The sequence below is a fragment of the Mesorhizobium sp. CA12 genome, from assembly GCF_020165255.1.
In the GTDB taxonomy this organism is placed as follows: Bacteria; Pseudomonadota; Alphaproteobacteria; order Rhizobiales; family Rhizobiaceae; genus Mesorhizobium.
Map to the genome: position 1 here is coordinate 1 of NZ_JAIUHT010000017.1, position 111,753 is coordinate 111,753.

The following is a 111,753-nucleotide window of genomic DNA, read 5'->3' on the forward strand; positions in this document are numbered from 1 at the left end:
TCGATGCTGCGGAAGCGCGTTCTCGTGTCAGAGCCTGCGCCGTCTCGGCTGCGGTCTGCTCGGCACGCTCTTTTGCTTTGACAGCCTTGGCTCGTTCCTGTTCAGCCGCGTCGCGCTCGAGGCGGGCTTTATCGAGGTCCTCACGGGTCGATGTTGCGGAAGCGCGTGCTCTTGTCAGAGCCTGCGCCGTCTCGGCTGCGGTCTGCTCGGCACGCTCTTTTGCTTTGACTTCCTTGGCTCGTTCCTGTTCAGCCGCGTCACGCTCGTGGCGGGCTTTATCGAGGTCCTCACGGGTCGATGCTGCGGAAGCGCGTGCTCGTGTCAGAGCCTGCGCCGTCGCGGCTGCGATCTGCTCGGCACGCTCTTTTGCTGAGACAGCCTTGGCTCGTTCCTGTTCAGCCGCGTCGCGCTCGAGGCGGGCTTTATCGAGGTCCTCATGGATCGATGCTGCGGAAGCGCGTTCTCGTGTCAGAGCCTGCGCCGTCTCGGCTGCGGTCTGCTCGGCACGCTCTTTTGCTGAGACAGCCTTGGCTCGCTCCTGTTCAGCCGCCTCGCGCTCCAGGCGGGCTTTATCGAGATCCTCACGGGTCGATGCTGCGGAAGCGCGTTCTCGGGCGAGGGTCTGGGCAGTCTCGGTTGCGGTCTGCTCCACCCGTCCTCTCGCTGTGGCTGCACCGGTTCGTTCCCGCTCAGCCTTATCCGCGATCGCGGCCTTGGACAGTTCCATTGCGGCGAGGTCGCCACGAAGGTCCTTCGACTTCCGGCGCTCGTCGTCAAGCAATGCGTTCACTTGCGCAAGCGAGGCCTTGGCACTGGCGCGGTCCTCGGCGGCCGTGGCCTGAAGCTGTGAAATTTGCGCCCGCGCTTGGGATAGGTCGCGGGCCATCAATTCAGTTCGCTGACGCTCCAGATGATCAGCCGGCATCTGCGTAACGACATAGTTGATGCTCTCGCCCAGCAGCCTGCGAGCATCTCCCGCAATGCGCTGCAATGCGTCATACGTGCGGGCTGCCGTGAGTTCGTTGCGCAAACGCTCCCCGTATGCGTCGTCGGCTGCTGCCATGCTTGTCCTCAGCGCATCGACCTGCTTGCGCGATTCCAAGAGCGCACTCTGCAGAGAGGCGCTTCTGGCGCGCTCTTCTTCCACAGCTCGGTGCTCCTGGCCGGCCAGATTCCTCGCGGCGGATGCCTGAGCACGAGCAGCCTCGACTTCAGCCTTGGCAGCCGCGAGATCCGGGCCAGGCGATGCGGCATTCGTACGCCCGTCGCCCTGGGCTGGTCCCTCCATATCCAATGCAGCACTCGCCGGAACCGCGAAGGATCGCGAAAGATCGGGCTGGGAGGGATTCTGGGCCTGCGAAATGGCGGGGGCGCTTTCGACCCAATTCTGTCTCGTCATCGTATAGCCAAGCGACACGGCCAGGCAGATCGTGGCGATGCCCAGGCCTGATACAAGACCGATAGGCCAGCGAACACGGGGAGGTGAGTCCGTAGCGCTGTTTGTCGGGGAAGCGAAGGGATTGGGCAGGTCGCCTGGCGAACTCTCATAAGCTTCGGAGATCATCTCGAAATGCTCGATTCGCACCCCAAACTGACGGTAGTTTGCATCCTGAGGCTGGGCATCCGCATCCGAGGACATGACAGCGTGAGAAGAACCAGGTCCGGTTGCAAGGTCGATCGGGCGTTCCCAGACCCAAGGAACCTCCTCGAGAGGAACAGGCTTGCATTCTCTCAGGTAGGCATTTGGTTTCGGGCGACTCCGCAGCACTGCGACAAGGGCATGCCGGAGCACAAGAAAGACGCCCGCCAGTACGAGTATCGCAATCCCGGCCAGGATGGCGAGATCTGTGTTATTTGTGTAAATTTCGGCAAGATGATTTGGCATCGTCATACCCATGGGGTCTTGGGTGCAACTCAAGTTCGCGAAGCGGTGTTTGGGTCTTCTCCCCGATGCTGGCTAAAGCTGCTGCTGCTCTCAAAGCTGTCACTGCTTCGGGCCCTGCAGTGCCGTGCGAGTGTATTTGTTGTGTTGCGGAGCCCGGTCGTGCGCCAGCAGAAGATGCCGGCGCAGAAGATGTGCGCTCGAACCGAAGCTCGAAGATACAGTGGCCGCCGGTTGTCGCCCGCCGCCAATGTCCCGAAAAGCCGACTCGCACCTCTCCATCGTCAATATCCCAAAAGTTCTCTCACGGTGCGTTCCAATCCGCATTTTTGGGGAGTCCGGACGGTCCATTCTGAAGCTAAGCTAGGTCACAGACCCCCACGGTCAACCACCTTGGCAGGACTTCCGGCCATGCAGAACGGCCATGCTGATGCCCGCTCTTCGCGCGGGTCTGAGTCTCCGTTCAAACTCGGCGCGTCGACAACGCCTTCTATGATCGAATCTGCGCATTGGTCGAACAGACGCGTCTCCTGCGTGAAATCGCGGCGGAGAATCGTACATGGGGACGGCGAAAGAAGCTTGTGGAACCAAGTCGTCCACAGGACATCCAGTTTGGCTGGGGAACCTGGATTCGAACCAGGACTAACGGAGTCAGAGTCCGTGGGTCTACCGTTAACCTATTCCCCAGCAGGCGCGTCTGGTATCGCGCGATGCGGGCGGCTCATGTGCCGCGAGCGCTGCCTTGTAGCCGCCATCGGAAAATAGTCAAGCCCGCAGCTGAGATCAACGCAGGCTTTTTGAGCCTTTGTCCGATGCATGTCGTTCTCCCAAAGCCGTTCCGCACTTTGGGCGACATGCATTGGCTCTGCCGCCAGGCGCCGAAGGCTCAGCTCTCGCCTTTGCTGTATTGGGAATGCTCGAAATAGAGCACCACGCCAAGGCCGATCAGCAGCGGAATAATGAGATAGAACAGGCGGAACACCAGAAGCGCGGCGAGCACGCCGACCGGATCCATGTCCGAAAGCCCGGTGAGGAAGACGAATTCGAACACGCCGAGGGCGCCAGGCGCGTGCGACAGAAGCCCGATCGAGAACGACACCATGAACACCCCGAGCACCACGAAATAGCCGGGATTGCCGATCTCGGGCAGGGCAAAATAGATGATCGCGGCGGCCCCGAGCAGTTCGACCGGCCCAATCAGCAATTGCCGCGCCACGATCGGCAGCGCCGGATAGTGCAGCTGGAAGGTGCCTATCTTCAGCGGTCTCAGCCGCAGCCAACTGCCGAAGGCGTAGGCGCCGGCAAGGATGAGCATGGCGAGCCCTGCGGCGAATGCGGCGCCGTGATGCGGCGCGCCCGTGAAACGGTCGATGATCTGGGGTTCCAGCAACAGCACGAGGCCGCCGAGGAAAACGCTGGACAGGATGAAGGTGAACCAGCAGATCGCCACCAGCACGCCGACCTCCTGGCCGGTCAGACCTCGCGTGCCGTAGGCGCGGTAACGGATGACCGCGCCGGAAAACACCGAGCCGCCGATATTGTGCGACACCGCGTAAGTGGTGAAGGAGCACAGCGTGACGAACAGCCACGATACTTTCTTGCCGATATGCAGCAGCGCGATGTGGTCGTAGCCGGCGAGCGAGGCATAGGCGACGACCGCGCTCAGGGCCGCGAGCACCCAGCCGCGCGGCGGGATGGCGGCAATGCCGGCCCAGACGTCGTCGAGCGAAACGCCGCGCAGTTCGTGGATGAGCAGCCACAGCGAGAACGCCACGGCCGCGATGCCTATGACCGGCCAGAAATAGCGCCTCCAATTCATGGCGTCGTCATCATGCGTTGCAACTCATTGATTTTGATGTTGCCCAACCCTTCGAACCTTCATTTCAGACATGCCTGATTGAAGCCGGCTATTCAACCGGCAAGACATTGCCCCAACGTGATCTGGCAAAATGCGACGTTAGCGAAATTCGACCTCGCGCTCTTGGTGATTGTGAACTGCGCTGCTACTCTGTTGCCAACTTGAAACAAATCGAGGTGCCTGCTGCGTCCGCTACCGGTTCGCGCGGCGCCGGAAGGAACTAAAGTGGAAGACCACGATACCGGCGCGGGCGCGTCGGCAGTGGGCATGTCCGGGGCATCGCCGACGCAATCGGCGGGCCCGCACACGGCGCGATTCAGCCGCCACGCGGGTGCGCACCAAAGACATGCCGGCCAGCGACAGATTGGCCTAAGCCAGGCCGACCAGCATGGCGATCAACCGAAAGGCAAGACGCGCAAGCGACGCAAGCGCAAGCGCGGCCGCAAGGTGTTCGCGCGCGACGAGAACGTCGCCGTGCCGCATGCCGCGCCTGCCGTCACGGCGGCAAGGCAGCCTCCGATCGGGCCTTCGCCGGTTGAGCAAAGGCTGGTGGTCCCGCAGCGTCCGCCGCAGCAGGAATTGCCTGTCTTCGCCGCGCTCGACCTCGGCACCAACAATTGCCGGCTGCTGGTCGCTGTGCCCGGCCGCCACGGTCAATTCCGCGTCATCGACGCTTTCTCGCGCATCGTCAGGCTGGGCGAGGGCCTGACCGCCAGCGGCCGGCTAAGCCAGGCCGCGATGGACCGCGCGGTCGAGGCGCTCAAGATCTGCGGCGAGAAGCTGCGCAACCGCAAGATCAGGAAAGCCAGGCTGATCGCCACCGAAGCCTGCCGTTCGGCTGCAAACGGCGTCGAGTTCCTGGATCGGGTCGAGCGCGAGGCCGGACTGAAGCTCGAGATCATCGACCGCCAGACCGAGGCCCGCCTTGCCGTTTCCGGTTGCGGCTCGCTCGTCGAGCGCGACACGCAAGGCGTGGTGCTGTTCGACATCGGCGGCGGCTCGTCGGAAATCGCGCTGATCGACCTGACCGGACGGCGCTCTCCGCGGCTCGCCAACCACATTGTCTCCTGGACCTCGCTGCCCGTCGGCGTGGTGTCGCTCGCCGAGCGCTTCGGCGGCCGCACAGTCACGCGCGAGACCTTTGCCGCCATGGTCGACGATGTGGCTGCGCGGCTGAAGGTCTTCGACGGCCGCGACCGGCTGGCACATGTACTGGCAAGTCCCAACTTCCACCTGCTCGGCACCTCCGGCACGGTGACGACGCTCGCCGGCGTGCATCTCGACCTCGAGCGCTACGACCGCCGCCGCGTCGACGGACTGTGGATGGACCGCGACAGCGTCGACCGTATGATCGAGCGGCTGATCGGCTGGGATTTTCAGCAGCGCTGCGCCAATCCCTGCATCGGCGCCGACCGCGCCGACCTCGTGCTCGCCGGCTGCGCCATCCTGGAAGCGATCCGCGGTGTCTGGCCGTCCGAGCGCTTGCGCGTCGCCGACCGCGGCCTGCGCGAGGGGATCCTGAGCGAATTGATGGCTGATGACGGTGTCTGGCGCGATGGCGGGCGAGGCCGTTGATGGCTAGAAAACCGGATAAGCCGGGTTCCGCCGGCATTCGCGTCCTCAAGACCAGGATCAAGAAGAAGAGCGGCTTGAAGGAATCCTCGCGCCGCTGGCTCGAGCGCCACATGAACGATCCCTATGTGCAGCGCTCCAAGGCCGACGGCTACCGCTCGCGCGCCGCCTACAAGCTGATCGAGATCGACGACAAGCATCATCTGCTGAAGCCCGGCATGAAGGTCATCGACCTCGGCGCTGCGCCCGGCGGCTGGTGCCAGGTAGCGGCCGCGCGGACGAAGTCGACGGCGGAAAACCCACATGTCGTCGGCATCGACTATCTCGAGATGGCCGCGGTTCCGGGCGCCGTCATCCTGCAGATGGATTTCCTCGATCCCGACGCGCCGCAAAAACTTGCCGAGGCGCTCGGCGGCCGGCCGGATGTGGTGCTGTCCGATATGGCGGCACCCACGACCGGGCATCGCCGCACCGACCATCTGCGCACCATGCATCTGTGCGAAGTCGCGGCCGATTTCGCGTTGCACGTCCTGGAGCCCGGCGGACATTTCCTCGCCAAGACTTTTCAGGGCGGCGCCGAGAACGAGCTTTTGTCATTGCTGAAGCAGAATTTCCGATCCGTCCATCATGTGAAACCGCCGGCCTCGCGCGATGAATCGGTGGAGCTGTATTTGCTGGCGAAGGAGTTCAAAGGCTAGCGCCTTCTCCTTCTCCCACAAGGGGAGAAGGAGAAGCGGCGCTCACTTCCCCGCGGTCCCCACCGTTTCCAGCGTCTTCGGCTTGGTCAGCCGGCCGTGGCCCGAGACCGCGTTGCCGGCCTCCGGCGCAAGCCGCATGAAGGTGATCGATGCCGCCGCCGAGACGGCTGCCACGATGAAGAAGGCGATGTGGAAATCCCGCAGGGTCAGCGGTCCGCCATGGATCGAGGTCGACACTTCGAGGACGCCGCCGGCCAGCGCCACGCCGAGCGCGATCGACAATTGCTGGAAAACCGCCGTGATCGGTGTCGCCTTGCTGGTGTCGGCGGGCGTGATCTCGGCATAGGAAAGCGCATTGACGCCGGTGAAGAACATCGAGCGGATGAAGCCGCCGACCAAAAGGATCGCCAGCATCAGGGCGTAAGGCGTCTGTGGCGTGAACAGGCCGTAGATGGCGATCGATGCGGCCGCCACAAGCGAGCCCCAGATCAGCACGCGGCGGAAGCCGGCGAGCCTGAAGATCAGCGCGGTCACGAACTTCATGCCGATGGCGCCGATCGCCGAGACGAAGGTGATCATGCCGGACTGGAAGGGCGTCAACCCGAAGCCGATCTGGAACATCAGCGGCAAAAGGAACGGAACCGCGCCGATGCCGATGCGAAACAGCGAGCCGCCGAGCACCGAGGACCGGAAAACCTGGTTGCGGAACAGCTCCAGCGCCAGCAGCGGATTCCTGGCGTGCCGCGCATGAAGGAGATAGAGCGCGCCCGAGACCACGCCGACTACAATGGTGATGAAGCCGGCCATCGGCGGCAGCGCCGGCAGGCTGACGACGGAAAGGCCGAAGACGATGCCGGAAGCGGCAAGGCCGGAGAGCACGAAGCCCGGGAAATCGAGCGGCGGCGTCTCGGCGGGCTCCGTCCTGGGCAGATAGCGGGTGGCGAGCCACATGCCGATAAAGCCGATTGGCACGTTGATCAGAAAAATCCAGTGCCAGGTGAAGTATGTGGTGATGAAGCCGCCGATCGGCGGGCCGACGAGCGGGCCGACCAGCGCCGGCACGGTCAGCCAGGACATCGCCGCGACCAGCTCGCTCTTGGGCGTGGCGCGCACCAGCACCAGGCGGCCGACCGGCGTCATCATCGCCCCGCCCATGCCTTGCAGGAAGCGCGACACAACGAAAGCCGGCAGTGAATTGGAAAACGCGCAGGCAACCGAGCCGGCGATGAAGACACCGATCGCAGCGCGAAAGACGTTCTTGGCGCCGAACCGGTCGGCCATCCAGCCGCTGATCGGAATGAAGATCGCCAACGACACCAGATAAGCCGTCAGCGCCAGCTTCAGCGCGATCGGGCTCGTGTGGATGTCGACAGCGATCGCCGGCAGCGACGTCGCGATCACGGTCGAATCCATGTTCTCCATGAACAATGCGACCGCCAGTATGAGCGGGATGATGCGGTTCAAGGGAAACGCCCTGATCTGTCTTCGCGAATCTAGGCCCGGCTTGGGGCGAACCGGTGCGACCGGGCGGTTATCACGCCTCGCCCCGGATGTCGCATTAAATTGCTGTCACTTTTGCGGGAGCGCAGTCCTGGTTGGCGTCACGGTACGCGGACTTGTCAAATGCAAGGCCGGCCGCTATGTAGTAATAATAACTACATTATAGGTGCAACCATGGACGAAACTGTTTCTGCAGCCGACGCCAATCGCAGATTCTCTCATATCCTGCGTGAAGTACGCGAGGGGCAGAGCTACGTCGTGACCAGCCATGGGCGGCCAGTGGCGCGGATCGTGCCTGCGGACAAGCACGAGGGCGTGGCCTCCCGGTCGCGCGCAGCTCTGCTGTCGCGACTCGAAAGGCAGCCGATCGTCAATGCAGGACGCTGGACTCGCGAGGATCTTTATGAGGATAACCCGTGAAGATCGCGCTGGATACCAACGTCCTTGCCTACGCGGAGGGCGTCAATGATCCTGAGAAGCGCGACCTCGCCCTCGAATTGCTACGGAACGTTCCGCAAGGCGCTGTGGTTGTTCCGGTCCAGGTGCTGGGTGAGCTGTTCAATGTTCTGCTTCGCAAAGCTAGAAGGTCGCCCCAGGAGGCTCGCGATACACTGCTTAGCTGGCGCGACGCCTTCCCGGTTATTGAAACAACGCCGGAAGTGATGATGACGGCTGTCGATCTTGCTGCGGACCATCGTTTCGGCGTCTGGGATGCCGTCATTCTTTCCGCCGCTTCGCAAGCGGGTTGCCGGCTCCTTTTGTCAGAAGATCTTCAAGACGGTTTTACGTGGGGCGGCGTAACTGTCGTCAATCCTTTTGAGTTGCCGCGCCACGCTTTGCTCGATGCTCTTCTGGGCATCGAATAGGCCGTCTCGCAACGATCGGCTTTTCAACCGCGACAGGACGTGTTACCAGCCAGCGCCAATCCTGAAAGGGAAGAAGAGAGTCGGCGCTGGCCAATCGGCCCGGCGCCTTTTCCGCATTCAAAAGGACTGGCCATGGCAAAAATCATCGAAACGTCCACCGGCGCGCTGGCGCTGACTTTCGACGACGTGCTCTTGCAGCCCGGCCATTCCGAAGTCATGCCTGGCGAGACCGACATCCGCACCCGAATTGCAGGCGACATCGATCTCAACGTGCCGATCCTGTCGGCAGCCATGGACACCGTCACCGAAGCGCGGCTGGCGATCGCTATGGCGCAGGCCGGCGGCATCGGCGTCATCCACCGCAATTTCTCGCCGTCCGAACAGGCCGAGCAGGTCAGGCAGGTGAAGAAATTCGAATCCGGCATGGTGGTGAACCCAGTCACCATCGGCCCCGACGCCACGCTGGCCGATGCGCTGGCGCTGATGCGCACCTATTCGATTTCCGGCATTCCGGTGGTCGAAAATGGCGGCACCGGCGGCCACACGGTCGGCCGCCTCGTCGGCATCCTCACCAACCGCGACGTGCGCTTCGCCTCCGATCCGTCGCAGAAGGTCTACGAGCTGATGACGCGTGAGAACCTGATCACGGTCAAGGAGAATGTCGACCAGGACGAAGCCAAGCGTCTCCTTCACAAGCATCGCATCGAGAAGCTGGTAGTGGTCGACAGGAACGGCAATTGCGTCGGCCTGATCACCGTCAAAGACATCGAGAAGTCGCAGCTCAACCCGCACGCCACCAAGGACGCGCAGGGGCGCCTGCGCGCGGCGGCCGCCACCAGCGTCGGCGACGACGGGTTCGAGCGCGCCGAGCGCCTGATTGATGCCGGCGTCGATCTTTTGGTCATCGACACCGCGCATGGCCATTCGCAGCGCGTGCTGGATGCGGTGACGCGGGCGAAGAAACTGTCGAACTCCGTGCGCATCCTGGCCGGCAATGTCGCCACCGCCGAGGGCACGCAGGCGCTGATCGACGCTGGCGCCGACGCCGTCAAGGTCGGCATCGGCCCGGGTTCGATCTGCACCACCAGAATCGTCGCCGGTGTCGGTGTCCCGCAGCTGTCGGCAATCATGTCGGCGGTCGAGACGGCCAGCAGGGCCGGCGTCAGCGTCATCGCCGATGGCGGCATCAAATATTCAGGCGATCTCGCCAAGGCGCTCGCCGCCGGCGCAAGCGCGGCCATGATCGGTTCGCTGCTTGCCGGCACCGACGAGAGCCCCGGCGAGGTCTATCTCCACCAGGGCCGCTCCTTCAAAGCGTATCGGGGCATGGGTTCGGTCGGCGCCATGGCGCGCGGCTCGGCCGACCGCTACTTCCAGGCTGAAGTTCGCGACACGCTGAAGCTGGTTCCGGAGGGCATTGAAGGGCAGGTTCCCTATAAAGGACCTGTGGCTGGCGTGCTGCACCAGCTTGCAGGCGGCCTGAAAGCCGCTATGGGTTATGTGGGTGGACGTGATCTTGCAGATTTCCGCGAGCGCGCCACTTTTGTGCGCATATCCAACGCCGGACTTCGTGAAAGCCATGCCCATGACGTCACGATCACCCGCGAAAGCCCCAATTACCCGGGCGGAATTTGATCGGCAGACCGATCGGCCTGACCGCCGGCGGGGACTGTGGCGTGACTTGAGCGTGGCGGTGCTTCGGCTGTCGCGTCACGCGGCGGCGCTCTCCATCGCCTCGATTGCGCTGTTCCTGGTCATGACAGCGCTGGAGTTTCTCTATTTCCAGCGCTTGAGCGGCGGCCTGGCCTCGCTCGATATGCGCATCGCCGGCTTCACGCCCGACGAAGGCATGGCGTGGCTCACCGCGCTCGGCCGGCGCGGCGGCGAGATCATCATCGTCTGGCACTATTTGACCTTCGATCTTTTGTTCCCGGCGCTGCTGTCGCTGACGCTGGTCAGCCTTATCCTCGCCTTCGGGCGGCGACTCAGCACCTTCCGCGCCTTGCCGACGCAGCTGCAGGCCTTGTTCTCGCTGGTGCTAGTGGCTCCTTATGCGGTCGCCGACTACACCCAGAATTTTGCCATGGCGCGGCTGCTCTCCGATTTCCAGCTGGCCAATCCCGATTCGCTGGCCTTCGCCTCTTTGCTGACCGTCAGCAAATTCGCGCTGCTGGCGATCCCGGTCTTCGTCATCGCGGTCTTCGCGCTGGCCGGGCGGCGACGCTGAGGACAAGCAGATGCGCCAGACAGCCATCTTCTGGCCGATGCTGGCGCATGTGCTTCTGGTCTATGTCGTCTATCTGGTGATGTTCAAGCGGCGCTATCTCGCCGTGAAGTCCGGCGAAGCCAGGATCGGCCAGTACAAGGTCCGCTCAACCGAGCCGGCCTCGAGCGTCACCGTCGCCAACAACCTGATCAACCAGTTCGAGCTGCCGGTTCTCTTTCACGTGCTGTGCCTGGCGCTGTTCGTCACCAACGGCGTGAACTATCTGACGCTGGCGTTGATGTGGCTGTTCATAGTCACGCGCTATGTCCACGCCTGGGTGCATCTCGACAGAAACCATGTGCTGCACCGCAGCCGCGCCTTCTTCCTTGGCGCCGGCATACTTCTCATCGCCTGGATCTGGTTCGCGCTCCACCTGCTCGAGGTGGTGTGAGGCTTGCCTTTCCCTTCTCCCCCTGTGGGAGAAGGTGGCCGCGCAGCGGCCGGATGAAGGGTGTTCCAGTTTGACAGGGACTTAAGCCAGCGTTGGATGCCGCGATAGGAGATCGCCAGCGTTTCACTCCGCCGGAACACCCCTCATCCGTCTCGGCGCTGCGCGCCGATCCACCTTCTCCCACAAGGGGAGAAGGGAAAGCCGCTACAGCTCGAACAACGCGATCCGGCGCTTGTCGAATTTGATGCCGATCTCGCCGCGTACCAGCCTCAGCGCCTGCTCGCCGAAAACGGCGCGCCGCCAGCCCTGCAATGCCGCCACGTCGGCTTCGTCGCCCTCGGCGGCGATGCGGTCGATATCGTCGCTGGAGGCAAGCACCTTGGTGGCCACGCCTTCCTTCTCTGCGACGATCCTGAGCAGCACCTTGAGCAGTTCCGCCGCCGCACTCGACCCCTCCGGCGGCTGCACGCTTTTCGGCAGTTTCGGCATCGCGTCCTTGGGCAGCGCCAGCGCCGCGTTGACCGCGCCGAGCAGCGCGGTTGCCGTGGCGGAGCGTTCCCAGCCTTTCGGCGTGGTGCGCAGCTTGCCGAGCGCGGCCGCATCGCGCGGCGCCTGCTGGGCGATCTCATAGATCGCGTCGTCCTTGAGCACGCGGCCGCGCGGCACGTCGCGCTCGCGCGCCTCGCGCTCGCGCCAGGCCGCCACCGCCTGCACGATCGCCAGCTCCTGCGGTTTGCGCAGCCGCATCTTCAGCCTTTTCCAGGCATCTTCGGGATGCGGATCGTAGGTCTCGCGCGAGGTGAGGACATCCATCTCCTCGTTCAGCCAGTGGCCGCGATTCTCGCGCTTCAGCTCGGCGCTGAGATGCTGGTAGACCTCGATCAGGTGGGTGACGTCGGCAAGCGCGTATTCGAGCTGCTTGTCGGAGAGCGGCCGGTGCCGCCAGTCGGTGAAGCGCGAGGACTTGTCCAGCCGGGCTCCGGTGACCTTCTGCACGAGCTGGTCGTAGGAAACGCTGTCGCCGAAGCCGCAGACCATCGCCGCCACCTGGGTGTCGAACACCGGATGCGGCACCAGATCGCCGAGATGGACGATGATTTCGATGTCCTGGCGCGCCGCGTGAAAAACCTTCAGCACCGCTTCGTTGGCCATGAGCCGGAAAAACGGTTTCAGGTCGATGCCGGGCGATAACGGATCGATAAGCGCCTCAATCCCAGGCGCGGCCATCTGGATCAGGCAAAGGATCGGCCAGAAGGTCGTCTCGCGAATGAATTCGGTATCGACGGTAACGAATTCCGACTTTTCGAACGCGGTGACAACGCTCTCGAGTTCTTCTTGTGTGGTGATGACCTGCATCAAATCGCTTTTGGCACAATATTAGGCCTCTTTCAATTTCAGCCGCGCGGGCATTCGTCAAGCGCCGCGACGTCGTCACGCACCGCTAGTTTCGCGCGATGGCGATATGCGCTGGCCCGGCGGGGCGGTTCAGGCCTCGCCGGCCTGCGCCTCCACGCTTTGCCTTGCGGTATCCGCGGCTTCGGCCGATGGCCGTCGGCCAAGCACGCCGGCTGTGGCCAGGCTGAGCAGGATGAAGGGGATACCGATGCCATAGGCCGAGCGGATGCCCCAGTGGTCCGACACGAAGCCGAGCAGCGGCGGGCCAAGCAGGAAGGCGACGAAGGAGATCTGCGACAGCGCCGCCACGTTGATCGCCGCGGCGCGGTCGGTGCGCTGCGCCGCAGCCGAGATCGCCAGCGGGAAGATGGCGCTGCTGCCGATGCCCAGAAGCGCAAAGCCCAGCATCGAGATGAAGGGCAGGGGCGAGAAGAAGACGATGAAGACGCCGGCCATCATCGTCGCCAACAGCACGCGCGCCACGCCGCTTGGCGAGTAACGATCGACGAAGCTGTCGGCGAAGAAGCGTGTCATCGCCTGCGAGAAGGCGAACAGTGCGACCGTGATCCCGGCGACGAACGGCCCTGAGTCGAACACGGTGCGCATATAAATCGCCGACCAGTCCATGCTGGCGCCTTCCATCAGCATTGCCGACAGTGTCACCGCCACGAGGATCAGGATCGGCAGCGTCGGACGGGCGAATATCGGCGGCTTGTCGCCGGTCGCGGCGAAACGGGCAGGCGCGGGTTCGAAGCCGCCCAGGAACAGCGCCATCGCAACCGCCACCGTCGGCACCACCAGCGCCAGATGCAGTTGCGGCGACAGGCCGAGATGCGCCAGCGCGCCGCCGAACAGGCCGGCGCCGAAGAAGCCGATGCTCCAGAACGAATGCGCCCGGTTCATGATCCGGCGCTTGAGCAGGAACTCGGTCCTGTCCGCCTCGACATTCAAGATGATCTCGATGCTGCCGATCATCAATCCGACCGGGAGCAGCATCAGGAACAGGGCGGCGGGGCCCGACGCATGCACCGCGACGGCATAGGCGAAGCCAAGCAGCGGCACCAGCCACAGCAGCGCGCGGCGGAAGCCGACGCGCTCCAGAATCGGCGTCGCCAGCGTCAGCGCGATCAGAGTGCCGATCGGCGTTCCGATCAGGGCGAGACCGAGCGTGCCGTCCTCGATCTGCATGGCCCGCTTGATATCGGGCAGCCGCGGAAAGATATTGCCCATGGCAAAGGAATAGATCGCGAAGCCGGCATAGACGCGGTGCTGGGGGGCGAGTTTCAGGCCAAGGGTCATCAGGCAATCCGATAAGGAGATTTTGGCGGCGGCTCTCAGGCTGCCGGCGACTCTTTTCTTGCATAAACAGGAAAAACATGTAACAACGTGCACAAATAAACAGGATCGCGCATGCTCACCGAAGAACGCCACCAACTCATTCGCGACCGGCTTGCGGCGGATGGAAAGGTGCTGGCCGGCGAGCTCGCCAGCCGTTTCGGCGTATCGGAGGACACTGTGCGCCGCGACCTGAGGGAACTGGCAAAGGCCGGGCAGCTGCGTCGCGTTTATGGCGGCGCTGTGCCATCGGGGCCCTTTGCAGCCGCGACGCTCAGCCAGCGCAGCCGTCATGCGGTCGAGGAAAAAACGCGGCTCGCCTGGGCGGCGGTTGGACTGCTTAGTTCAGGGCAGTCGCTGTTCATCGACGGCGGCACGACCAACGAGGCGATTGCCCGGGCGATCCCGCGCGATCTGGAGCTGACCGTCGCCACCAATTCGCTGGGCGTCGCCTCGGCTCTGACGGACCTTCCCCTGGTCGAGCTGATCGTGCTCGGCGGCCGCTATGTGCCCGATCTCGGCACCTGCGTCGGGACAGATACGCTGGCCGCCGTGGCGCAACTCGGCGCCGATCTGTTCTTTCTGGGCTCCTGCGGCCTGGACGTCGCGCGCGGCGTCACCGCCTTCGATTCGGCCGAAGCCGAGGTGAAACGCGCCATGGCGAAAAACAGCGCCGGCATCGTCATTGCAGTTACCAACGACAAGCTCGCCACCGCCGCACCCTATCGCGTGGCGGAAGCGGATGCGATCCGCCATCTCGTGGTGGAAAGGACCGCGCCTGCTGCCACGCTCGCCGATTTCCAAAGCCGGGGTGTGCAAGTCCACTTTGCCTGAACAGTCGCAGCGGCGCGCCTGTGTGACCGCTTGCCTTGACAAAGCCGGCCTCTCATGCGCTTTTCGCGCCAATTTTCGAGCCGGGCCGACGCCCGCAATTTCCGGACTTTACCCCATGACTATGCATCGTTACCGCAGCCACACCTGTGCCCAGTTGAGAAAGAACGACGTCGGCAATTCCGTCCGCCTGTCGGGCTGGGTGCATCGCGTGCGCGACCATGGCGGACTGCTCTTCATCGATCTTCGCGACCACTACGGCCTGACCCAGATCGTCGCCGATCCGGATTCGCCGGCCTTCAAGGCCGCCGAGACCTTGCGCGGCGAATGGGTGATCCGCGTCGACGGCGAGGTCAAGGCGCGGCTGCCGGAAACCGTCAATCCGAACCTGCCGACCGGCGAAATCGAGATTTTCGCGCGCGAGATCGAAGTCCTGTCGGCCGCCAAGGAGCTGCCGCTGCCGGTGTTCGGCGAGCCGGACTACCCGGAAGACATCCGCCTGAAATACCGCTTCCTCGATCTGCGCCGCGAGACACTGCACAAGAACATCGTCGCGCGGACAAAAATCATCGCCGAGATGCGCAAGCGCATGGGGGAGATCGGCTTCACCGAGTTTTCGACGCCGATCCTCACCGCGTCGTCGCCCGAAGGGGCGCGCGATTTCCTGGTGCCGTCGCGCATCCACCCCGGCACCTTCTACGCGTTGCCGCAGGCGCCGCAGCAGTACAAGCAGCTGATCATGGTCTCCGGCTTCGACCGCTATTTCCAAATCGCGCCCTGCTTCCGCGACGAGGACCCGCGCGCCGACCGCCTGCCTGGCGAATTCTATCAGCTCGACCTCGAGATGAGCTTCGTCGAGCAGGACGACGTGCTCTCCACCATGGAGCCGGTGCTGCGCGGCGTCTTCGAGACCTTTGCCGCCGGCAAGCCGGTGACCCAGGAATTCCGCCGCATTCCCTATGACGAGGCGATGCGCACCTACGGCACCGATAAGCCTGACCTGCGCAACCCGATCGAGATGCAGGCGGTCTCGGTTCATTTCCGCGACTCCGGCTTCAAGGTCTTCGCCAACATCCTTGCCAACGATCCGAAAGCCGAGGTGTGGGCCATTCCGGCAAAGACCGGCGGCAGCCGCGCCTTTTGCGACCGCATGAATTCCTGGGCGCAGGGCGAGGGGCAGCCTGGCCTCGGCTACATCTTCTGGCGCAAGGAAGGCGAAAAACTCGAAGGCGCGGGTCCGATCGCCAAGAACATCGGCGAGGAGCGCACCGAGGCGATCCGCCAGCAGCTCGGCCTTGCCGATGGCGACGCCGCCTTCTTCGTCGCCGGCGACCCGAAGAAGTTCGTCACCTTCGCAGGCGCCGCGCGCACCCGCGCCGGCGAGGAGCTGAACCTCGTCGATCGCGAGCGTTTCGAGCTCTGCTGGATCGTCGATTTCCCGTTCTTCGAATGGAACGAGGACGAGAAGAAGATCGACTTCGCCCACAACCCGTTCTCGATGCCGCAGGGCGGCATCGATGCGCTGAACGGCCAGGAGCCCCTCAGCATCAAGGCGTTCCAGTACGACATGGTCTGCAACGGCTTCGAAATAGCGTCGGGCGGCATCCGCAACCATCTGCCGGAAACCATGGTCAAGGCTTTCGAGATGGTCGGTCTCGACCGCGCAACCGTGGAGGAGCGCTTCGGCGGCCTTTATCGTGCCTTCCAGTATGGCGCGCCGCCGCATGGCGGCATGGCGGCCGGCGTTGACCGCATCGTCATGCTGCTCGTGGGGGCCAAGAACCTGCGCGAGATCACCATGTTCCCGATGAATCAGCAGGCCTACGACCTTTTGATGAACGCGCCTTCGGAAGCGACTCCGCAGCAGCTGCGCGAGCTGTCGCTGCGCGTCGCTGCGGCGAAGAAGGAAGGCTAAAAGCCGTAGCCAGGATCTTCTTTTTCCTACAAGAATCGCCTTCAACAAGAAAAGCCCGGCATCGCTGCCGGGCTTTTCTTTGCAGCTGACTGTCCGATCAGTCTTGGTTCGCCTTGACCTTGACGCCAAGCGTCTTCGGCAGGTCGAGCGGGTTGGACATGGCGCCGGCCATGATCAGCGCGAACGGCACCGACGACGGCGGCTCGGCCGAGATTTCCAGGCTCTTTGGATTGTCGAGGAAGGTATTGACTGCCGCCGAGACTTCCGCCGTCAGCTCGGGATTGTTGAGCTGCGCCATGCCGAACGGCACGATCGCCTTGGCCTGGTTGGCGACGTCCTTGGCCGACATGCCCTGTTGCTTGCCGACATAGTCGAGCACCTTGCCGGTGAGCGAATCGTCCTCGAAGCGCACCGATGCGCCGTTGAAAGAAAGCTGCTGCATCAGGCCGAGCATGGCCATGCCTTGCGCGGAATTGTCGGCGCCTTCCGGCTGGGCGGCGAGCTTCTTCTGCATCTCCTGCATCGACTTGATGAAGTCGAGCGTGTAGCCGCCGAGATTGAAGGTCATGCCGAGCGTGCCGGCATTCTCGACCGAGATGTCATATTTCGACAGCTCCATCTTGCCGTCGCTCGGCTGCCAGGTGCCGGCCATCGCGATGTTGCCCGAGATGTTCTGGTAGCCGAGCGCGTCGATCGCTTCCTTTGACTTCGGATCGTCGACCAGCGACAGGTCGGCGGTGAATTTTTCGGTGTTGGCGGTAAAGTCCATCGCCTTGCCGTCGGCCGGCGGGGTGATCTGGACGGCAAGCCCGTCCATCGCGAACGCCGTCTTGTCGCCGACCTTGACCGTCATGTTGGAGAGTTCCGCCGACTTGTACATCATCAGCGAGCCGAGCGGATCGGTGCCGCCTTCGGCCGGGACCTTCATGTCGTGGACGACCACCGGGCTGAGATTGAGCGTCACGCCATCCTTGCTGTGCTCGAAAGGCGAGGTCGAGAGGGTTGCGATCTCATAGCCGCCATTGGCTTCGCTGACCCCCTCCAGCTTCACGTCGCCGATCGGCAGCGCTTCCTTCTCGGCCGCCGGCTTGATGGAAACACCTTGCAGGACGGCGTTCGAATCGTCGCCGGAGACACCTGTCCAGGAAATCTCGACGCCCTGGGCGGCAAGGGCCGCCTTGATGCGCTCGGCCACCGCCGGATCGGCGGCGAAGGCCGAATTGAGCGGCAGCGTCAGCAGAAAGGTCGAAAAGGCCAGTTTCTTGAGTGTTGAGCGTTGGATTGTCATGGCGAGTTCCCTGTCCTGATTGGCTATTGTGAAATTATTTTTGACATCTGCTCCATCACCATTCCGTGACGAACGGGACGGGAAAAAGGCATTTCCGGGCCCATTTGTCGAAAACGGCGATGAAAAGCAAACGCCGGTCGGCAGCTATTGCCCGATGCGGTGAATTTGTCATGAAGACCGCGGCTTTCCTCCGCCAGCGCGTTGCATTGCCAGATAGCGGCCGCATGTAACGGATTGATGTTGGCCGGCCTCGTGTTGCCGACTAAGCCTGTTTCAGATCGGCGGCAAGTTGCAGCCGCCGCGGGGCCGCTTCCGTGAAATTCTTCACACCGCCGGCTGCGCATCTATAGCCACGGCGAATGCGCCGACGTTCACGCGGCGCTTGCCGCGAATCACCCGCTCGGCTAGTCCAAATTCATGGGAAAAAGGCTTTTGCCGCCTGATGACAATGGCGGCGGCGATAAAATCGAACCGGTCGATCTGAAGGAAGCGCTCGAGCGGCGCTATCTCGCTTACGCGCTGTCGACCATCATGCATCGGGCGCTGCCGGATGTGCGCGACGGACTGAAGCCGGTCCATCGCCGCATCATGCATGCCATGCGGCTGCTCAGGCTCAACCCCGATCAGGGTTTCGCCAAATGCGCCCGCATCGTCGGCGACGTGATGGGCAAGTTCCATCCGCATGGCGACCAGTCGATCTACGATGCGCTGGTACGGCTGGCGCAGGATTTCTCGATGCGCTACCCGCTGGTCGACGGGCAGGGCAATTTCGGCAATATCGACGGCGATAACGCCGCGGCGATGCGCTACACCGAAGCGCGCATGACCGAGGTGGCAAGCGAGCTGCTTGCCGGCATCACCGAGGACGCGGTCGATTTTCGGCCGACTTACAATGAAGAGGACGAGGAGCCGTCCGTCTTGCCGGGCGCTTTCCCCAACCTGCTCGCCAACGGCTCGTCGGGCATTGCCGTCGGCATGGCGACTTCGATCCCGCCGCACAACGCCGCCGAGCTTTGCGACGCAGCGCTCCATCTGATCGAGCATCCCGAAGCGCCGGTGGCGAAGCTGATGGATTTCGTCCAGGGGCCGGATTTCCCGACGGGCGGCATCATCGTCGACAGCCGCGCCTCGATCCTCGAAGCCTATGAGACCGGCCGCGGCGGTTTCCGGGTGCGCTCCAAATGGAGCCAGGAGGACCAGGGCAGGGGCACCTGGAGCATCGTCGTCACCGAGATCCCTTACGGCGTGCAGAAGGCCAGGCTGATCGAGAAGATCGCCGAGCTTTTGATGGCACGCAAGCTGCCGCTGCTCGAAGACATCCGCGACGAGAGTGCGGAGGACATCCGCATCGTCCTGGTGCCGAAGAGCCGCACCGTCGATCCCAGCATCCTGATGGAATCGCTGTTCAAGCTTACCGAGCTCGAAAGCCGCTTCCCGCTCAACATGAACGTGCTGTCGCGCGGTAAGGTGCCGAACGTCCTGTCGTTGAAGGGCGTGCTCAAGGAGTGGCTCGACCACCGCCGCGAGGTTTTGATCCGTCGTTCGAAATACCGGCTCGGCGAGATCGAGAAGCGGCTGGAAATCCTCGCCGGTTATCTGATCGCCTATCTCAACATCGACGAGGTCATCAGGATCATCCGCGAGGAGGATGAGCCCAAGCAGGTGATGATGGCCCGCTGGTCGCTCACCGACAACCAGGCCGAAGCCATCCTCAACATGCGCCTGCGCGCCTTGCGCAAGCTCGAAGAGATCGAGATCCGCAAGGAATTTGACGGCCTCACCACCGAGAAGAAGCAGATCGAGGCCCTGCTGGCTTCCGACGCCAAGCAATGGTCGACGATCAAGTGGGAAGTCAGCAAGGTCCGCGACACGTTCGGTCCGCAGACCGAACTCGGCAAGCGTCGCACCCAGTTTGCCGATGCGCCCGAGCACGACTTGACCGACATTGCGCATGCGATGATCGAGCGCGAGCCGGTCACCGTCGTTGTGTCGGAAAAGGGCTGGCTGCGCGCCATGAAGGGCCACCTGACCGACCATTCGCAGCTCACCTTCAAGGAAGGCGACAGCCTGAAGCTCGCCTTCCATGCCCAGACCACGGACAAGATCCTGGTCTTCACCACCGGCGGCAAGTTCTACACCATCGGCGCCGATCGGCTGCCGGGCGGGCGCGGCCATGGCGAGCCGATCCGCATCATCGTCGACATGGAGAACGACCAGGACATCGTCACTGCCTTCGTCCATGATCCGAAGCGCAAGCTGCTGCTCGTCTCATACGACGCCAATGGCTTCGTCGTTTCGGAGGAAGAGGTCGTTGCCAACACCCGCAAGGGCAAGCAGGTGATGAACGTCAAGGCGCCGGACGAGGCCAAGCGCTGCATCCCGGTTTCGGGCGACCATCTCGCTATTGTCGGCGAGAACCGCAAGATGCTGGTCTTCCCCCTGGCCGAAATTCCGGAAATGGCGCGCGGCAAGGGTGTGCGCCTGCAGAAATACAAGGACGGCGGCGTGCTGGACCTGAAGACCTTCACCCTGGCGACGGGGCTCTCCTGGCAGGATTCGGCCGATCGCACCTTCACCAAGTCGCGCGAGGAGCTGTCCGAGTGGATCGGAGCCCGCGCCGCCGCCGGCCGCATGGTGCCGAAGGGTTTTCCCAGGACGGGGAAATTTGGGTGAAGCAGCACCTTTCCTTCTCCCCTTGCGGGAGAAGGTGTCGCCGAAGGCGACGGATGAGGGGCGTTCCAGCTTTACACGGACGTGAGCAGCGTTGGATGCCGCGATATGGGGTCGCCAACGCCTCACCCTGCTGGAACACCCCTCATCCGTCTCGGCGCTGCGCGCCGATCCACCTTCTCCTACAAGGGGAGAAGGAAAGGCACTATTTGGACTATCGTCACGATTGCTGCACTATGATGGTGCATAAGCATCCATCGAACCATCAGGCAGGGAGCAACGCCGGGTTGAAGCGCGCCGAGATCCAGAAGCCGGGGCAGCGCCTGTTCGGCCTGTCGACGCCGCTGAGGGCGGCCGTCATCCCACCGCTGTCGGCGGCGCGCTGGCTCCTGGTGCTGATCGTCGCTGCCGGCGTCTATTTCTTCCACGGCTTCCTGTTCCCGGTGCTGGCGGCGCTCGTCATCGCCTTTGCCAGTTGGCCGCTGTACCGCCGGCTGCTCGTTGGCGTCGGCGGCAACCGAACGGTCGGCGCGACCTTGGCGATCCTTTTCATCCTCACCTTCCTGGTGGTGCCGATCGCGCTTGCCGGCACCTATGCCATCAACGAGCTGCGCGAGTGGGTCACCTGGGCGATCGAGACCAATCGCCACGGCGCGGCGACACCGGGTTGGATCGCCGCCATACCGGTCGTCGGCCAGTGGCTGAACGAGCAGTGGACGGCCTATCTCGGCCATCCCGGCGGCATCGGCGAGTTGATCCAGCTGATCAGCGGCTCCAACATCGGCAGCATCTATCGCGGCGCCTTGGCCGCCGGTGGCAGCGCCTTCAGCCTGATTCTGACGCTTCTGTTCATGATGATCGCGCTGTTCTTCGCCTATCGCGACGGCGAGTCTTTCGCGGCCCAGGTCGATCGCCTCGGCGAACGCATCCTGCCGACGCGCTGGGAACGTATCTCGCGCGTCGTGCCGGCAACCATTTCCTCGACCGTGACGGGCATGACCATCATCGCCATCGGCGAGGGCCTTGTGCTCGGCATCGCCTATTGGCTGGCCGGCGTGCCATCCCCGGTGACGCTCGGCGCGCTTACCGGCATCATGGCGCTGATCCCCGGCGGTGCGCCGCTCTCCTTCACCCTGGTGTCGATCTATCTCGCCGCCAGCGGCAAGCTTTTCGCCGGCGCGGCCCTGTTCATCTGGGGCGCGGTCGAGCTCTTCATCGTCGACAAGACGCTGCGGCCCAAGCTAGTCGGCGGCCCGATCAAGCTCCCCTTCCTGCCGACCTTTTTCGGCTTGATCGGCGGCGTCAAGACGATGGGTTTCCTCGGCTTGTTCATCGGCCCGGTGTTGATGGCGCTGCTCGTCGCCATCTGGCGCGAATGGCTGCGCGAGGTCGAGATCATGGACGAGCTTCCGCCTGTCGCCGACGAGGCCGGCGCGCCGCCGCAGATCGAAGCTGCGGCCGAGCCGAGGAAAGTTCAGGCCGGGTGAACCACGGCAAGCGCGGCACGGCGCTTGCGGCCCTCATGCAATTGCCACAGCGAATGCGCGACCAGCGTCACGATCAGGATCGAGCCGCCGATCAGGCTGTTGCGTGTGGGCTCCTCGGCGAAGATCAGCCAGACCCAGACTGGCGCCAGCACCGTCTCCAGCAGATAGAACATCGCCACTTCCGGGCCTGAAATGTATTTCGGTCCGTTGGCAAGGCAGAAGAACGAGATCGGCATGATCACGGCGCCGTTGAAGATGATCCACCACGGCGCGTTCACGTGAACGCCTTCGCCTGAAACCATGAAGACGGCGAGCGCCAGCGGCAGGATGACGCCGACCAGCGCGGTGAAGCCCATATCCTTGCCGCTGGCGCGCGAAATGGTGATGGCGAGGGCGACGAAGAAGGTCGAGCACAGCGCCATGAAATCGCCGAACAGATGCCCGGTGCCGACGGAGCCGCCGACGATGATTAGCACGCCGAAAATCATCGCCAGCATGGCGATGACGGTTGCAGGCTGCGGTCTTTCCTTGAGGAAGAGCCATGACAGCAGCGCCGCGAACACGGTGTTGAAGGCCAGGATGAAGACAAGGTCGGCCGTCGAGGTGTGATAGACCGCCGTGACGAAGCATATTCCGGTCATGCCGTAGCAAAAGGCCACGGCAAGTCCCGACCAGCCCGGGATGAGCCGGGGCGCGTTCCGGTCGAACGACCGCCAGACGGCCCACACCACCAGCCCGGCCAGCAAGGTGGTGGCGGTGCGCAACATCATGATCGTCCAGGGTGTGCCGTCGGCGAGCCGGATCAGCGGTATGTCGACGGTCAGTGTGAGGCCGCCTATGGCGGTGATCAGGAGACCTTTTTGGTGGTCGGTGTGGGTGGACACTTGGGCATTCTCGCAAACTATCTTGAGCAGGCGCACAGCGGCCACGCCGCGCTCGTTCCAGCCTGAGGGCCGAAAGACCGGTGTCCTCCTCCTTGAAACAGTTAAGGATGAAGCGTGGGGAGGTTCAGCGACTGACCGCTTCGTGGTCGTAGCGTTCCCAGCCTTTCGGGCCGAGATGCTCCTGCGGCATGAAGCGCATCTTATAATTCATCTTGCGCGAGCCGTTGACCCAGTAGCCGAGATAGACGTGGGGCAGTCCCATCGCCTTGGCGCGGGCGATGTGATCGAGGATCATGAAGGTGCCGAGCGAGCGATCCTCGAAGTCGGGATTGAAATAGGAATAGACCATCGACAGGCCATCGGCCATCTTGTCGGTGAGCGCGACGGCTATCAGCTCGCCATGGCCCTTGCCGGTGATGAACGTGTCGGGGCCGCGACGCCGGTATTCGATGATCTTGGTGTCGACATGGGTGTCTTCCACCATCATCGCATAGTCGAGCACGGTCATGTCCGACATACCGCCGCGGCGATGCCGGGCGTCGAGATAGGCGCGGAAGAGCGAGTATTGCTCGGTCGAAGGCTGCGCGTCATGCATGGCGCCGACGAGGTCGGCATTGTGCTGGATGACGCGGCGCATGTTGCGGCTGGGACTGAATTCCTGTGCCAGGATGCGGACCGACACACAGGCGCGGCACGACTCGCAGGCCGGACGGTAGGCGATGTTCTGCGAGCGCCGGAAGCCGCCTTGCGTCAAGAGGTCATTCATCTCCGGCGCCTTGTCGCCGACAAGGTGCGTGAACACCTTGCGCTCGAACTGTCCCTCCAGGTAGGGGCACGGCGACGGCGCGGTCAGGAAGAACTGCGGCGACTGGGTCGGATGCTGCGTCATCTAATCTTGGAAACGCTCCTGCGAATCGTCCTACCTTTGGCCCGGTCGCCGAAAAATTCAACAGGATTATGCTGCCGCGATGGCCTTGGCCTGTTCATATTTAAGCACGGGCGACGCGGCGGCTTGATGCGTGCGGCCGTGAATCCGTCAGATATCGGTGCGGGTTACGACGGTGCCGAGCAGCAGGTCGTGCAGCGTGCGCTTGCGGTCGGAGAACAGCGTGACCAGGAGCACCAGCGGCGTCAGGATGACGTTGCCGGCCCAGAACAGCACCGAGTGAACCACAGCCGTCATGCCGTCGATGCGGCTGCCGTCGAGCTTCTCCAGGCGGATGCCCATGATCTTCATGCCGGTCGTCGCCTGGTCGCGGCTGCCCAGCGTGTTCCAGATGTAGAGGATGGCGACCATCGGCACCAGCACGGAAAACAGCGCCCAGCCGAGGCCAAAGGTCAACAGGCCGAGAATGGCGACCAGGATGGCGAAGGGAATGGTCAGCAGCGCGACGAAGAAATAGTCGAGCAGGAAGGCGAAAATGCGCCTTGTCCGCACCCCACGATATGCGCGGGTGTCCTCAAACCTCGTCGTGATGATCTCGCCGTCCAATACGCGTGCGTTCATATCCGTTCCTCGATCGCAGCACGCCCATGGGAATGCCTGCCGCCTTTTCAAATGGTGAGGGCGGCCTGGAATTCAAGGAACGTGCCCGCCACCGCCGGGCGCGACGTCAGAAGATGCCGGGACAGAGCCTGAAGCGAACCCGCCCGAGATAGTCGCGATACTCCTCTGTCAGCGCCAGGATGCGCTCCTCGCGCAGGATGCGATGGACCTGGAACAGGGTAATGATCGCGTAGACGGCGAAATTGTAGAGCGAGAAGCTCGACAGCAGGAACAGGATGTGCCCTGCCAGATAGCCGGCATAGATTGGGTGCCGCACGAACCGATAGGCGCCGCCGGTGACGACGCCGCGGTTGGCCGGCAGGATGGCGAAGGAGCGGCCAAGCGACATCTTACCCCAGATCACCAGCCACAGCGCCAGGAATTGCAGCGGCGCCGCGATATAGAGCGGGATGACGGCGATTCCATCCTGGAGCGATACGAAACCCGAACCGAAAGCGGCCGTCACCGAGATGAATACCGTGAAAGGGCTCCAGTCGCGGACAATCGGCCGGCGCGCCAGCAGCAGCCAGGTAAAGGTCAGAACGTCGGAGATCATGAGCAGCAGGATATTCAGCCGGCCCGGATCGATGACGAGGTGACGCGCACCGCGATAGACGAAGACCGCGGCGACCACCAGCGCGATGAAACGGAACAGGCCCTCGCGCAGGTCGGTGAGAACCACGCTGCTCTGAAGGCCGGACCAGAAACCGGTCTCTGCGCCAGGCAGCGCATCGCTTTTGGAAATCGCCAACTCTGTTACCCCGGTGGTCCCCTCGATATGGACCATTGCACGCAAGCCTTGCCGTCCGGTTAAGGTTTCTCATGCTTTTGGTTGCATCGGCGGATTCGCCCGCCGAGGGAATGGTGTTGCCTGTTGAACATGACATTCTTCCCGGTCTAGCTTGCTGCGGCGCACAAAGGGGACGGGACATGGACTACGACATGCTGGTCATCGGCAGCGGCCCTTCGGGGCGCCGCGCCGCGGTGCAATCGGCCAAGCTTGGCAAGTCGGTGCTGGTGGTCGACAGGGGCCGGCGCCTTGGCGGCGTCTCGGTGCATACCGGAACCATCCCGTCGAAGACGCTGCGCGAGACGGTGCTCAACCTCTCGGGCTGGCGCGAACGCGGCTTCTACGGACGCGGCTACCGGGTCAAGCAGGACATTTCGATCTCGGATCTGGTCGACCGGCTGCACAAGACGCTCGATCATGAGGTCGAGGTGCTGCAGCACCAGTTCATGCGCAACACGGTGAAGAGCGCGCGCGCCGCGGCGAAGTTCCTCACGCCGAACAAGGTCAGCCTGACCGCCGATAATGGCGACTACAGCGAAGTCGGATTCGCCAACGCGCTGATCGCCGTCGGCACCAGGCCGCACCGCCCGGCCGACGTGCCCTTCGACAAGAAGCGCGTCTTCGACAGCGACGAGATGCTGGAGCTCCATCATCTGCCGCGCACGCTGACGGTGATCGGCGCCGGCGTCATCGGCGTCGAATACGCCACCATCTTTTCCGCCCTCGACGTGCCGGTGACACTGGTCGAGCCGCGCAACACCATCCTCGATTTCATCGATCGCGAGATCGTCGACGACTTCATCCACCAGATGCGCGACCGCGGCATGACCATCCGCCTCGGCAGCACGGTGAAGGAGATCGCCTCGAAGCCCGACCATGCCGAGGTGACGCTGGCCGACGGCCGCACCATCCGCTCCGAGATGGTGCTCTACGCCGCCGGCCGCACCGGCAATGTCGCCAGCCTCGGCCTCGACACGGTCGGCATCGAGGCCGACGCCCGCGGCCGCATCAAGGTCGATCCGCATACCTTCCAGACCAGCGTGCCGAACATCTACGCGTCCGGCGACGTTATCGGCTTCCCGAGCCTGGCTTCGACGTCGATGGAGCAGGGGCGGGTGGCGGCTTGCCACGCCTTCGGGGTCCACCTGCCGCCGCCGCCGGAGAGCTTTCCTTATGGCATCTACGCCGTGCCGGAGATTTCGACGGTCGGCCTGTCGGAAGAGCAGGTGCGCGACAGCGGCGCAGCCTACGAGGTCGGCCTGGCGCGCTTCCGCGAGACCTCGCGCGGCCACATCATGGGGGTGAGCAGCGGTTTCCTGAAGCTGTTGTTCTCGGTCGAGACGCGCCGCCTGCTCGGCGCCCACATCGTCGGCGAGGGCGCCACCGAGCTCATCCATATCGGCCAAGCCGTGATCAATCTCGGTGGCACGGTCGACTTCTTCGTCAACAACACCTTCAACTACCCGACGCTGGCCGAGGCCTACAAGATCGCCGGCCTGGACGCCTGGAACCGGATGGGACATGGGTGAGGGGATCGGGCGAGGCCGGTCGAGCAGCCCCTCAACACGTGTCTGGACGATGTTCCTATAACATGCCGCGATGGTCTCGATCGTTGATGGCCGCACCGGGCCCCACCTGGCCCAGTCAGGCGACCGCGACAGGCGCTGCCAGCCACTGCCGCAGGATCGCGGCGTCCGCATCGCCAAACTCGTGGCCCGAGGCGACGATGCGCGCGTCGACCTCGGCTTGGCGTTCGCTGAACAGTGTCACCAGGGCAGAGGCGAAAGGGCCATAGGTCTGGTCGGCCGCCCCGGCAATGATCAACACGCGGCTGCCGCCGAGGTTGGCCATCGGCGAGATGTCGAGCACCGGCATCGCCCTCAACAGCGCTGCCTGTCTGACAATGCCGGGATGGAGCAGCATCAGGCTGGAGACGACATTGGCGCCGTTCGAATAGCCAAGGAAGGTCGCGCGTTGCAGGTCGAGCCGCTGCACCTCCGCGACCTCCGTCACGAACTGGGCATAGGCGGCCGTCTCGGCATGGATGGAGACCTGCTCGAAACTGGTCGGCGTGATTCGCTCGAACCAGCGAAATCCGTCCTCCTGTGGAATGCGGCCGCGCGCCGCGACGATCACCGAACGCGGCGCGATCTGCCTTGCCAGCGGCAGCATCGTCGTCTCGTCGACACCTGACCCGTGCAGCACGAACAGGCACTCGCCGCTTGCGTTCGCCGGCCTCAGCAGACGGTAAGGAAAGGCGAGGTCCCGGCGCAGGATACTGTTTTTATCGCTATATTCGGAAGCGCTCATATCGATTTGATTCCATGAGAGATTCGTTGATTTGCCGGCTTCAAAACGGAATATTTTCGCGCTCCGCGAAAGTTGATTGAACCAGGCGCAATTCGGGCCGTTTTTCCGCCGATACACTCCCCCGTGGGAGGAATCGAAGCGGTGCGCCCCGGGGGTCGCATTTGCTGGCTATGAACAACCAGCTTTGAGGCCTTTTGTCGATGACCACCCCTGTTCCCAACGACCGCGATAAGCGTGTCGGAGAGCGCGATACGCGCATCAATGATCGTGACACACGTATCAACGATCGTGACACGCGTATCGACGTGCTGCGCGCGCTCGCGCTGCTCACCATTTTCGTCGACCATGTGCCTGGCACCGTCTTCGAGAACTGGACCTATAAGAATTTCGGCTTTTCCGACGCGGCGGAAGCCTTCGTGCTGATTTCCGGCATCTCGGTGGCGCTGGCTTACGGCACAAAGTTCAAGCCGGGCGGCCGGTTGCTCGCGACCTTGAAGATGTGGCGGCGCGCCGGGGTGCTCTACATCTCCCACATCGTCATCACGATGGTGGTGATCGCGCTGTTTAGCGCCGCCGCGCTGTTCGCGCACCGGCCGGAAATGCTGGCGATGATCAACATAGAACCCTTGATGCGCAACACGCCGCAGGCGCTGCTCGGCATCGTCACGCTCGGCCACCAGCTCGGCTACAACAACATCTTGCCGGTCTATGCGGCGCTGCTTCTGGCGGCGCCTGCGTTCGTCCTGTTCGTCAGCTATCGGCCCGTGCCGGCGCTGATCGTGTCCGGCCTGCTGTGGCTCGTCGCTGGCATTTGGCAGATCGCGCCGCCGAACTATCCGGAGCCCGGCCTCTGGTTTCTCAACCCGCTGTCCTGGCAGTTCCTGTTCAACATCGGCCTTGCCGCCATGCTGCATGTGAAGCGCGGCGGGCGCATCCCGGTCAATCCGTGGCTGCTGGGTGCCGCCGGCATCTATGTGGTCGGCGCGGCGATCTGGGTGCACACTCCGCTCTGGGGTCAGATCACCTGGTTCAACCTGCCGGTGGTGATCGGCGGCTTCGACAAGACCTTCCTGTCGCTGCCGCGGCTCTTGCACATTCTTGCGGTCAGCTATCTGATCGTCGCGCTGCCGACGGTCTCCAACCTCTTCCGCGTCCGGCCCGACAATCCGCTCGCGATCCTGGGCAAGCGCTCGCTGCCGGTTTTCATCGCCGGCACGCTGCTTGCCATGGCGGCGCAGGTGCTGAAGCTGATCAACCCGGGCGGCCCGGCCTACGACACGCTGCTGATCGCGGCAGGCATCGCCATGCAGCTCGCGCTCGCGCTCTACCTCGAATGGCTTGCCAGCCTCGGCCCATCCCGCGCCAAGCCGGTGCGCGAGGAGCCTGCGCGTGCGACATTCGGCGTGCAGCCGCTGCCGGCGCGGGCGGGCGGCTACTAGCCGCAGGGCGAGGAAATGCCTGCGATCTATCCGAATTGCCTGAGCCCGCTCAGGCTTTCGGTGCCGGCCCGGTCGAACCTCTGACGACGAATTCGACGCCCATCGTCTCGCGCCGCACCGCGCCATCATGGTCGAGAATCATGCGCGCGGCGCGGCGGCCGATCTCGGTGATCGGCTGGGCGATGGTGGTCAGTGGCGGCGTGGACAGCGCGCCGTCCGGCACACCGTCGAAACCGACAATGGAGACATCGCAGGGAACGTTGAGGCCGCGTGCTCTCAACCAGTCGATGGCGATCAGGGCCATGCGGTCCGACATCGCCAGGATGGCGGTCGGCGGTTCGCCGCTGGCGAAGATCGCCTCGAGGCCGGCCCTGGTGCTTTTTTCCTCGTTCTCGGTCTCATAGACCGGGATCTTCGCCGTATCGATGCCGAAGCGGGACAGTTCCTCGAAATAGCCCGCAAGGCGATCCCGCGTTCCGGTGTAGACCGCGCTGCGCACCACCTCCGGCGTTACGAAGCCGGTGCGATTGTCGGCAAAGCCCAGCGACAGGACGGCGAAACGGCGATGGCCAAGCTCGGCGAGATGACGCGCGGCGAGCCTGGCGCCGGCGACATTGTCGACGCCGATGGCCGACACGGTGTCGTCCTGGAAGCCGAGCTCAAGCGCGACGAAGGGCAACCTGCGCTCGCGCGTCAGGTCGACAAGCCGCGAGCCGCCTTCGATGCAGAACAGCACAAAGCCGTCGACGAGCGCACTCTGAATGTTCCAGGCGAGCTTTTCCTGGTTGGCGGCCGAGACCAGCGCGATGCCGGCGCCGGTGGCGTCGCAGGCTTCGGAAATGCCGGCCATCATCACTCGGGCGAACGGATCGTCGAAGAAGTAGGAGAGCGGCTCGGTCGTGGCGACGCCGATGGCGTTGACCTTGCCGGCGCGTAGCAGGCGGCCTTTCGGGTCCGGACCGGCATAACCCATCTGCTCCGCCACCGCCTTGACCCGCTCGCGCACTTCGGCGCGCACGATCTCGGGGCGGCTGAAAACATTCGAGGCCGTGCCATGCGAGACGCCGGCGGCCTTGGCGATGTCGGCCAGCCTGATCGGTCTTGCCTGGCCTTCGAGGACTGATGCCATGTCGTTCCTCCGAATCCGGTCACGGGAAGAACATGACCGCTGAATTGCTGCTGGTCATCTAACATTTTTGTTGGATCGATTCAAATCCTGCTTGACTTCGCGTGATTGAGGCCTATGATTTGAATCGATCCAAGTCCGCTCGCTTTTTGACGGAGCGGTTTCAACAGGAGGGTGCCATGCATCCGGTGAGTTACTTGTTCGAGGACATCTACGGCAACGACTGGGGCATCGCCTCGGCGGCCATTAGCCAGAAGCGGCGCGGCAGAGTGGGTCCCTGGCGCCGCGAACTGCGCTTCCTCGTGGAGCGCAAGCGCGGCTGAACCGTGGCCATTTTTCGTGTCCACGCATTGGATCGATTCAACTTGAGAGGAGAAGCAGTCATGCATCCGATTGGTCATCTTTTTCAGGATATCTACCGCAACTATTGGGGCATCACGCGCGGAACCGAGCAGCCCGAGCGGCGCCGCGCCAACGACCTGCCTGCGCGCAAGCGCAAGCGGCGCGCGAGTTAAAAACGCTCGCCGGAAATACCTACGGCCGAGGACGCCACAGCGCCGAGACGGCGATCGCTACCCAGCCGGCGATCAAAAGTGTACCGCCAATCGGCGCCGACATCGGGAACAGCCGCGAGCCGAGAAAGTCGCGGGCGAGCAGATCGCCGCAGAACAGAAGCAGGCCCGCGAGCAGGACGAGGCTGGCGATTCTGAGGCAGCGATTGCCGCCGGCAAGGCCGATGGCAAGGAACGCCGGCGCATGCATCAGCAGGAAATTGGCCGCCGTGCCGGTGAAGGCGCCGCCGCGATGCGCCGCCGTCGCCGACAGCACTACGCCGGCCGCGCCGACGAGGCCGGCTGCCAGCACGAGGATGCGGCTCCCGCCATCTGATGCCTGCCCGGCAATGCTCATCATGGATCTCCATGCTGCGGTTGAGGTGGAGGCGCCGGTTTAGGATTCGCCAGCTTTGAGCAGCATATGCCGCGCCCGGCGCGATTGGACAATCCAGTTGTAGGCAGCACCCAGCGCCATCAGCACCGCTGTGCCCAGAAACACCGAGCGCATACCGAAATGCCCGCCGACGAAGCCGCCGGACAGCGGCCCCGCGACCTGGCCGACATATTGCGCCGAAATCGCCAGGCCAAGCACATTGCCGCCGATCCCGTCAGGGATGTTGTGGCGGATCACGCTAGTGATGCAAGGCAACAGTCCGCCCAGCGCCAGGCCCATCAGGAAGCGCAGGCCGATCAATTGCCAGCCATTGGTGACGTAGGCTTGCGGAATGAGCAGCAATGCCGAGACGGCAAGGGCACCGACCACCACGTTCCAGTGACCGACGCGGTCGGCGAGTTTCCCCAGCCAGGACGAGGACAGGATGGTACCCAGCGCCGCCGCGGACATGACGACGCCTGCGACCATGGTCACCTTGCTCTGGTCCTCGATGAGTTGCTGCACATAGACGGTGATGATCGGCTCGATCGACATGGTGGCGAAGGCGAGCAGCATGCCGGTGGCCAGCATGGCGACGATCGGCCGCTTGTCGGGGATCTGCGACCAGCCGCTTTTCGGCTTCGTCGTCGAGGCGGGCTTGGGCGCCGGCGGGTTCTCCTTGATCAGGAAAGTCGTCGCCAGGAAGGCCAGGAAAATGACGGCGCCGGACAGCAGGAAGGTCGCGCGGATGCCGATCAGCGACGGCAGCAGGCCGCCCAGCAGCGGTCCGACCAGCGAGCCCGCCGTGATGCCCGCCGCCAGCACGCCCAGCGCCCAGCCGGAGCGCTCCTTGGGCGTCTGCATCGCCACCAGGATCGTCGAACCCGATGAATAACCGCCGGCAAAACCGATCAGCAATCGAAGCAGCACCAGCTGCCAGACGCTCTCAACCATGCCGGTCAACGACATGCAGATCGCCATGCCGAACGAAGCGCGTACCAGCATCAGCTTGCGGCCGTAGCGGTCGCCAAGCCGTCCCCACAAAGGCGCGACCAGCGCGGCCGCGAAGAAGGTCGCGCCATAGGCGATGCCCGACCACTGCACGATCGCCACGTGGCCTTCGGCGCCGAGCTGCTCGACGTATAGCGGCAGAAACGGAAGAAGCAGCGTCATGGCGACAAGCGTGCTGAACGAGCCGGCGAAGCAGACGGCGAGATTGCGTCGCCAATGGATATTGAAGCCGCTCTGTTCGGGTTCCTTGGGCGTCATGTCATGCGTGCCAATGCTGGGGTTGTTGCGGATACCAATTTGGGATACCAAGCTGGTATCCGTCATGGACCTGACACTCGCTGCTGTCAATGCGAGCGCCGTCAACGCGGCTTGGAAAACGGGACGACAAATGTCGCAGATGCAAAATGTCGAAAGACAGCTTCGCGAGATGATCCTCGGTTTGGAGATCGGCCCGGGCGAGCGGCTGACCGAGCGCTGGATCGAGAGCCGCTTCGGCGCGTCGCGCACGCCGGTGCGGGCCGCATTGCTGCGCCTGGAGACGGAAGGGCTGATCGGCCGCGACGGCCGCGGCTGGACGGTGGCGCCAATCAACCTTGCCGAACTCGGGCAGATCGCCGTCTACCGCGAGGCGGTCGAAGTCGCGGCGGTTCGCCTCACGGCGGCGCTCGAAGACCGTGGCGGCATCGACGTGATCGCGGCGATGCTCGATTCCTGCGATGCTGAGACGCCGCGCGAGGAGTGGCATCGCGTCGGCCTGGATTTCCACATCGAACTGGCAAGGCTTTCCGGCAACGAGTTTCTGCTCAGGGCAGTGCGCGACGCGATGACCAGGCTGTCGCGTGCGCGCTGGCTGGAGGTGCGCGATGAGAAGGCGCTCGGCCGTGCTTGGGCCGAACATCATGCCATCCTCGCCGCCGTCAGGAGCGCCGATGCCGATGAAGCGGCGCGGCTGCTTTCCGCTCACATCGCCGGCAGCCGAGATCGGCTGGTCACCTCATTGCATGACGACCGGCGCGGTTTGCGCGCACGCGGGTTTGCCGTGGTCGCGGCTTGAGGGAAAGCGTCGACACAACGCCGGTTGCATTAGCGGGCTTGCAACATGGCCGGGAGAATGCTGTAGGAGACGAGGGGAACTTGCTGAACTCGCGGACGTATGGCCACACTCTCTCGAACCGCCGCAAAGCTGTTCTATTACGCGCGCAATTTCGCGCGCGACCGCGCACCGCAGTCCCTGTTTCGCGACCGCCTCGCCAGCCGGCTTGAACAGGCCATGCTTTCGGGCAAGACGGTTCGCGAGCGGCTGAACTACTACAACAAGCTGGAACACCCGTTCGTGCCCAGTCCGGACGCCGTAGCCGTCGGCAAGCTGCCGTCCTCTTCCAGCATGTATTATTACGACCTCAAGGAATTCGCGCGCTATTTCGATCCCGGCCTGCTGATCGATTTCGAATTCGGCGACGTTGTCGGGGTTCCGGAGTTCCCGAGGATCGTCAAGGACCGGCCCATCGGCGACGACAATGCGAACGGCGTGCTGATGAAGCTGAACAAGTTCCGTCACTTCTACATGCCGCCCGACAACCTGTCTTTCGCCGCCAAGCGTCCGATGGTGGTCTGGCGCGGTCATCTCAACAATCCGATTCGCACCCGCTTCGTCGAAAAAGCCGCCGACCTGCCGATTTGCGATGCGGGTTCCCACAGGGCCGATGCGCCGGACGGATACCGCAAGCCGTTCCTGAACATCGAGCAGCAGCGACAGTATCGCTACATCGTCTCGCTCGAAGGCAATGATGTCGCGACGAACCTGAAATGGATCATGAGCTCCAATTCACTCTGCCTCATGCCGGAACCGACCTACGAAACCTGGTTCGCCGAAGCCCAGGTCGAGCCCAACGTCCACTATGTGCCCCTGCAGCCGGATTTCTCCGACTTGGTCGACAAGGTGGCCTATTTCGAAAAACATCCCGACGAGGCGGGACGGATAACCGCCGCCGCCAATGCCTATTGCCGCAGATTCGGCAATGAGCAGGACGAGCAGGCGATCTCGCTGCTCGTCCTTTATAAATATTTCGTGCTGAGCGGACAGGTAAAGCCCGACGCGGAAGTCTGGCGCTTTATCGCCGGCTGAGCGTTTTAAGCGTGAGAGCGGTCGAGCACCTCGTCGGCCGGCCCGAAACGATCCCTGGCCGTGAACTGCTGGTGCCAGTAGGGATAAAGCACCGGCGGCCGGCTGACGACGTCGAGACGCTGCCGTTCGTCCTCGGTGAGCGACAGGCTTGCCGCGGCGAGGTTGTCCTTGAGCTGCGCCTCGTTGCGCGCGCCGATCACCAGCGAGCTGACGGCCGGTCGGCCGAGCAGCCAGGCAAGCGCCACCTGCGCGCCCGAAACGCCGCGTGCCTTGCCGATGAAGTTGAGCACGTCGACAATGCGCCACAGGCGATCCTCATCGCGGATCGGCGGTTCCGTCCAGCCGCCGATCTGGCGCGCGGTCGGGCTGTCGCGATGGTATTTGCCGGAGAGCAGCCCGCCGGCCAGCGGGCTCCAGACCAGCACGCCGAGGCCCTGGTCGACCGAGATCGGCAGCAATTCGTATTCGGCCTCGCGCGCTTCCAGCGTGTAGTGGATCTGCTGAGTGATGAAACGGGCCTGATGGCGGCTGTCGCTGACGGCAAGAGCCTTCATTACCTGCCAGCCCGACCAGTTGGAGCAGCCGACATAGCGGATCTTGCCCTGATTGACCAAGGTGTCGAGCGCCGCGACCGTCTCCTCGACCGGGGTGAGCCCATCCCATTGGTGGACGAAATAGACGTCGATGACGTCGGTCCTGAGCCGCTTCAGGCTCTTTTCGCACTCGCGGATCAGATGATGGCGCGACAGGCCTTCGTCATTGGGGCCGGTGCCGATACGCATGCGCGCCTTCGAGGCGATCAGCACATCGTTCTTGCGCTTGCCGCCAAGCGCCTCGCCGATGATCTCTTCCGACAACCCGTTGGAATAGACGTTTGCGGTGTCGATGAGGTTGATGCCGGCATCGATGCAGGTGTCGATGATGCGTTTGGCTTCCGAAAGATCCGAATTGCCGACGGCGGCGAACGGACCGGTGCCGCCGAAGGTCATGGTGCCAAGCGTCAATGTCGAGACTTTCAAGCCGGATCGGCCGAGCGTGCGGTATTCCATGTCGGTCCTCGCAATTTGTTTTGAAGAAGCGCCGTGGCGAGCGCCGGAAAGAGCGAGGGATTTGTAGGACAATTCCCGCCGCTTGTCGCCCCGCTATCGATACGGGGTCGATCACATATCTTCCATATCGATGCAGCTGCCGGGCGATTGCAATAAAACCGTCATTGCGCCTCTGTATCTCAGTCGGCTTACGGAGTGTCCGGCCGGGGCTTCCGAAGCGGTGATGGCTGACAGGCAGACGGAGCAGCGCGATGAATGAACTGATACCGAATTCCGGGGCCAAGGACTGGCTGGAGGCCGAGCTCGAGGATACGCTCGACGAGGACTATGAGCTGGAGCTGTCCGAGCCGGCGCTCTCGCTCGAGATCGCCAAGATCTACAAGAAGTCGCATCCGCCCTCCATCGAGCGCATGACCTATTTTCGCGAGCTGCTCAGGCTGCAGTCGGAGCTGATCAAGCTGCAGTCCTGGGTCGCCTACCACAAGAAGAAGCTGGTGGTGGTCTTCGAAGGCCGCGATTCCGCCGGCAAGGGCGGCGTCATCAAGCGCATCACGCAGCGGCTCAATCCGCGCATCGCCCGTGTCGTGGCATTGCCGGCGCCGACCGAGCGCGAGAAGTCGCAATGGTATTTCCAGCGCTACGTGCCGCATCTGCCCGCGGGCGGCGAGATCGTGCTGTTCGACCGCTCCTGGTACAATCGCTCCGGCGTCGAGCGGGTGATGGGCTTTGCCAATGGGGACCAAGTCGAGGAGTTCTTCCGCGACGTGCCCGAATTCGAGCGCATGCTGGTCCGTTCCGGAATCACCCTGGTGAAATACTGGTTCTCGATCACCGACGAGGAGCAGCAGATGCGCTTCCTGATGCGCATCCACGATCCGATGAAGCAGTGGAAGCTCTCGCCCATGGACCTGCAGTCGCGTGTGCGCTGGGAGCAATACACCAAGGCCAAGGAAGAGACCTTCGCCCGCACCAACATTCCGGAAGCGCCCTGGTTCATCGTCGAGGGCAACGACAAGAAGCGGGCTCGGCTGAACTGCATCGACCATCTGTTGCAGCAGATGCCCTATGAGGAGGTTCCGCACGAGGAAATCACGCTGCCGGAGCGCGTCTTCAACCCAGAATATGAGCGCCAGGTCCTGCCGCGCGAACTCTACGTGCCGGAGAAGTATTGAGCGCCCTCCTTCTCCCCTTGTGGGAGAAGGTGGATCGGCGCGCAGCGCCGAGACGGATGAGGGGTGTTGGAAGAAATGAGGCGGTGACGATTTCCAGCTCGTCGCCAAGCTGGAGCACCCCTCATCCGACCTCGCTTCGCGAGGCCACCTTCTCCCATAAGGGGAGAAGGAGAAGCTTGGCCTACGCCCGCCCGATCATCACATGCGTGGCATCCGCCGTGGCAACTTGTTGCGTGCATTGATACCCCAGCCTCAGCATGTCGAGCCCGGCGAACAGATGCTCGCCCGAGCCGAGCAGGACAGGCGAGATGGCCAGATGCATCTCGTCGATCAAGCTCTCCTGCAGGTATTGCCGAACGATCGAGACGCCGCCGCCGACCCGCACATCCTTGCCGCCGGCCGCTGCCTTTGCCTGTTCGAGCGCCGAATGGATGCCGTCAGTAACGAAGTAAAAAGTCGTACCACCTTCCATCTCGATCGGTGCGCGTTTGTAGTGCGTCAGCACGAAAGTCGGTACATGATAGGGCGGGTTGTCGCCCCACCAGCCTTTCCATTTGTCGTCCGGCCATTCGCCGCGGCTCGGCGCGAACATGTTGCGACCGAGGATCCACGCGCCGATATTCTCGAAGCTGCGGACCGCAAAATCGTTGTCGGTATCCGTGGTCCCGCTATCTTTGCCGATCATCTGGTGGAAAGAGCGGGTCTTGATCATCCATTTGTGCAGATTTTCGCCACCGACGCCCAGCGGCGTGTCGAGGCTTTGGTCGGGACCGGCGCCGTAACCGTCGAGCGACAAGGTGAAAGCGTTGACACGCAACTTGGACATGGCTGCCTCCTAAACCAGTTGTAATTCGAAATCAGTCTTTGGGATAGCTTAACTGATTGCGTATTGCAAGCAGTTTATTCCAGCGGGCTGACGACTTTCAGATGGGCCATCCTGCCGACCCGGTTGTTCCTCGAGGCGATCTGTGACAGCGTTTCTCCGGTCAGGGTAACGTTATGCCTGCGCGATGACCGCTCGACCCCAGGATCAGAAGTTTGCCATACGGGTGCTCACACCGCAGTTGTGGCCCGCGCTCGAGGACCTGTTCGGCGAAAAGGGCGCGGCGGCGGGATGCTGGTGCATGTACTGGCGCATCGGCGCCGGCTACCGCAAGCAACCGGCTGATCGCAACCGGTCGGCGTTCAAGACGGTGATGCAAAGAGGACCGCCGCCAGGTTTGCTTGCGTTCGAAAGGGAAAAGGCCGTCGGCTGGTGTCAGATAACGCCGCGCAGTGCCTTGCCGCATCTGGGCAGGGTCTGGCGGCTGAGGGCTGGCGACGATGTGCCGGTATGGTCGCTGTCTTGTCTCTATATCCGCATCGGCTATCGCAGGCGGGGGATCGCCACCGCATTGATCGAAGGTGCGGTGGCGCTTGCGTTCAAGAGCGGCGCGCCAGCCGTGGAGGCCTATCCGATAGACGCGGAGCTGTCGCCCAGTGCGTCAAGCACCGGCTATGTCTCGACCTTCGAGCGCATGGGTTTCGTCCGCGTGCCGTCTCAAACGAGGGAACGGCCAATCCTGCGGCTTACCCGCACGAAAACGGAGCGGGCGTTCGAGGCTAGCCCCTCAGCATCTCCGCCACCACCGGCGCGAAATAGGTGAGCACGCCGTCACAGCCCGCCCGCTTCAGCGCAAGCAGCGATTCCAGCATCGCCTTTTCGCCGTCGATCCAGCCATTGGCGGCCGCTGCTTTGATCATCGAATATTCGCCCGACACCTGATAGGCGAAGGTCGGCATCCGCAGTTCGTCCTTCAGCCGGCGGATGATGTCGAGATAAGGCAGGCCGGGCTTGACCATCAGCATGTCGGCGCCCTCGGCGAGGTCCTGCTCGGCCTCGCGCACGGCCTCGTCGGAATTGGCATGGTCGATATAGTAGGTCTTCTTGTCGCCCTTGAGCAGGCCGGCCGTGCCGACCGCCTCGCGATAGGGTCCGTAGAAGGCCGAGGCGAACTTCGTCGCGTAGGACATGATCGCCACGTCCTGGAAGCCGTTGGCGTCGAGCGCGTCTCGGATGGCGCCGATGCGGCCGTCCATCATGTCGGACGGAGCGATGATATCGGCGCCCGAGGCGGCCTGAATGACGGCAGCCGCGGCGACCTGCTCCACCGTCTCGTCATTGACGATGATGCCGTCGCGCAGGATGCCGTCATGGCCGTGGCTGGTGAACGGGTCGAGCGCGGCATCGGTGATGATGCCGATCTCCGGCACCGCGTCCTTGATGGCGCGCGTGGCGCGGTTGATGACATTGTCGGGGTCGAGGATGTGCGATCCGGTCTGGTCGCGCAGCGCAAGCTCGACATTGGGGAAGGTGGCGATGGCCGGGATGCCCAGCTTGGCCGCGCGCTCGGCTTCCTTCACCGCGAGGTCGATGGACAGGCGATAGACGTCCGGCATCGCGGCGATCGGCTCGCGCGTGTTCTTGCCGTCGATGACGAAGATCGGCCAGATCAGGTCGTCCACCGAAAGCTGGTTCTCCTGCACCAGCCGTCGCGACCAATCGGCCTTGCGCATGCGCCGCAGCCGCCGGCTGCCGGTGATCTCGTCGACGCTGCGCGCGCCGGCGGGCTTTGCGGGAGTGAATTTGTTCATCGCCGAAACTCTCTTTTGCGCCGGCTTTTACCACGCGTCTCCGCTGCTGACCAATGCGACACGATTGTGCCAGCGTCGAAGCGCGAGTTCCTCGCCCCTGCCAAAGGCGGGGGAGAGGTGGCCGCGAAGCGGACGGAGAGGGGGCCTTCGTAGGGCGCTCTCCTCTCCGTCTCGGCTTCGCCGAGCCACCTCTCCCCACTGCGTGGGGCGAGGAACCCTCACGGCTGCCCGTGCCCCGACAAGATCTGCGCCGCGCCCCTGATCGCCACACGGAACGCCTCGTCGAAGCTGACGCCGCGCACCTGCCAGCGATAGGTCTTGCCGCGGTCGGCCAGCCGCCAGTCGGCGATCCAGCCGAGTTCCTTGTCGCTCCATACGATGCTGCCGGCGAGCGCTCGGCCCGCTCCCGCTTTTTTTGCGAGCTTATCGAGTCTTGCCATATCGGCGGCCGCGAGCGCCTTTTCCTCAAGGCCGCCGAGCTGGCTGGCCTTTGGAAAGACAATGCGCATCAGCAGTGGACTTGTGGCGTTGGCGAAGGATTCCCTCATGGTCTTGCCCAGGTCCTCATCCGCCGTCAGCACGAAATGCCGCGAGCCCTGCTCGGCGGTCATGAAGACGGCGATAGGCGGCCGCTCGCCGAGCCAGGGCCGGCTGCCGAGCTGCGCCAGCAGCTTGTCGATGACAGCTGGCTTGTAGAGGCAGGTGAGATCATGCGGCCTGTCATGCGTGCCTTGCTCGTCATGGATCGGGATGCCTTCGAGCCGGTCGTGATAGCGGAAGGACTGCACGAAGTCGGCCGCCTTGTCGCGCAGAGCCAGCATCTCCGTCTTCTGCGTCAGGCGCTGGTCGCCCGAAACCTTGACCAGCACCTTGTCGAGGCATTCCTTGAAGCCGATCTCGCGATTTGCCTCGCCGGTGCCGGTGACGATCGCCTGCGCCTGGTAGAGCTCGGCGATTGTCGCGGCGCGGACCGGCAGTCCCAGACATAGGAGACCGACCAATCCAACCGCAAAGCGGAAAATTCCAGGCATGTCGATCTGCTCGAAACCTGTCGGGCGCGGGCACAGTGCTTTGCCGGTTACCTAACATCTGGCGCTGCCGCCCGCCAGCGCAAGGAGCGCCCCCCAGTAACCGCCGCCATTGACGCGTCTCCATGCCGCCTTTAGCACTTCTCTCCCCCGGCGGGCGGAGAGAGGGATTCTCTGGTGATGGATTTTGGCGGAGGCGACGAGATCCGCTTCGAGCGGCTGGGCAGAGCGGGTGTGGTCACTTTGACCCGACCCAAGGCGCTCAACGCCGTCACGCACAACATGGTCAAGGCGCTCGGCAGGGCGCTCGACGCCTGGGAGCAGGACACGGGCCTAGGTTTTGTCGTCGTCAAGGCCGAGGGCAGGGCGTTTTCCGCCGGCGGCGACATCCTGCATATCTACGAGGCCGGCCGCGCCGGCGAACCTCCGGTCGATTTCTTCGCCGACGAGTACCGGCTCAACGCCCGCATCGCGCGCTTCAAAAAACCTTATATCGCTTTGATCGACGGCATCGTCATGGGCGGCGGCGTCGGCATTTCCTTCCATGGCTCGCATCGCGTGCTGACCGAAAACGCGCAGTTCGCCATGCCGGAGGTCGGCATCGGCTTTTTCCCGGATGTCGGCGCCAGCCATTTGCTGCCGGATCTCGGCGGCTCCTTCGGCATGTATCTCGGGCTGACCGGGAATCGCATCCGCCACGGCGATGCGCTTTGGTCGGGGCTTGCGACGCACACAATCAAGGCGCAAGACCAGGCGGGCTTGCTCGACGAGCTGGCGACCAGCAACGATCCGGATGCCGAGCTGCGCAATTTCTTCGTGCCGGCAAAACGCGAGACGGAGCAGCAGGACCTGGATTCGATCGCACGCCATTTTTCGCAAAGCTCGCTTGCCGATATCATCGCCAGCCTCGAGGAAGCCGCCGCCGGCGATGCTTTCGCCGCCAGGACGCTTGCCACGATCAAGACCCGTTCGCCGACCAGCCTAAACGTCGCCTGGCGCGAGATCAGCGCCGGCTCGACACTGTCGATGGACGAATGCATGAAGATGGAGTTCCGCATCCTCAACCGCATGCTTGCCGGCCATGATTTCTATGAAGGCATCCGCGCCGCCATCATCGAAAAAGGCTCGAAGCCCGAGTGGCGGCCCGCACGCCTGGATGAGGTCCGGACGGCCGACATCGACGCCTATTTCGCGCCGCTCGGGGACAAGGAGCTTGCCCTGTGAGCGAGGTCACCTCCAGGCGCGTGGTGCTTCAGCCCTCGACCACCGAGGTCATCTTCGCCTGGTTCCAGCGCGTCATCGCCGGCTACTGCCTGTTGTTCGGCATCCTCTATTGGATCCGCCTCATCGGCATTTATCCGGGCGAGATGTGGCGCTTCGACCTGATGCCGGTGCACTGGCAGGTGGCGGCGGCCATGCTCGCTGTGTTCTTTCCCTTCGCCGCCGCCGGCCTCTGGATGCTGGCATCGTGGGGGCCGGTGATCTGGTTCATCTGCGCCGCGACCGAGACGGTGATGTATGCCGGTTTCCCCGATCTCTTCGGCCACCGCCTGCTGATCGTGATCTCGCACGCCTGCGTGGCCTTGCTCTACATCGTCTTTCGCGTCACCATCTGGCTGCAGAAGCGCCGGCTCCGCCAATGAGCATGATGCCGAAAAGTGTGAAGCGGTTTTCGGACGACATCATGCGCCACCCATAAAGCCGGCCGAGGGCCGGCCTTCGGGGCCGATTTCGCGGCCCCGTTTCACTGGAAAATCAATTGGCTAAATCTTTAGGTTAATTGTTCTTGCTCGGGTGACCGATCGTTAAGCGTCTTCCGAAACCTCTTACCGGTAAGCTCTTGTTAGCCCTGACGTTTAAGTCGAATTTTATGAGTATTCGATAGTGTCGCGATCAAGGTGAAAAACAAAAAATCACCAAGGCGACAAACGAGAGGCAAAGACAATGATCAATTCGCGTCCGGCGGCGAAGACCGCAAACGTATCCGACGATCGCCGCGAGGCTATCCGCTCGCTTTACATGGAATCGCTGCAGCTGGTGGAGCGTCTGCACCGCCGCCTGCTTGACGTGATCAAGGACGAGTTCGACCGCAACGGCCGTTCCGACATCAACGCCATCCAGGCGCTGCTGCTCTTCAACATCGGCAATTCGGAACTGACCGCCGGCGAGCTGCGCTCGCGTGGCTATTATCTCGGCTCGAACGTCTCCTACAATCTGAAGAAGCTGGTCGACCTCGGCTTCATCAACCACCAGCGCTCGCGCATCGACCGCCGTTCGGTCCGCGTCTCGCTGACGCCGAAGGGCAACGAGGTGGCCGACGTCGTCGCCGGCCTATATGAGCGCCATGTCGGCTCGATCGAGGCGGTCGGCGGCATCAACACCGACGAGTTCAAGCAGATGAACCGCGCGCTGCAGCGGCTCGACCGCTTCTGGAACGATACGATCGCTTACCGGATGTAAGAACTAAGCGACTGATATTGCTTGGTGTACGGGCATATTGGGCACGCAGAAGGATAATGGGCGGCAAAATGCCTACCGGCGCGCTGATTGCGTGCTCACTGCGTGCCATATTCTACCGAGCAGCGAGTGGAACGAATCCTGCTCGGGGAGGTGGTAGCTGAGGAGCCGACGCCGTTCCTCTGCCAGGATACGGCTTTGGTGAAGCGCAGGCGTCGGGGCTTTCCTTGGCCTTCCCTTGCAATCGCCGTCAGACGGGAAATCTGGTCATCCGTCAGCGCATCGAGCGGCGGTTTGGGTACATCGAAGTCAGCGTTGACGTCGCGGCTCTTCTGTGCGCTCCAGGCTGTAGCCGTCTCCGCGCTTTGCCTGGGCGACCTGTTCGGCCCACCACTGGTCGACTTCTGGCACGATTCCGTCGGTGCCGGTTACCTGTTCAACGATTTGCAGCAGTTCAGTCAGGATGGTCTTGCTGTTGCGCAAGCCCTTCGGTCGGCCGCGGCCATCCGCCTGTTTGTCAGCGGTGAACGGGGTCCCAACGGCACGACATTGGGCCGGGTTTTACCCGGGTTTTTCTGATGAAGGGTTTTGCGGCTAGTCACCTTAAAGTATAGGCTGCGTCACAAAGAAGAGGCAGCAGATTGCCTCGGGCATTGTGGGGGAATGTGCATGCCAACCGAATTCATCGTCGGAAAGATTCCAGATCGAAGCATAATCGAGCTTTTTGATGCGATCATGGAAAAATTCGGAAAGAGCAATCACAGTTATAATATGGCGGATCTGTCATTTCAGGATCCGCCAGAGATCCTGAGAAATGCCAAATATCCAAGCTACGCAATTAATGCCGGGCATGTATCCACTGCGGACGATAAATTCACGATCCACGTCAGTAGGAACCACAACAGTTCTCCCTATTTCGATTTGATTAGGGTCAATACCGCGACCAATGCGAACCGTCCAACTCCTCAACAATTTCTGGAAATGGAAGAATTGGTCCGGGCCAAGGTAAAGTTCCCCGACGCGAGTATCCAGTTCGCAAAGGACAACCAGCTCACTGGAATCTTGGAGAAGGAGGTGTCTTCGCTGGCCTCTCTGCATCAGAAGCTCATCGCCGATGCCATCGAACTCAGGCAGAAACTCGATTCGGAAGACGCGGAGCGCCGCAAGGCATTGGAGGCCAGAACGCTAGAGGTGGAAACAGATCTGGCGACGAAGGAGAATGACAGCATTACGCGAATAGCACACGAACGAAGTGAGCTCGATGCGAAACTCAAAGAGTTCGACTTTTCTGACCATATGCGAGCACGTCGACAACTCCGTGAGCAAATCACGGGGCAGGTGCAGGAATTTCTGGTGCGAGACCCATCGACTTTTCAATCCTCGCGAAAGCTCCTGACTGTCGTGCTTATCTGCATTGCTGGTGCCTGCGCGTCTGGGCTGCTGGCGTTTGAAAGCTTCCAGTCGTTCATTACGCTGGCGGGAGCAAGAACATTGCCCGCTGTATCCGAACAACTCGGGAATAGCTCTCCGCCACCACTTTCGGGGCAAATGAGCTCAAAATCACAGTCTGGAATTAGCGAGGAGACTTCGAAATCAGCCCCTAAAAACATGGCAACGGTTGAAAGTGGGAGCGTGATCCGGGATGCGGACCACACCTTCCTGCTGTGGATGCTGGCGTTGCGCGGGCTGGTATTGTCGGCAGTAACGGTCGGATTCCTTGCCTACCTAATAACCTTCCTTCGCAAGTCATATGAGAGTGAAGTGACGACACTTCGCGATCTGCAGCGCTATGGAATGGACATAAACCGCGCAAGTTGGGTTATTGAGACTGCAATGGAGATGACCACTAAGGAAGGCGCTCAGTTGCCGGAGATATGGGTCGAGGGAGCCTGTGCCGGCCTATTCCAGAATGGGCGGGGAGATGACAAGGAAGTAGGGTCACTCGCTGCGCTTGGGGCGGTCATGGGCCTCGGCCCGGAGGTTTCAATCGGTCCAAATGGAGCGAGTTTAAAACTCCAGCCGAAGGCGGCAAAGAAGGCCGCGAACGAAGGTTAGGGGTCCTCGCAACCTTGTAGCGATTGTCGTCATCCGGCACGCAGTGACGGAAAGACGTGTCGCAACGTCATGGCGGGGCAAAGCGATGGATTTCGTCCCACGGCAGCTTGCGGCTCTCGCGAATGTAGTCGTCGTTAAGAGCGCTACCGTCACGAGAGTTGAAGGCCAAGCGAACGTCCTTGTAAATGACATTGGGTGCTGGGGGGTAACCCTGCTTGAACCAGTTCATGAACCACGTCTTCCAAATTTTGCAATATCCGACCTGCTTCAACATGGAGCTGAAATGGCGCGCTTCGCTCTCTGAAGTGTCAACCCGTGATAGCATAATCAGATTTGCCATAACTGCGTTGAAGCCCATCGTGTTGATCCTCTCACTCGGCAGCCATAAGGTGAGCTTGTCCTGAGCGGCGACCGCTTTGTCCATTGCCTTGATGACGTTCATCCGCTGAAACGGGTTGTCCAAGGGCTTGAAGTCGTAGCCAAGATCAGTTGCCTCAACGATAATCATCTGAAGGTTCTGTGTCGACCTTACGTCGAAGCCTATGTACCCGCCCGTGAGATCGATTGTATTGCAAAGCGCCGTCCAATCATCGAGAAAGCCCTCAAACGTGTGATTAAGGTCGGAGGCGGTTAATGCTTGCAGCGCAATTTTGGCCTGCGCCGCCGTTTGCCAAGCGGCATAAGCAGAAGCCACTGCAGAGATCGCGGACAAGGCTATGCCAGCAACAATCGAATACCTCTCAAATTTATTCACGCCCATGTCTCCCCAGAGCCCCCCGCAATATAGATGTCGTTCGGGCTGGGGATAACTTTTAGTTGCTGGAATCCACAACCTGCGTTGGCATTGTAAGGGGTGCGGTCCGATTGGCCAGCCCCGGGAGGTTGGCGCGCAACTGAGACGCGAGGTCGGGGCGGGGGCTTCGGGCAAACCAGCATCGCGCGATGCAAAAAAGCATCGCTGCCATTTCTTTCACCTTCCCACCGCAGGCAAATCGCGGGCCAAGGCCACGTTGCCGCCATAATCGCGGTCAATGCGGTTTGTGAGTGACGCTGCGGGCCTGTGCCTTGCGCTCCTTGGAATCTGCGTTGCGGCAGCGCGTTTCTGGCGGCCGACCGATGCGGGTCATGGTTGGCGAATTGTTAAGTTTGCCACCCCTAGAGTGCGGACAAGCCGCCCGGCAAGCGATTGAGCGAGAGCGATTAAGCAAAGAATGTCTGCCATGAGAACCAGCCGCCGTTTCTTCCTTACCGGAGCCTCCGCGCTCGCCGCCGCATTGGTCGCCGGCCAGGCGAGCGCCCAGGACGTGATCGGGGACATCCTGAAATCCTCGACACGCGGCAATTGGGACGATCAGTTTGACGCGCGCGGCACCGACACCAACAAGGTCGCTTCGACGCTGCCGATCTTCAGCCTGCAGACGGTGGCCTTCACCGAGCAGGCGGTGGCGCAGTACCAGAACATCGTCTCCCAGGGCGGCTGGGAGCAGGTTCCGGCCACCAAGAAATTGCAGCTTGGCGACGACGATCCGGATGTCGTGCCGTTGCGCAAGCGCCTGATGGTCTCGGGCGACCTGCCGCAGAGCGCCGGCATTTCGACGGCCTTCGATTCCTATGTCGACTCGGCGGTAAAGCGCTTCCAGCTCCGTCATGGCCTGCCGGCCGACGGCGCCATGGGCAAATACACCTACGCCGCGATGAACGTGTCGGCGCAGGTCCGGCTCGGCCAGTTGCAGACCAACCTGCAGCGCCTGAAGGAAAAGGCCGGCACGCTGGGCGACCGTTACGTGCTGGTCGACATTCCGGGCGCCCAGGTCGAAGCGGTCGAGAACGACCGCGTCGTGCTGCGCCACACCGCGATCGTCGGCAAGATCGACCGCCAGACGCCGATCGTGAACTCGAAGATCAACGAGATCATCGTCAACCCATACTGGAATGCGCCGGTCTCGATCGTGCGCAAGGACATCATTCCGCTGATGCGGAAGGACCCGAACTACCTCAAGGACAGCCACATCCGCCTGTTCGCGCCGGATGGCAGCGAGGTCGATCCGATGACCATCGACTGGTCGACGGACGACGCCGCGAAATACCGTTTCCGCCAGGATCCCGGCGCCGGCAACGCCATGGCCTCGGTCAAGATCAACTTCCCGAGCCCGGACGGCGTCTACATGCACGACACGCCGCAGCAGAGCCTGTTCGGCAAGCTGATGCGCTTCGATTCCTCCGGCTGTGTGCGTGTCCAGAACGTGCGCGACCTCGTCACCTGGATCCTGCGCGACACGCCCGGCTGGGACCGCCAGCATTTCGAGGCGGCGATCAAGACCGGCGAGAACACGCCGATCCAGGTCGTCAACCCGGTGCCGGTTCACTTCCTCTATCTGTCAGCATGGTCGACGGCTCCGGGCGTCGTGCAGTTCCGCGACGACATTTACGGCCTCGACGGCGCCGCCGAGCTGCAGATCAGCTCCGCGCTTTAAGTGTCTGATCTAAAAAGAAAAAGGCCGCTCTTGTAGCGGCCTTTTCGTTCGGGTCAGCCGCAACTGCCAGCAAGCAGAACGACAGCCTCGGTGCTGGACGGCGCGCCTTCAATTGCGCATGATCGGATTAAATCAGCGATCGAACCGGCTTCAGGTTTGCCGGCATCGAGGCCGAGCGCGCCGAACTGTAGGGCATACTCCGCCGTGGCGACATCAACGACCATACGGCGCGCAACCTGTTCACTGAAATCACCTTCTCAGAGGCGATGCGGAAGCCGCGAACCGCGCGATTAGCACCCACTCGACTTGTCCTGACGCAAACCGGCCAGCAAATTTCGCGCCGCAAACGTGGCGGGCCGAAAACAACTGTGTTAATGCGCGGCGACCTCGCAGACCTCCGGCCCCAAGGGAAAGCAAGCCATGTCTAATGCCGCGGCAGCCTCCGCCAAATTCGAATCCTTCTTCGAGACCACGCTTGCCGATGCCGATCCGGAAATCTTCGGCGCCATCCGCAACGAGCTCGGCCGCCAGCGCCATGAGATCGAGCTGATCGCTTCCGAAAACATCGTGTCGCGTGCCGTGCTGGAGGCGCAGGGCTCGATCATGACCAACAAATACGCCGAGGGCTATCCAGGCAAGCGCTACTATGGCGGCTGCCAGTTCGTCGACGTGGCCGAGGAACTGGCCATCGAGCGCGCGAAGAAGCTGTTCGGCTGCAACTTCGCCAATGTCCAGCCGAATTCGGGCAGCCAGATGAACCAGGCAGTGTTCCTGGCGCTGCTCCAGCCCGGCGACACTTTCATGGGTCTCGACCTGAATTCGGGCGGCCATCTCACTCACGGCTCGCCGGTCAACATGAGCGGCAAGTGGTTCAAGGTCGTCTCCTACGGCGTGCGCAAGGACGATCACCTGCTCGACATGGACGCGATCGAGAAGACCGCGCATGAGACGAAGCCGAAGCTGATCCTGGCCGGCGGCACCGCCTATTCGCGCATCTGGGACTGGAAGCGTTTCCGCGAGATCGCCGATTCGATCGGCGCTTACCTCATGGTCGACATGGCGCATATCGCCGGTCTCGTCGCCGGCGGCATGCATCCGTCGCCGCTGCCCCACGCCCATGTCGTGACCACGACGACCCACAAGTCGCTGCGCGGCCCGCGCGGCGGCATGATCCTGTGCAATGACGAGGAAATCGCCAAGAAGATGAACTCGGCGGTGTTCCCGGGCCTGCAGGGCGGGCCGCTGATGCATGTCATCGCCGCCAAGGCGGTGGCGCTCGGCGAAGCGCTGAAGCCGAGCTTCAAGGCCTATGCCGAAAGCATCGTCGCGAACGCCAAGGCGCTGGCCTCCAGCTTGCAGGAGACTGGCCTCGACATCGTCTCGGGCGGCACCGACAATCACCTGATGCTGGTCGACCTTCGTCCGAAGAACGCCACCGGCAAGCGCGCGGAGGCAGCCCTTGGCCGCGCCAACATCACCTGCAACAAGAACGGCATCCCATTCGATCCGGAAAAGCCGTTCGTCACCTCTGGCGTGCGCCTCGGCACGCCGGCCGGCACCACGCGCGGCTTCGGCCAGGCCGAGTTCCGCGAGATCGGCAAGCTGATCGCCGAGGTGCTGGACGGGCTGAAGGCGGCGAATTCCGATGAGGGCAACGCGGCGGTCGAGGCTGCTGTGAAGGCCAAGGTCACGGCGCTGACCGATCGCTTTCCGCTCTATCCCTATCTCGGTTGACCGGGCGCTGCGCGTCATCTTTTATCCTGCGCTTGCGCCGCTCCTGTGGGCGGCGCGGCTTACTGGAGATCCGATGATGCGTACTTCCCGTCTCGCTGCGGCTTTGCTTGGCCCGCTTGCCGCCTTCGCCACCTCCGCCGCGATGGCTCAGGACGAAACCAAGCCGAATGCTGATCTGCCCGCCACCAGCACCTTCGGCCGGTGGACCACCATCATCGATACGCTCGATACCGGGCAGGACGCGCACAAGACCTGCGCCGCCTCGACGGCTTTCCTCGACGGCAACGGCAATGCCGGATCCCTGACGCTGTCGATCTCGACCGGCGACGCGCTGCCGCCGGATGCCTATCCGGCCATCATGTTCATCATCGACAACAAGACCTTGCCGACCGGCGACAAGATCGCCGCGACTTTCGGCGACCCCGGCGTGAAGGTCGCCGCGACGGTCACCTCCAACGCCGCCGCCGGCGGCCGCCCGAGCTGGATGGTCGACAACCAGGCCAAGACCAGCCTGGCCTTGCTGCGCGCCATGCGCAAGGTCACCTCGCTCGATGTGACTTTCGGCAAACAGGCCGTCGCCAGCATTCCGATGGATGGCTTCACCAAGGCTTATCGCAATCTCGGCACGTCCTGCGGGTTTTCGACCAAGGACGTCGCGCCCTGACGTTGCCGGCCTTGGCAGGGCGCTGGCAATTGTGCTTGCGCCTCGCTATCTCTGATAGGAAGGCTCCGCGCTTTGCCATAGCGGCAAAACAAACTAAGCCTTCCGGCATCCTACAGAATCGCCAAACCGAAAGCTTCCCATGCGCTGTCCCTATTGCCAGTCCGAAGATACGCAGGTGAAGGATTCGCGTCCGGCCGAGGATGGCGCCGCCATCCGCAGACGCCGCGTCTGCCCTGATTGCGGTGGTCGTTTTACCACCTTCGAGCGCGTGCAATTGCGTGACCTCGTGGTTATCAAGAAGTCCGGGCGCAAGGTGCCGTTCGACCGCGACAAGCTGCTGCGCTCGGTCGAGATCGCGGTGCGTAAGCGCAATGTCGATCCCGAGCGCATCGACCGCGCCGTCACCGGCATCGTGCGCCAGCTCGAAAGCTCCGGCGAAACCGAGGTTGCCTCGGGCGAGGTCGGCCGGCTGGTCATGGAGGCGCTGAAATCGCTCGATGACGTTGCCTATGTCCGCTTCGCCTCGGTCTACCGCAATTTCCGCGAGGCCAAGGATTTTCACGAGCTGCTGGGCGAATTGAAGGGCGACGAGGAGAAGACCGAAGAGGACGCCGGCTGATCATGGCGGGACAGCGACTGGACGAGGCCGCGCAGGCGGCCCTTGATCGCCGTTTCATGGCCGCGGCCATCAGGCTGTCGCGCCGCAATGCCGGCCGCACCTCAACCAACCCTTCCGTCGGCACCATTATCGTGCGCGACGACGGCGCCGGCCCGATGATCGTCGGCACCGGCGTGACGGCCGTGGGCGGCCGCCCCCATGCCGAGACCGAAGCGCTTGCCGAGGCCGGCGAGCTTGCGCGCGGCGCTACAGCTTACGTGACTTTGGAGCCCTGCGCCCATCACGGCCGCACGCCGCCCTGCGCCAACGCGCTGGTCAATGCCGGCATCGCCCGCGTCGTCGGTGCGGCGAGCGATCCCGATCCGCGCGTCTCCGGCAAGGGCTACGCCATCCTGCGCGCCGCCGGCGTCGAGGTGGCGGAGAAGGTGCTGGCCACCGAGGCCGCCGAGCAGATGGCCGGCTATCTGATTCGTTCTCTGAAAAAACGCCCGGAAGTGACTCTGAAGCTTGCGCTTTCGAGCGACGGCAAGATCGGCCGCAAAGGCGCCGGACAGATCGCCATCACCGGCGAGATCGCCCGGCGCGACGTCTATCTGATGCGCGCCGAGGCGGACGCCATCCTGATCGGCATCGGCACCGCGCTCGAGGACGATCCGGCGCTGACCGTGCGCCTGCCCGGACTGGAGAACCGTTCGCCGGCGCGCATCGTCCTCGATCGCCAGATCCGGTTGCCGGAGACGTCGAAGCTGGTCTCGGGCGTCGACCGCGTGCCGCTCTATGTCGCTGCTTGCCCAGAGGCCGATGCGCACCGGCGGGCGTCGCTCGAACGCGCAGGCGTGCACTTCATCGGCACGGAAACCTATGAAAGCGAGATAGCCTTGCCGGAGTTGCTGGAGGATCTGGCTGCACTCGGCATGGCGAGCGTTTTGGTCGAAGGCGGCGCCAGGGTGGCCAAGGCCTTCCTGGAGGAAGACCTGGTCGACCGCATCGTCCTGTTCCAGGGGCCGGAGGCGATCGGCGAGGACGGCATTGCATCGCCCATCGACGCCGACCATATCCCGGCAGGCTTTCGCAAATTGCGCGACATGCGGTTTGGCGAGGACAGCTATGCCGAATGGGTAAGACTATGATCGCGAAAAGCGCAAACGGGTCTTGGACGAGATCATGGTCAAAATGAAAGACACTCTGTGATGTTTACAGGAATTGTCACGGATGTGGGCGCTATCGCTTCGGTGAAGCCGCTGGCGGAAGGCATCGGCCTGCGCATCGACACCGCCTATGATCCCGAGACCATCGCGATTGGCGCCTCGATCTCTTGCGGCGGCGTTTGCCTGACGGTCACGGCGCTGCCCGAGCACGGCTCGAATGCGCGCTGGTTCGAGGTCGAGGCCTGGGAGGAAGCGCTGAGACTGACCACCGCGTCGAGTTGGAAGCCCGGCACCAGGATAAATCTCGAACGCGCGCTGAAGATCGGCGACGAACTCGGCGGCCACATCGTCTCCGGTCATGTCGACGGCACCGCCGAAATCGTCGAGCGCAAGGAGGAGGGCGATGCCGTGCGCTTCACCCTCGAAGCGCCGCGCAATCTGGCGAAGTTCATCGCGCCCAAAGGGTCGGTCGCGCTCGACGGCACCTCGCTTACCGTCAACAAGGTCGAAGCGACCCGCTTCGACGTGCTCCTCATCCATCATTCGCTAAGCGTCACCACCTGGGGCGAGCGCCAGGCCGGCGACCGCGTCAACATCGAGATCGACACTATGGCCCGCTATGCCGCGCGCCTGGCGGAGGCCGCGAAAGAGGGGCTGTGATGGATCCCAAAGGAGCTGAAGAGACCGTCGAGCGCCGGCAGATGACTCTCGACGCGTTGGCGGATGTCGATGCCGGCAGAGTGATAAAACACCAGGAAGTCGAGGCTTGGGTCAAAAGCCTGGTGGATCGCGCGGATCTCGCAACGCGTCAGCCTGAATAGGTCACAGAACGTCGCGCCGCAGCATCTTCCGCTTGCGGTCAACACGGCTTCGGCCTAAGTCACCGGCAACCCCCCGGAGACTTTTATGGCTGGCACATCCCAACACGGCAAAGCGTTCATTCGCCCGAAGGCGAAGGCGCATCTGCTCATTGTCGAAGCGCGCTTTCACGACGATCTCGCCGACGCCCTGCTCGAAGGCGCGACAGGCGCGCTCGACGAAGCCGGCGCCACTTATGACGTGGTGACGGTTCCCGGCTCACTCGAAATACCGGCCGTTATAACCTTCGCGCTCGATGGAGCGGCCGAAGGCGGCACGCATTACGACGGTTTTGTTGCGCTCGGCACCGTCGTCCGCGGCGACACCTATCATTTCGACATCGTCGCCAATGAATCGAGCCGTGCTCTGATGGATCTTTCGGTGCAGGAGGCGATCGCGATCGGCAACGGCATCCTGACGACCGAGAACGACGCGCAGGCATGGGCGCGCGCGCGCAAGACGGAAGGCGACAAGGGCGGCTTCGCGGCGCGCGCGGCGCTGACCATGATCGCGCTCAAAGAGAAATTCGGAGCCCAATCGTGACCGATCCCGCCTCGACCGGTGCGGTGCGCCACGCCAACAAGCGTGGTGCCGCTCGTCTTGCCGCCGTCCAGGCGCTCTATCAGATGGATGTGGCCGGCAGCGGCGTCTTCGAGATCACGGCCGAATACGAAGCCTTCCGCCTCGGCAAGGAAGTCGACGGCGCGCTCTATCGCGAGGCCGACGCGCAATGGTTCCGCGCCATCCTGACGGGCGTCGTCGAGAACCAGAAGACCATCGATCCCGTCATCCGCCAGGCGCTCACCGAGGACTGGCCGCTGTCGCGGCTGGATTCGACGTTGCGCGCCATCCTGCGCGCCGGCGTCTATGAATTGATGAAGCGTGACGACGTCCCGGTGGCCGTGATCGTCTCCGAATATGTCGACATCGCCAAGGCCTTTTACGAGGAAGACGAGCCGAAGCTGGTCAACGCCGTACTGGATCGCGTTTCGCGCCGGGTTCGCGGCGAGGGGCGCGGCAAGGACGCTTCGTGACGACCGCAACGGCCGCGGTCGCCGAGACCGGCAGGGAAGGGCGTCGCACGGCGGTGCTGCTTGCCGCAGCGCAGGCGATCGTCGGTTCGGCCGCGCCGATCGCCATTTCGCTGGGCGCGCTTGCCGGGCAATATCTGCTCGGTCCAGACAAGTCGCTCGCGACAGCGCCGGTCACCGGTTTCAATATCGGCGTGGCGCTGGGAGCCTTGCCGGCCGCCGCCATCATCCGCCGGCTCGGGCATCGCGGCGGCTTCATGACCGGCACCATCGTTACCGCGCTCGGCGGCCTGATCGCGACGCTTGCGCTCTTCCAAGGGAGCTTCTGGCTGTTCGCCTTCGGCCTCTGCGTCATTGGCGTCGGTGGCGCCTTCGTCCAGCAATTCCGCTTCGCGGCCGCCGACAATGCGCCGCCGGAATTCAAGGCGCGCGCCATCTCCTTCGTGCTGGCGGGCGGCATCATCACCGCCGTCCTCGGGCCGCAGATCGTCATCTACACGCGCGAATTGCTGGCTCCGGTAATGTTTGCCGGGTCCTTCGCCTCGATCCTGCCCCTGGCGGCGGTTGGCGCGCTCATCCTGTCGTTCCTGCGGGTTTCCTCCCGGACCGGCACCGTCACTGAAACCGCTGCAAGCGATGCCCGCCCGTTGATTGAAATCGTCGCCCAGCCGCGTTTCGTCGCCGCGTTGTTCTGCACCGTCGGCAGCTACGCGCTGATGAGCTTCGTCATGACCGGCGCGCCGCTCGCCATGGTCGGCTGCGGCCTGTCGGAAGACAATGCCACGCTTGGCATTTCCTGGCACGTCATGGCCATGTTCGGGCCGAGCTTCTTCACCGGTACGCTGATCCATCGCTTCGGCGCCGAGCACATCGTCGCCACGGGCCTTATCCTGCTGATTGGCTGTGCTGCCGTGGCGCTTTCCGGCTTGGCGCTGTGGCAGTTCTGGACGGCGCTGATCCTGCTCGGGCTTGGCTGGAATTTCGGCTTCATCGGCGCCACGTCGATGGTCGCGGCCAGCTACCGGCCCTCCGAGAAGAGCAAGGTCCAGGGTTTCCACGACTTTGCCCTGTTCGGCTCCGTCGCCTTTGCCTCGCTGATGTCGGGCGCGATCTACAACGCCTGGGGCTGGACCATGCTGAACTGGATCGTCTTCCCGGTCGTCGCGCTCTGCTTTGCCGCGCTCGGCACGTTGAAGTTGGTGGGCGCTCCCAAATCTTGAAGAAGGCGCCCGACCAGCTCTTCCGGCCTCTTGAACAACCTGCCTGAACGACCGGCGTCAGGCATCCGGGGGGAGCACCTGCAGGACCCGCGCGATGAACATGTGGAACTCCTGCATATAGTTGCGCAGGAATGTCTCTGTTGACGCCACCGTCACCTCGCCATCGTCGGTGATCAGCCCCGGGGCGAACTGAATGTAGGCTTCGGGCGAGTTCATCTGGGGCGCGTTGCAGAAGCTGAGCACGCTGCGCAGGCTCTGTTGGGCGACCGCGGTTGCGATCGCGCCCGGCGATGTTCCGATGACGGCAGTCGGTTTGCGGGCAAAGGAGTTCTTGCCGTAGGGCCGGCTGGCCCAGTCGATTGCATTCTTCAGGCCGCCGGGGATCGATCGGTTGTACTCCGGCGTGACGAAAAGCACCGCCTGGACGGATGCGATGGCTTTCTTGAACTCCAGGGCGACAGGCGGGAAGGCGGCGTCATAGTCGTAGCTGTAGAGCGGCAAGTCCTTGAAGGGGATTTCCGTCATCTCAAGTTCCGGCGGCGCCAGTTTGACGAGAGCCTTCGCAAGCTTGCGGTTGATGGAGCCCTTGGCGAGGCTGCCGATGAGGTAGCCGACTTTGTGCTTGGCCATGACACACTCCTGTTTTGGCCGCCGACCCGCCTTTCCCAATATTTCGCAAAACAGGGTAAGCCGCCAGCCGGCCTTAGGTCGGCATCGCGCTATGTTGGGTGGAACAGTGCTTTTGTCGGATCGAACAAAATTATTGCGCCTGTCCCCCAAGTTATGAAACCGTGTACCCCGACTGCCCGTCATAGCCGTGCTCATATACAGCCACCGATCAATCGGTTCACAGCAAGGGATTTCACAATGTTTTCAATCGGAAAGCTCGCCGTAGCAGCCATTGCGCTCGGCCTTGCCACTGCCTCGGCCAGCGCCCAGGTGGTCGTCTCCTCGAAGATCGATACCGAAGGCGGGGTGCTGGGCAATATCATCCAGCTCGTGCTCAACGCCAACAACATCAAGACGACCGACCGGATCCAACTCGGCGCGACGCCCGTGGTGCGCAAGGCGATCACCGCCGGCGAGATCGACATCTATCCCGAATATACCGGCAATGCCGCCTTCTTCTTCCAGAAGGCCGACGATCCGGTCTGGAAGGACGCCGCCAAGGCCTACGAAACCGCCAAGAAGCTCGACTATGACGCCAACAAGATCGTCTGGCTGTCGCCGTCGCCGGCCAACAACACCTGGGCGATCGCGCTGCGCAAGGAAGTGGCCGACGAGAACAAGCTCGTCACCTTGACCGACTTCGGCAAATACGTCGCGGGCGGCGGCAAGGTTGTGCTGGCGGCCTCCGCCGAGTTCGTCAATTCGGCGGCGGCGCTCCCGGCCTTCCAGACGACATACGGCTTCACGCTGAAGCCGGACCAGCTGATCACGCTCTCCGGTGGCGATACCGCGGCGACCATCGCAGCCGCCGCCAACCAGACCAACGGCGCCAACGCCGCCATGGTCTATGGTACCGATGGCGGCATCCAGCCTTCCGGCCTCGTCGTGCTCGAGGACGACAAGGCTGTGCAGCCCGTCTATCAGCCCGCACCGATCATCCGGGAAGAGGTCCTGAAGCAGCATCCCGAGATCGAGACGCTGCTGAAGCCGGTCTTCGCCAAGCTCGATCTCGTCACGTTGCAGGGGCTCAACGGCCGCGTTCAGCTGGGCGGCGAGCCGGCGAAGGGGGTCGCGGAGGATTTTTTGAAGAAGAACGGGTTTTTGAAGTAAGATAAGCCCGCCTTGAAAAGCGAGAAGTCGTTGCGAGGCGCCCCCCTCTGTCCTGCCGGACATCTCCCCCTCAAGGGGGGAGATTGGCTGTTGCTGCGCCTCGCTCCCTTCTCCGGCCTTGGTGATTGGCGAAGGCTCTCGCGACATCTGATCTCCCCCCTAGAGGGGGAGATGGCCGGTAGGCCAGAGGGGGGCGCCTCGCGCAAACGCGCGTCATGATCCTGCGCCTCGACAAGCTCGGCGTCGTCATTGCCGCGATCGTGGCCTATGCCGCGTTCCTCGCCCCATTCGCCACGTTCCGCGCCAACCGTATCGTGCCCGGGCAGGCGCGCTCGATCCTCGAAGCGCTGCCGTCCATGCTTGGCATGCTATTGCTGGCGATAGTGACAGGGGCCGCGATCGTCGCCCTGCTCAGGACGCCGCTTTTGCTCAGGCTCATCGCCGGCGTCGTGGCGCTGGTCGCGCTATCGGTCCTGATCGGTGTTGCCGGCGGTTTTCTGACGCCCGCCGGCAACACCTTCGCTCGCGTCTCGCCGGCTTCGGGTTTCTGGCTGCTGATCTTTGCCTTCACCTTGCTCCTCGCCGATGTGCTGACCAGGCTGAACCTGTCACCCAGGGCGCGCGTCGGCGTGCTCGTGCTTGCCGCTTTGGCCATTGCCGCGCTGCTCGTTTCGGGACGTTGGGACAGTCTTTCCATCCTCAAGGAATATGCAGGCCGCGCCGACAGTTTCTGGGCTGAAGCTTCCAAGCACGTCACGCTCGCGCTTGGTTCGCTGGCCGGCGCGGTCGTGGTCGGGATACCGCTCGGCATCTTGTGCCATCGCGTCGAGAAGCTGCGGGCAGGGGTGCTCAACGTGCTCAACATCATCCAGACCATTCCGTCGATCGCGCTCTTTGGCCTGCTGATCGCGCCGCTCGGCTGGGTCGCCCTGCACGTGCCGGGTGCCGCCGCGGTCGGCATCAGGGGCATCGGCACCGCGCCGGCCTTTGTCGCGCTGTTCCTCTATTCGCTGCTGCCGGTGGTGGCCAACACCGTGGTGGGACTCGCCGGCGTGCCACGCGCCGCCAACGACGCCGCGCGCGGCATGGGCATGACCGATCGCCAGCGCCTCTTCGATGTCGAGTTCCCGCTCGCCTTTCCGGTGATCCTGACCGGCATCCGCATCGTGCTTGTTCAGAACATCGGGCTTGCCACTATCGCCGCGCTGATCGGCGGCGGCGGCTTCGGCGTGTTTGTTTTCCAGGGTGTCGGCCAGACGGCGATGGATCTGGTGCTGCTCGGCGCGCTGCCGACCGTGGCGCTGGCCTTTGCTGCGGCGATCATCCTCGACGCGGTCATCGAGATGACCGCCACCAAGCGCAGGGTTGAAACGGCATGATCGAAATCGAAGGCATTACCAAGCGCTATGACGAGACGACGGTGGTCGACAATGTTTCGATGGTCATCGAGCCTGGAACCGTCGCCACCATCGTCGGCACGTCAGGGTCCGGCAAGACGACGCTGCTCCGGATGATCAATCGGCTGGTCGAGCCGACCTCCGGCGTCATCAAGCTCGACGGCGCCGACAACCGCTCGGTGCCCGGCTATCAGCTGCGCCGCAGCATCGGCTACGCCATCCAGGGGCATGGCCTGTTTCCACACCGCACGGTAGCGCAAAACATTGCCACCGTGCCGTTGCTGCTCGGTTGGGACCGAGACCGCATCAAGGCGCGCGTCGACGAGTTGATGACGCTCTACCAGCTCGACCCGCAGGCTTACGGGCCGCGCTACCCGCACGAGCTTTCCGGCGGGCAGCAGCAGCGCGTCGGCGTTGCCCGCGCTTTGGCCGCCGAGCCAAACGTGCTTTTGATGGACGAGCCCTTCGGCGCGCTCGACCCGATCATCCGCACCAAGGCGCAGGAGGATCTGCTGGCGATCCAGAAGCGCTTCGGCACCACCATCATCCTCGTCACCCACGACATGGAAGAAGCGGTGCATCTGGGCGACAAAATAGCCGTCATGGATGCGGGCAAGCTGGTGCAATACGCAAAGCCGGCGGAGATTCTGGCCAGGCCTGCGAACGGCTTCGTCGAGACACTGGTCGGCGCCAGCGAAAGGCCGTTCCGGCTGCTGTCGCTGGGGCCAGTGCGCGACGCCGTGGAGCCCGGCAGTGCCGAAGGCGAGGCGATCCGCGGCGAAGCCACGCAGCGCGACGCCCTGGCCGAGCTGTTGTGGTCAGGACGCCCGGCGCTGCCGGTGAAAGGCGCCGACGGCAAGCTGCTCGGTCGGGTCACCATCGAAGGCCTGGTGAAACGCGCGGCGAGGCCGCAATGAAAGCCCGCCTGCCTGCGATGCTGAGGCTGGCTGTTCTCTTGCTGCTGGCGGTCTTCATCACCAGCCCGAACTGGTTCGAGCCGCTGCTGAAACCGCTGACCGAGAATGGTGCGCCGGCGATCTACAACCAGGGCAGCCTGCTGACGCTGACATTGCAGCATCTGCGGATCGTGCTGATGGCGACAGTGGCGGCGACGATCGTGGCCGTGGCTTTAGCCATCCTGGTCACCAGGCCGGCCGGCGCCGAGTTCCTGCCCTTGTCGCGCAGCCTGGTCAATATCGGCCAGACCTTCCCGCCGGTTGCGGTGCTGGCGCTTGCCGTGCCGGCCGTCGGCTTCGGCGAGAAGCCGACGCTGATCGCGCTCTTCCTCTACGGCCTGCTGCCGATCTTCGAGAATGCGCTGACGGCGCTCACCACGCTGCCCGGCAACGTGATGGAAGCGGCGCGCGGCGCAGGCATGACCGGCTGGCAAAGGCTGATGAAGGTCGAGCTGCCGCTGAGCGCCCCGGTGATCCTCGGCGGCATCCGGCTCTCGGTGGTCATCAGCCTCGCCACCGCGACCATCGGCTCAACGGTTGCCGCCAAGACGCTCGGCGAGGTGATAATCGCCGGCCTGATCTCGAACAACCTTGCCTTCGTGCTGCAGGGCGGCCTGATCGTCGCGGCGCTTGCCGTGCTGATCTATGACGGCCTGTCGGCGATCGAACGCTACGCCGCGCGGCGTATGGGGCAGGGGGCGGAGTAGCTGGTTGGTCGGCAATACCCGGCGTCATTTCAATCGATCTAATTCGAAGCCTGCGCCGACACAGCTATTGGCACCATCGTCTTTTGGGCGAAAGCCGGGCAAAAACCGAACAATATCTTGACGTTCCAAGCCCTGTTTCGCATACACCCCAGCCAAGGGGTGGATTCCGCATGCGGCATCCATCTCCGTTCCAACGGCCCAGGGAGGGGTTCTTTTGGGCCATCAATCGAGGAAAATCCGGCAATGACCATCATTACCGCCGTCATCGCCTGCGGCCTGCTGTCAGTTCTGTACGCCATCTGGGCGACACGTTCGGTCCTTGCGTCCGATCAGGGCAATCAGCGCATGCAGGAAATCTCCGCCGCCATCCGCGAAGGCGCCCAGGCTTACCTGGCGCGCCAGTACACGACCATCGCGATCGTCGGCATCGTCGTTCTCCTGCTTGCCTGGTGGCTGCTTTCGATCACCGCCGCCATCGGCTTCCTGATCGGCGCGGTGCTCTCGGGCGCCGCCGGTTTCATCGGCATGCATGTCTCGGTGCGCGCCAATGTGCGAACCGCGCAAGCCGCTTCGAACAGCCTTGCCGCCGGCCTCGACATCGCCTTCAAGTCGGGCGCCATCACCGGCATGCTGGTAGCGGGCCTGGCGCTGCTTGGCGTCTCGATCTACTACTTCATCCTGACCGGCCCGATGGGCCTGCAGCCGAACGACCGCGTCGTCATCGACTCACTCGTCGCCCTCGGCTTCGGCGCCTCGCTGATCTCGATCTTCGCCCGTCTCGGCGGCGGCATCTTCACCAAGGGCGCCGACGTCGGCGGCGATCTCGTCGGCAAGGTCGAGGCCGGTATCCCCGAAGACGATCCGCGCAACCCGGCCACCATCGCCGACAATGTCGGCGACAATGTCGGCGACTGCGCCGGCATGGCCGCCGATCTGTTCGAGACCTATGCGGTGACCGTCGTCGCCACCATGGTGCTCGCCGCCATCTTCTTCGGCGGTACCGCGATGCTGGGGGCCGCGATGCTCTATCCGCTGGCCATCTGCGGCGCCTGCATCCTGACCTCGATCGTCGGCACCTTCTTCGTCAAGCTGGGTTCCAACGGCTCGATCATGGGCGCGCTCTATAAGGGCCTGATCGTCACCGGCCTGCTGTCGATCGTCGGCCTCGCCGCCGCTACATCGGCCACGCTCGGCTGGGGCGAGGTCGGCACGGTCGCCGGCATCGTCATCACCGGCAAGAACCTGTTCATCTGCGGCCTGATCGGCCTGCTAGTGACCGGTTTGATCGTGGTGATCACCGAATACTACACCGGCACCAACAAGCGCCCGGTGAACTCGATCGCCCAGGCCTCGGTGACCGGCCACGGCACCAACGTCATCCAGGGCCTCGCGGTCTCGCTGGAATCGACGGCGCTGCCGGCCATCGTCATCGTCGGCGGCATCATCGCCACCTATCAGCTCGGCGGCCTTTTCGGCACAGCGATCGCGGTCACCACCATGCTCGGGCTGGCCGGCATGATTGTGGCGCTCGACGCTTTCGGCCCGGTCACCGACAATGCCGGCGGCATTGCCGAAATGGCCGGCCTGCCCAAGGAAGTCCGCCACTCGACCGACGCGCTCGACGCCGTCGGCAACACCACCAAGGCGGTGACCAAGGGCTACGCCATCGGCTCGGCCGGCCTCGGCGCGCTGGTGCTGTTCGCCGCCTACTCGAATGATCTCAGGTTCTTTGCCGCCAATGGCGATAAGTACCCCTACTTCCAGGGCATGGGCGAGATCTCGTTCGATCTCTCCAACCCGTATGTCGTCGCCGGCCTCATCTTCGGCGGCCTGATTCCCTATCTGTTCGGCGGTATCGCGATGACCGCCGTCGGTCGCGCCGCCGGCTCGATCGTCGAGGAAGTGCGCAAGCAGTTCCGCGAGGACAAGGGCATCATGGCCGGCACCTCGAAGCCGAACTATGCGCGCGCCGTCGACATCCTGACCAGGGCGGCGATCCGGGAAATGATCATTCCGTCGCTGCTCCCGGTGCTGGCGCCGCTCGTCGTCTATTTCGGCGTGCTGCTGATCTCGGGCTCGAAAGCCTCGGCCTTCGCGGCGCTCGGCGCCTCGCTGCTCGGTGTCATCGTCAACGGCCTCTTCGTCGCCATCTCGATGACCTCCGGAGGCGGCGCCTGGGACAACGCCAAGAAGTCGTTCGAGGACGGCTTTACCGACAAGGACGGCGTCAAGCACCTGAAGGGTTCGGAAGCGCACAAGGCCTCGGTCACCGGCGACACCGTCGGCGATCCCTACAAGGACACCGCCGGCCCGGCCGTCAACCCGGCGATCAAGATCACCAACATCGTCGCGCTGCTCCTGCTCGCCGTGCTCGCGCACGGCTGATCGCGGCGGCTATTCCATGACAAAGCCCGCGGGAGCGATCCTGCGGGCTTTGTGTTTCGGCATGACATCATGCATTCCGGGGCACTCAACCGGCTTCCGGCCTTTCGCCGTCACGGCGATAGCGGGCCAGCAACGCGTTGGCGTCTGGTTCTCGTTCGGGCATCGGCGGCAAGCCGCGTGTCCGGCGCAACATGGCAATGAACGCGCCGCGGCGATATTGGCGACGGAAGGACCGCGCCCGCGGATGTATGCCAAGCATCGCCAGAAGCCTGCGTTTGAGATAGCGGAAGCGCTTGAGGGGGGCGGGCTCCTCGGCGTTGCCGAGAATCCTGACCCGCAATGCGTCTGGAGCATCCATCGCGTCCATCAGTTCTTCCTGTTCCCGCGCCGTATCTCGCGCGTAGCTGCCTTCGCGCTTGCCCGAATGCAGCATGAGCACGGTCAGATGGGGCATTGTCGCAATCACCGCACCCTTGCGCCAGGCACGGAACAGCCAGTCCTGGGAACTCTCGCAAACGCACTGGCTGGCCGGGCGCCATGGCCCAAGCCTTGGCAGCGACGCGCGCCGGATCATTTGCGCGGAGCCGAACCCGACAGTGGTGACTGGGTCGTAGAAGCCGTCCCGACCCATCCCGAGGATCATATGCCTGGAGCCTTTGCTCGCGGACGACTCGATGACTGCACCTCGGGCGATCACCACATCGGCACCGGTGGCGTCGATCCAGCCGCACATGGACGCCAGATGGTCGGGGAACCACAGATCGTCATGGTTCAAGATGGCGATGAAGCGGCCGCGGGCCCGGGCAAAGCCGATATTGTTCGGACCCGACTGCTCGCCGAAGTTCACGGGAAGATCGATATAGCAGATGCGGGCGTCTTCGAACGCAGCGACCGTGGCCGCGGTGTCAGGGCGGCACGCGTCGCCGATGACCATAGCCTCCCAGTCCTGCAGGGTCTGACCAATGAGGCTCTTCAGGGCTTGATGCAGCACCGCGGGACGATTGTGCGTCGCTATCACGATCGAGACCAGCGGTTCGATCGGTCCGATTGGCGCGCCTTGACCGGCCTGTTCCACACTACACCAGCTTGTAGGGGATTTGTTCCGTATCGGGCGGCAGGCGCCAATGGTCGGGCGCGTCATAGGCGTATGCCTTGTCGACGAGGTTGAGCAGCAACGCTGTCTCCGGTCCGAGGGCGACGACACCGTGCCAGACGCCAGGCGGAATGGTAACGATTGCCGGTCGCAGGGCGCCGACGATCTTGTGCCAGACCGTGCCGAAGCTGGGCGAGGCCTTGCGCCCGTCGAAAAGCGATATCCGCACGCTGCCGGCGCAGCAGAACAGGCGGTCGAGGGTCGCCGCATGTGCGTGCCAGCCCGTCACTGCGCCCGGATACATGGTGCGCTGGAACACTTGCCCGACCGGCGATTGATCGAGAGCCCATTCCTCGCGAAAGACCTCGGTCAGGTAGCCGTTGGAAGTCGCGACGGGTCTGATTTCCTTGAATGTGACGCCCTCGATCGGCGGCGCATCGACGACGAGCCAGTCCGGCGTCACCGTCTGTTGGTCAGGCGTGCCGGTGGCCATCCAGCCCTGCGGTACGGTACGATCGTTGTTGCTCATATCCAGCCCCCCGGAAATCGCCAAAGCGTCATACGTGGCTATGCGGGCATAGGCAAGCGCAGTCGGACGGTCGCCGGCAGGCGACGAAAGACCGTCGATCGAAGTCTTTCGTTCAGTCAGGTTGCCGGGCCAGCGAACTCAGGGCGTACCGCCGCTACCGCCGCCGGGAATGCCGGGCGCCAGCTTGCTGGCGCCGCTGATGACTTGGCTCAGGAAGTTCTGGTCCTTGCCGCCGGTCGGCGTCGTCCGCGAGATGAAGTCGAAGACCTTGCCGTCCTTGAGACCGTAATTGGCGATCTGGGTGACGCGGCCGTCAGCGCCGAAATAGACCGCCAGCACGTGCTGGTCGATGATGCGCGGGTTGTCGAAGGCGACGTAGCGCTTGCGCGTTTGCGAGATGTAGTAGAAGGCCTCGTTGTCGAAGGTCGCCGTCGTCGACGGCGTGCCCAGCGCCAGAAGCACCTGCTCGCGGCTCGATCCGACCGGCACCGAATCGATCGCCTGCTGGTCGATGACGTAGCCTTTCGTCAGCGTCTCGCTCGGATGGAGATCTCCGAACATCTTGGACGAATTGCAGGCGGAAAGCGCTGACACCATTACCAGCAGCGAAGCCGCGCCCACTGGGGCGGGCGCAAAGAACGACTTGAATTTCAGCGCACCCAACAACAAATCTCCATCACATCCCCGCAACTTGCGCTGGGCCGCAAAACCGGTAAACCAGCTTGCATGCCGATGCAACAAGGCCAAATCAAACAACAGGTCCCCGGGAGACCGCCCTCAATGTTCCAGCGCCTTTTTGGCCGCGAACGCAATGCCAACCGCGCTATCACCGACGCGCTCTACGCACAAATCGTGGCGGCGGCGCGGCAAACGGTGTTTTATTCCGACTGGAATGTGCCGGATACGCCGCTCGGCCGCTTCGAGATGCTGTCGCTGCATATGTATCTCGTCCAGCACCGGCTGCATGGCGGGCAAGGCGTGGCCGCCGAGGTCGCGCAAGTGCTGATCGACGAGTTCTTCCTCGATGTCGAGCATTCGCTGCGCGAACTTGGCATCGGCGATGTCGGCGTGCCCAAACGCATGAAGAAGCTGGCAAAGATGTTTTACGGCCGTACGGCTGCCTATGACCAAGCGCTCAAGGAAGACGATCGGGTGGCGCTTGCGGCGGCGCTCGCCCGCAACGTCAGGCCGGACTCCGGCCCCTGGCCGCAGGCGCCGCTGCTGGCGGACTATGTCTGCGAGGCCTCGCACAAGCTTGCCGCCCAGCCGACCGAATCGATCGCCGCCGGCACCGCCGCGTTCCCGGCGGCCGGGGCAGCGTGAAGGAGGCCGGCATGAAAGGCGCCGAACTGCGCAGCCCGGTATCCTTCGTCGCCAATGTCGCGCGCCTGCCGCAAAAGGGCTTGCCTGTCCTTGTCGAGGCCGATGAGCGCCAGCGCGAGGCGCTTGCCGCCGACTATGATCTGCTTTCGGTCGAGAGCTATCGCGCCGAACTGCTTGTGGTTCCCTGGAAGCGCAATGGCGTCAAGGTCACCGGTCGCGTCGCGGCCGACATCACGCAAGCTTGCATCGTCACCCTGGATCCGGTCGCCGCGCATATCGACGAGCCCGTCGAGGCATTGTTTCTGCCCGAGCAGTCGAAGCTTGGGCGCGAAGGTTTCGAAGGCGGCGGCGAGATCGTCCTCGACGCCGACGGGCCGGACAGTCCGGAGACATTTTCCGGCGACACCATCGATGTCGGCGGGCTGGCCGAACAGTTTTTCGGTCTGGCTATCGACCCTTATCCGCGCAAGTTGGGAGCCTCGCTCGACGTTGCCGGCGACGATCAGACCGAGGAAAGCGAATTCCAGAAAAAGCTGCGTTCGCTGCTTGGGAAATCCTGAGGGTGGTCCGGATTTTGGAAAAGTTGGTTGTGCGCAGGCACAAAACCGTTATTTTCGCCGAACCTTCGCGAGGCCCCTTACCTCGGCAGGCGTCCGCCGCAAGCCAGGCAAACCGTGAGAAAAGCACTACGTGATCAGGATTTCCATCGATGCCATGGGCGGCGATCACGGACCAAGCGTGGTCATCCCGGCGCTGATGACCGTCGCCATCCGCCGCCCTGACATCCGCTTCGTCGTCTATGGCCGCGAGGACGTGGTGCGCCCAGAGCTCGCCAAGTTCCCGAAACTCGCCGAGATATGCGAGTTCGTCCATTGCGAGATCGCCGTGCGCATGGATGACAAGCCGAGCCAGGCGCTTCGCCACGGCCGCTGGAAGTCGTCGATGTGGAAGGCCGTCGAAGCGGTCAAGAACGGCGGCGCGCAGGCCTGCGTCTCGGCCGGCAACACCGGCGCGCTGATGGCGATGTCGAAATTCTGCCTGCGCACGATGGCCACCATCGACCGCCCGGCGATCGCGGCGCTCTGGCCGACGACGCGCGGCGAAAGCGTGGTGCTCGACGTCGGCGCCACCATCGGCGCGGATGCGCACCAGCTTATCGATTTCGCCATTCTGGGTACCGGCATGGCGCGCTCGGTGTTTGGCGTCGAGCGGCCGAGCGTCGGTCTGCTCAATGTCGGCGTCGAGGAGATCAAGGGCCAGGAAGAGGTCAAGGAAGCCGGCCGCATGTTGCGCGAGGCCAACATGGCCTCGATGAATTATCGCGGCTTCGTCGAGGGCGACGATATCGGCAAGGGCACGGTCGACGTGGTGGTCACCGAGGGCTTCGCCGGCAACATCGCGCTCAAGACCGCCGAGGGCACCGCAAGGCAGATCGCCGGCTATCTGCGTGCCGCCATGAGCCGCACGCTCATGGCCAAGATTGGCTACGTCTTCGCCAAGGGCGCCTTCGACAGGCTGCGCGAGAAAATGGATGTCGGTCGCTCCAATGGTGGCGTCTTCCTGGGGTTGAACGGCATCGTCGTGAAGAGCCATGGCGGCGCCGATTCGGACGGATTCGCGGCCGCCATCGAGCTCGGCTACGATATGGTACGCAACAATCTGCTTGACCGGATCGAGGCCGACCTTGATCTGTTCCATGCGCGCAACCCGACCGCGCAGGCAAACAGGAAGTCCGGCGTCGCCGACGCCGAGGAATAGGAAAGAGCCTTGATCAGATCAGTCGTGCGCGGCAACGGTGCCGCGCTGCCCCGCCGCATCATGAAGAATGCCGACTTCGAAGGCATGGTCGAGACCTCCGACGAGTGGATCGTCCAGCGCACCGGCATTCGCCAGCGCCACGTCGCCGCCGACGACGAGACGACTGCCTCGCTTGGCGAGGATGCGGCGCGGGCCGCGCTCGACAGCGCCGGCATGACGCCCGCCGATATCGATCTCATCATCTTGGCGACCTCGACGCCCAACAACACGTTCCCGGCGACGGCTGTCGAAATCCAGAACCGGCTCGGCATGCATCACGGCTTTGCCTTCGACATGCAAGCCGTGTGCTCTGGCTTCGTTTACGCCGTTGCCACTGCCGATCTCTATATCCGCGGCGGCCTGGCCAAACGCGTCCTGGTGATCGGCTCGGAGACATTCTCGCGCATCCTCGACTGGAGCGACCGCTCGACCTGTGTGCTGTTCGGCGACGGCGCCGGCGCGCTGGTTCTCGAAGCGGAAGACGGAGCCGGCGCGATCACCGATCGCGGCGTGCTGGCCGCGAGCCTGCGCTCCGACGGCGTGCACAAGGACAAGCTCTTCGTCGACGGGGGTCCTTCGACCACGGGAACGGTCGGCCATCTGAGGATGGAAGGCCGTGAAGTGTTCAAGCATGCCGTCGGCATGATCACCGACGTCATCGAAGCGACCTTCAGCGAGGCCGGCATAACGGCCGAGGACCTCGACTGGTTCGTGCCGCATCAGGCCAATAAACGGATTATTGACGCTTCCGCCAAGAAGCTCGGGATTGCCGAGCAGAAAGTGGTGGTCACCGTCGATTTACACGGTAACACCTCGGCTGCTTCGGTGCCGCTCGCTTTGTCGGTGGCCGTCGCCGACGGTCGCATCAAGAAGGGCGACCTGGTTCTTCTCGAGGCGATGGGTGGAGGCTTCACCTGGGGCGCGGTGTTGCTCCGCTGGTAAGTGCCGAACTCGCCGGTTCGGTCCTTGACCTTGCCGGATCAATTACTTAGGCTCAGCCTTTGCCTGTATCGATTTACGTTTTTGCGAGCAGATGGGACGGTCGCATGGGGGGAAAGACACTTACGCGTGCCGACCTTGCTGAAGCCGTTTACCGGAAGGTTGGTTTGTCGCGAACGGAATCGGCGGAACTCGTCGAGGCTGTCCTGGACGAAATCTGCGAAGCCATCGTTCGCGGTGAGACGGTCAAGCTGTCGTCCTTCGCCACCTTCCATGTCCGCTCCAAGAACGAGCGCATCGGCCGCAATCCCAAGACGGGCGAGGAAGTGCCGATCTTGCCGCGCCGGGTGATGACGTTCAAGTCCTCGAACGTGCTCAAGAACCGGATCCTGCGTTCGCATCAGAACAGCAAGGGCAAGGGCGGCAAGTAGTTTGCTGGCGAATGCGGTTGAAAACCGCCGGCCGTTTTGAAGCTGGGCTTGAATATCGTTTCATAAATCGCTGAAATAAGGCGCGATTCGGCACCATGCCAGGATCGTGGTCCAGTGTGGAGGATTGGCCCATGGACAAAAGCCCCGAAGCTTTCCGCACCATCAGCGAAGTCGCGGAAGATCTTGACCTGCCGCAGCACGTGCTGCGTTTCTGGGAGACCCGCTTCACCCAGATCAAGCCGATGAAGCGTGGCGGCGGCCGGCGCTACTACCGGCCGCAAGACGTCGAGCTCATCAAGGGCATCCGGCATATGCTCTACGATCAGGGCTATACGATCAAAGGCGTGCAGAAGCTGTTGCGCGAGAACGGTAACCATTTCCTGGTCGCCATCGGCAATGGCGACATGGCCGCGGTGGAGGCCATCGCCCAGCGCCGCCAGGCCGAGCAGGTGCCGCTGACGGCGGCCGCGCAGCCGCGCGGCGACGAGGACGCGCTGGTCGGCCAGCCGAAAGTGAAGCCCAGCCGCCGTTTCTTCGGCCTCGGCAAGAGCGACGACGAAGGTCCGGTTCAACCCGACTCGTCGAGATTGTCGCGTGACAATCGCGCCTTGCTGCAGGAGGCGCTGTTCGACTTGCTGGAATGCAAGCGCCTGCTCGACCAGGTTCGTTGAACGGTCATATTCGACTTGACAGTGCTCGGTCGGTCGGCCGGAACGGGCTCTTCGCCCGTGCGTTAGGCCTTCTCGAAGAGAAGGACAACAAGCATGGCATCGTTTTCGACCCTCTCCGACGTTGATATCGACAAGCAGGTCGCGGCACTTTCGCGACAACTGCACGACCTGAAGAAGATTTTGGCCAGGCGCGGCGACGCCTATTACGAGGATGGCCGCGAGGCGGCGTCCGACTACTATTCGCAACTTGCCGATCGCCTCCACGAGGCGCTTCCGACAATAAGGCGCAGGGGCAGGGCGATCGAGCGCACGGCGCGCGATCATCCGGCGACGGCCGCCGTCGGGCTGGTCGTGGTCGGACTGCTTGCCGGTCTTTTGATCGGCCGGCGCTGATCGATCGACGGGATAAACAGCAATGGCGGCCGTCCTCGACGGCCGCCATTTCCGTGCCGCTACAGGTGATCAGTTCGCAAGCTTGAGCCGCGTCTTCGGGTCGACCTTCATGACCTGGCTGCACTTGCCGTAGACGGTGCCGTTCTTGTCGGTGGCATCGGTATAGGTGCCTTTGCAATCCAGCTGCAGCACCAGGCAAGAACCATGGCCCTTACAGACCGCGCCGCCGTCGCCGGTCGGATGCGTGCCAGCAAAAGCCGGAGCCGAGACCGAGCCGAAAGCCGAGACGACAAGAGCCGCGGCCAGGGTGATACGCTTGAAGTTGGTCATTTGAGCATTTCCTTCCATTGGTTTTGGGATCGCCGTCCTGGCGTCCCGTTGGGGTGAGGAGCACCTCGCGGCGCCCATGACCGCTTGGTGCTGCGGCCAATGGAAAGGTTCATATGATGCGCGATTTTTTTCATTTGGCCGGCCATATCGGCGGATTGGGAAAGCCGGGCGCGGCTCTCCTCGGCGCGCCACGCATCCGGCACGCGGCACCTCGGCATGGAAGCGGCTCGCTTCGCGATGCCGCCGCCTCAGATAGGCCGAGTGTTCAAGCGGCCAAAGCTGTTGGAGCCGCTCGCTGCCTCCTCACATCGGCGGCGCGATGCCGTGATTCCCGACAACGACCCGGTTCGCGACCAGCTTGCCGTCGCCGCCGCGCTCGGCATTGACGAACACTGCGATGCCCGGCGTGAGATCTGCCGGCGTGGCGGTGGCGAATGTCACGATCGGTGTCGTCTGCGGGATAGCGATCTGCTTCTTCTGGCCGTTGTCATAGGTGAGCGTGACGGTGCGGCCTTCGATCTCGCTGACATCGGCGACGGTGCCGTTGGTCATGCGGCTGTTGGGCTGCAGGTCCCAGCCGCGATCGCCTTCTCCGGTACCCTTCAGAGCAGCCGGAAAGATCACGACTTCCAGCGCGCCGCTGCCGCCGTCGGCCTTGGATATCGAGGCGATGCCGAGAAAATCGCCCTGTTTAATGTCGGCTGCCGAGGCCGTGGCTACGCCTGAAATCTTCCACCCGTTGCCGAGCGTGATCGCATTGGTTTTGCCATCGCGATCCTTGACCGTCAGCGTCGATCCGGCAACGCTGACGACAGTGCCTCGAACACGTATGGCATCCGCGGCCCACGCTTGCGTCGCGCCGATGACGCTTGAGACTGTGCCGAGCACAATTGCGAACGATTTCAAATTCATGGCATCCGATCCTTCTGAGAAACGCCTGGCGTCGGCCTGACTGCCGCCGGTGACGGCAAGCTAACGAATCGAGACGTCGAAAATGCCGGCGGATCCGGCCGCGGACCTTCAAAAGAACTTGATTGAGCGCTGCGCGACCTTACATGTACGCAGCCCGAGGCATCAGCCGAAACGCAGCTTCACGAACGCGTGACGCCGCATGGGTGCTCTTGGCAAATCATTTGTTAACGAGCATTCTCCCGCCCGTCTCAGGCAACACCACATTTCATCCGACCCTGTTTCATCTCAAGGAGTTGCCATGCCCAACACCGTACGAAACGCTGTTTCCAACGACATTATTGCCGCGTCCGGCCTCAACCCGTTCAAAGCCGCGCGCGAAACCAGGGGATACACGATCGAGGAACTCTCTTTGACCTGCGGCCTCGCCGTGGGCGAGATCGTCGACATCGAGGACGGCAAGGATGCCGACCCCGCCAAGCTTCGGCGCATCGCTTCCGCCCTGCAGGTGCCGGAAGAGGAATTGATCAGAGTGCCGGCCGCCGAGAACCGGCCCACGCAGCAATAGGACGCAAGCAAGCGTCCATGTGAAAGCCCGCCAAGGCATGCCTGGCGGGCTTTTTGATGCATGTCGCCCAACTATGCGCTGCGGTTTTGGGGAAACGGCATGCGTCAAGACAAGGATGCGCAACGCACGGCCGTGGCTCTTGTCAATGACCGCGCCGCCATGCGATTCGCCAGCCGGTGTTCGACAGGTCTGACGAGGGGTCGCCATGAGTTTGGAATCGGTTCGCGCCTTTTTTGCCGAGCATGCGCCCGATATCGAAGTCATCGTCACCGAGGCAAGTTCGGCCACGGTCGCGCTTGCCGCCGAAGCCCATGGCGTCATGCCGGCGCAGATCGCCAAGACGATCTGCCTGCGCGTGGGCGACGAGGCCATGCTGGTCGTGACCAGCGGCATCGCCAGGCTCGACAACCGCAAATTCAAGGACAGCATGGGCGGCAAGCCGCGCATGCTGGGCGGCGAGGAGGTGCTGGCAATCACCAGCCATCCGCCTTTCGGCGTCTGCCCGTTCGGCCTGCCGTCGCCGCTGCCCGTCTATTGCGATCTGTCGCTCAAGGCCTTCGACGAAGTCGTTCCCGCGGCCGGCGCCACCAATGCCGCGGTGCGTATCACACCGCAGCGCATGGCCGATCTGGTCGGCGCCGGATGGGTCGACGTTTGCCAGTAGCAATTGCTGCCTAGATATCCCGTCATGGTTCGTCGCGGGCCGTAGCGCGGCTTTGACCGACGGGGCCCGCTCGCTTCCATTTGGTTTGGTATAGGCATCCGCGCCTTTCGCCGTCGCGCGTCAACCGACTCGAAAAGCGTCGAGGATGGTCAAAGATTTGGACATTAGTCTTGACAGAAATACAGATGTTCAATACCCGTCAAGCGATCAAACAGCATGCGATGTGGGAGGAATAAGCGGCATGGCTTCCAATATTTCGTTGACGGGCCTTGCCCGTGACCTCGAGGAGCGCGCCAAGTCCGGCAAGCCCATTCGCATCGGCCTGATCGGCTCGGGCGAAATGGGCACCGACATCGTCACCCGCGTCGCCCACATGTCCGGCATCGAGATCGGCGCCATTTCCGAACTCAACCTGCCGGCCGCCGGCAAGGCCGTCGATATCGCCTTCCAGGAGACCGGACACGCGCGCGAGGTTTCGAGCGCATCGGCCATGACGTCGGCCATGGAGGCCGGCAAGATCGCCGTCACCAACGATTCCAGCCTTGTTATCGGCAACGACCTCATCGACGTCGTCATCGACGCGACCGGCGTTCCGGCGGTCGGCGCCGAGATCGGCCTGCGCGCCATGGAGCATGGCAAGCATCTGGTGATGATGAATGTCGAGGCCGACGTCACCATAGGCGCCTATCTCAAGAGCGAAGCCGACCGCCTCGGCGTCACCTACTCGCTGGGCGCCGGCGACGAGCCGTCTTCATGCATGGAGCTGATCGAGTTCGTCTCCGCCATGGGCCACCCGATCGTTGCCGCCGGCAAGGGCAAGAACAATCCGCTCAACATCGACGCCACGCCTCCGGACTATGAGGAGGAGGCGAAGCGCCGGCACATGAACGTGCGCATGCTGGTCGAATTCGTCGACGGTTCGAAGACCATGGTCGAGATGGCGGCGATCGCCAATGCGACCGGGCTGGTGCCCGACAAGCCCGGCATGCACGGTCCGGCGGCGACGCTCGGCGAATTGTCGAAGGTGCTGGTGCCCGAGAAGGACGGCGGCGTGCTGTCGAAGGTCGGCGTCGTCGACTATTCGATCGGCAAGGGTGTGGCGCCCGGCGTCTTCGTCGTCGCCGACATGTCGCATCCGCGCATCTCGGAGCGCATGGAAGACCTGAAGATGGGCAAGGGTCCGTATTTCACCTTCCATCGTCCCTATCACCTCACCTCGCTGGAAGTGCCGCTTACCTGCGCCCGTGTCGTGCTTTACGGCAAAGCCGACATGGTGCCGCTGGCCAAGCCCGTGGCCGAGGTCTGCGCCGTCGCCAAGAAGGATCTGAAGCCCGGCGACAAGCTCGATGCCATCGGCGAATATTGCTACCGCGCCTGGATCATGACTGCTCCGGAAGCCCATGCGGCGCGCGCCGTTCCCTGCGGCCTGCTGCAGGGCGGCTCCGTGACTGCACCCATCAAGAGGGGCGAGCTCATCACCTATGCCAACGCGGCGCCCGCGCCGGGCTCGAAGATCGCCGAGCTGCGTGCCCGCCAGGACAAGCTCGTTTACGGCGCCGTGGAGGCGTGATCATGGCTGGAGCCAGCAAAGCCGCCGTCGTGGATAGCCGGGCCAACCTGCCTTTCGTCTATCGCCAGTACAGTCCGGAGCAGCTGAGGGAGGTGCTTCATAAGATGTACCTCATCCGCCGCTTCGAAGAGGGCGCGGAAGAGTGCTACACGCGCGGCCTCATCCACGGCACCATGCACCTGTCGATCGGCCAGGAAGCCAGTGCCATGGGCATCTGCATGCCGCTCGCTGCGGATGATCAGATCACCTCGACGCATCGCGGCCATGGCCATTGCATCGCCAAGGGCGCCGAAGTCAGCCGCATGTTCGCGGAGTTCTTCGGCAAGACCACCGGCTACTGCAAGGGCCGCGGCGGCTCCATGCATATCGCCGATGTCGCCAAGGGCAATCTCGGTGCCAACGGCATCGTTGCCGGCGGCATCCCGATTGCGGTGGGCGCCGCGCTCTCGTCCAAGATGATGAAGACCGGCAAGGTCGTGGTTTCCTTCTTCGGCGACGGCGCCAACAATGAGGGCGCCTTCCACGAGGCGCTGAACATGGCGGCGGTCTGGAAGCTGCCGGTGATCTTCGTGTGCGAGAACAACGGCTACGGCATGTCGACCTCGACGGCGCGCTCGACCGCGGTCAAGAACATCGCCGAGCGCGCGGCCGCCTATTCGATGCCGGGTGTCATCGTCAACGGCAACATCTTCTCCGAGGTCGCCGAGGCGTCCTTCAAGGCGGTCGAGCGAGCGCGCGCGGGCGAGGGGCCGACGTTGATCGAATCCAAGACCTACCGTCATCGCGGCCATTCCAAGAGCGACCGCAACCGTTACCGCACCAAGGAAGAGATCGAGGATTGGATGGCGAACCGCGATCCGATCACGCTCTTCGAGACGGAACTCCGCGATTTCGGCTTCATCGACGACCAGGGTATCCAGGCGATCCGCGACGCGGTCGCCAAGGAGATCGCCGACGGCATCGAGTTCGCCAAGGCGAGCCCGGCGCCCGAGATCGCCACCCTTCAGAACTACGTTTACACGGAGCCTGCGTGATGGACGCCACGCTGCGTGAACTGAGCTACGCCCAGGCGATCCAGGAAGCCATGGCGATCGCCATGGACATGGACGAACGTGTCTTCCTGATGGGCGAGGATATCGGCGTCTATGGCGGCGCCTTCCAGGTGACCGGCGACCTCGTCGAGCGCTACGGCGCCGAGCGCGTTATAGACACGCCGATCTCCGAATTGGGCGGCGCCGGCGTCGCGGTGGGCGCGGCCGTCACCGGCATGCGGCCGATCTTCGAATTCCAGTTCTCGGATTTCGCCACGCTCGGCATGGAGCAGATCGTCAACCAGGCGGCCAAGATGCGCTTCATGCTCGGCGGCGAGGTCTCGGTGCCGGTAGTGATGCGTTTCCCGGCGGGCTCGGGCACGGGCGCCGCCGCGCAGCACAGCCAGAGCTTAGAAGCCTGGCTCGGCCATGTGCCCGGCCTCAAGGTCATTCAGCCGGCGACGCCGTACGATGCCAAGGGCATGCTGCTTGCCGCGGTCGCCGATCCGGACCCGGTCATGATCTTCGAGCACAAGCTGCTCTACAAGATGAAGGGCCATGTGCCGGAAGGCCATTACACTGTGCCGATCGGCAAGGCCGAGATCCGCCGCGAAGGCCGCGACCTCACCATCGTCGCCACATCGATCATGGTGCAGAAGGCGCTCGACGCCGCGGCTGTGCTTGAAGGCGAGGGCATCGACATCGAGGTGGTCGATCTGCGTACGATCCGCCCGATCGACAGGCAGACCGTCATCGACAGCGTGAAGAAGACATCGAGATTGCTCTGCGTCTACGAAGCGGTGAAGACGCTCGGCATCGGCGCGGAAGTGAGCGCGCTCGTCGCCGAAAGCGAGGCGTTCGACTATCTCGATGCGCCGATCGTGCGCCTTGGCGGCGCCGAGACACCGATCCCCTACAATCCGGATCTGGAAAAGGCCACGGTGCCGCAGGTTCCCGACATCATCGCCGCCGCCCGCGATCTGGTGAAAGGGGTCCGCTGAGCGATGCCGACCGAAGTCATTCTTCCCAAGGTCGACATGGACATGGCGACCGGACAGATCTCGCGCTGGTTCGCTGAGGAGGGCGCTCGCGTCAAGAAGGGCGACGTGCTCTTCGAGATCGAGACCGACAAGGCGGCGATGGAGATCGACGCGCCGGCCAGTGGCACGCTGCGCAACGTCACCGGCAAGGAGCGCGTCGACATTCCGGTCGGCGAGCCCGTCGCCTGGATTTACGCCGATGACGAGGTCTATGAATCAGGAACGACGCCGCAGAACAGGGCGCCAATCTCCCCCCTAGTGGGGGAGATGTCGGCGAAGCCGACAGAGGGGGGCGCTGTCCCGCCAACGTCTCGTTCCTTCGCGCTCCCCTCTGACCTGCCGGGCATCTCCCCCACGAGGGGGGAGATCGGCCAATCGCAGGGCGAGCGCGCAACGCCGCTGGCGCGCCGCTTGGCTCGCGAAGCCGGTCTTAAGATAGCCGAAATACAAGGCAGCGGTCCGCGCGGCCGTGTCGTGCGCGCCGACGTTGAAGCCGCAGTCGCAGCGAAAGGCGCGGCCACCCTTGGTCAGCCAGCCGCCGAGATTCCGGTCGAAATCCCGTCCGCTCCGGCCGCAGCACCCAAGCCGATGTCGGACGACCAGGTGCTGAAGCTGTTCGCCGAAGGCTCCTACGAGCTCGTGCCGCACGACAACATGCGCAAGACCATCGCGCGTCGCCTGGTCGAGGCGAAGTCCACCATTCCACATTTCTATTTGACGCTCGATTGCGAGCTCGACGCGCTGCTTGCGCTGCGCACGCAGCTCAATGCCGCAGCCCCGATGCGGAAGACCAAGAAGGGCGAGGTTCCGGCCTACAAGCTCTCGGTCAACGACATGGTCATCAAGGCCATGGCGATGGCGCTGATGGCGGTGCCGGATGCCAACGCCTCGTGGACCGACAGCGCCATGGTCAAGCACAAGCACGCCGATGTCGGCGTTGCCGTCTCGATCCCCGGCGGCCTGATCACGCCGATCATCCGGCATGCGGATGAAAAGACGCTGTCGGTCATCTCCAACGAGATGAAGGACCTGGCAAGCCGCGCCAGGAGCCGCAAGCTGAAGCCGGAAGAATATCAGGGCGGCACGACGGCGGTATCCAATCTCGGCATGTTCGGCGTCAAGGACTTTGCCGCCGTCATCAACCCGCCGCATGTGACGATCCTGGCGGTCGGCGCCGGCGAGGAGCGGGCGGTGGTGAAGAAGGGCGAGATCGGAATAGCCACCGTGATGTCGGTGACCTTGTCGACCGATCACCGCGCCGTCGACGGCGCGCTTGGCGCGGAACTCCTCGGCGCCTTCAAGCGCTTGATCGAAAACCCGATGGGCATGCTGGTGTAAGCCAATCCCTGCAGGGCCTTGATCCGGCTTGCTTACGCCACAGGCCCTCCGATCACCGACTTGTCAGGCCGGCAGCTACCGCAAATCCCTGCCGGCGCTTGAAGCCGCCGTCATTTCGTTCCACATCGGGCGCAATGAACGGCAAGATGTGGGAATGGTTTCGGAATTGGCGGTGGGCCTTGGCCGCATCGCTATTCCTGCATGCTCTGATTGCAGCGTTCCTGTTCTTCGGCTTGCCGAGAACAGACCAGCAGCCGGATCAGCAGGAGCAGCCGGTCAATGTCGCGATCGTGCCGCCGCCCGATCAGCCCAAGCCGAAGCCCGCCCCAAAGCCACCGGAGCCGACGCCTGAAAAGAAGGCCGAAAAACCGCCTGAGCAGGCCGTGCAAAAGCCACCGCCTCCGCAACGGCCGAAACCGCAGGACATCCCGGTTCTGAAGCGCGTTTTCCAATATGGCGAGAAGGATACCGGCCCGGAGAAATCTCTCAACGGCGGCAGCGCGCCGGCCAATGCGCCGTCGCCGGCCAAGGATGAACCCGCGAAGCCGCCTGTCGCATCGCAGCCCGCGCCAAGCCAGCCTACTCCGCCTGCGGCACCCGAACAGCAGGCGGACACCAACAAGGCTCAAGAGAAGCAGGTAGCCGCCGCGCCGGACGAAAAACCCGCGCAAAGCGAGGAGAAGCAGGCAACCGAGGACACTGACAAACAGCAGCCGCAAACCGCCGAAAAGCAAGCTGCCGAAACGCCAAAGCCGTTGACGGCCGAGGCCGGCGACAAGCCGGCGCCGGCCGAAAAAGTAAAGCCCAAGCCTTCCAAGGCGATGAAGTTCAAATCCGCAAGAGCTCTGAGAGCGCCAAGCGGGAACCCGGGAAGGTCAAGCCCCACCGACAGCGAGGTTGCGGGATCGCCGATCTATTCCGGCCTTCCGGGCGTCAGAAAGCTTTACTCGCCAGGTGCGACCGGCAACGCGTTTGCCACAAGCTCAATGGAGAATGTGCCGCGCGATCAGCGCGTAGCCAACCTGTGCGCCAACGTTCTGAACCAGGAATTGCAAAGTGCCGATTACTCGCCGAAATGGCTGCCGACCATTCCGCTGAAGCAGGGCAATGTTCTTAACCCTCCGCAGGCCGCCTTCAGCACCACAACCCAATGGTACGATCTAAGCTTCCGCTGCGAGGTCGACGCCGATGCAACGAGGGTCCTGTCCTTCAACTTCCGCGTGGGGGGATTGGTCCCGCCTGGGGAGTGGACGCGGCGTCGCTTCCCAAGTCTCCGCTAGTTCAGGCCGGGACACCAAGACCGGCCAACTGCCGGCTGACGTCGTGCCAGTCGGCGCAGACGAAATCCGCGCCTGCGGCCTTCAGCCGGGCGCCGTGCTCGGGATAGGTATGCCCGCCGCCGGTATAGCCGATCGCGATCATGCCGGCCGCAACCGCGCCCTGGACGCCAAATGGCGAATCCTCGATCACGACGCAGTCGGCGGGTTTCGCGCCCATCTTCTCGGCGGCGTAGAGGAAGATATCGGGCGCCGGCTTGCCGTTCTTGACCATCGAGGAGGAAAAGATCGCCTCGCCGAAGAAGCGCGACAGTCCGGTCACCGACAGGCTGTGGTTGATGCGTTCGACCGAAGATGACGAGGCGACGCAGCGGTCGCCAGCAAGCGCGCTCAGGAACGGCAGGATCCCCGGTGTCGGCTTCAGCTCCTCCGAAAAGAGCAGCTTGGTCTCGGCCCAGATGTCGCCGTCGGCGGTGGGCGGGAACTGATGGCCGGTCAGTTCCTTGATTTTGATAATGATGTCGGCCTGCTTCATGCCGATGCATTGCGCGATGATGCCGCCATGGACGCCGGGCATGCCATGCTTCTCATAGACGCGCTCATAGGCCTTGGCGGCCAGCGGTTCGCTGTCGACGAGAACGCCGTCGCAATCGAAAATCAGTCTAGGTTGCGCCACGCGCTTCTCCCGGCCTCTGTGCCAATACGCACATCGCTATCGATAAAAAGTCAGATGTTCAATAGTGAGGCGGATGCATCTCCTGCCCATCAAAGCTGGCGCAGCGCCTCGCTGACCGGCGTGGATCCAAGCGCGCGCTGCATGGCCTGGCGCGACTGCGCGCGGTCGGGTGTGATCCAGTTGGGCTCGGCGCCGAGGAAGCGGTCGAGGAAGGCCACGGCATAGGCGGGCATTTCCGTCGCGTTCTCGCGGTAGGACCACCAGGTCCGCAGGTCGTCGGCGCATTTGTCGATGCTGGGCGCCGTGCCGAACTCCTGCTCGTGCACAGCCAGAATCGCCGACACGCAGTAGTTGGTATAGAGAAAACCTTCCGGCCAGAAGCGCACGATTTCCGCCGTGCCGGCATTGGCTTCCGTCTCGATCATTTCGGTAAGACCGGAGACCTCCCGTGCCGGCGCCTGGCGGATCAGCTCGCGCAGCACGAGCCCGGCGGCGAACACGATGAAGTCCGCGCGGTCGACAGCTGCGAATCGCTTCTGCGCCTCCATGACGTCGATCCAGTCGAGAAAGGCGCGCGTCAGCTTGGCCTCGTCGATCTCGAAACGAACGCCGAAGGTTTCCGACACCACCTTCGCGCTGCTGCGGAAGGTGGCGCGAAACCAGCGCAGCTGCCGCAGCCGGTGACGAAGGTCCGGCATAAGCGCCAGCTCGTGCCTGAAAGGCAGATCCATGTCTCATATCCCGTTTGGCGACAGGCTACCACAGGCGCTGCCGTTGCCGAAATCGGTCAGCCGCCTGTGGAGCGTTACGGCGGCTAATATAATACATGTTGACATTCTAGGAAACAAATGTTCTCACTTTCGGGTCATCTCGCCTCCGTCCAATATGTGCCGGAGGAAGAGAATCGGGAGGAAACCGAAATGGCGATCTGGCAGTGGGCGCTGCTTCTGCTCTTTGTTGTCTGGGCGCTGCAATCACTCGGCGTCTGGCTGCAGATGCGGCATTATGCGGACGTCTTCAAAGGCGTCACCGGAGAGTTCAAGGACGGCTTTGTCGGAGCCGGCAATTTCCGCGGCCGGCTCGCTAAGGGCACCATCGCGCTCGTCGTCGTGACGCCGGACCTCATCGTGCGCCGCATGATGGTCATGAGCGGCCGTTCGGTGCTCACCAAGTTCAAGCGACATGAAGAATTCGAGGGGATCCCCCTCGATCGACTCCGGTCCAACCCTGCGATCATGGGGGAGGGGGAACCCGGTGTGGCCGAGGCCGTGAAACGGGCGATCGAGCAGATCGACCGCGCACGGTCGGAGCCGGGGAAGAAGCCGGGCCTGTCCGGTTTGAACGTAGCAAGGGCTTAAGCGACGCCGGCAGCCGGCTGGGAATGACCGGCGGGGTCATAAGGAGGAGAAATGTCTGTAATTTCGTTATTGGCGCAGCATGCCGATCTGGCGGTGCACAACCTGCATATCGCAGGCACCATGGTCTCGGATGCTGCCTGGCACGGCAAGCTCGGCGTCGAGCATGCCACCGATCATCTCGTGGTCCTGGCGCAGGCGACGACCGACAATGCGCCGGTCACCGCCGATCAGCTCAAGGAACAGCTGAAGAATGTGCAGCAGGAAGAGCAGCTCGGCTGGCTGACTGCGATCGGCAAGTATTTCATCGGCATCTTCCAGAAGGGCGGCGAAGTGTTCGCCGGCTTCGTCACTGGCATCATCCCGACGCTGGTCGTGCTGATGACCGCCTTCTACGCCGTCACCGAACTGGTCGGCGAGGAGCGTGTCCACGGCCTGGCGCGCGGCGCCGGCCGTATCGCGCTGACTCGCTACACCGTGCTGCCGGTCCTGTCGGTGTTCTTCCTCACCAACCCGATGGCCTACACTTTCGGCTCCTTCCTCGAAGAAAAGCACAAGCCTGCCTTCTACGACGCGGCGGTGTCCTACGTGCATCCGCCACTCGGCCTGTTCCCGCATATCAACCCCGGCGAATATTTCGTCTGGGGCGGCATGCTGGTCGCGCTGCTCGATCTCGAGAAGCGGGGCGTCATCGCCAACGGCTATCACGTCAAGGTGGCCATCTGGTATGCCATCGTCGGCCTCGTCGTCATCCTGCTGAAGGGCATCCTGACCGAACGCATCACGGCCATCATGGCACGCCGCCAGGGCGTCGAGCTCTAAGGGCGGGAGGACACCATGGCCAAGACATACAAGGCAGTAAAGATCTCGAAGGGTTCGACCGGCTGGGGCGGGCCTCTGGTGATCGAGCCGACCGAACAGCGCAATAAGGTCGTGTCGGTAACCGGCGGCGGCATTCATCCGGTGGCGCAGCTCATCGCAGACATGACCGGCGCCCAGGCCGTCGACGGCTTCAAGTCGCCGCCGATCGAAAGCGAGATGGCGGTCGTCGTCGTCGACTGCGGCGGCACCGCGCGCTGCGGGGTCTATCCGCGCAAGCGTATCCCGACCGTCAACCTGACGCCAGTCGGCCAGGCGGGTCCGCTCGCCCAGTTCATCACGGAAGACATCTACGTTTCGGGCGTGAAGCCGGCCAACGTCACAATGGCGGACGGATCCGAAGCGGTCACCACTGCGGGGGGAGCAGCATCGATGAGTTCAAGCAACAACACCACTGCCAGGGCGGCCGAGCCGCTGCCGAGCGAAGGCGGGCTTATCGGCCTGATCAGCTCGATCGGCCGCGTCATGGGCCGTGTGGTCGGCATCTTCTTCAATTCCGGCCGCCGCACCATCGATCAGGTCGTCCGCAACGTGCTGCCCTTCATGGCCTTCGTGACCATGCTGATCGGCCTGATCCTCTATACCGGCATCGGCGACGTGCTGGCGCAGCCGATGGGGCCTTTAGCCAACAACATCGTCGGCCTGCTGGTCATCTCGGCCATCTGCGGCCTGCCGTTCCTGTCGCCTATCCTGGGACCGGGCGCCGTTATCGCCCAGGTCATCGGCGTCGCCATCATCGGCCCGCAGATCGCCAACGGCACCATCTCGCCAGCAATGGCCCTGCCGGCGCTGTTTGCCTACAACACGCAGGTGGGCTGCGACTTCGTTCCCGTCGGTCTGGCGCTCGGTGAGGCCAAGCCGAAGACGATCGAAATCGGCGTGCCGGCGGTGCTCATCAGCCGCCAGATCATGGGCCCGGTTTCCGTGCTGATCGCATGGATCGTCTCCCTGATCGTGTTCTAAAAAGCGTAACAACGAGGTTCGCCATATGTCGGTTCTTCTCAAGACACGGGTCACAGCAATAGGACCCGAAGTGGCGGACCTCGCCGAGGGCGGCGTGGTCATCCTTTTCGCGGATGGCTCGCCTCCCGAACTGGCCGAAGTTTCCGTACTGCATAGGACGGAAGAAGGCCCGAGCGACGATGCGCCGGCGACAGGCGCCTCGATCACGCTCGGACCGGTTTCGGCGACGATAACGGCGGTTGGCTCCACGGCCTGGAGCAAGGTCCGCGAAATGGGTCATGTCGTGATCTCCTTCAACGGAGCATCCGAGGCCGAAAGGCCGGGCGAGGTTTGCGCATCCGCGGTCGATACCGGGGCGCTCGTAGCGGCGCTGACGCCAGGCGCTGTCATCACCATCGCCGCCTGATAATATCCGCGCTGTCTGTCGACGGCGCCCAAACCTAGAGTATTGCCATGGAACGCTCGACCATCGTCAGAGTGCACGAAGGTCTGCACGCCCGTCCCGCCACGCGGTTCGTGAAACTCGCCAAGGGTTTCGAATCCGATGTCGAGCTCGTCAAGGACGGAAAGGCGGTCAGCGCCAAGAGCTCGGTCAAGCTGATGCTCCTGGCTGTCAAGGAAAACCAGGAAGTCACCGTGCGCGCCAACGGCGCCGACGCGATCGAGGCGATTGAGGCGCTGATCGGCTATCTTGAGAACCCGCGCGCCGGCCTCGACGACGAGGGCGAGGCGGGTGATGAGGGCTCGCAAGCCGCAGCCCCGGCGCCCGCTCGTGAGGCCGCGCAGCCTTCTGCCGCAGCGGTGGATGGAACCCCGAAACTTCAAGGCGTCGCCGCAAGCGAGGGCGTGGCGATCGGGCCGGCCTTTGCCCATTTCCCGCCGGAGATCGAGGGACCGGGCAGACGCCTGCCGGCCGATGAGATCGACGGCGAGCTCGAGCGCTTCCGCGGCGCCGTCGCCAGCGTCCAGGCGCGCATGGACCGCACGCTTGCCGAGAACAATCTCTCCGCTGGCGACCGCGGCATCGTCGCCGCTTTGCGCGACATCGCCGCCGACGACAGCCTGACCGGCGAGGCGGAGAAGCTGATCAAGGAAGGCGATGACGCGGTGTCCGCCGTCATCGGCGCGGCGGCCACCATTGCCGCCGATTTCAGCGCGGTCGACGACCACTATCTCAACGCCCGGGCCGACGACGTCCATGCCGTCGGCAGGCAGATCTGCCTGGCGCTGCTCGGCCAGGACGAAGTCAGTCTGGAAACCATCCCGCAGGGCGCGATCCTGATTGCCGACGACATCGGCGCCTGGGATCTGGCGCGCGCGCCGCTGAAGCGCATCGGCGGCGTGGTCTGCGGCCACGGCGGCGCCACCTCGCATATTGCCATCATCGCCCGCTCGCACGGCATTCCGGCGGTGCTCGGTCTGGGCGACAAGGTCAACGAGCTGCGCGCTGCCAGGGAGGTGGCGATCGACGGCAGTGCCGGGCATGTGATCGTCGATCCGGACGAGACGGCGCGCGCCGATTTCACCCGGCGTGTCGAAGCCGCGGCGCAGGAGCGCGCCGGGCTGAAAGTGTTCAAGGGCGTGACGCCTATTCGCGCGGACGGCACGGTGATCGAGGTCGCGGCCAATATCGGCTCGCTGGAAGAGATCGAGGCGGCACAGGAAGCCGGCGCGATGGGCGTCGGCCTGTTCCGTACCGAGCTGCTTTTCATGCGCCATATGCATCTGCCGTCGGAAGACATGCAGGCCGAGACCTACAGCGCGCTGGCCAAGGCGTTCGCTCCGCATTCGGTCATCGTCCGCACGCTCGATATCGGCGGCGACAAGCCGATCGCGGGCATCGAATTTCCCGACGAGGAAAATCCCTTCCTCGGTTGGCGCGGCATCCGCATGTGCCTGGACCGCCCCGACATCTTCAAGAAGCAGCTGCGGGCGCTGTTGCGCGCCGCCGTCCACGGCAACATCAAGGTGATGCTGCCGATGGTTTCGGAGATTGCCGAGGTCACGCGCACCCGCGCGCTGGTCGCCGAATGCGCGGCTGAATTGAAGGCCGAAGGCGTGCCGCATGCGAGCTTCGACCTCGGCGTGATGATTGAGACGCCAGCCGCCGTGCTGATCGCGCCCGCGTTGGCGAAGGAGGTGGCGTTCTTTTCGATCGGCACCAACGACCTGACCCAGTACATCATGGCCGCCGACCGACTCAATCCGACGGTCGCCAAGCTCAACGACGTCACCAATCCGGCCGTGATGTCGGCGATCGAGCTGACGGCGAAGGCGGGTGTCGCCGCCGGCATCATGGTGGGCATGTGCGGCGAGGCCGCCGGCCGTCCGGACCTGATCCCCACCTTCATCGGGATGGGCCTGACCGAGCTCAGCATGAGCCCGGCCTCGATCCAGCGCGCCAAGAAGACGATCGCGGCCATGGCGGCCGAACGGTAGCGGATAATTCGCGGCGGTTACGCTAAATGCGCGAGCAGGGTGGCGAGAACCGGTGTCAGTTCCTGGACGGCATTGGCCTGGGCGCAGGCCTGCCGGATGCGGTCCTCCCGCACTTCGGCAGCCAGCACCGCGATCTCGAGAATGTCGGGCTCGGGCGTTCCGTCCGCCTTGGTCGCCAGTCCGCAGGCAAGCGCCACAGGCGCAAGGCTCCTGATGTCGAGAGACCGGTCGCCGCCTATCGCCGGGCCTGTTCCGATCTCGCTAGGCTGAACCGGACGGTGGTTGAGGCATTCGATGAGGAGAGCCGCGCAGGCCGCCGCGACCTGGTCCGTCGATGCCGCGTCCGCCGTCGCGCCGGCCAGGAGATCCGCGTGGCGCTTGCGCATCGCGACATGCACGGCGGAAAAACTCGCCTCGTGGATGCGCGGATTGTCGATGCCGTAGCCGGCGAGGACCGCGCGGGTCAGATAATACATGTCGCGCCTGAACTGACGCTCGCCGCCGATCTGCCGGTCTTCATCGCCATGCGGGAAATAGATCCGCAGGCTTTTGACGGTCGTGCCGTCGACCTTGAGCGGCCGGGAATGCGGTACGAAGGATTCGGCAATCGTCAGCGCCCCGTCGACGGCGCTCGCGGCGTGGCCGAGCAGGCTGCGGCCCGGGAAGGGAGGCAAATTGCCGGCGATATCTTGCGAGGCATCGCCGGCGCTGTCGTGGCGGTTCTGGCGGATGGCGTCGCGCAGTTCCCGAAGCCGGTCCTTCAGGTTGGCGCGGACGTCTTCGGAAATTTGTCGCAGCATCGCCAATTGCCTCGAAATGCTGAAGCCTGTCACGGCTTTGGGCGCCAGCCGCCCTCTCTAGATTGTTCGTCTCGATTGGTAGATCAATAGGCGATATTTAACCAGCATGCAGAATCGGCGACGGCAGTGTCACCGCCGGGGTTGGAGGGGAATTTGGGCAGGCGACGGCAGGGTGAATCCGAAAACGGCAGGGCGGCGGCCGAGGCATCCGAGCAGGTCGTCAGCGAAAGCCGAACCGACCGCCTCAGGATCCGCGCCGCCTGGATGTATTTCGTCGAGCAGATGACGCAAAACGAGATCGCCGACGTGCTCGGCGTCGGCCGCGTCACCATCGTGCGCATGCTGGCCGAGGCGAGGGCACGCAACGAGGTGAAGATCACCATCGAGAGCGAGCTTTTGGAGATCGTGCGGCTGGAGCGCGCGCTCGAACAGACCTTCGGACTACAGCAGGCGCTGGTGGCGCCGCTCACCGATCCCAATGCCGACCCGATCCCGGCAATCGCCGCCAAGACCGGCATGTTCCTGTCTGACGCGATGAAATCCGGCATGCGGGTCGGCGTCGGCTGGGGAGTCACGCTGTTCAACACCTTGCCCTTCATCAGCGCCAAATCGCTAACCGATTTCAGCGTGATTTCGCTGCTTGGCGGCGTCGGCGTCGCGCGCCGGGTCAACCCGGCCGAGTTCGCCTGGCGCTTCGCCCAGATCTTCCAGGGTGATGGCTATCTGATGCCGACGCCTGCGGTCGTCGACAGCGTCGAGACAAAAATCGCGCTGGTCGAGCGCTGCGGCCTGCAGGAGATTTTTGAGATGGCCGATGCGCTCGACGCCGTGCTGCTCAGCGTCGGCGGGATCGCTTCGGCCACCACCTTCTCGCGCGGCGGCTTCCTGAAGGAAGCGGACCGCGAGGCGCTGCTTGCGCGCGGCGCCGTCGGCGATCTCCTGTTCCATTTCTATGACCGCAATGGCGATCTGGTCGACCATCCCGTCAACAGCCATGTGATGTCCGTGGATGTCGACCGCCTGCGCAAGGCGCCGATCCGCATCCTCACCTCCGGCGGCGCGGAAAAGACCGAGGCGCTGCTCGGCGCCATGAACCTGATCGCGCCGACCATCCTGATCACCGACGAGGAAAGCGCACGCCGCATGCTCGCGGCGCATGGCGCTTGAATCATGCGACGGAAGGGCTCGCTCGCTGCGGAATTGAGGAGCGCAGGTGCTTGCGGGCAGGTTCCTCCACCAGAACGAAGACGGCGACCGAAATGACGATCAGCAAAGGCTGGTACAAAAGACTTCCGACCCAATCCCATTCTCCGGTGAACAGCACCGGAATCCACTTTCGCACCGGGATTTGCAGGATGTAGAGGGCATAGCTTGCATTGCCCAGCAGCACGAGCGGCTTGTACGACAGCACGCGTTGGGTCTTGCCGTCATTCACGGCGCATGTCGCAATCAGCGCGACAAAGCCGATCGCCGCGAAACCCCCTGTCGTCACCATGCGTGTCGCGACAAGCGTGGCAACCGTGAACGCCATGGCCAGAATGGCGGCCAGGTCGCTGCGGAAGCGATCGAACGCGCCGGCCCTAAACAGCAGAGCGCAAATGATGCCGGTCATGAATTCGGGCAGCCTCAGCAGCGGGAGAGGCACCAACTCCATCCAGTCGAACGCAAGGTAGCCGGTCGGTCCGAGACCCGGCAGACACATAACTACGAAAATCAGCACCAAAGCTGCCAGGCTGATCCACAGGACTCCGGCCGTAAGCCTTGAAAGGACGGGAAGCAATAACGGGAACACAAGATAGAAAAAGAACTCGATCGAGAGTGTCCAACCCGGAGGATTCCAGAAGAATCCGAGCATTGTCGTTGGCGCGCCCCATGCCTGAACAAGGCCAAGTGTCGCCAGTGATGCAAGCGGTTGATCTAAGGGCATGCTTGTCAGCGGCAGAGCCACAATGAGGGCAAGGAGATGGATTGGATAAATTCTGGAAAATCTCGCTAAGGCGAACTGTCGGATCTCGTACCAGTCAGACATCTTGTCGAAGTAGGAATGGGTGAGGATGAAGCCGGACAGCAGGAAGAAGAACGAGACGCCCAGATAGCCGTTCAGCACAAAATTGGCGATCGGGGGCGGCGCTCCGTCGATGTCTGCCGAATGGAAGGCAAGCACATAGAGAGCGGCGAAAAATCGCAAGCTGGTCAGCTGTGTGAGGCTCGATCCCGCTGAAGAAGGCTTCGGTTTCATACAGAGTGCCGTTGCTGTAAGCGCGAAGCGGTGCTCAGAACTGTCGATACTGCTTGGAATCCTATACGCCGAGCCGCATTAACAAATCCGTTAACGCTCCACGCCGGTGTCAGCGCCCGGCGCCATGGGGAGAACGGAGGCGCTGCTCGGCGCCATGCACGTCACTGCGTCGACGATTCTGATCGCCGATGAAGAAGCGCACCGCATGCCCCACTGGCGGACGGACAACGATCTTCTTGTTCTTCGGCCTCCTGGCCAGATAGATCTTCCGCTCGCGTGACAGCCCCCAAGCTTCTGCCGATAAGTCGCGGAACTACTCTAAAATCAACGAGAAGCTGTTTTTGGACCAAACGGTTGCCCAAGGAGCGGAAGCCTTCGGCTCAACCTAAGAACTTGGGGGGAAGTTCTCTTTCAAATGGTCGGAGTGGCCGGATTCGAACCGACGACCCCTTGACCCCCAGTCAAGTGCGCTACCGGGCTGCGCTACACTCCGGACCGGGTGGCGATGTATCGTGATAAGGCGGTGCGGGTCAACCGAATTCGGTGCCTATCGCAAAGGTGAAATTGCAGGCAGGGATGCAGACCTCGTCAGCCGCAATTCCCGCTGGTGCCGGTACTCCAGCGCGATCGCGCCCCAGACCAGGCCGAGCAGCAAATAGAGATGGCGCCAGTGGTCGATGTCGATGAAGGTGCCGAGGCCGATATTGCCGAGATAGGCGACATAGGCGCAGAGCAGATAGGGCTGCCATGGCCGGTCGCGCAGAAGGATGCGGAAGCCGGCGCCGATCGTCCATAGCGTCAGCGTCAGGAACGAGACGAAGCCGAGCCAGCCATAATCCATCAGCGCCTTCAGCCAGATGTCGTGCGTGTCCTCGCCATAGATCGTGCCGAAGACCAGCGGGCCGATGCCGAACGGGTGCTCCATCGCCAGCTGGAAGCCGATCGAATAGCGGGCGAAGCGGCCGAGCCGCGCCGAATCATAGCTCTGCTCAAGCTGCGCGCGCTGGGTGAACATGTCCGACACGCCGGGCAACTGCAGGATGACGATGAGGGCGATGACCAGCAGCGCCGCGGCCGCGATCGTCATTACCACCACGCGCAGCCGGAACTTGCCGCTGGCGCTCTGCAGGAACAGGCAGGCGGTAAGCAGCACCGCCGACACGGCGAACATGCCCCAGGCGCCGCGCGAGAAGGAGAAGAAGATGCCGGCGCTGATGATGAGAAGCGGCACCGCCAAAAGCGGCATCCGCGACACCGGCCCGGTCAAGAGCAGATAGAGCAGATAGGTGCCGGGCAGCACCAGGAACGGCCCGAACACGTTCGGATCCTGGAAGGCACCGGCGGCGCGGTCGTATTTGGTGAACATTTCCGCGCCTGGAAACGCATGAAAGTAACCGGCGATGCCGAGCAGCGACGTCGCCACCGCCGACACGACATAGGCGATGAAGATCAGCCGGTAGAGGCTAGGCTGGACCGAAGTCACCGAAGCGAAGAACACCGCGCTGAAGGCCAAAAAAAGGGAGACGGAGAGATAGAGCGGGGTGTTGGCGAGGTCGGCCATCTGGGTCATCGCGATCATGCCGCCGATATTCATCGCCACCAGAAGCACCAGCAGGGGCACGATCGCGCGCGAAATTCGAAGGCCGAACAGCGCCCAGACCGCGATCAGCCCGGCCATGTAGATTTCATAGGGCGCCGGCTCGCTGATGACGAAGCCGGAAAGCAGGATGCCGACGCCGATCGCAGCCGATGCGATCAGCGAAATCAACTTGGCGTTGACCGCCCCAGGCGGCAACTGGTTGACAGCCGATGGCTGCAACTGGTTGACAGCCGATGGCTGCAACTGGTTGACAGCCCGCGGCGGCAACTCATGGGCGACGGCGCTCAATAGGCGTTTTCCGTGTTGAGCAGGCGGATCGGTGTCAGGAACAGGATGCGCAGGTCGAACAGCATCGACCAGTTCTCGATGTAATAGAGGTCGTATTCGGTGCGCATGCGGATCTTTTCGTTGGTGTCCATCTCGCCGCGCCAGCCGTTGATTTGCGCCCAGCCGGTGACGCCGGGCTTGACCTTGTGGCGGGCGAAGTAGCCGTCCACCACCTCGTTGTAGAGGAGGTTGTGCGACTGCGCGGCGATGGCATGCGGGCGCGGCCCAACCAGCGACAGCGAGCCGAACAGCGAGTTGAAGAACTGCGGCAGCTCGTCGATCGAGGTCTTGCGGATGAAGCGGCCCACGCGGGTGACGCGCGGATCGTTCTTGGTCACCGTCTGCTTGGCGGTCGGATCGGAGCGGTCGGTGAACATCGAGCGGAACTTGTAGACTTCGATGATCTCGTTGTTGAAGCCGTGCCGTTTCTGCTTGAACAGCACCGGACCCTTGCTGTCGAGCTTGATGGCGATCGCGGTGACGAGCATCACCGGCGAGAAGACGATGATCCCGATGAGTGAAAAGACGATGTCGAAGGCGCGCTTGGCGACCGAATCCCAGTCGTTGATCGGCTTGTCGAAGATGTCGAGCATCGGCACCGAGCCGATATAGGAATAGGCGCGCGGCCGGAACTGCAGCGCGTTGGAATGTGCCGAAAGCCGGATATCGACCGGCAGCACCCAGAGTTTCTTCAGAAGCTGCAGGACGCGCGATTCGGCGGTCAGTGGCAACGACACGATCAGCATGTCGATGCGCGCGATGCGGGCGAATTCGATCAGCTCGGAGATGGTGCCGAGCTTCGGATAGCCGGCGACGATCGGCGGCGAGCGCTTGTCGTTGCGGTCGTCGAAGATGCCGCAGATGCGGATGTCGTTGTAGGGCTGCTTCTCGACCGAGCGGATCAGCTGCTCGGCCGCCTTGCCGCCGCCGACGATGAGCGCGCGGCGCTCCATGCGGCCGTCGCGCGCCCAGCGCCGGATGAGGCTGGACATCACGAGTCTCAGGCCGAAGATCAGCGCGAAGCCGGCCACGAACCAGGTGCCGAACAACAGGCGCGAATAGTCTTCCGACGCCTTGATGGCGAAGGCGGTGAGCGCCATCAGCGCGAAGCTGCCGGCCCAGACCAGCAGCACGCGGCCGAAATTCGCGAGGGGGCGCATCAGCGCCGCGATCTGGTAGCAATCGGTCACGTCGAGCAGCACCACGGCCAGGAACGACGTAGCCGCGATCGCCAACGGATACTGCCAGGCCAGATAGCTGAAGAAGCCGACATAGTAGAAATAGACGCCGAGCCCAGACAGGAACAGCATCGCGAACTCGACCATGCGCAGCACGCCGCTGACCATGATCGGCGACATGGTATCACGCCGGTATTGCGAAGCGACCTGGCGCGCCACATCGTTGATGCCGCCAGGCTTTTCGCCATCGGCGGGAGCATCGTAGTTGCGCACCGCATCCATGGAAAAGCGGTGCGCGGGGTCGATCTCATTCATGGGAACTGTCCGCGAGCTTCGCGCAACTGCATAGCAAAAGAGAGCTAAGAAAGCCTTGAAACAACCGGCGGTTTTGGAGTTGTTGCGGCCCGCGGCCTATTTGTTCAGTGCGGCGAAATAGGCCTTCTCGATATCGGCGGCCATGACGTCAGCACCGAATCGGGCCTTCAGCTCATCGGCTTGCGGCATCAGTTTTCGATAGCCGTCAAAGTCGCTGAGCGCCGCCCCCATTTTGGCGGCGAGCTGGGATGCGTCGGGACGGATTAGGGCAGGGGAGTCTTCGCCGAAAATTTCCGGAATACCTCCGACAGCGGTCGCGATCATCGGCATGCCGGCGGCTAAAGCTTCGAGCACGATATAGGGCATCGCCTCCGCGCGGGATGGCACCACAATCAACTCGGCCAGAGCGAAAGCCTGTCTCGCCGGCATGGGCGGCAGGAATCTGACGTGGCTTTTCAGGCCGAGTCGCTCCACTTGCGCGTGGTAGCGCGGCAGGTCGTCGCCGTCGCCGACCATCACGGCGCTTAAGGGGCGTCCGAGCTCGTCGCCGGCCATAGCCAGCGCATCGATGAAGATATCCGGGCCCTTCAGGTCACGCATCATGCCGATGTACAGGAAATCGGCGGCATTCGCCGCCGCCGTCACCGGTTCGAATTCGGTGGCGCGCAGGCCGTTATAGACAAGCGTGTTGGGTATGGGCGGCTCGCCGACCTTGCGGCGATAGGTGTTGCGCTCGTAGTCGGAAACGAACAGCAGGCAATCGGTGAAGCGCGCCATGAAACGCTCCAGGCCGAAGAACAGCTTTCCCATCGCCGTCGTTTCGTCATAGTGGAGGGAGCCGCCATGCGGCGAATAGAGGCGGGCAACGCGAAACCTTGATACCCGCAACAGTGAGCCGAACAGCCGGGCATAGGCGCCACCCTTGGCGCCGTGCCCGTGCAGCACGTCCGGCCGCAATTCCTGGATGATTCGATAGGTGCGCCAGGCCGAGGCGAGGTCGCCCGGCCCGACATGACGCTGCATCGGCGTGCGATGGATGCCGAGCGCGAGGCTGTCCTTCATCGCCTCGAACAAGCGCTCCTCATAGTCGCCGCCGGTGGTCGAGTCGCAGACGATTCCCACCGCATGGCCGGCGGCGACCTGCGCCTCGGTCAGGTCGCGCACGTGCCGGAAGATTCCTCCGACAGGTGAGCGAAAGCAGTGCACGATCCTGAGGTTCACCGCCACGACGGGTTTTTCAGAACAGCCGTTCGCGGACGTAGACGGTGTCGCCGGGCAGGAGTGGATCGGATGTCAGCACCCGCCCGGTCATCACCTTGCCGTTGATATCGCGGGTGATGTCGACGCTCTCCTGATTGGCGCGCGGCGTGAAGCCGCCGGCAATGGCGACCGCCTTTTGCACGGTGAGTCCCGGCACGTAGGAATACTGCCCGGCAGCGCCCACTTCGCCCATGACGAAGATCGGCCGGTAGCGGTCGATTTCGACCGAAACGTCGGGATCGCGCAGATAGCCTTGGCGCAGCTTGTCGGCGATCGCCTTTTCCAACTGCTGCGCGGTGTGGCCGCGCGCCGGCACCGCGCCGACCAACGGAAAGGAGAGATAGCCGGACTGGTCAACGCTGTAGGTGTTGGTCAACCCGTCCTGCTCGAACACCGTGACACGGACGCGGTCGCCGGCGCCGAGTCGGTAGGGCTGATCGAGCACTTCATGAAAGGCGGCGGGTGTCGGGCGGTAGCTCGAGCAGCCGGTGAGCAGCGACAGGGCAAGCAAAGCGCGAAAGAGGGAAGCAGTGCTTTTCATGACCGGCCAGGAACCTTCATCGCTCTTGCCGCAAGCCGCGGCACAACCCCAGGAAAGTGCGACCGTTATCATCCTGTTAGGGTTAATGGGCGGTAAAGGAGCTCGGTCCGGGAGAGCGGAGATCGGTAAAAAGCCCAATTGTTCTATTGCTTTCGAGCAATCTTCTTTGAGCGCCCTCTAATAAGCATTCATTCTGATCTTAACGGGTGAGTTACCATAGTTCTTTACGGTCCAGCTTCGACTCAAAGTTCGGAGCAGGATGCATGTCCGTTCAGTCAGCGGCCGCAGACGTCGATGTCGATCTGAGACAGCTTTTCGCCAGCCTGGCGAGGAACTGGCTGCGCATTGTTTTTGTCACGCTTTTGGTCACCGGGCTGGCCTTCGCCTTCGCCTGGCTCGCGACGCCCTATTATAAAGCGACAGCCAAGCTGGAGATCGGCTCGCGCGAATCGGAATACACCCGGCCTCCGGGCACCAACGACGACGATAAGCCGATTCTCGACGAGCAGGGCGTGGCCACCCAGGTCCAGATCATTTCCTCGCCCGACATCCTCAAGCAGGTGGCGACCAAACTCAACCTGGACAAGTTGCCGGAGTTCGACGAAACGCTGAAAATGTCGTCGCTCGGGCGTGTGCTTGTGCTCGTCGGCTTGAAAAGCGATCCCTTCGATATCCCGCCGGACGAGCGTGTGCTGAACGCCATGCACGACAAGCTCAATGTTTACGCCGTTGAAAAGACGCGCGCGATCGCGATCGAGTTCGCCTCGAAGGATCCCAAGCTTGCCGCAGCGGTCGCGAATGGCATTGCCGAGGCCTATATCGCCTCGAAGAGTGACGCCAAGCTCGAATCGAACGCCGCCGCGACCAACTTTCTGGCGCCGGAAATCGCCGATCTGCAGAATCGCGTGAGGGAAGCCGAGGCCAAGGTCGCCGCGTTCCGCGCCCAGTCCGACCTGCTGATGGGCGGCAACAATTCGGTGCTTCCGACTCAGCAGCTCTCTGAGCTGTCGAGCGAATTGTCGCGTGTGCGCGCCAGCCGCGCCGCCGCCGAGGCGAGTGCCGAGAGCGTGCGCCGGGCGCTGCGGAATGGCGGTTCGCTGGACAGCGTGCCGGAGGTCCTGTCTTCCGAGTTGATCCAGCGCCTGCGCGAGCGCCAGGTGGAGCTGAGGGCCAATATCGCCGATCTTTCCACAACCCTGCTGGACAATCATCCGCGCATCCGGGCGCTGAAGTCGCAGCTTGCCGACCTCGACGGCCAGATTCGCAACGAGGCGCAAAAGATCATCCGGGGGTTGTCGGCTCAGGCTCAGACGGCGAAGGCCCGCGAGGATCAGCTGATCGCGGACGTCAACACCTTGAAGGCCGCGTCGGCGCGCGCTGGCGAGCAGCAGGTGCAGCTGGATGCCTTGCAGCGCGACGCGAACGTTCAGCGCCAACAGCTTGAATCCTATATGGCCAGTTACAATGCGGTAGCCTCGCGCAAGGATCGCAGATACTCGCCTGTGGCGGCGAGCCTGATCGCGCAGGCCCAGGTGCCGTCGCAACCTTATTTTCCGAAGATCGGGCCGATCACCGGGGCCGCCGCCGCCGCTTCGCTGCTGCTGATGGCGATCGGCACGCTGCTTGGCGAGCTGTTCTCGGGCCGTGCCATGCGTCCGGCCGCCGGCGCCCGTTTCACCGATATCGAGCAGGTGGCGATGCCCGCTGCGCGCACCGAGCCGGTTGTAGCCGAAATCGAGGACGACCACAGTCCTTTCGCGTCCTATGAGACGTCCATGGCCAGCGAGCGACGTCCGGAGAGACAGCCGCCGATCGCGCAGAATGAGACATTTGAAGCCGACACCGTTGCGGCAGAGCAACCAATGCCCGAGCCGGAACCCAAGCCGGGTCCGTCCAGACTCGGCGAGATAGATGTCGACAGGGCTGCCGAGAAGTTGATCGGTTCCGGCGCCGCGCGCGCGATCTTCGTATCGCCGGAAGGCGACGAGGCGGCCGCCTCCGCCGTGCTCGTGGCGCGTGAAGTAGCTGACGCCGGCCTGCGCGTGCTGCTGCTTGACCTCACGGCATCGGGCGCCGCATCGCGGCCGATGCTGGACTCGAGCCTTTTCCCGGGTATCACCAATCTGCTTGCTTCCGAAGCGCAGTTCAGCGACGTCATCCACCCCGATCTTTATTCCGACGCGCATGTCATTCCGGTCGGCACCGCCGACCCCGTCCGCGCGATGCGCGCCGCCGATCGGCTGCCGATCATCATGCAGTCGCTGACCACGGCCTACGATCTCGTCGTGGTCGAATGCGGCCCGGCCGACGCGCAAGGCATCGGCCGCCTGGTCGGTGACGGCACCGAAGTCTTCCTGTCCATGCTAGAGGCCGACGACCAGGTGACGCAGGCCGCGGTCAAGCTGATCGAGAACGGCTATCCCAACCTGACACTGGTCACACCGGTCGGCCATGAACCGGGAGACCCATTGCCCCGACGCCGGTCGGCCGCATAAGACCGGAGGCCGGCACCGCGACGAATGGGACACGGCTCAGTCCCGGGGCAATTCTTAGCTACAAGGGCGAACCGCGGCATTTCTCGGCGACTCCTGCACTTTACATGGGCGGCGAGGCACCTAGTTTTGATGCTTCGCGCTGCGCATTTTCGTGCGTGGATGCTCGAGAGCGGGACCGTGAACCCTAGGCCGGCCCCTCAACTCCCAAAGGATGGCTGTTATGACACAGGCCAAGAACGGCGACACCGTGCGCATCAACTACATTGGGCGTCTGGTCGACGGCACCCAATTCGATTCTTCCGGCAATGAACCGTTGCAGTTTACACTGGGTGAAGGACAGATAATCGCTGGTCTCGAAACCCATGTCGAAGGCATGGAGGTCGGCGCGAAAAGCACCGTCACCGTCCCCGCCGACGCCGCTTATGGCCCACATCGCTCTGAAGCGGTCGTAACCATCGACCGCGCCAGCGTGCCGGAAAACATCAACGTCGATATTGGCACCCGACTGCAAGCCCGCACCCGCGAGGGACGTGCCATGCAAGTAACGGTCATCGGCGTGGACGATGCCAGCGTCAAGCTCGACGGCAATCATCCGTTGGCCGGAAAGGACCTAGTGTTCGACGTTGAATTGGTCGAGATCGTTCAGGCGGCATAGTTAGGCAATTCCAGGAAAAGTGTGAGCGGTTAGGTTCGGCAACTTCGCCGCAGCCTTCCGGCTGGAATTGCGTCAAAGACAAAGAGACAGCGCGGTTCGCCGTTTCCGTGAAACGGTGCAACCGCTCCAGAACTGAACGACTGCCGCAGGGTCGCGGTCAAGGGCGCGTTCGAAAAGGCATTCCCGCGTGGCCCGAAGGGGCAGCGGAATCGCGATTGTCACGGCGCGCGATCGGTCAGAGCGTTGGCCCCTTCCTGCCCGGCGCAGTGCGCGCAGCAATAGATGACATCGCCCTGCTCGACGCCATGTCCCATGATCCGCACCCTGCAGTGAGGGCAGGTCGGCGCAAGCTTCTGGACCGCGCACTCGAAGCTGTCGAACGTGTAGGTTTGCCCGCCCAGGCTCACAAGGAATGCCTTGTCATAGTCGTTGCCGCACTGGTCGCACTTAGCCATGGCCATTCTCCTTCTGGGTGCGAGAACCTCCCGGCGCTCGATAGGTTCCGTTGAGTCACTCAGGGTCCCGCTTGCGCGCATCGCGCCGGGAACACGACGGCGATTGTGCGACTCTGACCAGGCCTAGCTGTCGTCTTCGGCCGCGACAGGCGCCACCTGTCCGGCAGCCTTGCGACGCAGCACCTTGGTCAGCTTCCAGACCGTCGGGTTGTTCTTGATGAAGGCCTTGGCGCGCGCGCCTTGCCGCAGCCCTGCCGCCAGCACCCGGCCCTTCAGCGTCAGCGGCGCAAGCACCTCGAAATGCTGGACCTCGATGTCGCACCAGAGCCGCTTGTAAGGCTCGTCGCCGACTGAGAAGTCATACACATCGAAGCCAAGCTCGCAGGCTTCCTGGATGTTGTCGAAGAACAGGAAGTCGCCCGGGCTGGCGGACGAGAGATCGTCCTCGGCGATGGCGCCGAACTCGCAGATCAGCCGCTTGCCGGACCGGCTGGAGCCGGTCACCGCGCGCAGCTTGCCCGCCACATCCAGGCCGTGCAGCAGGAATGGCGGCTTTTCCTCGGCCAGCGCATCGGCGAACAGTGCCCGGAAGAAGTCGCGTATTTGTCTGTCGCCGAAGACATTGGCGATGCCCATCTTGGCGAAACGCACCTCCTTCATCGAGAGGAAGGCATCGAGCAGCCTGTCGACCTCCTCGGGTGTGCGCGCCTCGATGCGGCGGAAGGTGCCGACCGCCTCGAACTTGCGCGTCTGCGAGCGGTGCTTCTTGCGCTTGCGCTTGCCGCTCGCGCGCGACAGCAGCGCGTCGAACCCGCCGCCGAGATCGACCGCAAGCGCAAGGTTCGGACTTGGAAAGCCGGGCAGCGCGGCCAGCGGGTTGGCGACGCCGTCGAGGTCTGGCAGCAGCCTTTCAAGCGAGATCAGGTCGATATCCGGCCGCGCCCGCGCGATTGCCTTGAACATCGAGCGGATCGCCTGGCCGTCGATAGCAGGCAGGAAACGCGGGTCGGCGGCGGCGAAATTGCCGTTGGCGTGGCGCCCGCCGGCGAAACGGGCAACCTTGAACGGGCCGCGTCGCACGATCTCCAGGGCCAGCGACAGCACGGGGCGGCCATCGCAGGACAGCGTCGCGACAACCATGTCGGCGCCGGTCGCGGCCGCCCAGTTGCTCACCCAGGATGCGCTTTGCGCCGGCGCGAACAGCGCCGAGGCGCAGAATTGCACATAGTCGGCAAGGCCGGTGCCGCCGCTTGCGGTCGCAATCCACCGGTCCTGGTCGGCTCGCACCGGGCGCGCGGAAGCCTCGTCGGCCGCGACCCGATTGCCATCAAATGACGCGGTGGCGTCAACCATCCCTCAATCCTTAAGACGTATTGGTTGCAACCTGGGGTTCGCATAGGCGAATGTCGTGCTTGAATAAGCCTAGGCGCAAAAGGTGAAGGAATGATCGACGGGGGCGATGCAATCCGGAAGCTGGCGCTGAACCTTGCCCGCTACTCCGGCCTTGCTCCTCTGGCGCGGCCGTTTGTCGGCGGCATCGGCGCTATCCTGATGCTGCACCGCGTCACCGCGACACCGGAGAAGCCGAACAGCGTCAATCGGCATCTGAACATCGCTCCCACTTTCCTCGACAAGCTGATCTCGGACATGAAGGGGCAGGGTTATGCCTTTGTTTCCCTTGATGAAGCGATCGAACGCATCAAGACGGGCGGGAAAGGCGGCCAGTTCGCCACGATCACGGCCGACGACGCCTATCGCGACAACATGACCGAGGCGCTTCCGATCCTGGAAAAACACGGCGCGCCGATCGCCATCTACGTCGCCCCCGGCCTGATCGACGGCGCCGTCGATCTCTGGTGGGACGTGATCGAGGACATCGTCGACACCAGCTCGCGCCTGACGCTGACGATGGGGGGCAAGTCGACGGCGATCGATTGCTCGACACAAGGCCGAAAGATCCAGGCCGTCGCGCGGCTGAACGCCTGGCTGACCTTGGAAGTCCCCGAGGAAGAGCAAGGCGCAGCGCTGCGCGAGCTCGCCCGTTCGACTGGGTTCAAAATCGGCTCGGGCCGCCCATGCACGTTGATGAACTGGGATGAGCTTCGCATCATGGCCGCGCACCCGTTGGTGACCATCGGCGCGCACACCGTCAATCATCGGAACTTGAAGCGGCTGTCCGAGGCCGATGGGCGCCATGAGATCGGCGACGTCCGCCGCGTCCTCGCGGAAAAACTCGGCGAGGAGCCGCGTCATCTGGCTTACCCTTATGGCTATGCCAGCGCGGTCGGCTGCCGCGAGGTGGGCTTTGCCCGCGACGCAGGCTATGCCTCGGCGGTGACCACGCGGCACGGCGTGCTGCGCGCCGAGCACGCCGGCTTCCTGCACGCGCTGCCGCGCATCTCCGTCAACGGCCGCTATCAGAGCCTTGCGCATATTCGCACGATGCTGTCCGGCATCACGACACCGCTGGCTAATGCGGGCAAGATGGTCGTGACGATCTGAAGTCTGCCTCGCTCTGCGCCTTGGTCAGCACTATGGCCTGATGCCTTTGAGGTCAGCCCTTCGGGCGCGGCTCGATAATCAGCCATTTGATGATGGCCATGGCCGGCAGAACCCAGAGAAAGCCGCTGAGCAGGAAGAACAGGAGATGCGCCGTGGGCCCGTATTCGGCGAGCCTGGTGACCGCGACGGCGGAGGCGATCAGCGCGTAGATGACGACCAGCGCCACCAGCAATATGGTTCCGATCAGCTTTTTCAGGCGAATGGGCATGTCGCGGTTCCGTTGACCCGCCCCGCTTAGGCCGAATGACAAGAGCGCGCAACCGTCGCGACCCGGCGCGACGGCGTGCCGCGCTGTCCAGTCTTGCCAGTTGAGCGGCCTTGGTCCACCAATCTCGCGTTTCAACCGCCGGGAATGCGAAATGGCTGCCATCACCGCCACAGCCCCCTATGCCACACGCGACCGCGACCTGCACAACCGCGCTTTGGTGCGCGGCTGGCTCTACGTCGTGCTGCTCGTGCTGGTCGCGCTGGTGCTGGTCGGCGGTTCCACTCGTCTCACCGGCTCGGGTCTGTCGATCACTGAGTGGCAGCCGATACACGGCGTCATCCCGCCGCTCAACGACGCCGAATGGCAGGAAGAGTTCCAGCGCTACCAGCAGATCCCGCAATATGCCGAGATCAACAAGGGCATGAGCGTCGAGGATTTCAAATCGATCTTCTGGTGGGAGTGGGCGCACCGCATCCTGGCGCGCGGCGTCGGGGTGGTCTTTGCCTTGCCGCTGCTGTTCTTCTGGGCGACGCGCCGCATCGAGCGCGGCCTCGGGCTGAAGCTCCTCGGCATCCTTCTGCTCGGCGGACTCCAAGGTGCCATCGGCTGGTGGATGGTGGCTTCGGGCCTGGTCGATCGCGTCTCGGTCAGCCAGTACCGGCTGGCGACGCATCTGACGCTTGCCGCGCTGATCTTCACCGCGACAATGGTGGTGGCGCGAGGCTTGGCGCCGCATTCCGAGCCCGCCGCCGACCGGTCGACGCAGCGGCTCGCCGGCGTCATCGTGCTTTTGGCGCTGATCCAGATCTATCTCGGCGGGTTGGTCGCCGGGCTGCACGCGGGCCTTTCCTACAACACATGGCCGCTGATGGATGGAAAGGTGATCCCCTCCGATCTGCTTCTGCTGAAGCCCGCCTGGCTGAACTTCTTTGAAAACCCGAAGACGGTGCAGTTCGTCCACCGACTGGGCGCCTATGTGATCTTTGTCGTGGCACTCTGGCATATGGTCGCGACGTGGCGGCGCCAGCCTGGCACCACCCATGCCCGCCGGGCCACGCTTCTGTTCGCGCTAGTGGTCGTCCAGGCCTCGATCGGCATCGGCACGCTAGTGATGCAGGTGCCGCTGCACATGGCATTGACGCATCAGACGATCGCGCTTGTGTTGCTTGGCTTCGCTGCCGCGCATTGGCGCGGCACCAAGGGCGCCTATCCGCTGCCGACCGATATACGCGTCAGAGGCTGAGCGAACCTTGCGGATCGCCTCGGCGGCAGCAAGCTCCAGGTTCACGACCGCTCAATGCTTGATGCCGAGCATCAGGTCGAGGTTCTGCACCGCGGCGCCCGACGCGCCCTTGCCGAGATTGTCGTAGACGGCCATCAGCAGTGCTTGCGCCCTCTCATCATTGGCGAAGACGTAGACCTTCATCCGGTTGGTGCCGTTATAGATCTCCGGATCGATCTCCGGCATGCGCTCCATATGGGTGTAGGGCGCGACCTCGACCACGCCGCCATCGATCGACGCATAATGGTCGGCAATCGCCGCGTGAAGCTCGGCGCCAGTCGGCACGCGGTCGAGACCGCCGAGTTGCAGCGGCACCACGGTGATCATGCCTTGCGCGAAATTGCCCACCGCCGGCTGCATGATCGGGTCGTGCGACAGCTTTGCATAGGTGCGGAGCTCCGGCACATGCTTGTGCTGCAGCGTCAGCCCGTAGGGTAGGAACTCGGGCGCGTCCTCGCCCTTGCCGACATAGTCCTCGATCATCGGGCGGCCGCCGCCGGAATAGCCGGAAATGCCGTTGACGGTGACCGGGAAGTCGGCAGGCAGCAGGCCCGCCGCAACCAGTGGCCGCAGCGTCGCGATCGGCCCCTGCGGCCAGCAGCCCGGATTGGCTATGCGTTTCGCGCTGCCGATCCTCTTCGCCTGGTCCTTGTCCATTTCGGCGAAGCCATACTCCCACCCCTCGGCCACGCGATGCGCGGTCGAGGCGTCGATCACCTTGGTCGTATCGTTCGTAATCAGCGACACGCTTTCCTTGGCCGCCGCATCCGGCAGGCAAAGGATCGCGACATCCGCCGCGTTGAGCATCTCGGCGCGGGCGGCAGTCTCCTTGCGGCGTTCCGTCGGGATGGAGATGATCTCCAGGTCGTCACGGTCGGCCAGCAGCGCCCTGATCTGCAGGCCTGTCGTGCCGTGCTCGCCGTCAATGAAGATTTTCGGTTTCATCCCTTGCCAAATTCCTCGCGATTCCAATGTCATATGCCGTAGGCGTGATTTGCCGCGGCATGATTGCCGTTGCTCAGTTCGTCGAGCCGCGCCTTTCGCTCTGCCAGCAGACCGAGATAATGCATGGCGATGATCGATCCGGCGATCGCCGTTATATCGGCATGATCGTAGGCCGGCGCAACCTCCACGATGTCGGCGCCGACGATGTCGATCTGGCCGAGTTGGCGCAGTGTCGACAGCATCTTGGCCGAGGAGGGGCCGCCTGCCACCGGCGTGCCGGTGCCCGGCGCGAAGGCCGGGTCGAGACAGTCGATGTCAAAGGTGAGATAGGTCTTCTTGCCACCGGTGCGCTCGACGATCGCATAGGCGATATCGGAGGCGCGCATCTCCTCGACCTCGTGGCCGTAGAGGATCTTGATGCCGAACGTGTCGGGTGCATGCGTGCGGATGCCGACCTGGATCGAGCGATCGGGGTCGATGATCCCCTCCTTCACCGCGCGGGCGACGAAGGAGCCGTGATCGATGCGCTTGCCGTCGTCGGGCCAGGTGTCCTGGTGCGCGTCGAACTGCACGAGCGCCAGCGGCCCGTGGATCGCGGCATGCGCCTTGAGCAGCGGCCAGGTGATGAAATGGTCGCCGCCCAGCGTCAAAAGGAACGCGCCTGATTTCAGGATCTTGGCCGCCTCGCGCTCGATCGTGCCGGGAGTTTTCTGGTGATTGCCGCTGTCGAGCAGGCAATCGCCATAGTCCACCACTGAAAGATGCTCGAAGAGGTCGCGCGAGAATGGATATTGCGGATCGTTGTCGAGGATCGCCGAGGCGCGGCGGATCGCCTGCGGTCCGAAGCGGGCGCCGGGCCGGTTGGTGACGGCGGCGTCGAAGGGAATGCCCCACACAACCGCGTCCGCGCCCTTCACGTCCTTCGTGTATTTGCGCCGCATGAACGACAGCGCGCCGGCATAGGTCGGCTCGAACGACGCGCCCGTCTTGGAGCGGGCGGTGAAGGCGTGGTCGATCTCATTGTTTGCCATTAGGAATCCTCGGTTTCGTCGGGGCAGCCACAACTACAGAACCGGCACGCAACATGCCAGTCACAGCTTGCGGAAACGAAGCGGCGCTCGGCGAGTGCCACGGCAACACAGGATCTGTATCATTATGGCTGAGACAGCCTTGCTCAATCTTGCATCCGCGCCCGCCGCGACCCGTGTCGGCACGACGGCCGGAGAGCGTTTCCTGGTGCTGGATTCCTGGCGCGGCATCTGCGCGCTGCTGGTGGCGCTGTTCCACTTCCCGACCACCTCGATAGTGTCGCAGAGCGCCTTTGTCGGCGGCTCCTATCTGTTCGTCGATTTCTTCTTCGTGCTCTCCGGCTTCGTCATTGCCAGCGCCTATGGCAGCCGGCTCGCCGGGCAGGGCGACCTTGCACGGTTCGCGCTCGTGCGTTTCGGCCGCATCTATCCGTTGCATCTCCTGATGCTCGCCGCCTTCGCCGGCTTCGAGGCGCTGCGGCTCGTGCTGCCGGCGCTTCACGGAACGGGCCCGGCGCCCTTCACCTCAGGCTTCGACCTGAAGAGCCTGGTCGCCAACCTTTTCCTTCTGCAGGGCATGGGCGTTGAGGATCATCTGAGCTGGAATGCGCCGAGCTGGAGCATTTCGGCCGAGTTCTTCACCTATCTGCTTTTCGCCGCCATCGTCTTCACCGCCGGCCAGCGTGCCTGGATATGGCTCGTTGCCGCAGCCGTGACGGCGCCGCTTTTCCTGCTCGCGGTCTCGACGCGTCATATGGACGTGTCCTTCGATTTCGGCTTCATCCGCTGTCTTTACGGCTTCTCGCTCGGCGCGCTGCTTGCCTGGTTTCAGCACGATTCCATTGCAGAGGCGCGACAGGCGCTGAGCGGCGGGGCAGGGCGCCTCGCCTGGACGGTGGCCGAGCTGGCGATGATCGTCGTGATCGCGCTGTTCGTTTCGGTGGCGGGAACGAATGACGCCGGCATTGCCGCGCCGATCGTCTTCGCGCTGGCGCTTTATCTCTTTGCCCATGAGGGCGGGTGGGTCAGCTTGGCCTTGCGCAGCCGCCCGATGCTGCTGCTCGGCTCGCTCTCCTATTCGATCTACATGGTCCACATCTTCGTCCAGGCCCGCATGATCAATGTCGGCGGCCTGATCGAACGCAAGCTCGGGCTCGGCATAGTCGGCGACCTGATGCTGCGCGGCGACCATGCGACCGGCTTCGGCACCGGCTCGCCGTGGATCGGCTTCGCGGCTTTGGCCGCGATGTTGATCGCCGTCATTGCCGCGTCGTGGTTCACATGGCGCTTCGTCGAAATGCCGGCGCTGGCCTGGTTCCGCCGCCTCTCCAAGCGGATTTGATCCAAAAACTAGCCGGCTTCGTTCACTGCGCTGTCATGGGCATCGCCTAACCGGGTCCCAACCCGGAACGGAGCGATTCCCCGATGCGAACACGCTGGCTGAGCCTTGCCTTTTCCGCCGCCCTTGCCACCGTTGCGGGGCAAAGCTTAGCCGGTGAAAGCCGCGCCAGCCAGATCCTCGCCCGTTTCGAGCATGCCAACCAGTGGCGTGACCATGTGATGATCGCCGCGCATCGCGCCGGCAGCATGCAGGCCGGCAAGACGCTTTACGCCGAGAATTCGCTGGCCGCGGTCGAGGGCTCGATCGCGATCGGCGCCGAGATCGTCGAGGTCGACGTCCGGCGCGCGAAAGACGGCGAATTCGTCATCATGCATGACAGCTGGCTCGACCGCACGACCACGTGCAAGGGCGAGGTGGTGAAATACACGCTGGCCGAGCTTAAGAAATGCCGTCTGGTCGTCGAGGGCACGGGCGCCGTCACTAAAGAGACCGTGTCGACACTGCGCGAGATGCTGCTGACGACCAGGGACAGGATCCTGATCAACCTCGATAACAAGCTGGAGATGACCGACCTGCCTGGCATGGTCGCGGAGGCGCGCGATCTCGGCATGGCCGATCAGGTGATCGTCAAGGAGAACCTCTGGAACCGGCAGCGCATCGATGCCGCGAGCGCGGCACTTACCCGGGCCGGCGGCGGCTTCCAGTTCATGCCGATCCTTGCCGACGACGCCGTGCATGATGCAGTTTTCGCCAGCGAGGTCGACAAGGCCTTCGCGCCGCGCGCCGTCGAATTGATCACTTGGCGCAACGGCGCCGAGACGCTGACATCGACCGGCGGGCCGCTATTCAGCACCCGCATGCGGGCGGAAGCGGCGCGGGGCGACTGGCACCTCTGGGCCGACACCTACGCCGTCGTCAACAAGCCGGGCGGCTTCCTCGCCGGGGGGCGCGGCGACGAGCTTGCCGTCGCCGCCAGCCTGCCGCGCGAAGCCTGGGGTTTCTGGGTCGACCGCGGCGCCACCATCATCCAGACCGACGAGCCGAAGGCGGCAATCGCGTGGCTGACGGCCAATGGTTATCGCGTGCCTTACACGACGGACGGCAGGACTGCTGAGCCGGCGCATACGGCGAGCATCAATTAGCTGGCGTTGGCGCTGGAGCTGCCAATCTCCCCCTTGTGGGGGAGATGCCCGGCAGGGCAGAGGGGGGCGCTGTCCCGCCGGCGTAACGGTGCTTGGGTTCCTCGCCCCCGCCAAAGGTGGGGGAGAGGTGTCCGCAAAGCGGACGGAGAGGGGGCCTTCGTAGGGCGCTCCCCTCTCCGTCTCGGCTTCGCCGAGCCACCTCTCCCCACATTCGTGAGGCGAGGAACCTTGATCCTGCAGCGCCGCGTTCCTTCACGCCCCCCTCTGGCCTGCCGGCCATCTCCCCCACAAGGGGGAGATCAGCTAATCGTCCATCACGCCGCTTTCGCCACACCCTCCAGCTCCCGCAGCACATCTCCCGACAGCTCGAGCTCCGCCGCCGCTAGATTCTCGCGCAGATGCTCGACCGACGACGTGCCAGGGATAAGCAGGATGTTGGGCGAACGCTGCAGCAGCCATGCCAACGCAACCTGCATCGGCGTCGCACCGAGCCGTTCCGCGACGTCCGAGAGCGTCGACGACTGCAGCGGGCTGAAGCCGCCGAGCGGGAAGAACGGCACATAGGCGATACCGTCGCGCGCGAGCTCATCGATCAGCGCGTCGTCGTCCCTGTGCGCGAGATTGTACTGGTTCTGCACGCAGACGATGTCGCAGATCTTGCGGCCTTCCGCGATCTGCGCGCGGGTGACGTTGCTCAAGCCGATATGGCGCACGAGGCCCTTGCGCTGAAGCTCGGCAAGCTTGGTGACCTGCGCTTCGATGGAGCCCTCCGCTGGACCGTGTACCCCGAACATGATGCGCAGATTGACGACGTCCATCACCTCGAGGCCAAGGTTGCGAAGATTATCGTGCACGGCCTGTTCGAGCTCATCAGCTGTAAAAGCCGGCAGCCAGGAGGCGTCTTCCCCACGACGGGCGCCGATCTTGGTGACGATGGTGAGGTTGTCGGGGTAGGGCGCCAACGCCTCGCGGATCAGCTTGTTGGTGACATAAGGCCCGTAGTAGTCGCTGGTGTCGATATGGTTCACACCTTGCGACACCGCTTCGCGCAGCACTGCAATCGCCGCGTCATGATCTTTCGGCGGGCCGAACACGCCTTTGCCCGCAAGCTGCATGGCGCCATAGCCGAGGCGATGCACTGAGCGGTCGCCGAGTTTATAAGTACCGGATTTGTCTACACTGGACATTGTTGCTCTCCTTCGCTGTCGGCGAGGGAGATAAGGGATGGCTGCTGTCCTGATAACCGGGTATAACCGGCACGACCTGTGCGGAAATAAGAACAATGGCGGCTGATCTCAACGATCTCCAGGCATTCATGGCCGTCGCTCGCGCCGGCGGCTTTCGCGAAGCGGCCCGCGTGACTGCAGGCAGCGCCTCAGTGCTCAGCGAAGCCGTCCGCCGTCTGGAAACCCAACTTGGTGTGCGGCTCTTCAATCGCACCACGCGCAGTGTTGCACTGACCGAGGCAGGCGCCAGCCTGCTGGCGCGTCTCGGCCCCGCGCTGGGCGAGGTGGAGGCCGCGCTCGACGTCGTGAACGGCTTTCGTGACCGGCCTGCCGGCACCTTGCGTCTCAACGTGCCGATAAGCGCGTCGCGGCTGGTGCTGCCGAAGATTGTTCCGGGATTTCTCGCTGCATATCCGGCCATCCGGCTGGAGGTGATCGCGGAGGAGAACTTTGTCGACCTGCTGGTGGCCGGCTGCGATGCTGGCATCCGCTATGACGAACGGCTGGAGCAGGACATGATCGCCGTGCCGATCGGGCCGCGCACGCAGCGTTTCACCACCTCGGCCGCGCCAGCCTATCTCGATCGGCACGGCCGGCCGCAACACCCGCGTGACCTGCTTGGGCACGCGTGCGTGCGCGGCCGCTTCCCGAGCGGGGTCATGACGCCCTGGGAGTTCGAACGGAATGGTGAAGTGGTGCGGGTCGATACCACGGGACCATTGCTTGTCAGCATTGGCGGCGGCGTCGATCTCGCTATCGATGCGGCGATCGCCGGGGTCGGCATTCTCTGGCTCTTCGAGGACTGGGTACGCCCGCATTTCGAGAGCGGCGCGCTGGAACCTGTGCTGGAACCGTGGTGGCAGGAATTCTCCGGGCCATTTCTCTACTATCCCGGGCGGCGGCTAGTGCCGGCCCCGCTGCGCGCCTTCATCGACTACATCAGGACGCCGGCCGGGCACTGGTAAGAAAAACAAAAAGGCCGCCCGGAGGCGGCCTTTTCGAAATGCTTGGACTTCGCGGCGCTTAGCGCTTCGAGAACTTGCCCCCAAGCGCTCCTTAGCGCTTCGAGAACTGGAAGCTGCGGCGGGCCTTCGCCTTGCCGTACTTCTTGCGCTCGACCACGCGGCTGTCGCGGGTCAGGAAGCCGCCCTTCTTGAGCACCGAGCGCAGGCCCGGCTCGTAGTAGGTCAGCGCCTTGGAGATGCCGTGACGCACCGCACCCGCCTGGCCGGAGAGGCCGCCGCCGATGACGGTGGCGACGATGTCGTACTGGCCGGCGCGGTTGGCCGCGACGATCGGCTGGTTGAGGATCATCTGCAGCACCGGACGCGCGAAATAGCTCGCGAATTCCTTGTCGTTGACGGTGATCTTGCCGGAGCCCGGCTTCACCCAGACGCGCGCGATGGCGTTCTTGCGCTTGCCGGTGGCATAGGCGCGGCCCGACTTGTCGAGCTTCTGGACATGCACGGGCGCGGCCGGCTGCGCGGCGACTGTGCCGAGTTCTGCGAGCGAGGAAAGCTCAGCCATTACGAGGCCCTCTTGTTCTTGGAGTTCAGCTTGGCCACGTCGAGCGTGACGGGCTGCTGGGCGGTGTGCGGATGCTCGGCGCCGGCATAGACGCGGAGATTCTTCATCTGCCGGCGGCCAAGCGGGCCGCGCGGGATCATGCGCTCGACGGCCTTCTCGACGACACGCTCGGGGAAACGGCCCTCGAGCAGCTGGCGCGCGGTGCGCTCCTTGATGCCGCCGGGGTGGCCGGTGTGCCAGTAATAGACCTTGTCAGTGTATTTCTTGCCGGTGAACACCACCTTGTCGGCATTGATGACGATGACATTGTCGCCGTCATCGACATGCGGGGTGAAGGTGGGCTTGTGCTTGCCGCGCAGATGGTTGGCGATGACAGTGGCCAGACGACCGACGACGAGACCTTCGGCGTCGATCAGCACCCACTTCTTCACCACATCCGCAGGCTTCTGCGAAAAGGTAGCCATGTTTTGCTCTCAGGTTTGACCTTTCCCGTCCAGGAGGGACAGAGAAGGCGTTTCTTGTTGCTTGGATTGACGGGATGACCGGAGCCGCTCCGCCAATAACAAAACGGCGGCCTTTGCGGGCCGCTGCTTCGGGTCGGCTTATAGGCGAGGGTGTTTGGCGCGTCAAGCGTCGGTTACGGTTTATGGTCGCGAAAAGCCGTTTAAATTCAATAGCTAAGGTAGAAGGTATTATTTTACCTCACACCTATTTGTCAAAATAGCTCTCTTTCGTTCACCGCCGCCCGGTCACGGCGACAAGGAGAAGCTTGACGCCGATCGCGATCATCAAGGCTCCTGCCAGCCTTTCTTGCCAAACGACGAACGTGCCTCGGCGCCCCAGCCAGCCGCCAACCGCACCGGAGGTCAACGCGACGGCGCTGAGGACGACCAGTCCCATCATCTTCATGGTCGTACCGAGAATGATGAACTGCAGTGCAGGCGAACCGACCCAGGGATGAACGAATTGCGGCAGCACCGCCAGCATGAAAGCGAGCGTCGTCGGATTGGTGAGATTGCAGATCACGCCTTGCCGGAAAGCGGCTGGGATACTGCTCGTCTCGGCAAAGGTAGACGCACCGCCACCTTTGCCCGACCGACGGGCCAACAGGAATTTGATCCCGATGGCGATCAGATAGATGGCGCCGACGATCTGAAGGAGGCTGTAAAGAGATGGGGAGGATGTGATCAGCGAGGCAAGCCCCATTGCCAGTAATGGAATCTGGACGACGCCGGCCGATACGCAGCCCGCTGCAGTCGCCAGGGCGTGGCGCCAGCCTTGCCCGACGCCGCGGCTGATCACCAGCATCATGTCCGGACCGACACCAGAAAGCTGATAGGCGAGCACGGCGCCGAGAAAGGCAAGATAGGTCGTAACATCGGGCATGCCGCAGAACGAACCTATCGACTGGGAGTTCCGGCAAGACGTCAGGCCGGCTTGTCGCTTATTCGCTTCCTCGGGATCGAATAGGTGCCGGTGGCGTGCGCGACAGTGTGTCCGTCCGGGCCCGCGACAATATCGATATCGAACACCATCAGGCTCTTGCCAAGCTTCAGGATACGGCAATGGCCATCTATCGGACCGGCTTCGGCCTTGCGCATGAAATTGATGTCGAGATTGACCGTCACCGAAAGCGCGTCCGGGCCGGCGTGGCTGAGCACGCAGACATAGCCGCCGATGTCGGCCAGCGTGAACAGCGCCGGACCGGATACCGTGCCGCCGGGGCGCAGATGCCGCTCGTCGGCATTCAGCCGCACTGTGCAGCCGCCCGGAAAAACGTCGATCGCCTCATAGGAGGTGAAATTGTCGTTGAGCTGCGGATAGACGCTTGCCATCAGTGCATTGACTTCCGCCGCGTTGAGCATTGGCTTCAGATCGCTTTGGGCTGGCATCGGCGCGTCCTATATGAATGAGCAGCTCCGGGCGGTGCGCCTGGACCAAACGGTGCGACGGAGAAAACACGTCTCGCGGCTGTTCTTCAACCGGCAGCGTGCTAGTTCTGTTGCTCCATAAGCATGAGGTTTTTGAAAGTGGCCGAAGTCGTCGCCATCAAGCCCGCCGTCGCCGACGGTCCTGTTCTTGTCAGCCAGGACAAGGGCATCCTGCGCCTCACGCTCGCCAGCCCGCCGGCCAATGCGTTGTCGCTGGCGACCATGGCGGCGCTGCAGGCCGAATTCGATCGCGTTAAGACCGACAGATCCGTGCGCGTCATCATCCTGGCGGCGTCGGGAAAAGTGTTCTGTGCCGGCCATGACCTCAAGGAGATGACGGCACATCGCGCCGAGCCGGATCGGGGCAAGGCCTTCTTCGAAAGGACCTTCGCGGCTTGCGCGAAATTGATGCAGACCATCGTGCGCCACCCGAAGCCGGTGATCGCTGAGGTCGACGGCCTCGCGACAGCCGCCGGCCTGCAACTGGTCGCCAGCTGCGACCTTGCCATCGCCTCGCATGAGGCGAGTTTCTGCACGCCTGGCGTCAATATCGGCCTGTTCTGCTCGACGCCGATGGTGGCGCTGTCGCGCAACGTCTCACGCAAGCAGGCGATGGAAATGCTGCTCACCGGCGAGACGATCGACGCGGCGACCGCCAAGGAGTTCGGGCTGATCAACCGCATCGTGCCGCGCGAATATCTGATTCAGGTTGTCAACAAATACGCGCAAACCATTGCATCCAAATCCTCTTTGGTGATCAAAACCGGCAAGGAGGCTTTCTATGCCCAGGCCGAAATGGGGTTGGCCGACGCTTATGCCCATACCGGCCGCGTGATGGTGGAAAACATGCTGGCGCGCGACGCCGAGGAAGGCATCGGTGCCTTCATCGGCAAGCGCAAGCCCGAATGGACCGACGAATAGTTCTTCCGCATGCCCGGCTTTTCTATCGCTGAACACGCCCGCACGCGCGCTCTACGCCTCTCTCGGCTTCAACCGCGAACTCTATCGCTACCATTACCGCAGGAAGACCATCGCAGCATGAATCACGATAGCTACGACAACAGCTACATCGCCGGCATCCTGAATTCGGTGAAGACGATCGCAATGGTCGGCGCTTCGCCCAACGATGTGCGGCCAAGCTACTTCGTGCTGAAATATCTTTTAGCCAAGGGCTTTTCGGTGCTCCCGATCAATCCCGGTCATGCCGGGAAGCAGATCCTCGGACAGACGGTCTATGCGAGCCTCGAAGATCTGCCGCATCCGGTCGACATGGTCGATATTTTTCGAGGCTCGGCGGCCGTGCCTGGCGTCGTCGACCAGGTGCTGAAGCTCGATCCGCTGCCCAAGGTCGTCTGGATGCAGCTTGGCGTGCGCAACGATGAGGCGGCTGCCCGCGCCGAAGCCGTCGGCATCAAGGTGGTGATGAACCGCTGCCCGAAGATCGAATACGGCAAGCTATCCGGCGAGATCGGCTGGACCGGCGTCAACTCCGGCGTGCTGTCGTCGAAAAAACCTGTGATGCGCCAGGGATTTCAGAGCTTCGGCGTAAGACAGAAATAAGCATGCGGTAGTTCGCGCAAAATTATTCCGGGACGAAATGGATTTTCCCGGGCGTTCGTCGCAGATCGCGCCCCGAACGGTATTTTCTTCTTTGCATTCCCGGCCGCGCTTCGCCAAGAATGCCCGGCGATTTTCGAACGTTAGGAGAGGGATTTCGATGACCCGTACGCCTGGTTTCAGCACTTTAGCCGTTCATGCAGGCGCAAAGCCCGATCCGGCGACCGGCGCCCGCGCCACGCCGATCTACCAGACCACCTCCTTCGTCTTCGACGACGCCGACCATGCCGCCTCGCTGTTCGGGCTGAAGGCCTTCGGCAACATCTACACGCGTATCATGAATCCGACCCAAGCGGTTCTCGAGGAACGCGTCGCGGCGCTCGAAGGCGGCACCGCAGCACTTGCCGTCGCCTCGGGCCACGCCGCGCAGGTCATCGTCTTCCACAATCTGATGCAGCCGGGCGACAACTTCGTCGCTGCCAACAAGCTTTATGGCGGCTCGATCAACCAGTTCGGCCATGCCTTCAAGAACTTCGGCTGGGAAGTTCGCTGGGCAGAGGCAAACGACCCTGCGACTTTCGAGAGCCAGATCGACGACAGGACCAAGGCGATATTCATCGAGAGCCTTGCCAACCCTGGCGGCGTCTTCGTCGACATCGAGAAGATCGGCGATATTGCCCGCAAGCACGGCCTGCCGCTGATCGTCGATAACACGCTGGCCTCGCCGTATCTGGTCCGGCCCATCGAGCACGGCGCCGACATCGTCGTGCACTCGCTGACCAAGTTCATCGGCGGCCACGGCAATTCGATCGGCGGCGTCATCGTCGATGGCGGCACCTTCGACTGGTCGAAGTCCGGCAAATACCCGATGCTGTCGGAGCCGCGCCCTGAATATGGCGGCCTCGTCCTGCACGAGACTTTCGGCAACTTCGCCTTCGCGATTGCCGCCCGCGTGCTTGGTCTGCGCGACATCGGCCCGGCGATCTCGCCCTTCAACGCCTTCCTGATCCTGACCGGCCTGGAAACGCTGCCGCTGCGCATGCAGCGTCATTGCGACAATGCCGCGAGCGTTGCCGGCTGGCTGTCGAACCATCCGAAGGTAGCCTGGGTGAACTATCCCGGCCTTCCAGGCGACAAGAACAACGCGCTGCAGAAGAAATATTCGCCGCAGGGCGCAGGCGCAGTGTTCACCTTCGGCCTCAAGGGTGGCTACGAGGCCGGCATCAAATTCGTCGAGGCGCTCGAACTGTTCTCACACCTCGCCAATGTCGGCGACACCAAATCGCTGGTCATTCATCCGGCCTCGACCACGCACCGCCAGCTTTCCGACGAGCAGAAGGTCAAGGCCGGCGCCGGACCTGACACCGTCCGCCTTTCGGTCGGCATCGAGGACGTCAACGACATCGTTGCCGATCTCGAGCAGGCGCTCGGCAAGGTCTGATAT

At 63.4% G+C, this 111,753-nt stretch carries 114 protein-coding genes and 2 tRNA genes (1 of these 116 only partly in view); 70 read left to right on the forward strand and 46 right to left on the reverse strand.

The window, feature by feature from the left end:
• From LB520_RS23670 to LB520_RS23680, 3 genes are all read right to left on the reverse strand, one after another.
• The coding region (locus LB520_RS23670) for a hypothetical protein (RefSeq protein WP_224639584.1) at positions 1–1,885 on the reverse strand (1,885 nt) is incomplete at its 3' end.
• A 610-nt stretch (positions 1,886–2,495) separates the two neighbouring features.
• Positions 2,496–2,569, reverse strand: a tRNA-Gln gene (locus tag LB520_RS23675).
• Between the two features lie 199 nt (positions 2,570–2,768).
• On the reverse strand, positions 2,769–3,701 hold the full coding sequence (locus tag LB520_RS23680; RefSeq protein WP_224639585.1) for a YbhN family protein: 933 nt from the start codon (positions 3,699–3,701) through the stop codon (positions 2,769–2,771).
• Between the two features lie 264 nt (positions 3,702–3,965).
• Here LB520_RS23680 and LB520_RS23685 point away from each other — a divergent pair, with 264 nt between their 5' ends.
• Together LB520_RS23685 and LB520_RS23690 are read left to right on the forward strand one after the other, a co-directional pair.
• Positions 3,966–5,315, forward strand: coding sequence for a Ppx/GppA phosphatase family protein (locus tag LB520_RS23685; RefSeq protein ID WP_224639586.1), 1,350 nt, complete (start codon positions 3,966–3,968; stop codon positions 5,313–5,315).
• Positions 5,315–6,010 (forward strand): RlmE family RNA methyltransferase, encoded by a 696-nt coding sequence (locus LB520_RS23690; RefSeq protein WP_095767720.1) that lies wholly within the window; start codon positions 5,315–5,317, stop codon positions 6,008–6,010. Before LB520_RS23685 ends, LB520_RS23690 begins: the two co-directional genes overlap by 1 nt.
• 42 nt (positions 6,011–6,052) lie before the next feature.
• On the opposite strand, the gene LB520_RS23695 is transcribed toward LB520_RS23690, so the two are convergent.
• Positions 6,053–7,474, reverse strand: a complete 1,422-nt coding sequence (locus tag LB520_RS23695; protein WP_224530771.1) for an MFS transporter — start codon at positions 7,472–7,474, stop codon at positions 6,053–6,055.
• Between the two features lie 210 nt (positions 7,475–7,684).
• Here LB520_RS23695 and LB520_RS23700 point away from each other — a divergent pair, with 210 nt between their 5' ends.
• From LB520_RS23700 to LB520_RS23720, 5 genes are all read left to right on the forward strand, one after another.
• On the forward strand, positions 7,685–7,930 hold the full coding sequence (locus tag LB520_RS23700) for a type II toxin-antitoxin system Phd/YefM family antitoxin (protein ID WP_095767718.1): 246 nt from the start codon (positions 7,685–7,687) through the stop codon (positions 7,928–7,930).
• The gene (locus LB520_RS23705; protein ID WP_224530769.1) at positions 7,927–8,376 is read left to right on the forward strand and encodes a PIN domain-containing protein; all 450 of its coding nucleotides are present in this window, start codon (positions 7,927–7,929) and stop codon (positions 8,374–8,376) included. Before LB520_RS23700 ends, LB520_RS23705 begins: the two co-directional genes overlap by 4 nt.
• A 132-nt stretch (positions 8,377–8,508) precedes the next feature.
• A complete protein-coding gene (guaB, locus tag LB520_RS23710) occupies positions 8,509–10,011 on the forward strand; it encodes an IMP dehydrogenase (protein ID WP_095767716.1) in 1,503 nt (500 codons plus the stop codon).
• Positions 10,012–10,057: 46 nt separating this feature from the next.
• Positions 10,058–10,603 carry a hypothetical protein gene (locus tag LB520_RS23715; protein ID WP_224639587.1) on the forward strand — a complete coding sequence of 182 codons (546 nt, stop codon included), beginning with the start codon at positions 10,058–10,060 and terminating at the stop codon, positions 10,601–10,603.
• Positions 10,604–10,613: 10 nt separating this feature from the next.
• Entirely contained in the window at positions 10,614–11,033 is a 420-nt protein-coding gene (locus LB520_RS23720; protein ID WP_095767715.1) for an MAPEG family protein, read from the forward strand.
• A gap of 204 nt (positions 11,034–11,237) precedes the next feature.
• On the opposite strand, the gene rnd is transcribed toward LB520_RS23720, so the two are convergent.
• Positions 11,238–12,389: a ribonuclease D gene (gene rnd / locus LB520_RS23725; RefSeq protein WP_140842635.1), complete on the reverse strand. Its 1,152-nt coding sequence runs from the start codon at positions 12,387–12,389 to the stop codon at positions 11,238–11,240.
• Positions 12,390–12,518: 129 nt separating this feature from the next.
• Positions 12,519–13,727 (reverse strand): MFS transporter, encoded by a 1,209-nt coding sequence (locus LB520_RS23730; RefSeq protein WP_140842637.1) that lies wholly within the window; start codon positions 13,725–13,727, stop codon positions 12,519–12,521.
• Between the two features lie 111 nt (positions 13,728–13,838).
• Here LB520_RS23730 and LB520_RS23735 point away from each other — a divergent pair, with 111 nt between their 5' ends.
• The gene (locus LB520_RS23735; RefSeq protein ID WP_224639588.1) at positions 13,839–14,597 is read left to right on the forward strand and encodes a DeoR/GlpR family DNA-binding transcription regulator; all 759 of its coding nucleotides are present in this window, start codon (positions 13,839–13,841) and stop codon (positions 14,595–14,597) included.
• 121 nt (positions 14,598–14,718) lie between these two features.
• A complete protein-coding gene (gene aspS / locus LB520_RS23740) occupies positions 14,719–16,509 on the forward strand; it encodes an aspartate--tRNA ligase (RefSeq protein WP_181174801.1) in 1,791 nt (596 codons plus the stop codon).
• Between the two features lie 97 nt (positions 16,510–16,606).
• Here aspS and LB520_RS23745 read toward each other — a convergent pair whose 3' ends face one another.
• Positions 16,607–17,797 carry a hypothetical protein gene (locus LB520_RS23745; RefSeq protein WP_140842644.1) on the reverse strand — a complete coding sequence of 397 codons (1,191 nt, stop codon included), beginning with the start codon at positions 17,795–17,797 and terminating at the stop codon, positions 16,607–16,609.
• 417 nt (positions 17,798–18,214) lie between these two features.
• Here LB520_RS23745 and parC point away from each other — a divergent pair, with 417 nt between their 5' ends.
• Positions 18,215–20,470, forward strand: a complete 2,256-nt coding sequence (gene parC, locus LB520_RS23750) for a DNA topoisomerase IV subunit A (RefSeq protein WP_140842646.1) — start codon at positions 18,215–18,217, stop codon at positions 20,468–20,470.
• A gap of 284 nt (positions 20,471–20,754) precedes the next feature.
• The gene (locus LB520_RS23755) at positions 20,755–21,954 is read left to right on the forward strand and encodes an AI-2E family transporter (RefSeq protein ID WP_140842897.1); all 1,200 of its coding nucleotides are present in this window, start codon (positions 20,755–20,757) and stop codon (positions 21,952–21,954) included.
• Here the strand turns inward: LB520_RS23755 and LB520_RS23760 are convergent.
• From LB520_RS23760 to LB520_RS23775, 4 genes are all read right to left on the reverse strand, one after another.
• Positions 21,942–22,838 carry a DMT family transporter gene (locus LB520_RS23760; RefSeq protein WP_224639649.1) on the reverse strand — a complete coding sequence of 299 codons (897 nt, stop codon included), beginning with the start codon at positions 22,836–22,838 and terminating at the stop codon, positions 21,942–21,944. The genes LB520_RS23755 and LB520_RS23760 overlap by 13 nt on opposite strands.
• A 124-nt stretch (positions 22,839–22,962) precedes the next feature.
• Positions 22,963–23,727 (reverse strand): arginyltransferase, encoded by a 765-nt coding sequence (locus LB520_RS23765; protein ID WP_224639589.1) that lies wholly within the window; start codon positions 23,725–23,727, stop codon positions 22,963–22,965.
• Positions 23,728–23,874: 147 nt separating this feature from the next.
• Positions 23,875–24,345, reverse strand: coding sequence for an RDD family protein (locus LB520_RS23770; RefSeq protein ID WP_073989170.1), 471 nt, complete (start codon positions 24,343–24,345; stop codon positions 23,875–23,877).
• Positions 24,346–24,451: 106 nt separating this feature from the next.
• Entirely contained in the window at positions 24,452–25,135 is a 684-nt protein-coding gene (locus LB520_RS23775; RefSeq protein WP_224639590.1) for a methyltransferase family protein, read from the reverse strand.
• Positions 25,136–25,314: 179 nt separating this feature from the next.
• Here LB520_RS23775 and sthA point away from each other — a divergent pair, with 179 nt between their 5' ends.
• Positions 25,315–26,703 (forward strand): Si-specific NAD(P)(+) transhydrogenase, encoded by a 1,389-nt coding sequence (gene sthA, locus LB520_RS23780; protein WP_224639591.1) that lies wholly within the window; start codon positions 25,315–25,317, stop codon positions 26,701–26,703.
• A gap of 115 nt (positions 26,704–26,818) precedes the next feature.
• On the opposite strand, the gene LB520_RS23785 is transcribed toward sthA, so the two are convergent.
• Complete coding sequence (locus tag LB520_RS23785; RefSeq protein ID WP_224546765.1) at positions 26,819–27,484, reverse strand: alpha/beta hydrolase; 666 nt, start codon at positions 27,482–27,484, stop codon at positions 26,819–26,821.
• Between the two features lie 200 nt (positions 27,485–27,684).
• Here LB520_RS23785 and LB520_RS23790 point away from each other — a divergent pair, with 200 nt between their 5' ends.
• Positions 27,685–28,923, forward strand: a complete 1,239-nt coding sequence (locus LB520_RS23790) for an OpgC family protein (protein ID WP_224639592.1) — start codon at positions 27,685–27,687, stop codon at positions 28,921–28,923.
• Positions 28,924–28,972: 49 nt separating this feature from the next.
• Here LB520_RS23790 and LB520_RS23795 read toward each other — a convergent pair whose 3' ends face one another.
• Entirely contained in the window at positions 28,973–30,052 is a 1,080-nt protein-coding gene (locus LB520_RS23795; protein ID WP_224639593.1) for a LacI family DNA-binding transcriptional regulator, read from the reverse strand.
• A gap of 176 nt (positions 30,053–30,228) precedes the next feature.
• Between LB520_RS23795 and LB520_RS23800 the strand changes: the two genes are divergently transcribed.
• Both LB520_RS23800 and LB520_RS29195 read left to right on the forward strand, forming a co-directional pair.
• Positions 30,229–30,372, forward strand: a complete 144-nt coding sequence (locus LB520_RS23800; protein WP_224546778.1) for a hypothetical protein — start codon at positions 30,229–30,231, stop codon at positions 30,370–30,372.
• Positions 30,373–30,432: 60 nt separating this feature from the next.
• Positions 30,433–30,564 (forward strand): hypothetical protein, encoded by a 132-nt coding sequence (locus tag LB520_RS29195; RefSeq protein ID WP_095767702.1) that lies wholly within the window; start codon positions 30,433–30,435, stop codon positions 30,562–30,564.
• Positions 30,565–30,583: 19 nt separating this feature from the next.
• On the opposite strand, the gene LB520_RS23805 is transcribed toward LB520_RS29195, so the two are convergent.
• A complete protein-coding gene (locus LB520_RS23805; protein ID WP_224639594.1) occupies positions 30,584–30,958 on the reverse strand; it encodes a DUF423 domain-containing protein in 375 nt (124 codons plus the stop codon).
• 39 nt (positions 30,959–30,997) lie between these two features.
• Positions 30,998–32,245, reverse strand: coding sequence for an MFS transporter (locus LB520_RS23810; RefSeq protein WP_224639650.1), 1,248 nt, complete (start codon positions 32,243–32,245; stop codon positions 30,998–31,000).
• A 130-nt stretch (positions 32,246–32,375) separates the two neighbouring features.
• Between LB520_RS23810 and LB520_RS23815 the strand changes: the two genes are divergently transcribed.
• On the forward strand, positions 32,376–33,041 hold the full coding sequence (locus tag LB520_RS23815; protein WP_140842662.1) for a GntR family transcriptional regulator: 666 nt from the start codon (positions 32,376–32,378) through the stop codon (positions 33,039–33,041).
• Positions 33,042–33,140: 99 nt separating this feature from the next.
• Positions 33,141–34,112, forward strand: a complete 972-nt coding sequence (locus LB520_RS23820) for a glycosyl transferase family 90 (protein WP_224639595.1) — start codon at positions 33,141–33,143, stop codon at positions 34,110–34,112.
• A 5-nt stretch (positions 34,113–34,117) separates the two neighbouring features.
• Here LB520_RS23820 and LB520_RS23825 read toward each other — a convergent pair whose 3' ends face one another.
• Positions 34,118–35,161 (reverse strand): aldo/keto reductase, encoded by a 1,044-nt coding sequence (locus LB520_RS23825; RefSeq protein WP_224639596.1) that lies wholly within the window; start codon positions 35,159–35,161, stop codon positions 34,118–34,120.
• Positions 35,162–35,412: 251 nt separating this feature from the next.
• On the opposite strand from LB520_RS23825, the gene ppk2 reads away from it, so the two are divergent.
• Entirely contained in the window at positions 35,413–36,333 is a 921-nt protein-coding gene (gene ppk2, locus LB520_RS23830; RefSeq protein WP_224608472.1) for a polyphosphate kinase 2, read from the forward strand.
• Positions 36,334–36,514: 181 nt separating this feature from the next.
• Here the strand turns inward: ppk2 and LB520_RS23835 are convergent, their stop codons facing one another.
• Positions 36,515–37,159: a dihydrofolate reductase family protein gene (locus LB520_RS23835; protein ID WP_224639597.1), complete on the reverse strand. Its 645-nt coding sequence runs from the start codon at positions 37,157–37,159 to the stop codon at positions 36,515–36,517.
• A 184-nt stretch (positions 37,160–37,343) separates the two neighbouring features.
• On the opposite strand from LB520_RS23835, the gene LB520_RS23840 reads away from it, so the two are divergent.
• Complete coding sequence (locus tag LB520_RS23840) at positions 37,344–37,979, forward strand: GNAT family N-acetyltransferase (RefSeq protein WP_224639598.1); 636 nt, start codon at positions 37,344–37,346, stop codon at positions 37,977–37,979.
• Here LB520_RS23840 and hemB read toward each other — a convergent pair.
• Together hemB and LB520_RS23850 are read right to left on the reverse strand one after the other, a co-directional pair.
• A complete protein-coding gene (gene hemB, locus LB520_RS23845) occupies positions 37,936–38,967 on the reverse strand; it encodes a porphobilinogen synthase (RefSeq protein ID WP_224639599.1) in 1,032 nt (343 codons plus the stop codon). The genes LB520_RS23840 and hemB overlap by 44 nt on opposite strands.
• A 218-nt stretch (positions 38,968–39,185) precedes the next feature.
• Positions 39,186–39,998 carry a DUF2066 domain-containing protein gene (locus LB520_RS23850; RefSeq protein ID WP_224639600.1) on the reverse strand — a complete coding sequence of 271 codons (813 nt, stop codon included), beginning with the start codon at positions 39,996–39,998 and terminating at the stop codon, positions 39,186–39,188.
• A gap of 177 nt (positions 39,999–40,175) precedes the next feature.
• Between LB520_RS23850 and LB520_RS23855 the strand changes: the two genes are divergently transcribed.
• From LB520_RS23855 to LB520_RS23875, 5 genes are all read left to right on the forward strand, one after another.
• Positions 40,176–41,219 (forward strand): enoyl-CoA hydratase/isomerase family protein, encoded by a 1,044-nt coding sequence (locus LB520_RS23855; protein ID WP_224639601.1) that lies wholly within the window; start codon positions 40,176–40,178, stop codon positions 41,217–41,219.
• The gene (locus LB520_RS23860) at positions 41,216–41,638 is read left to right on the forward strand and encodes a DUF6163 family protein (RefSeq protein WP_140842678.1); all 423 of its coding nucleotides are present in this window, start codon (positions 41,216–41,218) and stop codon (positions 41,636–41,638) included. The genes LB520_RS23855 and LB520_RS23860 overlap by 4 nt, the downstream gene beginning before the upstream one ends.
• 301 nt (positions 41,639–41,939) lie before the next feature.
• The gene (ldtR, locus tag LB520_RS23865; RefSeq protein WP_040983294.1) at positions 41,940–42,455 is read left to right on the forward strand and encodes a transcriptional regulator LdtR; all 516 of its coding nucleotides are present in this window, start codon (positions 41,940–41,942) and stop codon (positions 42,453–42,455) included.
• A gap of 126 nt (positions 42,456–42,581) precedes the next feature.
• Entirely contained in the window at positions 42,582–43,031 is a 450-nt protein-coding gene (locus LB520_RS23870) for a hypothetical protein (protein ID WP_224639602.1), read from the forward strand.
• Between the two features lie 90 nt (positions 43,032–43,121).
• Positions 43,122–44,507 carry a hypothetical protein gene (locus LB520_RS23875; RefSeq protein WP_224639603.1) on the forward strand — a complete coding sequence of 462 codons (1,386 nt, stop codon included), beginning with the start codon at positions 43,122–43,124 and terminating at the stop codon, positions 44,505–44,507.
• Positions 44,508–44,574: 67 nt separating this feature from the next.
• Here the strand turns inward: LB520_RS23875 and LB520_RS23880 are convergent, their stop codons facing one another.
• The gene (locus LB520_RS23880; protein ID WP_224639604.1) at positions 44,575–45,261 is read right to left on the reverse strand and encodes a hypothetical protein; all 687 of its coding nucleotides are present in this window, start codon (positions 45,259–45,261) and stop codon (positions 44,575–44,577) included.
• A gap of 466 nt (positions 45,262–45,727) precedes the next feature.
• On the opposite strand from LB520_RS23880, the gene LB520_RS23885 reads away from it, so the two are divergent.
• Positions 45,728–46,981, forward strand: a complete 1,254-nt coding sequence (locus LB520_RS23885; protein ID WP_224639605.1) for a murein L,D-transpeptidase — start codon at positions 45,728–45,730, stop codon at positions 46,979–46,981.
• A gap of 53 nt (positions 46,982–47,034) precedes the next feature.
• Here LB520_RS23885 and LB520_RS23890 read toward each other — a convergent pair whose 3' ends face one another.
• Positions 47,035–47,205, reverse strand: coding sequence for a hypothetical protein (locus LB520_RS23890; RefSeq protein ID WP_224639606.1), 171 nt, complete (start codon positions 47,203–47,205; stop codon positions 47,035–47,037).
• A 196-nt stretch (positions 47,206–47,401) separates the two neighbouring features.
• Here LB520_RS23890 and glyA point away from each other — a divergent pair, with 196 nt between their 5' ends.
• The 9 genes from glyA (at position 47,402) to LB520_RS23935 (ending at position 54,255) form a co-directional block, all read left to right on the forward strand.
• A complete protein-coding gene (glyA, locus tag LB520_RS23895) occupies positions 47,402–48,715 on the forward strand; it encodes a serine hydroxymethyltransferase (RefSeq protein ID WP_224639607.1) in 1,314 nt (437 codons plus the stop codon).
• Positions 48,716–48,791: 76 nt separating this feature from the next.
• Positions 48,792–49,379 (forward strand): hypothetical protein, encoded by a 588-nt coding sequence (locus LB520_RS23900; RefSeq protein ID WP_411969936.1) that lies wholly within the window; start codon positions 48,792–48,794, stop codon positions 49,377–49,379.
• A 139-nt stretch (positions 49,380–49,518) separates the two neighbouring features.
• A complete protein-coding gene (gene nrdR, locus LB520_RS23905) occupies positions 49,519–49,998 on the forward strand; it encodes a transcriptional regulator NrdR (protein ID WP_059184872.1) in 480 nt (159 codons plus the stop codon).
• Positions 49,999–50,000: 2 nt separating this feature from the next.
• Positions 50,001–51,128: a bifunctional diaminohydroxyphosphoribosylaminopyrimidine deaminase/5-amino-6-(5-phosphoribosylamino)uracil reductase RibD gene (gene ribD, locus LB520_RS23910; RefSeq protein ID WP_224639609.1), complete on the forward strand. Its 1,128-nt coding sequence runs from the start codon at positions 50,001–50,003 to the stop codon at positions 51,126–51,128.
• A gap of 60 nt (positions 51,129–51,188) precedes the next feature.
• Positions 51,189–51,806, forward strand: coding sequence for a riboflavin synthase (locus tag LB520_RS23915; RefSeq protein WP_224639610.1), 618 nt, complete (start codon positions 51,189–51,191; stop codon positions 51,804–51,806).
• A complete protein-coding gene (locus tag LB520_RS23920; protein WP_224608442.1) occupies positions 51,806–51,967 on the forward strand; it encodes a hypothetical protein in 162 nt (53 codons plus the stop codon). The genes LB520_RS23915 and LB520_RS23920 overlap by 1 nt, the downstream gene beginning before the upstream one ends.
• 85 nt (positions 51,968–52,052) lie before the next feature.
• On the forward strand, positions 52,053–52,547 hold the full coding sequence (gene ribH / locus LB520_RS23925; RefSeq protein ID WP_140641425.1) for a 6,7-dimethyl-8-ribityllumazine synthase: 495 nt from the start codon (positions 52,053–52,055) through the stop codon (positions 52,545–52,547).
• Positions 52,544–53,038, forward strand: a complete 495-nt coding sequence (nusB, locus tag LB520_RS23930; RefSeq protein WP_224639611.1) for a transcription antitermination factor NusB — start codon at positions 52,544–52,546, stop codon at positions 53,036–53,038. Before ribH ends, nusB begins: the two co-directional genes overlap by 4 nt.
• The gene (locus LB520_RS23935) at positions 53,035–54,255 is read left to right on the forward strand and encodes an MFS transporter (RefSeq protein WP_224639612.1); all 1,221 of its coding nucleotides are present in this window, start codon (positions 53,035–53,037) and stop codon (positions 54,253–54,255) included. Before nusB ends, LB520_RS23935 begins: the two co-directional genes overlap by 4 nt.
• Before the next feature lie 57 nt (positions 54,256–54,312).
• On the opposite strand, the gene LB520_RS23940 is transcribed toward LB520_RS23935, so the two are convergent.
• The gene (locus LB520_RS23940) at positions 54,313–54,885 is read right to left on the reverse strand and encodes an NADPH-dependent FMN reductase (RefSeq protein ID WP_224530686.1); all 573 of its coding nucleotides are present in this window, start codon (positions 54,883–54,885) and stop codon (positions 54,313–54,315) included.
• Between the two features lie 237 nt (positions 54,886–55,122).
• Here LB520_RS23940 and LB520_RS23945 point away from each other — a divergent pair, with 237 nt between their 5' ends.
• The 5 genes from LB520_RS23945 to LB520_RS23965 all read left to right on the forward strand — a co-directional run bounded on the left by LB520_RS23945 (position 55,123) and on the right by LB520_RS23965 (position 61,479).
• Positions 55,123–56,034: an ABC transporter substrate-binding protein gene (locus LB520_RS23945; protein ID WP_224639613.1), complete on the forward strand. Its 912-nt coding sequence runs from the start codon at positions 55,123–55,125 to the stop codon at positions 56,032–56,034.
• A 215-nt stretch (positions 56,035–56,249) separates the two neighbouring features.
• Positions 56,250–57,413 carry an ABC transporter permease gene (locus LB520_RS23950; RefSeq protein ID WP_224639614.1) on the forward strand — a complete coding sequence of 388 codons (1,164 nt, stop codon included), beginning with the start codon at positions 56,250–56,252 and terminating at the stop codon, positions 57,411–57,413.
• Complete coding sequence (locus LB520_RS23955) at positions 57,410–58,348, forward strand: ABC transporter ATP-binding protein (RefSeq protein WP_224639615.1); 939 nt, start codon at positions 57,410–57,412, stop codon at positions 58,346–58,348. Before LB520_RS23950 ends, LB520_RS23955 begins: the two co-directional genes overlap by 4 nt.
• Positions 58,345–59,094: an ABC transporter permease gene (locus tag LB520_RS23960; RefSeq protein WP_224530674.1), complete on the forward strand. Its 750-nt coding sequence runs from the start codon at positions 58,345–58,347 to the stop codon at positions 59,092–59,094. Before LB520_RS23955 ends, LB520_RS23960 begins: the two co-directional genes overlap by 4 nt.
• A gap of 243 nt (positions 59,095–59,337) precedes the next feature.
• Complete coding sequence (locus LB520_RS23965) at positions 59,338–61,479, forward strand: sodium-translocating pyrophosphatase (RefSeq protein WP_224639616.1); 2,142 nt, start codon at positions 59,338–59,340, stop codon at positions 61,477–61,479.
• A gap of 85 nt (positions 61,480–61,564) precedes the next feature.
• Here the strand turns inward: LB520_RS23965 and LB520_RS23970 are convergent, their stop codons facing one another.
• The 3 genes from LB520_RS23970 to LB520_RS23980 all read right to left on the reverse strand — a co-directional run bounded on the left by LB520_RS23970 (position 61,565) and on the right by LB520_RS23980 (position 63,764).
• Positions 61,565–62,554, reverse strand: a complete 990-nt coding sequence (locus LB520_RS23970) for a glycosyltransferase family 2 protein (RefSeq protein WP_224639617.1) — start codon at positions 62,552–62,554, stop codon at positions 61,565–61,567.
• Position 62,555: 1 nt separating this feature from the next.
• Positions 62,556–63,101, reverse strand: a complete 546-nt coding sequence (locus tag LB520_RS23975) for a dTDP-4-dehydrorhamnose 3,5-epimerase family protein (RefSeq protein WP_224639618.1) — start codon at positions 63,099–63,101, stop codon at positions 62,556–62,558.
• 138 nt (positions 63,102–63,239) lie between these two features.
• Positions 63,240–63,764, reverse strand: a complete 525-nt coding sequence (locus LB520_RS23980) for an outer membrane protein assembly factor BamE (protein ID WP_095767674.1) — start codon at positions 63,762–63,764, stop codon at positions 63,240–63,242.
• 117 nt (positions 63,765–63,881) lie between these two features.
• On the opposite strand from LB520_RS23980, the gene LB520_RS23985 reads away from it, so the two are divergent.
• From LB520_RS23985 to LB520_RS24015, 7 genes are all read left to right on the forward strand, one after another.
• Positions 63,882–64,424 (forward strand): ubiquinol-cytochrome C chaperone family protein, encoded by a 543-nt coding sequence (locus tag LB520_RS23985; RefSeq protein ID WP_095767673.1) that lies wholly within the window; start codon positions 63,882–63,884, stop codon positions 64,422–64,424.
• Between the two features lie 11 nt (positions 64,425–64,435).
• Positions 64,436–64,984, forward strand: a complete 549-nt coding sequence (locus tag LB520_RS23990; protein ID WP_224639619.1) for a YceD family protein — start codon at positions 64,436–64,438, stop codon at positions 64,982–64,984.
• A gap of 130 nt (positions 64,985–65,114) precedes the next feature.
• Positions 65,115–66,182 (forward strand): phosphate acyltransferase PlsX, encoded by a 1,068-nt coding sequence (gene plsX, locus LB520_RS23995; RefSeq protein ID WP_095767672.1) that lies wholly within the window; start codon positions 65,115–65,117, stop codon positions 66,180–66,182.
• Positions 66,183–66,191: 9 nt separating this feature from the next.
• Entirely contained in the window at positions 66,192–67,163 is a 972-nt protein-coding gene (locus tag LB520_RS24000; RefSeq protein ID WP_095767671.1) for a beta-ketoacyl-ACP synthase III, read from the forward strand.
• A 104-nt stretch (positions 67,164–67,267) separates the two neighbouring features.
• Positions 67,268–67,591 carry an integration host factor subunit alpha gene (locus LB520_RS24005; RefSeq protein ID WP_040983242.1) on the forward strand — a complete coding sequence of 108 codons (324 nt, stop codon included), beginning with the start codon at positions 67,268–67,270 and terminating at the stop codon, positions 67,589–67,591.
• Between the two features lie 131 nt (positions 67,592–67,722).
• Positions 67,723–68,262 (forward strand): MerR family transcriptional regulator, encoded by a 540-nt coding sequence (locus LB520_RS24010; RefSeq protein ID WP_224639620.1) that lies wholly within the window; start codon positions 67,723–67,725, stop codon positions 68,260–68,262.
• Between the two features lie 93 nt (positions 68,263–68,355).
• Positions 68,356–68,655 carry a hypothetical protein gene (locus tag LB520_RS24015; protein ID WP_224639621.1) on the forward strand — a complete coding sequence of 100 codons (300 nt, stop codon included), beginning with the start codon at positions 68,356–68,358 and terminating at the stop codon, positions 68,653–68,655.
• A gap of 69 nt (positions 68,656–68,724) precedes the next feature.
• Here LB520_RS24015 and LB520_RS24020 read toward each other — a convergent pair whose 3' ends face one another.
• Complete coding sequence (locus LB520_RS24020; protein WP_095767668.1) at positions 68,725–68,985, reverse strand: hypothetical protein; 261 nt, start codon at positions 68,983–68,985, stop codon at positions 68,725–68,727.
• Between the two features lie 303 nt (positions 68,986–69,288).
• The gene (locus tag LB520_RS24025) at positions 69,289–69,897 is read right to left on the reverse strand and encodes a hypothetical protein (protein WP_224639622.1); all 609 of its coding nucleotides are present in this window, start codon (positions 69,895–69,897) and stop codon (positions 69,289–69,291) included.
• Positions 69,898–70,195: 298 nt separating this feature from the next.
• Here LB520_RS24025 and LB520_RS24030 point away from each other — a divergent pair, with 298 nt between their 5' ends.
• The 7 genes from LB520_RS24030 (at position 70,196) to LB520_RS24060 (ending at position 77,385) form a co-directional block, all read left to right on the forward strand.
• Positions 70,196–70,462 carry a helix-turn-helix domain-containing protein gene (locus LB520_RS24030; protein ID WP_095767666.1) on the forward strand — a complete coding sequence of 89 codons (267 nt, stop codon included), beginning with the start codon at positions 70,196–70,198 and terminating at the stop codon, positions 70,460–70,462.
• Positions 70,463–70,667: 205 nt separating this feature from the next.
• Complete coding sequence (locus LB520_RS24035) at positions 70,668–71,126, forward strand: YbaK/EbsC family protein (RefSeq protein WP_224639623.1); 459 nt, start codon at positions 70,668–70,670, stop codon at positions 71,124–71,126.
• 241 nt (positions 71,127–71,367) lie between these two features.
• The gene (locus tag LB520_RS24040; RefSeq protein ID WP_095767664.1) at positions 71,368–72,696 is read left to right on the forward strand and encodes an NAD(P)H-dependent oxidoreductase; all 1,329 of its coding nucleotides are present in this window, start codon (positions 71,368–71,370) and stop codon (positions 72,694–72,696) included.
• Positions 72,697–72,698: 2 nt separating this feature from the next.
• Positions 72,699–73,730 (forward strand): thiamine pyrophosphate-dependent dehydrogenase E1 component subunit alpha, encoded by a 1,032-nt coding sequence (locus LB520_RS24045; protein WP_140697493.1) that lies wholly within the window; start codon positions 72,699–72,701, stop codon positions 73,728–73,730.
• Positions 73,730–74,728, forward strand: a complete 999-nt coding sequence (locus tag LB520_RS24050) for an alpha-ketoacid dehydrogenase subunit beta (protein WP_224639624.1) — start codon at positions 73,730–73,732, stop codon at positions 74,726–74,728. The genes LB520_RS24045 and LB520_RS24050 overlap by 1 nt, the downstream gene beginning before the upstream one ends.
• Positions 74,729–74,731: 3 nt before the next feature.
• A complete protein-coding gene (locus tag LB520_RS24055) occupies positions 74,732–76,105 on the forward strand; it encodes a pyruvate dehydrogenase complex dihydrolipoamide acetyltransferase (protein WP_224639625.1) in 1,374 nt (457 codons plus the stop codon).
• A gap of 134 nt (positions 76,106–76,239) precedes the next feature.
• On the forward strand, positions 76,240–77,385 hold the full coding sequence (locus tag LB520_RS24060; protein WP_224639626.1) for a DUF930 domain-containing protein: 1,146 nt from the start codon (positions 76,240–76,242) through the stop codon (positions 77,383–77,385).
• Between the two features lies 1 nt (position 77,386).
• Here the strand turns inward: LB520_RS24060 and LB520_RS24065 are convergent, their stop codons facing one another.
• Positions 77,387–78,058 carry an HAD family hydrolase gene (locus tag LB520_RS24065; protein WP_224548290.1) on the reverse strand — a complete coding sequence of 224 codons (672 nt, stop codon included), beginning with the start codon at positions 78,056–78,058 and terminating at the stop codon, positions 77,387–77,389.
• Between the two features lie 89 nt (positions 78,059–78,147).
• On the reverse strand, positions 78,148–78,789 hold the full coding sequence (locus LB520_RS24070; protein ID WP_140541309.1) for a hypothetical protein: 642 nt from the start codon (positions 78,787–78,789) through the stop codon (positions 78,148–78,150).
• Positions 78,790–78,978: 189 nt separating this feature from the next.
• Here LB520_RS24070 and LB520_RS24075 point away from each other — a divergent pair, with 189 nt between their 5' ends.
• From LB520_RS24075 to ptsP, 5 genes are read left to right on the forward strand one after another with little or no spacing between them, the layout of a single operon-like run.
• Positions 78,979–79,416, forward strand: a complete 438-nt coding sequence (locus tag LB520_RS24075) for a transcriptional regulator GutM (protein ID WP_095767894.1) — start codon at positions 78,979–78,981, stop codon at positions 79,414–79,416.
• Positions 79,417–79,467: 51 nt separating this feature from the next.
• Positions 79,468–80,235, forward strand: a complete 768-nt coding sequence (locus LB520_RS24080; protein ID WP_224639627.1) for a PTS glucitol/sorbitol transporter subunit IIC — start codon at positions 79,468–79,470, stop codon at positions 80,233–80,235.
• Between the two features lie 15 nt (positions 80,236–80,250).
• Entirely contained in the window at positions 80,251–81,255 is a 1,005-nt protein-coding gene (locus tag LB520_RS24085; RefSeq protein WP_224634212.1) for a PTS glucitol/sorbitol transporter subunit IIB, read from the forward strand.
• 25 nt (positions 81,256–81,280) lie between these two features.
• A complete protein-coding gene (locus LB520_RS24090) occupies positions 81,281–81,661 on the forward strand; it encodes a PTS glucitol/sorbitol transporter subunit IIA (RefSeq protein WP_140842734.1) in 381 nt (126 codons plus the stop codon).
• Between the two features lie 47 nt (positions 81,662–81,708).
• Positions 81,709–83,694: a phosphoenolpyruvate--protein phosphotransferase gene (gene ptsP / locus LB520_RS24095; protein WP_224639628.1), complete on the forward strand. Its 1,986-nt coding sequence runs from the start codon at positions 81,709–81,711 to the stop codon at positions 83,692–83,694.
• 17 nt (positions 83,695–83,711) lie between these two features.
• Here the strand turns inward: ptsP and LB520_RS24100 are convergent, their stop codons facing one another.
• Positions 83,712–84,494, reverse strand: a complete 783-nt coding sequence (locus LB520_RS24100; RefSeq protein ID WP_224639629.1) for a hypothetical protein — start codon at positions 84,492–84,494, stop codon at positions 83,712–83,714.
• Positions 84,495–84,647: 153 nt separating this feature from the next.
• On the opposite strand from LB520_RS24100, the gene LB520_RS24105 reads away from it, so the two are divergent.
• The gene (locus LB520_RS24105) at positions 84,648–85,661 is read left to right on the forward strand and encodes a sugar-binding transcriptional regulator (protein ID WP_095767893.1); all 1,014 of its coding nucleotides are present in this window, start codon (positions 84,648–84,650) and stop codon (positions 85,659–85,661) included.
• A 1-nt stretch (position 85,662) separates the two neighbouring features.
• Here LB520_RS24105 and LB520_RS24110 read toward each other — a convergent pair whose 3' ends face one another.
• The 6 genes from LB520_RS24110 to LB520_RS24135 form a co-directional block, all read right to left on the reverse strand.
• Positions 85,663–86,733, reverse strand: a complete 1,071-nt coding sequence (locus LB520_RS24110) for an acyltransferase family protein (RefSeq protein ID WP_224639630.1) — start codon at positions 86,731–86,733, stop codon at positions 85,663–85,665.
• 416 nt (positions 86,734–87,149) lie between these two features.
• Positions 87,150–87,226 (reverse strand) — tRNA-Pro (locus LB520_RS24115).
• Positions 87,227–87,280: 54 nt separating this feature from the next.
• Entirely contained in the window at positions 87,281–88,528 is a 1,248-nt protein-coding gene (locus LB520_RS24120) for an O-antigen ligase family protein (protein WP_224639651.1), read from the reverse strand.
• Positions 88,529–88,617: 89 nt separating this feature from the next.
• A complete protein-coding gene (locus LB520_RS24125; RefSeq protein ID WP_140842742.1) occupies positions 88,618–90,153 on the reverse strand; it encodes an undecaprenyl-phosphate glucose phosphotransferase in 1,536 nt (511 codons plus the stop codon).
• A gap of 96 nt (positions 90,154–90,249) precedes the next feature.
• Positions 90,250–91,380 carry a glycosyltransferase family 4 protein gene (locus LB520_RS24130; protein WP_224639631.1) on the reverse strand — a complete coding sequence of 377 codons (1,131 nt, stop codon included), beginning with the start codon at positions 91,378–91,380 and terminating at the stop codon, positions 90,250–90,252.
• A 10-nt stretch (positions 91,381–91,390) separates the two neighbouring features.
• On the reverse strand, positions 91,391–91,954 hold the full coding sequence (locus tag LB520_RS24135; protein WP_095767646.1) for a polysaccharide biosynthesis/export family protein: 564 nt from the start codon (positions 91,952–91,954) through the stop codon (positions 91,391–91,393).
• A 263-nt stretch (positions 91,955–92,217) separates the two neighbouring features.
• Here LB520_RS24135 and LB520_RS24140 point away from each other — a divergent pair, with 263 nt between their 5' ends.
• Entirely contained in the window at positions 92,218–94,449 is a 2,232-nt protein-coding gene (locus tag LB520_RS24140; protein ID WP_224639632.1) for a GumC family protein, read from the forward strand.
• 220 nt (positions 94,450–94,669) lie between these two features.
• A complete protein-coding gene (locus tag LB520_RS24145) occupies positions 94,670–95,104 on the forward strand; it encodes a peptidylprolyl isomerase (RefSeq protein ID WP_224639633.1) in 435 nt (144 codons plus the stop codon).
• A gap of 218 nt (positions 95,105–95,322) precedes the next feature.
• Here the strand turns inward: LB520_RS24145 and LB520_RS24150 are convergent, their stop codons facing one another.
• On the reverse strand, positions 95,323–95,559 hold the full coding sequence (locus tag LB520_RS24150) for a hypothetical protein (RefSeq protein WP_073989633.1): 237 nt from the start codon (positions 95,557–95,559) through the stop codon (positions 95,323–95,325).
• Between the two features lie 123 nt (positions 95,560–95,682).
• Entirely contained in the window at positions 95,683–96,912 is a 1,230-nt protein-coding gene (locus tag LB520_RS24155; RefSeq protein WP_224639634.1) for a GNAT family N-acetyltransferase, read from the reverse strand.
• A gap of 90 nt (positions 96,913–97,002) precedes the next feature.
• Between LB520_RS24155 and LB520_RS24160 the strand changes: the two genes are divergently transcribed.
• The gene (locus tag LB520_RS24160; protein ID WP_140842752.1) at positions 97,003–98,061 is read left to right on the forward strand and encodes a polysaccharide deacetylase family protein; all 1,059 of its coding nucleotides are present in this window, start codon (positions 97,003–97,005) and stop codon (positions 98,059–98,061) included.
• A 52-nt stretch (positions 98,062–98,113) separates the two neighbouring features.
• Here the strand turns inward: LB520_RS24160 and LB520_RS24165 are convergent, their stop codons facing one another.
• Complete coding sequence (locus LB520_RS24165) at positions 98,114–98,329, reverse strand: DUF2842 domain-containing protein (RefSeq protein WP_040999884.1); 216 nt, start codon at positions 98,327–98,329, stop codon at positions 98,114–98,116.
• A gap of 151 nt (positions 98,330–98,480) precedes the next feature.
• Between LB520_RS24165 and LB520_RS24170 the strand changes: the two genes are divergently transcribed.
• Positions 98,481–99,572: a COX15/CtaA family protein gene (locus LB520_RS24170; protein ID WP_224639635.1), complete on the forward strand. Its 1,092-nt coding sequence runs from the start codon at positions 98,481–98,483 to the stop codon at positions 99,570–99,572.
• A gap of 51 nt (positions 99,573–99,623) precedes the next feature.
• Here LB520_RS24170 and argC read toward each other — a convergent pair whose 3' ends face one another.
• Together argC and speB are read right to left on the reverse strand one after the other, a co-directional pair.
• A complete protein-coding gene (argC, locus tag LB520_RS24175; RefSeq protein WP_095767641.1) occupies positions 99,624–100,556 on the reverse strand; it encodes an N-acetyl-gamma-glutamyl-phosphate reductase in 933 nt (310 codons plus the stop codon).
• Positions 100,557–100,585: 29 nt separating this feature from the next.
• Positions 100,586–101,587 (reverse strand): agmatinase, encoded by a 1,002-nt coding sequence (gene speB, locus LB520_RS24180; protein WP_224548273.1) that lies wholly within the window; start codon positions 101,585–101,587, stop codon positions 100,586–100,588.
• Positions 101,588–101,711: 124 nt separating this feature from the next.
• Between speB and LB520_RS24185 the strand changes: the two genes are divergently transcribed.
• The gene (locus tag LB520_RS24185; RefSeq protein WP_224639636.1) at positions 101,712–102,926 is read left to right on the forward strand and encodes an acyltransferase family protein; all 1,215 of its coding nucleotides are present in this window, start codon (positions 101,712–101,714) and stop codon (positions 102,924–102,926) included.
• 83 nt (positions 102,927–103,009) lie between these two features.
• A complete protein-coding gene (locus LB520_RS24190; RefSeq protein WP_224639637.1) occupies positions 103,010–104,068 on the forward strand; it encodes a glycerophosphodiester phosphodiesterase family protein in 1,059 nt (352 codons plus the stop codon).
• 314 nt (positions 104,069–104,382) lie between these two features.
• Here the strand turns inward: LB520_RS24190 and LB520_RS24195 are convergent, their stop codons facing one another.
• Positions 104,383–105,255, reverse strand: coding sequence for an aldo/keto reductase family oxidoreductase (locus tag LB520_RS24195; protein WP_224639638.1), 873 nt, complete (start codon positions 105,253–105,255; stop codon positions 104,383–104,385).
• 95 nt (positions 105,256–105,350) lie between these two features.
• Here LB520_RS24195 and LB520_RS24200 point away from each other — a divergent pair, with 95 nt between their 5' ends.
• Entirely contained in the window at positions 105,351–106,259 is a 909-nt protein-coding gene (locus tag LB520_RS24200; RefSeq protein WP_224639639.1) for a LysR family transcriptional regulator, read from the forward strand.
• A 91-nt stretch (positions 106,260–106,350) separates the two neighbouring features.
• Here LB520_RS24200 and rpsI read toward each other — a convergent pair whose 3' ends face one another.
• The 4 genes from rpsI to LB520_RS24220 all read right to left on the reverse strand — a co-directional run bounded on the left by rpsI (position 106,351) and on the right by LB520_RS24220 (position 108,713).
• Entirely contained in the window at positions 106,351–106,821 is a 471-nt protein-coding gene (gene rpsI, locus LB520_RS24205) for a 30S ribosomal protein S9 (protein WP_040983171.1), read from the reverse strand.
• Positions 106,821–107,285, reverse strand: coding sequence for a 50S ribosomal protein L13 (gene rplM / locus LB520_RS24210; protein WP_040983169.1), 465 nt, complete (start codon positions 107,283–107,285; stop codon positions 106,821–106,823). The genes rpsI and rplM overlap by 1 nt, the downstream gene beginning before the upstream one ends.
• Positions 107,286–107,556: 271 nt before the next feature.
• The gene (locus LB520_RS24215) at positions 107,557–108,207 is read right to left on the reverse strand and encodes a LysE family translocator (RefSeq protein ID WP_224639640.1); all 651 of its coding nucleotides are present in this window, start codon (positions 108,205–108,207) and stop codon (positions 107,557–107,559) included.
• Between the two features lie 41 nt (positions 108,208–108,248).
• Positions 108,249–108,713, reverse strand: a complete 465-nt coding sequence (locus LB520_RS24220) for a PaaI family thioesterase (protein WP_095767634.1) — start codon at positions 108,711–108,713, stop codon at positions 108,249–108,251.
• Between the two features lie 138 nt (positions 108,714–108,851).
• Here LB520_RS24220 and LB520_RS24225 point away from each other — a divergent pair, with 138 nt between their 5' ends.
• From LB520_RS24225 to LB520_RS24240, 4 genes are all read left to right on the forward strand, one after another.
• Entirely contained in the window at positions 108,852–109,673 is an 822-nt protein-coding gene (locus LB520_RS24225; protein ID WP_224639641.1) for an enoyl-CoA hydratase, read from the forward strand.
• A 117-nt stretch (positions 109,674–109,790) separates the two neighbouring features.
• Positions 109,791–110,312: a CoA-binding protein gene (locus LB520_RS24230; protein ID WP_224639642.1), complete on the forward strand. Its 522-nt coding sequence runs from the start codon at positions 109,791–109,793 to the stop codon at positions 110,310–110,312.
• Between the two features lie 157 nt (positions 110,313–110,469).
• The gene (locus tag LB520_RS24235; RefSeq protein ID WP_224634230.1) at positions 110,470–111,750 is read left to right on the forward strand and encodes an O-acetylhomoserine aminocarboxypropyltransferase; all 1,281 of its coding nucleotides are present in this window, start codon (positions 110,470–110,472) and stop codon (positions 111,748–111,750) included.
• Between the two features lies 1 nt (position 111,751).
• Positions 111,752–111,753 carry a 2-nt sliver of a cupin domain-containing protein gene (locus LB520_RS24240; RefSeq protein ID WP_224639643.1) on the forward strand. The gene runs 343 nt beyond the window's last position, so only 2 of the gene's 345 nt are visible here; the start codon is cut by the window's right edge — 2 of its three bases fall inside, at positions 111,752–111,753; its stop codon lies beyond the right edge, outside the window.

Bases quoted from the DNA above. Each gene is read 5' to 3' on its own strand.
- LB520_RS24060 (WP_224639626.1), top strand. From the start codon at position 76,240: ATGAACGGCAAGATGTGGGAATGGTTTCGGAATTGGCGGTGGGCCTTG.
- LB520_RS23985 (WP_095767673.1), top strand. From the start codon at position 63,882: ATGTTCCAGCGCCTTTTTGGCCGCGAACGCAATGCCAACCGCGCTATC.
- hemB (WP_224639599.1), bottom strand. From the start codon at position 38,967: ATGAACAAATTCACTCCCGCAAAGCCCGCCGGCGCGCGCAGCGTCGAC.
- LB520_RS24010 (WP_224639620.1), top strand. From the start codon at position 67,723: ATGGACAAAAGCCCCGAAGCTTTCCGCACCATCAGCGAAGTCGCGGAA.
- LB520_RS24185 (WP_224639636.1), top strand. From the start codon at position 101,712: ATGGCTGAGACAGCCTTGCTCAATCTTGCATCCGCGCCCGCCGCGACC.
- LB520_RS23840 (WP_224639598.1), top strand. From the start codon at position 37,344: ATGACCGCTCGACCCCAGGATCAGAAGTTTGCCATACGGGTGCTCACA.
- LB520_RS23940 (WP_224530686.1), bottom strand. From the start codon at position 54,885: ATGGCCAAGCACAAAGTCGGCTACCTCATCGGCAGCCTCGCCAAGGGC.
- LB520_RS23900 (WP_411969936.1), top strand. From the start codon at position 48,792: ATGCGTACTTCCCGTCTCGCTGCGGCTTTGCTTGGCCCGCTTGCCGCC.
- LB520_RS23745 (WP_140842644.1), bottom strand. From the start codon at position 17,797: ATGACAATCCAACGCTCAACACTCAAGAAACTGGCCTTTTCGACCTTT.
- parC (WP_140842646.1), top strand. From the start codon at position 18,215: ATGGGAAAAAGGCTTTTGCCGCCTGATGACAATGGCGGCGGCGATAAA.
- LB520_RS24005 (WP_040983242.1), top strand. From the start codon at position 67,268: ATGGGGGGAAAGACACTTACGCGTGCCGACCTTGCTGAAGCCGTTTAC.
- LB520_RS24070 (WP_140541309.1), bottom strand. From the start codon at position 78,789: ATGGATCTGCCTTTCAGGCACGAGCTGGCGCTTATGCCGGACCTTCGT.
- LB520_RS24160 (WP_140842752.1), top strand. From the start codon at position 97,003: ATGATCGACGGGGGCGATGCAATCCGGAAGCTGGCGCTGAACCTTGCC.
- LB520_RS24045 (WP_140697493.1), top strand. From the start codon at position 72,699: ATGGCTGGAGCCAGCAAAGCCGCCGTCGTGGATAGCCGGGCCAACCTG.
- LB520_RS24050 (WP_224639624.1), top strand. From the start codon at position 73,730: ATGGACGCCACGCTGCGTGAACTGAGCTACGCCCAGGCGATCCAGGAA.
- LB520_RS23855 (WP_224639601.1), top strand. From the start codon at position 40,176: ATGGATTTTGGCGGAGGCGACGAGATCCGCTTCGAGCGGCTGGGCAGA.
- LB520_RS23805 (WP_224639594.1), bottom strand. From the start codon at position 30,958: ATGAGCATTGCCGGGCAGGCATCAGATGGCGGGAGCCGCATCCTCGTG.
- LB520_RS23825 (WP_224639596.1), bottom strand. From the start codon at position 35,161: ATGGAATACCGCACGCTCGGCCGATCCGGCTTGAAAGTCTCGACATTG.
- LB520_RS24040 (WP_095767664.1), top strand. From the start codon at position 71,368: ATGGCTTCCAATATTTCGTTGACGGGCCTTGCCCGTGACCTCGAGGAG.
- LB520_RS23720 (WP_095767715.1), top strand. From the start codon at position 10,614: ATGCGCCAGACAGCCATCTTCTGGCCGATGCTGGCGCATGTGCTTCTG.
- LB520_RS24035 (WP_224639623.1), top strand. From the start codon at position 70,668: ATGAGTTTGGAATCGGTTCGCGCCTTTTTTGCCGAGCATGCGCCCGAT.
- LB520_RS23765 (WP_224639589.1), bottom strand. From the start codon at position 23,727: ATGACGCAGCATCCGACCCAGTCGCCGCAGTTCTTCCTGACCGCGCCG.
- LB520_RS23955 (WP_224639615.1), top strand. From the start codon at position 57,410: ATGATCGAAATCGAAGGCATTACCAAGCGCTATGACGAGACGACGGTG.
- LB520_RS23820 (WP_224639595.1), top strand. From the start codon at position 33,141: ATGGCCACACTCTCTCGAACCGCCGCAAAGCTGTTCTATTACGCGCGC.
- LB520_RS24150 (WP_073989633.1), bottom strand. From the start codon at position 95,559: ATGGCTAAGTGCGACCAGTGCGGCAACGACTATGACAAGGCATTCCTT.
- LB520_RS24165 (WP_040999884.1), bottom strand. From the start codon at position 98,329: ATGCCCATTCGCCTGAAAAAGCTGATCGGAACCATATTGCTGGTGGCG.
- guaB (WP_095767716.1), top strand. From the start codon at position 8,509: ATGGCAAAAATCATCGAAACGTCCACCGGCGCGCTGGCGCTGACTTTC.
- LB520_RS23920 (WP_224608442.1), top strand. From the start codon at position 51,806: ATGGATCCCAAAGGAGCTGAAGAGACCGTCGAGCGCCGGCAGATGACT.
- LB520_RS23815 (WP_140842662.1), top strand. From the start codon at position 32,376: ATGTCGCAGATGCAAAATGTCGAAAGACAGCTTCGCGAGATGATCCTC.
- LB520_RS24080 (WP_224639627.1), top strand. From the start codon at position 79,468: ATGTCTGTAATTTCGTTATTGGCGCAGCATGCCGATCTGGCGGTGCAC.
- LB520_RS23915 (WP_224639610.1), top strand. From the start codon at position 51,189: ATGTTTACAGGAATTGTCACGGATGTGGGCGCTATCGCTTCGGTGAAG.
- LB520_RS24220 (WP_095767634.1), bottom strand. From the start codon at position 108,713: ATGCCAGCCCAAAGCGATCTGAAGCCAATGCTCAACGCGGCGGAAGTC.
- LB520_RS24230 (WP_224639642.1), top strand. From the start codon at position 109,791: ATGAATCACGATAGCTACGACAACAGCTACATCGCCGGCATCCTGAAT.
- aspS (WP_181174801.1), top strand. From the start codon at position 14,719: ATGCATCGTTACCGCAGCCACACCTGTGCCCAGTTGAGAAAGAACGAC.
- LB520_RS24235 (WP_224634230.1), top strand. From the start codon at position 110,470: ATGACCCGTACGCCTGGTTTCAGCACTTTAGCCGTTCATGCAGGCGCA.
- rnd (WP_140842635.1), bottom strand. From the start codon at position 12,389: ATGCAGGTCATCACCACACAAGAAGAACTCGAGAGCGTTGTCACCGCG.
- LB520_RS24015 (WP_224639621.1), top strand. From the start codon at position 68,356: ATGGCATCGTTTTCGACCCTCTCCGACGTTGATATCGACAAGCAGGTC.
- LB520_RS24195 (WP_224639638.1), bottom strand. From the start codon at position 105,255: ATGTCCAGTGTAGACAAATCCGGTACTTATAAACTCGGCGACCGCTCA.
- LB520_RS24215 (WP_224639640.1), bottom strand. From the start codon at position 108,207: ATGCCCGATGTTACGACCTATCTTGCCTTTCTCGGCGCCGTGCTCGCC.
- LB520_RS23785 (WP_224546765.1), bottom strand. From the start codon at position 27,484: ATGAGCGCTTCCGAATATAGCGATAAAAACAGTATCCTGCGCCGGGAC.
- LB520_RS24100 (WP_224639629.1), bottom strand. From the start codon at position 84,494: ATGCTGCGACAAATTTCCGAAGACGTCCGCGCCAACCTGAAGGACCGG.
- LB520_RS23700 (WP_095767718.1), top strand. From the start codon at position 7,685: ATGGACGAAACTGTTTCTGCAGCCGACGCCAATCGCAGATTCTCTCAT.
- LB520_RS23770 (WP_073989170.1), bottom strand. From the start codon at position 24,345: ATGAACGCACGCGTATTGGACGGCGAGATCATCACGACGAGGTTTGAG.
- LB520_RS23890 (WP_224639606.1), bottom strand. From the start codon at position 47,205: ATGGTCGTTGATGTCGCCACGGCGGAGTATGCCCTACAGTTCGGCGCG.
- LB520_RS23810 (WP_224639650.1), bottom strand. From the start codon at position 32,245: ATGACGCCCAAGGAACCCGAACAGAGCGGCTTCAATATCCATTGGCGA.
- LB520_RS23800 (WP_224546778.1), top strand. From the start codon at position 30,229: ATGCATCCGGTGAGTTACTTGTTCGAGGACATCTACGGCAACGACTGG.
- LB520_RS24075 (WP_095767894.1), top strand. From the start codon at position 78,979: ATGGCGATCTGGCAGTGGGCGCTGCTTCTGCTCTTTGTTGTCTGGGCG.
- LB520_RS24110 (WP_224639630.1), bottom strand. From the start codon at position 86,733: ATGAAACCGAAGCCTTCTTCAGCGGGATCGAGCCTCACACAGCTGACC.
- LB520_RS23875 (WP_224639603.1), top strand. From the start codon at position 43,122: ATGCCAACCGAATTCATCGTCGGAAAGATTCCAGATCGAAGCATAATC.
- LB520_RS24090 (WP_140842734.1), top strand. From the start codon at position 81,281: ATGTCGGTTCTTCTCAAGACACGGGTCACAGCAATAGGACCCGAAGTG.
- LB520_RS23730 (WP_140842637.1), bottom strand. From the start codon at position 13,727: ATGACCCTTGGCCTGAAACTCGCCCCCCAGCACCGCGTCTATGCCGGC.
- LB520_RS24085 (WP_224634212.1), top strand. From the start codon at position 80,251: ATGGCCAAGACATACAAGGCAGTAAAGATCTCGAAGGGTTCGACCGGC.
- LB520_RS23965 (WP_224639616.1), top strand. From the start codon at position 59,338: ATGACCATCATTACCGCCGTCATCGCCTGCGGCCTGCTGTCAGTTCTG.
- LB520_RS24145 (WP_224639633.1), top strand. From the start codon at position 94,670: ATGACACAGGCCAAGAACGGCGACACCGTGCGCATCAACTACATTGGG.
- LB520_RS24200 (WP_224639639.1), top strand. From the start codon at position 105,351: ATGGCGGCTGATCTCAACGATCTCCAGGCATTCATGGCCGTCGCTCGC.
- LB520_RS29195 (WP_095767702.1), top strand. From the start codon at position 30,433: ATGCATCCGATTGGTCATCTTTTTCAGGATATCTACCGCAACTATTGG.
- nrdR (WP_059184872.1), top strand. From the start codon at position 49,519: ATGCGCTGTCCCTATTGCCAGTCCGAAGATACGCAGGTGAAGGATTCG.
- LB520_RS24030 (WP_095767666.1), top strand. From the start codon at position 70,196: ATGCCCAACACCGTACGAAACGCTGTTTCCAACGACATTATTGCCGCG.
- argC (WP_095767641.1), bottom strand. From the start codon at position 100,556: ATGAAACCGAAAATCTTCATTGACGGCGAGCACGGCACGACAGGCCTG.
- LB520_RS24055 (WP_224639625.1), top strand. From the start codon at position 74,732: ATGCCGACCGAAGTCATTCTTCCCAAGGTCGACATGGACATGGCGACC.
- sthA (WP_224639591.1), top strand. From the start codon at position 25,315: ATGGACTACGACATGCTGGTCATCGGCAGCGGCCCTTCGGGGCGCCGC.
- LB520_RS23690 (WP_095767720.1), top strand. From the start codon at position 5,315: ATGGCTAGAAAACCGGATAAGCCGGGTTCCGCCGGCATTCGCGTCCTC.
- rplM (WP_040983169.1), bottom strand. From the start codon at position 107,285: ATGGCTACCTTTTCGCAGAAGCCTGCGGATGTGGTGAAGAAGTGGGTG.
- LB520_RS24140 (WP_224639632.1), top strand. From the start codon at position 92,218: ATGTCCGTTCAGTCAGCGGCCGCAGACGTCGATGTCGATCTGAGACAG.
- LB520_RS23975 (WP_224639618.1), bottom strand. From the start codon at position 63,101: ATGAGCAACAACGATCGTACCGTACCGCAGGGCTGGATGGCCACCGGC.
- ribD (WP_224639609.1), top strand. From the start codon at position 50,001: ATGGCGGGACAGCGACTGGACGAGGCCGCGCAGGCGGCCCTTGATCGC.
- LB520_RS24155 (WP_224639634.1), bottom strand. From the start codon at position 96,912: ATGGTTGACGCCACCGCGTCATTTGATGGCAATCGGGTCGCGGCCGAC.
- LB520_RS23835 (WP_224639597.1), bottom strand. From the start codon at position 37,159: ATGTCCAAGTTGCGTGTCAACGCTTTCACCTTGTCGCTCGACGGTTAC.
- LB520_RS23950 (WP_224639614.1), top strand. From the start codon at position 56,250: ATGATCCTGCGCCTCGACAAGCTCGGCGTCGTCATTGCCGCGATCGTG.
- glyA (WP_224639607.1), top strand. From the start codon at position 47,402: ATGTCTAATGCCGCGGCAGCCTCCGCCAAATTCGAATCCTTCTTCGAG.
- ppk2 (WP_224608472.1), top strand. From the start codon at position 35,413: ATGAATGAACTGATACCGAATTCCGGGGCCAAGGACTGGCTGGAGGCC.
- ribH (WP_140641425.1), top strand. From the start codon at position 52,053: ATGGCTGGCACATCCCAACACGGCAAAGCGTTCATTCGCCCGAAGGCG.
- LB520_RS23795 (WP_224639593.1), bottom strand. From the start codon at position 30,052: ATGGCATCAGTCCTCGAAGGCCAGGCAAGACCGATCAGGCTGGCCGAC.
- LB520_RS23945 (WP_224639613.1), top strand. From the start codon at position 55,123: ATGTTTTCAATCGGAAAGCTCGCCGTAGCAGCCATTGCGCTCGGCCTT.
- LB520_RS23990 (WP_224639619.1), top strand. From the start codon at position 64,436: ATGAAAGGCGCCGAACTGCGCAGCCCGGTATCCTTCGTCGCCAATGTC.
- LB520_RS24170 (WP_224639635.1), top strand. From the start codon at position 98,481: ATGGCTGCCATCACCGCCACAGCCCCCTATGCCACACGCGACCGCGAC.
- LB520_RS24025 (WP_224639622.1), bottom strand. From the start codon at position 69,897: ATGAATTTGAAATCGTTCGCAATTGTGCTCGGCACAGTCTCAAGCGTC.
- LB520_RS23960 (WP_224530674.1), top strand. From the start codon at position 58,345: ATGAAAGCCCGCCTGCCTGCGATGCTGAGGCTGGCTGTTCTCTTGCTG.
- LB520_RS24135 (WP_095767646.1), bottom strand. From the start codon at position 91,954: ATGAAAAGCACTGCTTCCCTCTTTCGCGCTTTGCTTGCCCTGTCGCTG.
- ptsP (WP_224639628.1), top strand. From the start codon at position 81,709: ATGGAACGCTCGACCATCGTCAGAGTGCACGAAGGTCTGCACGCCCGT.
- LB520_RS24190 (WP_224639637.1), top strand. From the start codon at position 103,010: ATGCGAACACGCTGGCTGAGCCTTGCCTTTTCCGCCGCCCTTGCCACC.
- LB520_RS24125 (WP_140842742.1), bottom strand. From the start codon at position 90,153: ATGAATGAGATCGACCCCGCGCACCGCTTTTCCATGGATGCGGTGCGC.
- LB520_RS24020 (WP_095767668.1), bottom strand. From the start codon at position 68,985: ATGACCAACTTCAAGCGTATCACCCTGGCCGCGGCTCTTGTCGTCTCG.
- LB520_RS23680 (WP_224639585.1), bottom strand. From the start codon at position 3,701: ATGAATTGGAGGCGCTATTTCTGGCCGGTCATAGGCATCGCGGCCGTG.
- LB520_RS23850 (WP_224639600.1), bottom strand. From the start codon at position 39,998: ATGCCTGGAATTTTCCGCTTTGCGGTTGGATTGGTCGGTCTCCTATGT.
- ldtR (WP_040983294.1), top strand. From the start codon at position 41,940: ATGATCAATTCGCGTCCGGCGGCGAAGACCGCAAACGTATCCGACGAT.
- speB (WP_224548273.1), bottom strand. From the start codon at position 101,587: ATGGCAAACAATGAGATCGACCACGCCTTCACCGCCCGCTCCAAGACG.
- rpsI (WP_040983171.1), bottom strand. From the start codon at position 106,821: ATGGCTGAGCTTTCCTCGCTCGCAGAACTCGGCACAGTCGCCGCGCAG.
- LB520_RS23790 (WP_224639592.1), top strand. From the start codon at position 27,685: ATGACCACCCCTGTTCCCAACGACCGCGATAAGCGTGTCGGAGAGCGC.
- LB520_RS23735 (WP_224639588.1), top strand. From the start codon at position 13,839: ATGCTCACCGAAGAACGCCACCAACTCATTCGCGACCGGCTTGCGGCG.
- LB520_RS23885 (WP_224639605.1), top strand. From the start codon at position 45,728: ATGAGAACCAGCCGCCGTTTCTTCCTTACCGGAGCCTCCGCGCTCGCC.